101 protein-coding genes and 1 tRNA gene (1 of these 102 running past the window's edge) are annotated in these 115,343 nt (G+C 48.9%); 60 read left to right on the top strand and 42 right to left on the bottom strand.

The genetic code is table 11. The features are described from left to right. The 5 genes from LZD49_RS25380 to LZD49_RS25360 all read left to right on the top strand — a co-directional run. Nucleotides 1-1,591, top strand: partial view of a family 2A encapsulin nanocompartment cargo protein cysteine desulfurase gene (locus LZD49_RS25380; protein ID WP_234670496.1) — the 3' portion only. It extends 281 nt beyond the left edge of the window; only the last 1,591 of its 1,872 coding nucleotides appear in the window; its start codon lies off the left edge, out of view; its stop codon occupies nt 1,589-1,591. 101 nt (nt 1,592-1,692) lie between these two features. Next, nucleotides 1,693-2,496 carry a serine O-acetyltransferase gene (locus LZD49_RS25375; RefSeq protein ID WP_234670495.1) on the top strand — a complete coding sequence of 268 codons (804 nt, stop codon included), beginning with the start codon at nt 1,693-1,695 and terminating at the stop codon, nt 2,494-2,496. A 27-nt stretch (nt 2,497-2,523) separates the two neighbouring features. Beyond that, nucleotides 2,524-4,494, top strand: a complete 1,971-nt coding sequence (locus LZD49_RS25370; protein ID WP_234670494.1) for a UbiA family prenyltransferase — start codon at nt 2,524-2,526, stop codon at nt 4,492-4,494. Next, nucleotides 4,481-5,176, top strand: coding sequence for a methyltransferase domain-containing protein (locus LZD49_RS25365; RefSeq protein WP_234670493.1), 696 nt, complete (start codon nt 4,481-4,483; stop codon nt 5,174-5,176). The genes LZD49_RS25370 and LZD49_RS25365 overlap by 14 nt, the downstream gene beginning before the upstream one ends. After that, the gene (locus tag LZD49_RS25360) at nt 5,160-6,299 is read left to right on the top strand and encodes an NAD(P)/FAD-dependent oxidoreductase (RefSeq protein ID WP_234670492.1); all 1,140 of its coding nucleotides are present in this window, start codon (nt 5,160-5,162) and stop codon (nt 6,297-6,299) included. The genes LZD49_RS25365 and LZD49_RS25360 overlap by 17 nt, the downstream gene beginning before the upstream one ends. Here LZD49_RS25360 and LZD49_RS25355 read toward each other — a convergent pair. The 6 genes from LZD49_RS25355 to LZD49_RS25330 form a co-directional block, all read right to left on the bottom strand. Next, complete coding sequence (locus LZD49_RS25355; protein ID WP_234670491.1) at nt 6,234-6,998, bottom strand: lycopene cyclase domain-containing protein; 765 nt, start codon at nt 6,996-6,998, stop codon at nt 6,234-6,236. The genes LZD49_RS25360 and LZD49_RS25355 overlap by 66 nt on opposite strands. Beyond that, nucleotides 6,995-7,468: a sterol desaturase family protein gene (locus LZD49_RS25350; protein WP_234670490.1), complete on the bottom strand. Its 474-nt coding sequence runs from the start codon at nt 7,466-7,468 to the stop codon at nt 6,995-6,997. Before LZD49_RS25350 ends, LZD49_RS25355 begins: the two co-directional genes overlap by 4 nt. A 24-nt stretch (nt 7,469-7,492) precedes the next feature. Then, the gene (gene idi, locus LZD49_RS25345; protein ID WP_234670489.1) at nt 7,493-8,008 is read right to left on the bottom strand and encodes an isopentenyl-diphosphate Delta-isomerase; all 516 of its coding nucleotides are present in this window, start codon (nt 8,006-8,008) and stop codon (nt 7,493-7,495) included. 61 nt (nt 8,009-8,069) lie between these two features. Further along, nucleotides 8,070-8,906, bottom strand: coding sequence for a phytoene/squalene synthase family protein (locus LZD49_RS25340; protein ID WP_234670488.1), 837 nt, complete (start codon nt 8,904-8,906; stop codon nt 8,070-8,072). Nucleotides 8,907-8,909: 3 nt separating this feature from the next. Beyond that, nucleotides 8,910-10,400 carry an NAD(P)/FAD-dependent oxidoreductase gene (locus LZD49_RS25335; RefSeq protein WP_234670487.1) on the bottom strand — a complete coding sequence of 497 codons (1,491 nt, stop codon included), beginning with the start codon at nt 10,398-10,400 and terminating at the stop codon, nt 8,910-8,912. Next, on the bottom strand, nt 10,390-11,286 hold the full coding sequence (locus LZD49_RS25330; RefSeq protein WP_234670486.1) for a MerR family transcriptional regulator: 897 nt from the start codon (nt 11,284-11,286) through the stop codon (nt 10,390-10,392). The genes LZD49_RS25335 and LZD49_RS25330 overlap by 11 nt, the downstream gene beginning before the upstream one ends. Nucleotides 11,287-11,414: 128 nt before the next feature. Between LZD49_RS25330 and LZD49_RS25325 the strand changes: the two genes are divergently transcribed. Together LZD49_RS25325 and LZD49_RS25320 are read left to right on the top strand one after the other, a co-directional pair. Further along, complete coding sequence (locus LZD49_RS25325) at nt 11,415-12,236, top strand: helix-turn-helix domain-containing protein (RefSeq protein WP_234670485.1); 822 nt, start codon at nt 11,415-11,417, stop codon at nt 12,234-12,236. A 408-nt stretch (nt 12,237-12,644) separates the two neighbouring features. Continuing rightward, nucleotides 12,645-14,729, top strand: coding sequence for a choice-of-anchor A family protein (locus LZD49_RS25320; RefSeq protein ID WP_234670484.1), 2,085 nt, complete (start codon nt 12,645-12,647; stop codon nt 14,727-14,729). Nucleotides 14,730-14,805: 76 nt separating this feature from the next. On the opposite strand, the gene LZD49_RS25315 is transcribed toward LZD49_RS25320, so the two are convergent. Continuing rightward, entirely contained in the window at nt 14,806-15,960 is a 1,155-nt protein-coding gene (locus LZD49_RS25315) for a glycosyltransferase (protein WP_234670483.1), read from the bottom strand. After that, on the bottom strand, nt 15,961-16,965 hold the full coding sequence (locus LZD49_RS25310; protein WP_234670482.1) for a lysylphosphatidylglycerol synthase domain-containing protein: 1,005 nt from the start codon (nt 16,963-16,965) through the stop codon (nt 15,961-15,963). Here LZD49_RS25310 and ruvC point away from each other — a divergent pair. Then, complete coding sequence (gene ruvC / locus LZD49_RS25305) at nt 16,964-17,557, top strand: crossover junction endodeoxyribonuclease RuvC (RefSeq protein WP_234670481.1); 594 nt, start codon at nt 16,964-16,966, stop codon at nt 17,555-17,557. The two genes, LZD49_RS25310 and ruvC, sit on opposite strands and share 2 nt — an antisense overlap. On the opposite strand, the gene LZD49_RS25300 is transcribed toward ruvC, so the two are convergent. Then, nucleotides 17,558-20,743 (bottom strand): zinc-dependent metalloprotease, encoded by a 3,186-nt coding sequence (locus tag LZD49_RS25300; protein WP_234670480.1) that lies wholly within the window; start codon nt 20,741-20,743, stop codon nt 17,558-17,560. It lies immediately after the preceding gene. 246 nt (nt 20,744-20,989) lie between these two features. Between LZD49_RS25300 and LZD49_RS25295 the strand changes: the two genes are divergently transcribed. From LZD49_RS25295 to rodA, 7 genes are all read left to right on the top strand, one after another. Then, nucleotides 20,990-21,634: a TetR/AcrR family transcriptional regulator gene (locus tag LZD49_RS25295; RefSeq protein ID WP_234670479.1), complete on the top strand. Its 645-nt coding sequence runs from the start codon at nt 20,990-20,992 to the stop codon at nt 21,632-21,634. Beyond that, entirely contained in the window at nt 21,612-22,952 is a 1,341-nt protein-coding gene (locus tag LZD49_RS25290) for a TolC family protein (RefSeq protein WP_234670478.1), read from the top strand. Before LZD49_RS25295 ends, LZD49_RS25290 begins: the two co-directional genes overlap by 23 nt. A 41-nt stretch (nt 22,953-22,993) precedes the next feature. Then, complete coding sequence (locus LZD49_RS25285) at nt 22,994-24,097, top strand: HlyD family secretion protein (protein WP_234670477.1); 1,104 nt, start codon at nt 22,994-22,996, stop codon at nt 24,095-24,097. A 41-nt stretch (nt 24,098-24,138) separates the two neighbouring features. Further along, a complete protein-coding gene (locus LZD49_RS25280; RefSeq protein WP_234670476.1) occupies nt 24,139-25,713 on the top strand; it encodes a DHA2 family efflux MFS transporter permease subunit in 1,575 nt (524 codons plus the stop codon). A gap of 97 nt (nt 25,714-25,810) precedes the next feature. Beyond that, nucleotides 25,811-27,415 (top strand): NFACT RNA binding domain-containing protein, encoded by a 1,605-nt coding sequence (locus LZD49_RS25275; RefSeq protein WP_234670475.1) that lies wholly within the window; start codon nt 25,811-25,813, stop codon nt 27,413-27,415. A 120-nt stretch (nt 27,416-27,535) separates the two neighbouring features. Further along, nucleotides 27,536-29,503: a penicillin-binding transpeptidase domain-containing protein gene (locus LZD49_RS25270; RefSeq protein WP_234670474.1), complete on the top strand. Its 1,968-nt coding sequence runs from the start codon at nt 27,536-27,538 to the stop codon at nt 29,501-29,503. A 23-nt stretch (nt 29,504-29,526) separates the two neighbouring features. Beyond that, nucleotides 29,527-30,810: a rod shape-determining protein RodA gene (gene rodA, locus LZD49_RS25265; protein WP_234670473.1), complete on the top strand. Its 1,284-nt coding sequence runs from the start codon at nt 29,527-29,529 to the stop codon at nt 30,808-30,810. 21 nt (nt 30,811-30,831) lie between these two features. On the opposite strand, the gene LZD49_RS25260 is transcribed toward rodA, so the two are convergent. Then, entirely contained in the window at nt 30,832-31,209 is a 378-nt protein-coding gene (locus LZD49_RS25260; protein ID WP_234670472.1) for a DUF423 domain-containing protein, read from the bottom strand. Nucleotides 31,210-31,383: 174 nt separating this feature from the next. Here LZD49_RS25260 and LZD49_RS25255 point away from each other — a divergent pair, with 174 nt between their 5' ends. Then, a complete protein-coding gene (locus LZD49_RS25255; RefSeq protein WP_234670471.1) occupies nt 31,384-32,475 on the top strand; it encodes a glycosyltransferase family 9 protein in 1,092 nt (363 codons plus the stop codon). Here LZD49_RS25255 and LZD49_RS25250 read toward each other — a convergent pair. Next, nucleotides 32,467-33,129 carry a YggS family pyridoxal phosphate-dependent enzyme gene (locus LZD49_RS25250; protein ID WP_234670470.1) on the bottom strand — a complete coding sequence of 221 codons (663 nt, stop codon included), beginning with the start codon at nt 33,127-33,129 and terminating at the stop codon, nt 32,467-32,469. The genes LZD49_RS25255 and LZD49_RS25250 overlap by 9 nt on opposite strands. Before the next feature lie 140 nt (nt 33,130-33,269). On the opposite strand from LZD49_RS25250, the gene LZD49_RS25245 reads away from it, so the two are divergent. From LZD49_RS25245 to rplI, 4 genes are all read left to right on the top strand, one after another. Continuing rightward, a complete protein-coding gene (locus LZD49_RS25245; protein WP_234670469.1) occupies nt 33,270-34,211 on the top strand; it encodes a hypothetical protein in 942 nt (313 codons plus the stop codon). Between the two features lie 131 nt (nt 34,212-34,342). Beyond that, nucleotides 34,343-34,723 carry a 30S ribosomal protein S6 gene (rpsF, locus tag LZD49_RS25240; protein WP_234670468.1) on the top strand — a complete coding sequence of 127 codons (381 nt, stop codon included), beginning with the start codon at nt 34,343-34,345 and terminating at the stop codon, nt 34,721-34,723. A gap of 3 nt (nt 34,724-34,726) precedes the next feature. Further along, the gene (rpsR, locus tag LZD49_RS25235; RefSeq protein WP_015811483.1) at nt 34,727-34,978 is read left to right on the top strand and encodes a 30S ribosomal protein S18; all 252 of its coding nucleotides are present in this window, start codon (nt 34,727-34,729) and stop codon (nt 34,976-34,978) included. A 20-nt stretch (nt 34,979-34,998) separates the two neighbouring features. Beyond that, nucleotides 34,999-35,445 (top strand): 50S ribosomal protein L9, encoded by a 447-nt coding sequence (rplI, locus tag LZD49_RS25230; RefSeq protein WP_234670467.1) that lies wholly within the window; start codon nt 34,999-35,001, stop codon nt 35,443-35,445. Between the two features lie 370 nt (nt 35,446-35,815). Here rplI and lysM read toward each other — a convergent pair whose 3' ends face one another. After that, entirely contained in the window at nt 35,816-36,280 is a 465-nt protein-coding gene (lysM, locus tag LZD49_RS25225) for a peptidoglycan-binding protein LysM (RefSeq protein ID WP_234670466.1), read from the bottom strand. A gap of 198 nt (nt 36,281-36,478) precedes the next feature. Here lysM and LZD49_RS25220 point away from each other — a divergent pair, with 198 nt between their 5' ends. Then, the gene (locus LZD49_RS25220; RefSeq protein ID WP_234670465.1) at nt 36,479-38,113 is read left to right on the top strand and encodes a glycerol-3-phosphate dehydrogenase/oxidase; all 1,635 of its coding nucleotides are present in this window, start codon (nt 36,479-36,481) and stop codon (nt 38,111-38,113) included. A 29-nt stretch (nt 38,114-38,142) separates the two neighbouring features. Continuing rightward, nucleotides 38,143-39,186: a beta-ketoacyl synthase chain length factor gene (locus LZD49_RS25215; RefSeq protein WP_234670464.1), complete on the top strand. Its 1,044-nt coding sequence runs from the start codon at nt 38,143-38,145 to the stop codon at nt 39,184-39,186. A gap of 1 nt (nt 39,187) precedes the next feature. Here LZD49_RS25215 and LZD49_RS25210 read toward each other — a convergent pair whose 3' ends face one another. Genes LZD49_RS25210 through LZD49_RS25200 form a run of 3 tightly spaced genes read right to left on the bottom strand, consistent with a single transcriptional unit; the run spans nt 39,188 to nt 45,853 of the window. Beyond that, nucleotides 39,188-40,435, bottom strand: a complete 1,248-nt coding sequence (locus tag LZD49_RS25210) for an NAD(P)/FAD-dependent oxidoreductase (RefSeq protein WP_234670463.1) — start codon at nt 40,433-40,435, stop codon at nt 39,188-39,190. A gap of 2 nt (nt 40,436-40,437) precedes the next feature. Continuing rightward, nucleotides 40,438-41,970: an NAD(P)/FAD-dependent oxidoreductase gene (locus LZD49_RS25205; protein ID WP_234670462.1), complete on the bottom strand. Its 1,533-nt coding sequence runs from the start codon at nt 41,968-41,970 to the stop codon at nt 40,438-40,440. Between the two features lie 22 nt (nt 41,971-41,992). After that, nucleotides 41,993-45,853 carry a trifunctional MMPL family transporter/lysophospholipid acyltransferase/class I SAM-dependent methyltransferase gene (locus LZD49_RS25200; RefSeq protein ID WP_234670461.1) on the bottom strand — a complete coding sequence of 1,287 codons (3,861 nt, stop codon included), beginning with the start codon at nt 45,851-45,853 and terminating at the stop codon, nt 41,993-41,995. Nucleotides 45,854-45,999: 146 nt separating this feature from the next. On the opposite strand from LZD49_RS25200, the gene hutH reads away from it, so the two are divergent. The 17 genes from hutH to LZD49_RS25115 all read left to right on the top strand — a co-directional run bounded on the left by hutH (nt 46,000) and on the right by LZD49_RS25115 (nt 61,279). Further along, complete coding sequence (gene hutH, locus LZD49_RS25195) at nt 46,000-47,529, top strand: histidine ammonia-lyase (RefSeq protein WP_234670460.1); 1,530 nt, start codon at nt 46,000-46,002, stop codon at nt 47,527-47,529. Continuing rightward, nucleotides 47,526-48,257 carry a 3-oxoacyl-ACP reductase FabG gene (gene fabG, locus LZD49_RS25190; RefSeq protein WP_234670459.1) on the top strand — a complete coding sequence of 244 codons (732 nt, stop codon included), beginning with the start codon at nt 47,526-47,528 and terminating at the stop codon, nt 48,255-48,257. The genes hutH and fabG overlap by 4 nt, the downstream gene beginning before the upstream one ends. Before the next feature lie 3 nt (nt 48,258-48,260). Continuing rightward, on the top strand, nt 48,261-49,478 hold the full coding sequence (locus LZD49_RS25185; protein WP_234670458.1) for a beta-ketoacyl synthase: 1,218 nt from the start codon (nt 48,261-48,263) through the stop codon (nt 49,476-49,478). Nucleotides 49,479-49,750: 272 nt separating this feature from the next. Next, entirely contained in the window at nt 49,751-50,017 is a 267-nt protein-coding gene (locus tag LZD49_RS25180) for a phosphopantetheine-binding protein (RefSeq protein ID WP_019941219.1), read from the top strand. 2 nt (nt 50,018-50,019) lie between these two features. Continuing rightward, nucleotides 50,020-50,886, top strand: a complete 867-nt coding sequence (locus LZD49_RS25175; RefSeq protein WP_234670457.1) for a lipid A biosynthesis acyltransferase — start codon at nt 50,020-50,022, stop codon at nt 50,884-50,886. After that, nucleotides 50,886-51,305, top strand: a complete 420-nt coding sequence (locus LZD49_RS25170) for a hypothetical protein (protein WP_234670456.1) — start codon at nt 50,886-50,888, stop codon at nt 51,303-51,305. The genes LZD49_RS25175 and LZD49_RS25170 overlap by 1 nt, the downstream gene beginning before the upstream one ends. Before the next feature lie 18 nt (nt 51,306-51,323). Continuing rightward, nucleotides 51,324-51,737 (top strand): thioesterase family protein, encoded by a 414-nt coding sequence (locus tag LZD49_RS25165; RefSeq protein ID WP_234670455.1) that lies wholly within the window; start codon nt 51,324-51,326, stop codon nt 51,735-51,737. Then, nucleotides 51,734-52,816: a beta-ketoacyl synthase N-terminal-like domain-containing protein gene (locus LZD49_RS25160; protein WP_234670454.1), complete on the top strand. Its 1,083-nt coding sequence runs from the start codon at nt 51,734-51,736 to the stop codon at nt 52,814-52,816. The genes LZD49_RS25165 and LZD49_RS25160 overlap by 4 nt, the downstream gene beginning before the upstream one ends. Beyond that, nucleotides 52,813-53,430: a hypothetical protein gene (locus tag LZD49_RS25155; RefSeq protein WP_234670453.1), complete on the top strand. Its 618-nt coding sequence runs from the start codon at nt 52,813-52,815 to the stop codon at nt 53,428-53,430. The genes LZD49_RS25160 and LZD49_RS25155 overlap by 4 nt, the downstream gene beginning before the upstream one ends. A gap of 22 nt (nt 53,431-53,452) precedes the next feature. Next, nucleotides 53,453-53,713, top strand: a complete 261-nt coding sequence (locus LZD49_RS25150; protein ID WP_234670452.1) for a phosphopantetheine-binding protein — start codon at nt 53,453-53,455, stop codon at nt 53,711-53,713. 12 nt (nt 53,714-53,725) lie between these two features. Next, complete coding sequence (locus LZD49_RS25145) at nt 53,726-54,910, top strand: beta-ketoacyl synthase (protein WP_234670451.1); 1,185 nt, start codon at nt 53,726-53,728, stop codon at nt 54,908-54,910. Further along, nucleotides 54,903-55,838 (top strand): beta-ketoacyl synthase chain length factor, encoded by a 936-nt coding sequence (locus LZD49_RS25140; RefSeq protein WP_234670450.1) that lies wholly within the window; start codon nt 54,903-54,905, stop codon nt 55,836-55,838. The genes LZD49_RS25145 and LZD49_RS25140 overlap by 8 nt, the downstream gene beginning before the upstream one ends. Continuing rightward, on the top strand, nt 55,828-56,598 hold the full coding sequence (locus tag LZD49_RS25135; RefSeq protein WP_234670449.1) for a polysaccharide deacetylase family protein: 771 nt from the start codon (nt 55,828-55,830) through the stop codon (nt 56,596-56,598). The genes LZD49_RS25140 and LZD49_RS25135 overlap by 11 nt, the downstream gene beginning before the upstream one ends. Beyond that, nucleotides 56,585-57,217 (top strand): outer membrane lipoprotein carrier protein LolA, encoded by a 633-nt coding sequence (locus LZD49_RS25130; protein ID WP_234670448.1) that lies wholly within the window; start codon nt 56,585-56,587, stop codon nt 57,215-57,217. Before LZD49_RS25135 ends, LZD49_RS25130 begins: the two co-directional genes overlap by 14 nt. Then, a complete protein-coding gene (locus LZD49_RS25125; RefSeq protein ID WP_234670447.1) occupies nt 57,217-57,573 on the top strand; it encodes a 3-hydroxyacyl-ACP dehydratase in 357 nt (118 codons plus the stop codon). The genes LZD49_RS25130 and LZD49_RS25125 overlap by 1 nt, the downstream gene beginning before the upstream one ends. A 29-nt stretch (nt 57,574-57,602) precedes the next feature. Further along, nucleotides 57,603-58,763: a DUF2062 domain-containing protein gene (locus LZD49_RS25120; protein ID WP_234670446.1), complete on the top strand. Its 1,161-nt coding sequence runs from the start codon at nt 57,603-57,605 to the stop codon at nt 58,761-58,763. A gap of 281 nt (nt 58,764-59,044) precedes the next feature. Beyond that, nucleotides 59,045-61,279, top strand: coding sequence for a sodium-translocating pyrophosphatase (locus tag LZD49_RS25115; RefSeq protein WP_234670445.1), 2,235 nt, complete (start codon nt 59,045-59,047; stop codon nt 61,277-61,279). Between the two features lie 146 nt (nt 61,280-61,425). On the opposite strand, the gene LZD49_RS25110 is transcribed toward LZD49_RS25115, so the two are convergent. Next, nucleotides 61,426-62,274 (bottom strand): dienelactone hydrolase family protein, encoded by an 849-nt coding sequence (locus tag LZD49_RS25110; RefSeq protein ID WP_234670444.1) that lies wholly within the window; start codon nt 62,272-62,274, stop codon nt 61,426-61,428. A 185-nt stretch (nt 62,275-62,459) separates the two neighbouring features. Here LZD49_RS25110 and LZD49_RS25105 point away from each other — a divergent pair, with 185 nt between their 5' ends. Next, complete coding sequence (locus LZD49_RS25105) at nt 62,460-63,692, top strand: multidrug effflux MFS transporter (RefSeq protein ID WP_234670443.1); 1,233 nt, start codon at nt 62,460-62,462, stop codon at nt 63,690-63,692. On the opposite strand, the gene LZD49_RS25100 is transcribed toward LZD49_RS25105, so the two are convergent. Together LZD49_RS25100 and rbsK are read right to left on the bottom strand one after the other, a co-directional pair. Next, complete coding sequence (locus LZD49_RS25100; RefSeq protein ID WP_234670442.1) at nt 63,689-64,630, bottom strand: nucleoside hydrolase; 942 nt, start codon at nt 64,628-64,630, stop codon at nt 63,689-63,691. The two genes, LZD49_RS25105 and LZD49_RS25100, sit on opposite strands and share 4 nt — an antisense overlap. Then, on the bottom strand, nt 64,623-65,537 hold the full coding sequence (gene rbsK, locus LZD49_RS25095) for a ribokinase (protein WP_234670441.1): 915 nt from the start codon (nt 65,535-65,537) through the stop codon (nt 64,623-64,625). Before rbsK ends, LZD49_RS25100 begins: the two co-directional genes overlap by 8 nt. 125 nt (nt 65,538-65,662) lie before the next feature. On the opposite strand from rbsK, the gene LZD49_RS25090 reads away from it, so the two are divergent. Then, nucleotides 65,663-67,441, top strand: coding sequence for a DUF885 family protein (locus LZD49_RS25090; protein WP_234670440.1), 1,779 nt, complete (start codon nt 65,663-65,665; stop codon nt 67,439-67,441). Between the two features lie 50 nt (nt 67,442-67,491). Here the strand turns inward: LZD49_RS25090 and LZD49_RS25085 are convergent, their stop codons facing one another. After that, nucleotides 67,492-68,139, bottom strand: coding sequence for a hypothetical protein (locus tag LZD49_RS25085; protein WP_234670439.1), 648 nt, complete (start codon nt 68,137-68,139; stop codon nt 67,492-67,494). 146 nt (nt 68,140-68,285) lie between these two features. Here LZD49_RS25085 and LZD49_RS25080 point away from each other — a divergent pair, with 146 nt between their 5' ends. The 3 genes from LZD49_RS25080 to LZD49_RS25070 are packed head-to-tail and all read left to right on the top strand — an operon-like array spanning nt 68,286 to nt 74,304. Continuing rightward, nucleotides 68,286-70,604 carry a PSD1 and planctomycete cytochrome C domain-containing protein gene (locus LZD49_RS25080; protein ID WP_234670681.1) on the top strand — a complete coding sequence of 773 codons (2,319 nt, stop codon included), beginning with the start codon at nt 68,286-68,288 and terminating at the stop codon, nt 70,602-70,604. A 28-nt stretch (nt 70,605-70,632) separates the two neighbouring features. Continuing rightward, on the top strand, nt 70,633-72,087 hold the full coding sequence (locus LZD49_RS25075; RefSeq protein ID WP_234670438.1) for a DUF1501 domain-containing protein: 1,455 nt from the start codon (nt 70,633-70,635) through the stop codon (nt 72,085-72,087). 42 nt (nt 72,088-72,129) lie between these two features. After that, nucleotides 72,130-74,304 carry a c-type cytochrome domain-containing protein gene (locus tag LZD49_RS25070; protein ID WP_234670437.1) on the top strand — a complete coding sequence of 725 codons (2,175 nt, stop codon included), beginning with the start codon at nt 72,130-72,132 and terminating at the stop codon, nt 74,302-74,304. Here the strand turns inward: LZD49_RS25070 and LZD49_RS25065 are convergent. The 3 genes from LZD49_RS25065 to LZD49_RS25055 all read right to left on the bottom strand — a co-directional run bounded on the left by LZD49_RS25065 (nt 74,301) and on the right by LZD49_RS25055 (nt 78,703). Continuing rightward, entirely contained in the window at nt 74,301-75,479 is a 1,179-nt protein-coding gene (locus tag LZD49_RS25065) for an AGE family epimerase/isomerase (RefSeq protein ID WP_234670436.1), read from the bottom strand. The genes LZD49_RS25070 and LZD49_RS25065 overlap by 4 nt on opposite strands. A 56-nt stretch (nt 75,480-75,535) precedes the next feature. Then, nucleotides 75,536-78,172 (bottom strand): glycosyl hydrolase 2 galactose-binding domain-containing protein, encoded by a 2,637-nt coding sequence (locus LZD49_RS25060; RefSeq protein ID WP_234670435.1) that lies wholly within the window; start codon nt 78,170-78,172, stop codon nt 75,536-75,538. Between the two features lie 204 nt (nt 78,173-78,376). Next, nucleotides 78,377-78,703, bottom strand: a complete 327-nt coding sequence (locus LZD49_RS25055; RefSeq protein WP_234670434.1) for a hypothetical protein — start codon at nt 78,701-78,703, stop codon at nt 78,377-78,379. A 180-nt stretch (nt 78,704-78,883) separates the two neighbouring features. On the opposite strand from LZD49_RS25055, the gene LZD49_RS25050 reads away from it, so the two are divergent. Further along, on the top strand, nt 78,884-80,167 hold the full coding sequence (locus LZD49_RS25050) for a sorbosone dehydrogenase family protein (RefSeq protein ID WP_234670433.1): 1,284 nt from the start codon (nt 78,884-78,886) through the stop codon (nt 80,165-80,167). On the opposite strand, the gene LZD49_RS25045 is transcribed toward LZD49_RS25050, so the two are convergent. The 6 genes from LZD49_RS25045 to LZD49_RS25020 form a co-directional block, all read right to left on the bottom strand. Next, nucleotides 80,168-80,935: an SDR family NAD(P)-dependent oxidoreductase gene (locus LZD49_RS25045; RefSeq protein WP_234670432.1), complete on the bottom strand. Its 768-nt coding sequence runs from the start codon at nt 80,933-80,935 to the stop codon at nt 80,168-80,170. A gap of 53 nt (nt 80,936-80,988) precedes the next feature. Beyond that, entirely contained in the window at nt 80,989-81,870 is an 882-nt protein-coding gene (locus tag LZD49_RS25040; RefSeq protein WP_234670431.1) for a cyclase family protein, read from the bottom strand. A 17-nt stretch (nt 81,871-81,887) separates the two neighbouring features. Further along, nucleotides 81,888-82,673 (bottom strand): DUF1080 domain-containing protein, encoded by a 786-nt coding sequence (locus tag LZD49_RS25035; protein ID WP_234670430.1) that lies wholly within the window; start codon nt 82,671-82,673, stop codon nt 81,888-81,890. Between the two features lie 68 nt (nt 82,674-82,741). Further along, nucleotides 82,742-85,117 carry a prolyl oligopeptidase family serine peptidase gene (locus tag LZD49_RS25030; protein ID WP_234670429.1) on the bottom strand — a complete coding sequence of 792 codons (2,376 nt, stop codon included), beginning with the start codon at nt 85,115-85,117 and terminating at the stop codon, nt 82,742-82,744. A 29-nt stretch (nt 85,118-85,146) separates the two neighbouring features. Beyond that, nucleotides 85,147-85,449: a hypothetical protein gene (locus LZD49_RS25025; protein WP_234670428.1), complete on the bottom strand. Its 303-nt coding sequence runs from the start codon at nt 85,447-85,449 to the stop codon at nt 85,147-85,149. Between the two features lie 18 nt (nt 85,450-85,467). Then, nucleotides 85,468-85,620 (bottom strand): hypothetical protein, encoded by a 153-nt coding sequence (locus LZD49_RS25020; RefSeq protein ID WP_234670427.1) that lies wholly within the window; start codon nt 85,618-85,620, stop codon nt 85,468-85,470. A gap of 113 nt (nt 85,621-85,733) precedes the next feature. On the opposite strand from LZD49_RS25020, the gene LZD49_RS25015 reads away from it, so the two are divergent. From LZD49_RS25015 to LZD49_RS25005, 3 genes are all read left to right on the top strand, one after another. Continuing rightward, on the top strand, nt 85,734-88,268 hold the full coding sequence (locus LZD49_RS25015) for a M1 family aminopeptidase (RefSeq protein WP_234670426.1): 2,535 nt from the start codon (nt 85,734-85,736) through the stop codon (nt 88,266-88,268). Further along, on the top strand, nt 88,228-89,076 hold the full coding sequence (locus tag LZD49_RS25010; protein ID WP_234670425.1) for an AraC family transcriptional regulator: 849 nt from the start codon (nt 88,228-88,230) through the stop codon (nt 89,074-89,076). Before LZD49_RS25015 ends, LZD49_RS25010 begins: the two co-directional genes overlap by 41 nt. 110 nt (nt 89,077-89,186) lie before the next feature. Beyond that, nucleotides 89,187-89,903, top strand: coding sequence for a hypothetical protein (locus LZD49_RS25005; RefSeq protein WP_234670424.1), 717 nt, complete (start codon nt 89,187-89,189; stop codon nt 89,901-89,903). Here LZD49_RS25005 and map read toward each other — a convergent pair whose 3' ends face one another. From map to LZD49_RS24985, 4 genes are all read right to left on the bottom strand, one after another. Beyond that, entirely contained in the window at nt 89,904-90,668 is a 765-nt protein-coding gene (gene map, locus LZD49_RS25000) for a type I methionyl aminopeptidase (RefSeq protein WP_234670423.1), read from the bottom strand. A gap of 13 nt (nt 90,669-90,681) precedes the next feature. Next, entirely contained in the window at nt 90,682-91,467 is a 786-nt protein-coding gene (locus LZD49_RS24995) for a DUF3050 domain-containing protein (protein WP_234670422.1), read from the bottom strand. Between the two features lie 145 nt (nt 91,468-91,612). After that, nucleotides 91,613-92,086 carry a VOC family protein gene (locus LZD49_RS24990; protein WP_234670421.1) on the bottom strand — a complete coding sequence of 158 codons (474 nt, stop codon included), beginning with the start codon at nt 92,084-92,086 and terminating at the stop codon, nt 91,613-91,615. Between the two features lie 77 nt (nt 92,087-92,163). Then, the gene (locus LZD49_RS24985) at nt 92,164-92,979 is read right to left on the bottom strand and encodes a helix-turn-helix domain-containing protein (RefSeq protein WP_234670420.1); all 816 of its coding nucleotides are present in this window, start codon (nt 92,977-92,979) and stop codon (nt 92,164-92,166) included. A 221-nt stretch (nt 92,980-93,200) separates the two neighbouring features. Between LZD49_RS24985 and LZD49_RS24980 the strand changes: the two genes are divergently transcribed. Further along, a complete protein-coding gene (locus tag LZD49_RS24980) occupies nt 93,201-93,995 on the top strand; it encodes an O-methyltransferase (protein ID WP_234670419.1) in 795 nt (264 codons plus the stop codon). Between the two features lie 118 nt (nt 93,996-94,113). Here the strand turns inward: LZD49_RS24980 and LZD49_RS24975 are convergent, their stop codons facing one another. Further along, nucleotides 94,114-94,611 carry an NADAR family protein gene (locus LZD49_RS24975; RefSeq protein WP_234670418.1) on the bottom strand — a complete coding sequence of 166 codons (498 nt, stop codon included), beginning with the start codon at nt 94,609-94,611 and terminating at the stop codon, nt 94,114-94,116. A 98-nt stretch (nt 94,612-94,709) separates the two neighbouring features. On the opposite strand from LZD49_RS24975, the gene LZD49_RS24970 reads away from it, so the two are divergent. Further along, nucleotides 94,710-95,210: a DinB family protein gene (locus LZD49_RS24970; RefSeq protein ID WP_234670417.1), complete on the top strand. Its 501-nt coding sequence runs from the start codon at nt 94,710-94,712 to the stop codon at nt 95,208-95,210. On the opposite strand, the gene LZD49_RS24965 is transcribed toward LZD49_RS24970, so the two are convergent. Continuing rightward, nucleotides 95,211-95,852, bottom strand: a complete 642-nt coding sequence (locus LZD49_RS24965; protein WP_234670416.1) for an HAD family hydrolase — start codon at nt 95,850-95,852, stop codon at nt 95,211-95,213. Between the two features lie 111 nt (nt 95,853-95,963). On the opposite strand from LZD49_RS24965, the gene LZD49_RS24960 reads away from it, so the two are divergent. Next, nucleotides 95,964-97,097, top strand: coding sequence for a T9SS type A sorting domain-containing protein (locus LZD49_RS24960; RefSeq protein WP_234670415.1), 1,134 nt, complete (start codon nt 95,964-95,966; stop codon nt 97,095-97,097). Between the two features lie 73 nt (nt 97,098-97,170). Beyond that, nucleotides 97,171-98,328 carry a T9SS type A sorting domain-containing protein gene (locus tag LZD49_RS24955; protein ID WP_234670414.1) on the top strand — a complete coding sequence of 386 codons (1,158 nt, stop codon included), beginning with the start codon at nt 97,171-97,173 and terminating at the stop codon, nt 98,326-98,328. 169 nt (nt 98,329-98,497) lie between these two features. Here the strand turns inward: LZD49_RS24955 and LZD49_RS24950 are convergent, their stop codons facing one another. The 7 genes from LZD49_RS24950 to budA all read right to left on the bottom strand — a co-directional run bounded on the left by LZD49_RS24950 (nt 98,498) and on the right by budA (nt 106,265). Further along, complete coding sequence (locus LZD49_RS24950; RefSeq protein ID WP_234670413.1) at nt 98,498-99,814, bottom strand: hypothetical protein; 1,317 nt, start codon at nt 99,812-99,814, stop codon at nt 98,498-98,500. A gap of 182 nt (nt 99,815-99,996) precedes the next feature. Further along, the gene (locus tag LZD49_RS24945) at nt 99,997-100,587 is read right to left on the bottom strand and encodes a DUF4136 domain-containing protein (RefSeq protein ID WP_234670412.1); all 591 of its coding nucleotides are present in this window, start codon (nt 100,585-100,587) and stop codon (nt 99,997-99,999) included. Between the two features lie 64 nt (nt 100,588-100,651). Further along, nucleotides 100,652-102,193, bottom strand: a complete 1,542-nt coding sequence (locus tag LZD49_RS24940; protein WP_234670411.1) for a Do family serine endopeptidase — start codon at nt 102,191-102,193, stop codon at nt 100,652-100,654. 169 nt (nt 102,194-102,362) lie between these two features. After that, nucleotides 102,363-103,616 carry a HAMP domain-containing sensor histidine kinase gene (locus LZD49_RS24935; RefSeq protein WP_234670410.1) on the bottom strand — a complete coding sequence of 418 codons (1,254 nt, stop codon included), beginning with the start codon at nt 103,614-103,616 and terminating at the stop codon, nt 102,363-102,365. Further along, nucleotides 103,613-104,290: a response regulator transcription factor gene (locus tag LZD49_RS24930; RefSeq protein WP_234670409.1), complete on the bottom strand. Its 678-nt coding sequence runs from the start codon at nt 104,288-104,290 to the stop codon at nt 103,613-103,615. The genes LZD49_RS24935 and LZD49_RS24930 overlap by 4 nt, the downstream gene beginning before the upstream one ends. Nucleotides 104,291-104,374: 84 nt before the next feature. Next, nucleotides 104,375-105,385, bottom strand: a complete 1,011-nt coding sequence (locus LZD49_RS24925; protein ID WP_234670408.1) for an alpha/beta hydrolase — start codon at nt 105,383-105,385, stop codon at nt 104,375-104,377. A gap of 52 nt (nt 105,386-105,437) precedes the next feature. Next, nucleotides 105,438-106,265, bottom strand: coding sequence for an acetolactate decarboxylase (budA, locus tag LZD49_RS24920; RefSeq protein WP_234670407.1), 828 nt, complete (start codon nt 106,263-106,265; stop codon nt 105,438-105,440). A gap of 216 nt (nt 106,266-106,481) precedes the next feature. Here budA and LZD49_RS24915 point away from each other — a divergent pair, with 216 nt between their 5' ends. From LZD49_RS24915 to LZD49_RS24890, 6 genes are all read left to right on the top strand, one after another. Beyond that, nucleotides 106,482-107,690 carry a dipeptidase gene (locus tag LZD49_RS24915; protein WP_234670406.1) on the top strand — a complete coding sequence of 403 codons (1,209 nt, stop codon included), beginning with the start codon at nt 106,482-106,484 and terminating at the stop codon, nt 107,688-107,690. A 124-nt stretch (nt 107,691-107,814) separates the two neighbouring features. Further along, on the top strand, nt 107,815-109,821 hold the full coding sequence (gene glgB / locus LZD49_RS24910; protein ID WP_234670405.1) for a 1,4-alpha-glucan branching protein GlgB: 2,007 nt from the start codon (nt 107,815-107,817) through the stop codon (nt 109,819-109,821). 131 nt (nt 109,822-109,952) lie between these two features. Beyond that, nucleotides 109,953-110,633, top strand: a complete 681-nt coding sequence (locus LZD49_RS24905; RefSeq protein WP_234670404.1) for a hypothetical protein — start codon at nt 109,953-109,955, stop codon at nt 110,631-110,633. Nucleotides 110,634-110,650: 17 nt separating this feature from the next. Further along, nucleotides 110,651-111,322: an NUDIX hydrolase gene (locus tag LZD49_RS24900; RefSeq protein ID WP_234670403.1), complete on the top strand. Its 672-nt coding sequence runs from the start codon at nt 110,651-110,653 to the stop codon at nt 111,320-111,322. A 99-nt stretch (nt 111,323-111,421) separates the two neighbouring features. Next, nucleotides 111,422-111,493: transfer RNA gene (locus LZD49_RS24895), tRNA-Arg, on the top strand. Nucleotides 111,494-111,740: 247 nt separating this feature from the next. Next, on the top strand, nt 111,741-112,955 hold the full coding sequence (locus tag LZD49_RS24890; protein WP_234670402.1) for a site-specific integrase: 1,215 nt from the start codon (nt 111,741-111,743) through the stop codon (nt 112,953-112,955). Between the two features lie 401 nt (nt 112,956-113,356). Here the strand turns inward: LZD49_RS24890 and LZD49_RS24885 are convergent, their stop codons facing one another. Further along, on the bottom strand, nt 113,357-113,587 hold the full coding sequence (locus LZD49_RS24885) for a helix-turn-helix domain-containing protein (protein WP_234670401.1): 231 nt from the start codon (nt 113,585-113,587) through the stop codon (nt 113,357-113,359). 131 nt (nt 113,588-113,718) lie between these two features. Between LZD49_RS24885 and LZD49_RS24880 the strand changes: the two genes are divergently transcribed. Beyond that, nucleotides 113,719-114,510: an RNA polymerase sigma factor gene (locus tag LZD49_RS24880; RefSeq protein ID WP_234670400.1), complete on the top strand. Its 792-nt coding sequence runs from the start codon at nt 113,719-113,721 to the stop codon at nt 114,508-114,510. Between the two features lie 3 nt (nt 114,511-114,513). Then, a partial coding sequence (locus LZD49_RS24875) for a hypothetical protein (protein WP_234670399.1) occupies nt 114,514-115,343 on the top strand: 830 nt, incomplete at its 3' end.

The raw sequence follows: 115,343 nt of genomic DNA, 5'->3' as shown, positions 1-115,343 counted from the left end.
GCATTTTACGGATGGGAAAGTGCCGCCGTCAGCGGCAGGATTCGGTATTTCGCCCGGCAATATACAGCCGCCGGCACAGTCGAATCCGGCATTGCCCTACCAGTTTGACAACCACCATGATCTGACTGAGGTATTCGGGAGAATCCCCGATTTCGGCAGTGTGCCGCACATTCCCAGCACGAATGCGCGGGTTGTTGAGCCTTCTTTTTATTTTTTGAATGAAAACCTGTCGGAGCGTGCCCATATTCCCGGTGTTTCGAGCCTTATTCCAAAGAGCTTTTCTCCGTTTTCATTCAATGATATTCATGTGGGGAACGACCGCGACCAGCTGGGCCGGGCCGTCAGAAGTCCTGCGAGTGCCATCCCATTCGACGTCAACCGTGTCCGCAACGACTTTCCGGTTTTCAAGGAACGCGTGAACGGGAAACCGCTGATATGGTTCGACAATGCAGCTACGACGCAGAAACCGCAGCAGGTGATCGACCGGATCAGCTATTTTTACCAACACGAAAATTCCAACATCCACCGCGCCGCCCACGAACTGGCTGCACGGGCAACGGACGCCTACGAAGGTGCGCGCGAGAAAGTGAGGGCATTTTTGAATGCAGGTTCGGTGAATGAGGTCGTATTTGTGCGGGGCACGACGGAAGCCATTAACCTCGTAGCCAAAACCTGGGGAAACCAGAACCTGAATGCGGGCGATGAAATCATCCTGAGCCACCTCGAACACCACGCCAATATCGTTCCGTGGAAGCAACTGGCGGATAAGAAAGGTCTGGTCATCCGGGTCATTCCGGTCGATGATGACGGTCAGATCCTGCTCGATGCGTATGCAGGCTTGCTGAGTCCGAAGACGAAACTGGTGTCGTTCACACAGGTTTCCAATGCATTGGGGACGGTGACCCCCTCCAAGCCTATCATCGATATGGCCCATGCTGTTGGTGCCAAAGTGCTGCTCGATGGTGCACAATCGGTCTCACACATGCGTACCGACGTACTTGCGCTCGATTGCGACTGGTTTGTATTTTCCGGCCACAAAGTGTTCGGCCCGACGGGCATTGGCGCATTGTATGGCAAGGAGGACCTGCTGAATGCCACCCAGCCCTGGCAGGGCGGCGGTAATATGATCGTGGATGTGACATTCGAGCATATTCAGTACCATAATGCGCCTTCCCGCTTTGAAGCCGGCACCGGGAATATAGCGGATGCTGTTGGATTAGGTGCGGCGTTGGACTATGTAAACCATTTGGGAATTGAGAATATTCATCAATACGAACACTTCCTGCTGGAATATGCGACCGGGCTCGTGAAAAATGTCCCCGGCCTGCGCATCATTGGCACGGCAAAGGAAAAGGCGTCGGTATTGTCATTTGTTTTGGAGGGTTATAAAACCGAGGAAGTAGGCGCTGCGCTCAATAAAGAAGGTATTGCTGTCCGCTCGGGCCACCACTGCGCCCAGCCGATCCTGAGAAGGTTCGGTCTGGAAACAACCGTGCGCCCGTCGCTGGCATTTTATAACACCTGCGAGGAAGTCGATGTGCTGGTGGCAACACTGCACAAGCTCGCAGGAGGCCGCGGCATCAGACGCTGACGAACATTTATCGCCGACCATGGACAATAGACTGCCGACCATTGCGTAACCTTGCTATGGTCGATGGTCCGCCGTCCATGGTCATTTTAATATACTCAACCATGTCCCCGTCACTGATTGACCTTTTAAAGAAAACGCATCATGCCGAATGGGAAGCGACACCTTCCTGGCACGATGCCACAGTCTGGCTCGACAACCTGATCCATTTCCTGTTTCCCAGTAATCATTTGCCTAAAAAGACCTCTTACGAAGGGATTTTGAAGAAAAATCAGATCGATCTTGAAAACATCCTGCTGAGCTATCTCGATCCTAAAAACGTGGCGATAGAGGAGAAAGCTGAGTTGTTTTACGACGAACTGGAAACGATTTACAAGGACTTGCGACTCGATGCCAGCAAAATTTACGAGTACGACCCGGCCGCCACGAGCGTGAATGAAGTGATCGTTTCGTATCCCGGTTTTTATGCCATCGCGGTGTACCGCATTGCCAATCACCTCAGCAGGTTGCAAATCCCCGTGCTGCCCCGCATTCTCACCGAGTATGCGCATGGCAAAACGGGCGTCGATATTCATCCCGACGCCACGATAGGCGTTCCGTTTATGATCGATCACGGGACGGGGATTGTTATTGGGGCCACGTCGGTGATCGGAAAAAATGTGAGCATTTACCAGGGCGTTACCCTGGGCGCATTGCAGGTTGCGAAAGAACTGCACAACACCAAGCGTCACCCGACGGTAGGAGATAACGTTATCATTTACGCCCGTACGACCATCCTCGGGGGCGACACCATCATCGGCGAGAACAGCGTCATCGGCGGCAGTGTTTTCCTCACCAAAAGCGTAGCACCCAATTCGCAGGTCTTCAACACGCATCAGCTGAGGATAACAACGAAGGTGGAGGGATAATTATCCCCTTTTTGCCTATCTTGCCTTATGCCTGCACTCATCGACCGCAATACGATCAAGCTGCTGAGAATCCCGTTCTCATTCTTCCTTGCGCCGTTGTTTCTCTTTGCTTACAGCCAGGCCGAAGCGGTGGTGCACAGACAGGCTTTGTGGAGTTTTCTGATCATCCATTTCCTCGTTTATCCCGCCAGCAACGGCTACAACAGCTACATCGATCGGGACGAGGACAGCATTGGCGGGCTCGAAAAGCCGCCGCTTCCTACGGTTCAACTTTTTTACCTCACCATTTTTCTGGACGTCGCCGCAACCGTTTTAGCACTCGTTTTCGTAAATACATTGTTTGCGTTCTGTCTTGTGCTCTACATTGGCGCATCGCGGGCTTATAGTTCCCGGCAAATCAGGCTGAAAAAGTATCCGGTGATCGGATTTCTGACTGTCGTGATCTTTCAGGGAGCATTCACATACTATATGTCCATTGCCGGCATTTCAGGTGTTGCATTGCGGCTCGATACGGCCAATATGTTCGTGCTGCTGGGTTGCTCTTTCCAGATCGCAGGTGCGTACCCGCTCACACAGGTGTACCAGCATGAGCAGGACCTGCGTGAAGGCATTGTTACATTGAGCTATAAACTAGGCTATATCGGCACATTTGCGTTCACGGCAGTCATGTTTTTACTCTGCAATGTGTGTTATTATGTGTACTTTACAATGAGGGAGGTTGGAATGATTTTTTACATTATCCAGGTGTTCTTCATTCCCATTGTGATCTGGTTTGCGGTCTGGTTTTCGCTCGTGTGGAAGGATCGCCGGCAGGCCAATTTCCGCAATACGATGCGGATGAACTGGATCGCGGCGATTTGCATGAATAGTTGTTTCATCCTATTAATAATTATCAACAGAATTCCATTGAGTTATCTATCCTCTATTGAAACAGCCGTTCCCGAATATGGTTACACGCAGGAAACGCTTACTGATTTCTACATGCGGTCGACCGACGACTTGAATACCCGCCGGAAAATCAGGATTGTAGCCAGCAAAACGGGCATCGACAAGCGTTATTCGGTGATCGCCGATTTTGATAAAAACCCCGAAGATTTTACCTTTTTTAACCAAAATTCCACACTACTTCCCGAACCGACGCTGAGCGCGCGAATGGCTCTTTACCAGCAACACGCCACGGCATTGTCCAAAAAGGCGATTGAAAAGATTCCTGGTTTCGAGAATATAAAACACAAGATCACGCATTTAATAACGGTCACCTGCACGGGACTGTTTGCGCCCGGCCTGGATGTGGAGCTCATGCGCGAACTTGGGCTTAACCCTACAATCCAGCGAAGCAGCGTCAATTTCATGGGATGCAATGCGGCCATTCTGGCGCTGAAAAATGCGGATGCGATCTGTAACAGCAATGCCAACGCCAGGGTGCTGGTGGTCTGTACCGAGCTTTGCACGATCCATTTTCAGAAAAAATACAATGACGATTACCTGCTCTCGAACATGCTTTTTGGCGACGGTGCAGCTGCATTGCTGGTATCGTCGAAGCCCGATGACCGCTATTTGCACCCCGTAAAAATCGACGGTTTTAAATCGATGATTTTACATAACGGCTATTCGGATATGGCGTGGCAACTTTCCGAGACGGGTTTTATCATGAATTTATCGTCCTATGTGCCGGATCTGATCCGCGAGAACATTGGCCCTATGCTGAAAACGGTGGGGCTCAAACCCGACGATTACCGGCATTGGGCGGTGCATCCGGGCGGGAAACGCATTGTGGACGACTTCGCCGCCGCATTGGAACTGGACCGCTGCATGCTGGCCCCTACCTACAATGTGCTGCGCGACTACGGCAATATGTCTTCGCCTACCGTTTTGTTTGTGCTGAAAGAGGTGCTTGAAAAAGCCAAAGCCGAGCATTCTGGAAACCGCATATTCACTGCCGCATTCGGACCGGGGCTCAGTATTGAAACCATGCAGCTGCAATATGTTCAGGCATAGGAGTTTGCAAAAGGAGCTGCTTGATGCAGAGGAGATTCCTGCGGCAGACCTTTTTCAAAATCTAAGGGAACTGGATTTTATCAACCATTGGTTGGGCGGCTACGACATTTCGTTTGCCGCTTTGAAGCGCGTCCTGCAAAAGGGGCGTCGCTATGTGCTCGTCGACATTGGCTGCGGGGGAGGAGATACGCTCAAACGCATTGCCAATTGGAACAAAAAGGCCGGTTTCGAGCTGAATCTTTATGGTATCGATCTGAAATCCGATTGCATTGCATATGCCGGGCAAAACCTGAACAGGAGCGATGTAACGCTCATTTGTGACGACTACCGCAATACTTACCAGCATTTACCGCAGGTCGATATCATTCACGCCTGTCTTTTTTGTCATCACCTTAATAATCCCGAATTGATTGAGCTTGTGCGGTTTGCATTGCAGCATCGCGCTGTGCTTGTCATTAATGATTTGGAGAGAAACGCGGTAGCGCATTATTCGATCAAGTTTCTGACAAGGCTTTTTTCTAAATCCTACCTTGTCAAAAATGATGCGCCGCTGTCTGTTTTGCGGGGTTTTAAGAAGAGTGAATGGCTGGCTATCCTGCATGCAGCAGGTGCAAAGCGCTTTTCGGTTCGCAACAAATGGGCATTCAGACATGAAGTGATCGTGTATGGAAACGCAGACTGAACATTTCGAATGTGCGGTGATCGGCGGGGGTCTTGCTGGCTTGTGTCTGGCAGTGCAGCTGGCCAGTCGCGGGGTGTCGGTGGTGGTGTTTGAAAAAAATAAATACCCTTCTCACAAGGTCTGCGGAGAATACATTTCCATGGAAAGCTGGCCGTTTCTGGAAGGTCTAGGGGTGCCGCTGGCCAGGTTGAACTTGCCGGAAATTCATCACCTCGGTGTTAGTTCGGAACGGGGATTTATGCTGGAACATCCGCTGGAAATGGGCGGATTCGGGATTAGCCGGTACAGTCTGGACAATTGTCTTTTTGAAATCGCTAGTCGGATGGGCGTGCGCGTCATGCAGGAATGTCGCGTAACGGACGTGCAGGGAAACCCATCGGTTGGCTTCGAAATCCGTACTTCCCTGGGGAATATTCGCGCAAAAACCGTTTGCGGTAGCTATGGTAAGTATGCGCCGCAGTTTATCCATTTGGACGATAGCAATGCATTAAAAGCCGACTCGCAGAACTACATTGGTGTTAAATACCACATCAAAACCAACTTTCCCTCCAATCGCATCGAACTTCATAATTTCAGCGATGGGTATTGCGGCATTTCAAAAGTGGACGGGGAATGGCATTGCCTGTGTTACCTCACGACGGCACAAAACCTGCTCGCAAATGGAAAGGACGTGAAGCGGATGGAGGAAACGGTGCTGTACCAGAATCCGTTTCTGAAAAACCATTTTTCCAATGCCGAATTTGTGAACGCGCAGCCGCTTATTATCAGCAATGTGCAGTTCAATAAAAGGCAAACAGATGCGGGTGGGATTTTTCTGCTGGGGGACGCTGCCGGTTCCATTACGCCGTTGTGCGGCAATGGCATGAGCATGGGCATGCGGGCTTCGAAATTGCTGGCCGAGCAGCTTTTGCTATTTTTTGACCAAAAGCAAAGCCATGAAGAAGCATTAAAAAACTACCACCGGGCCTGGAATGCGGCTTTCGGAACGAGGATCCGGGCGGGCTACCACCTTCAAAAGCTGTTTGGCAAAAGCCGGACAACCGATTTTGCATTAAAACTACTGCACCGAACGCCCTGGCTTACGTCCCAACTTATTTCCCTCACCCACGGCACGACCTTCTGAGGCCCGCTTCGTTTTCTCTGCTTTTTGAAGAAAATATTCGAAAAGCAGCGCATTGAGCAGCAGCAGCAGCATTCCATAAAAAATGTCCTCAACAGGAATGGTCAACATGCGTACACCGAGGTTTTCGGCATTGTTGTACCAAACAACCGGCTTTTCGGGGCCGGTGCCGGTGAGTATGCCATTCACGATGAGGAAAGGTAAAAGCAGGAATTGATGCGAATAGTAGAATAGACCGAGCCATTTCGGCTTGTATTGCCATTTCAGATAGACCAGAAAAGCGCCCAGGGCAGTGGCCGTGGAGGCCGTATAATAGCGGCCTGTTCCGAGCAGCCCCAGCACAATGCAGAGAATCAGGAAAATCCAGGTGACCGCGTTTTCAGCTCGCAAATAAAGCTCCGGGCCCTTCCACAGCCGGAAACAGTAGTAGGTAAACATGCAGGCGTAGGGAATGCAGATGAAAAACAGCACTTCCTCGATCGGCAAGCCGAACAGCCCGATGCCGGTAAGGTATTGCGGTGTGAATCCCCAGACACCGATTTTTGTAAAATAGCTATCCCAAATAATAAACGGCACAGCCGAAAGCAGGATTGCCAGCCATAGTGCTTTCCACTGCCTGTCCAGCCGGATTTTGGGATGGAACGACGCTAGCAGTGGCACGGCTATGGCGCCAAGGTCGACCAGCAGGTAGAGCAGGCTCATTTCGCGTTCGCTTTTTGGGCTTCACGGAAGTATTTCAAAGGAACCCAAAGCATTCCGTAACATTCGCCATCGTGCTTTCCCAGGTGTTTATGGTGCATTTTGTGCGCCCTGCGGATGGCTTTCAGGTAAACGGAGTCGCTGTTTCGCAGCGCTTTGAAGCGCTGATGAATGAATATATCGTGAACGAGAAAGTACGTGAAGCCGTAAATGGTAATGCCCAGGCCAATCCAGAACAAATAATTAAATCCCGCATTCAGGCCGAGCCACAGGAAAGCTATGCCGGGCGTCGCGAAAATGACGAAGAAATAGTCGTTTTTTTCGAAAAAATCGCCGTCGTCGCGCTGGTGGTGGTCATGGTGTAAAAACCACAGGAGGCCGTGCATCAGGTACTTGTGCGCCAGCCACGCCACGCATTCCATAGCCACGAATGCGCCGACCGTTATGAGTGTGTTGATGATCCAGTGTGGCATTGTTCAGGTTTTTGAAGTTAAGAATCAGTGCCCGATCTCGCGGGCGATCACCGGCACGCATATCTTGAACCATTCGGTGTAAGCATGCGGATTTTGCGCGATGTCGGCTTGTATTTCTGCTATCGTCAGGTACTTGTAATCACTTGCTTCGGCCGGATCGATGACCGGGACGGCGTCGGAAACGCCCAAAAAAACGTGATCAAGCTCATTTTCTGTGAGGCCGTTTTCCAGGTCGGCGCGGTATTGAAATGTATACAAGAATTCAAGCTCCGCCTGAATGCCCATTTCTTCTCCCAGCCGCCGCAGGGCACCATCGTGCGCCGATTCGCCCGGTAAAGGGTGGCTGCAACAGGTGTTGGACCAAAGTCCTTCCGAATGGTATTTGCCGAATGCCCGGCGTTGCAGCAGCATTTCGTTTTTTGAGTTAAAAATAAAGACTGAGAATGCGCGGTGCAGCACGCCTTTTTCATGCGCTTCGAGCTTGGGCATCAGGCCAATGGCTTCGTCGTTTTCCGTTACCAGAACAACTTGGTCATGCATAGGATGGTTGGTTTTCAGGTTTTGTATTGTGGGAGTAATCTTTCTTCACAACACAAAAACGTCATAAAAGGTCAAACTGGTGCCTCAGCAGTGACCGAAACATGAGTCCAAATTTGTCGATATCGGGAATGCGGATCCTTGCGTCCATTACCTTTTCCGGCGGTGTTTCTTTGATCCTCAGAAACAGCTTGTGATAATAGTAATAAGCCAGATACACGCCTCTGCGCGAACTGGCGGGCAGCAGGCGGATGCCGATGAGTGCATCCTGAAAATCAGCCTCGATTTCCTGCTGGATCACCACTTTTTCGGCATAAGAGAAATGGTTGAAATTCACGCCGGGAAAGTAAGTCCTGCCCAGCACCTGATAATCCGCTTTGAGGTCGCGCAGGAAGTTAACCTTCTGAAATGCAGCGCCCAGTTTCATGGCATAAGGTTTCAGGGATTCGTACAGACCGTTATCGTTTTCAGCAAAAACACGCAGGCACATCAAACCGACCACCTCTGCCGAGCCCAGCACATATTCATCGTAAGAGTCCTGCGTGTGTTCCTTTTTAGCCAAATCCATTTCCATGCTTTTCAAAAAGGTGTCAATCAGCTCCCATTCAATCTGGTAGGCGTGTACCACGTGCTGGAAACTGTTTAGTATGGGATTAATGCTGATTTTTTCGTGGATCGCTTCCTGGGTTTGCTGCCGGATCCGCGCCATCATTACCTCCTGTTCGTAGCCGTGAAAACTGTCGACAATCTCGTCGGCAAGCCTCACGAACCCGTAAATGCCGTAAATGGCCTTGTGAAATGTAGGTTTCAGAAAATAAATACCCAGGGAGAACGAAGTGCTGTACAGCTGCGTGGTTTTTCTGCTGCACGACGCCGATAGTTGATCAAAAAGGCTTTTCATAAGCTAACTGTTTAGGTATTTGAGAACTTCACGCGCGGCGATCGTGCCGGATATGATGGCGGGGGGCACCCCGGGGCCGGGAACAGTGAGCTGGCCTGCGTAAAACAGGTTATCCACTTTCCGGCTCCTCAGTTTCGGTTTAAAAACGGCAGTTTGTCGAAGGGTATTCGCCAGCCCGTAGGCATTGCCCTGGTAAGCATTGTAATCGCTTTTGAAATCGGACACGGAATAGCTTCTCTTGAAAACGACATGGTCGCGAATGTTCTCGCCGGTAAACTTTTCAAGTCGATCCATCAAAATTCCGTAATAATGCTCCCTAATAGTTTCCGGATCGGGTAAGCCGGTGGCAATAGGCATGAGAACGAAGAGGTTTTCCTGGCCCGGGGGCGCCACCGTCGAGTCGGTCATGGATGGGCAGCAGACGTAAAACAGCGGTGCGGTCGGCCATTTCTTTTCAATGTAAATTTCCTCGGCATGCAGGCCAAAATCTTCGTCAAAGAACAGGTTATGGTGCCGCAGGTTACTCACGCGCCGACCGATTCCAAGGTAAAAAAGCAGGCATGAAGGGGCAAAAGTCCTGCTTTCCCAATAACTATCATCATATTGTCTGTCCTGCGGTTCCAGCAACGCTTCTTCGATATGGCGGTAGTCTGCGCTGCCCACGACTGCGTCCATCGGCATTGACCGGCCGGAGGAGTGAATATGCTGGATTTTGCTGCCCGAGGATTCCAGTTTTTCCACCGTTTCCGACGTCCGGAACTGCACCCCCGCTTTGAGCGCAATGTCATGGAATGCGTCAGCTACCTGGCCGAAGCCGCCCATGGGGTAAAATGTACCCTGTTTCAGTCCGGAATAGTTCATGAGGCTGTACAGCGCCGGCGTGTCTTTCGGCATGGCCCCAAGGAACAGTACTGGGAATTCGATTAACGCCAGCAACCGCGGGTCCTTGAAAAATCGCCGCGCATGTTTGCTGAAAGAACTGAAAAGCTGCAACCGGAGCGCCTGCCCGAAAAGGCGAAGGCTCATAAATTCGGTGATCGAATGCCCCGGTTTATACACCATATCATGCATTCCAACGCGGTATTTGAACTCTCCGTCGGCAATGAACTTGCGGAGCTTATCCGCGGCACCTTTTTCAATGCTTTCAAAAAGCTCACAAAGCCGGTCGAAATCTGCCGGAATATCCAGGAGATCGTTACCAGGGAAAATAACCGCGAAGCCGGGATCCAGTTTTTTGAGATCGTAAAAATTCGATACGCTCTGACCGAAATGTCCGAAAAAGCGTTCGTACACGTCGGGCATCCAGTACCAGCTCGGGCCCATATCAAAAGTAAAGCCGTGTTCCGTAAAGGTCCGCGCCCTGCCGCCTATGCTTTTGTTCTTTTCGAAAATTGTAACGTTACAGCCGCTCTGGGCCAAAATGGCACTGGCCGCCATCCCCGCGAAACCCGCGCCGATCACTCCGACGGTTCGTTTTCCATTGTTAGCTGGCATGTGTTGTATGGGGTTTGATGGTTTCAAGGAGGCTTTCGATCGATTGAATGTGGTGAATGCGGGCGTCGCTCCGCGACGGCTCAAAATCGCCGGAATAGCACACCTCGCAATATGGAAAATCGTTGAGCAGCTGTTCGAGCAGGGCAGGGCCGTGGTGGCCCGGTTGGTTACTTACGAAAAAAGTATAGATGTTGGATGGATTGATGTCGTTTGCGACGGTTAAAAGGTCAGTATACGGTACTCGTGCACCGAGGTACACAGCGCGCTTCCCCGCACGGACCAACATATAGTAGGCAAACAAAAGGCCTATTTCATGTTCCTCGCCTTCATGCAGAAACAGCACCCACGGCTGGCCTCCATTTTCAGGCACGGGCAATGTGTCTATCGCCGCAAAAAGTTTTTGGCGGATCAGGTTAGACAAAAAGTGTTCCTGCGCGGGAAGCAATGCATCCCGGGTCCACATGAGCCCGGTTCTTACTAAAAGCGGATAGAGCACCTTTTCATAAGTATGCACCATTCCCAGGCGTTCGATGGCTTCGGCAAACAACCGATGGAATGCGGCCGCATCATATTTAGAAATGGCCACGATGGCCTGATTGATCCATGCCTCCACATGCTCATCGGTTTGCACCGACTCGCCGATAATCCGGTCGATCTCCGCTTGCATCTGCGCTTGGTTAAGCTGGCTGATCTGAGAAATCTTCATGCCACGGTTCAGCAAGGTGCAGACATTCAGGAGCTTCTTAACATCATCGTCATTGTAGAAGCGAATATTGGTGCCGGTTCTCTCGGGTTCCAGCAGGCCATAGCGCTGCTCCCAGATGCGGATGGTGTGCGCCCTGGTGCTGGTAATGCGTTCGAGATCCTTGATGGAGTATACCGACATATTTTGTTTAACGTTTTTCAAAAATAGTTAAACAAAATTATTTGTTTACTTTTTTGTAGGAAAAATAAAAATTGCTGCTACTTTTGATATTCATAATATCTTATGTTTGATTTTAAAAATATCATCTCATGGGTGCGCAGGATATATTCTGGTCGGTCAATATCAAGTTCCTCCGTTTGCGTCAGAAACTTAGCCAGGAGGCCCTGGCGGAAAAACTCGGGATCAGCAGGGTGAAGCTTAATGCGATCGAAAGCGGGAGAACGGCCAATCCGACGGTGGATGACCTGATCAATTTTTCGGAGTATTTCCGGATGAGCATTGATAGTCTCCTTAAAATAGAGCTGAGCAAGCTTTCCGATCAAAAGCTGAAAGACCTGGAAGAGGGAAGCGAATTGTTTATGAAAGGCGATCAAATCCGCGTCCTGGCCATCACGGTGGATAAGGAAGACAAGGAAAATATCGAATATGTACCGGTCCAGGCGCGCGCCGGGTATCGGTCCGGCTATGCCGATCCGGAGTTTCTGGCCACGCTGCCACGCTTCAACCTGCCCACTGTTCCGAAGAATGGCACCTTCCGGATGTTCCCGACAGTCGGCGACTCTATGCTACCCGTTCCTGAGGGCGCAGATATTATCACCAGATATATTCAGGACTGGACGACCGTAAAGCCGGAAACGCCTTGTATCGTCATTTTGAAAGGGGACCAGGATTTTGTGTTTAAACAGGTAACTATTAACCAGTCTGCCGGTACGATGCTGCTTCAATCCTTCAACAAACAATACTTTGCCTATACTGTACCGGTCGGGGAAGTGATTGAGTTATGGGAATATTACAGCTTTCACAGCAAAGCGTTGCCAGAACCACAAACAGACATGCAGCAGCTTATGCGAATGTTGCAGGAAATGCAAAATGAGATAAAAGAATTGAAGAGGCGGTCGAGCTATAAGTAAGGATATTCGACCTACAAATAATTAGACAAGCCGGGCACCAGCTCCGGCTTTTTGCATTTAGTTGCTTTTGCTTGGCTTAAAAAAGTTATAATTATTAAAATGGGGTTAAAAGGATAATTTCGAACATTTTATGAAAGATGAGCCTGAAAGTTCTAGAAATACTGTCCTATTTCGAAATATTATTGTAGAAATAGTGTTAATACTGCAATACTTAACATTGTTGTAACCGACTCGGAATAGTTGGCTGAGGTGTGTGTATAATCTTTGATTAGTGCAATTTTTGAGATGCATGTTACCCCTTAAATTCCCTGTATCACCCCAAACTACCGTTGGGTGGTCACAAAAAAAATAACCGATCAAAAAGGGAGGTCTAATTTCGTCGAGTCAGAAACAAAAACGACTCAATACATGTACGCCAAACCTTTATTCGTAAGCTTCTTAGCACTCCTCCTAGTCAACGCAAAACAAGTATTTGCTCAAAGCCCTACTTCTGCCGCCACGCGGTTCAATATATTTGTAAAAGGTGATGCTGTCCTGCAATCCAGCGAAACCGAAGGCCCTATTGCCGTCGGCGGCAATGTAACGACCAATCAATATCAGATCAGTTTCAATAAGGAGCACGGTGTGTTGTTTGTAAATAATGCTTCGATCGGCTTGGCCGTCCGCGGTGGTGTGAAACTGAATAGCGGAAGCCTGACCGTCAATGGTGACAACTATGTTAAGATTGGAAATTGCACCCCTTCCGATGCCTCAGCAACAAAACTTAGAGTTTGGTATAAAGACAACAACAATGCAGCTTCAACCATCCGAATCACCGAAATCAATAAGCAATACTGGGAAACGCCGAACATTACCATCAATGCGAATATCAATACATGGTCGCCAAGCGTAAGTGAAAACGTTAACCCGGTTTGTGAAAGTGTATTCGGCACAGGACCAGGTCAGATTGACATGGACGCGGCGTTCATCTCGTTTATCAAAAGGTCAAACCAGTTGAAAGAAATGGCAGATAACCTCCCGATCCGCGATCAGAACGGCAACATTATGCAATCGGCCGCCATGGGGCCTTATCTCGACCCTAATATTTTTGGCAATAACCCCAAAATCATCGTCGATCCAAACAAAATCAATGTTCTGACTGTGTCAGCTGCCGTTTGGAATAAAATAGGCAGCTCAAACATCGAAGGTATCCCGCAAGGCTTGCAAATAGGCAACACAAGTTACACCGGCCCATTCGGATTGATCGTCAACATCGTCGATTTTCCAACCTTCGCCAATTCAAACGGTAACGACCGTATCAATTTTCCAACCTTCGGCGGCCTTTCCGACTCACAAGCGAGTTATGTCATCTACAATTTCCCGGATGCAACCAAATCCATCACATTAGGTGGTAACGGACAAATCAGCGGAACTATTTTCGCTCCACAGGCAGATGTGGTAAAGGAAAATAACGGTAATATCAATGGACAGATCATTGCTAAAAGCTTTGTACATAAAAGCGACGAAGTTCACTTCTGGCCATTCCTCCCATCGATTGTACCTCCGGTCGAAAAGAAAATTGACATAGTGGTAAGCACAAAATGCGAGAAAAATGCTCCCTACCTGGACTACACCGTGACGCCGAACTACGACGCAACTGGTGAAACCGTGAAAATTGAATGGGTTGCCGCCGGTTCCAAAATAGTTCAGGAAGACAGCGGATTGCCATTAACCGGCAGCATTCTCTTCCCTGGTGCATCTGTTGATGTTGACGGAAACGGTATTGCGTGGCCTGGATTTAAACTGGAAGACAAGAAATGGGTGGAAGTTCCCGATGACCGCTATGGAGCATTGCGTGAAGATGGTGCAAGTATCCGCGTAACCCTTATCCCTCCCTATGTTGAAGTGAACATTACCTACCCAACCTCCACAACAACTTGTTACACAACGCCTCCTCCTGCAACACCTTTACCAGTAACATTAGCATATTTTACCGCACAAAATGTAAATTGCAATGCGGAACTGAAATGGCAGGTAACCGAAGCCAAAGATTTCTCACATTTTGAAGTTGAACGCTCGTCAGATGCCAAGACTTATGATGTTATTGCGAAGATCGATTACGCCGCCGCAAAAAGTACTTATAGTTTCAACGACACACCATTTTCAACGGAATCTGTACCTGTAAAGGCTTATTATTATCGTCTGAAACAGGTAGATATTGACGAGACATTCGAATACAGCGCGATCCGCGGCGTACAAGCGGGCACCTGTGACAGCCGGTTGGCAGTGGATTTCTTTCCGAACCCAACGCAGGATGAAATGAATGTCAGAAGCTACTCGCCGGTGAAAAAACTCGAAATATTCACACTGGGAGGAAAACAGGTTTATCAGGTAATGCCTGCTGCCAGTGAAACAGAAATTAAAGTTAACATTCAGGCTTTTGCGCAGGGGATGTATATTGTGAATGTGGTGAATGCAGAAGGTAAGTATTCTTCCAAAGTGTTCAAAAAATAGAATAAATTGATCTTATATAGCGTTATGTGAAACTTAAAGCTGCCGGCACCTTGCCGGCAGCTTTTTTTGATAACTTTCACACCAGCTTCCGGCCTTTCCATTCGTATTCGCCTTTTTGAGCAGCAAGTCCAAAAAAGCACACATAAAACGGGTAAATGCATTGTGTTACCGGAATGTATACCAGCGATTTAGGTTTTTGGAGAAAGCCAAGGACAGAACCGAGGAAGAGCCATTCCGGAGCACATTTTAATGCAAGCATTCCTGCAAATACGGACGGTGGTACTGCCCCTGCAAGAGCCGATGCCGCAGCAAGTATGAGTGAAAAGTTGCTTGCGAAGATATACACCGCCAGCACCAGCGGCGTTTTGCTCTGATAATGCTTCCATTTGCTGGCCCAACGCTTTCGCTGCCGGTAAAAGCTCGCCCAATTGCGGTGTGGCGCTGTGCGGATGATAGCGTCGTGGTGCCGCAGGAAACCAATGGAGCCTGGGTAACGTGCCGCAATCTTGTGCATCAGGAGTTCGTCATCCCCGGAAGCGATATGCCTGACGCCCTCATAACCATTTACTTCCATAAATGCTTGCTTTTCGTAAGCAAGGTTCGCTCCGTTGCACATAGATGGGTAACCAGCCGACATTGAGGCCGCGCCACTGCCGATCAGGCTCGCGAATTCTACGGTTTGTAAATGGTCCGTCAACGAAGTTTCCTCTGTGAATGTAACCGGCGAGCTGATGAGCTTGGCACCAGTCTGCGTATAATACAGTGAGATCGCTTTCAACCAGCCCGGTTGAGCGCGGCAGTCGCCATCTGTGGTCACGATCAATTTTCCCTTTGCGTACGTCATGGCTGTTTCGATCGCCCTTTTCTTGGGGGCAGAAGTGCGTTCGTCGGGTAGGGTAATAAGTTTAATGTTGGCTGTTGAATGAGCGGCAAATACACGGACAATGTTGGCAGTATTATCTGTGGAGCCGTCGTCCATCACCAGCACTTCGAAATGTGTGGCTGGCAAGGTTTGGTGATCCAGGTCTTCGAGCAGGCTGGCGATGTTATCGGCTTCATTTCGGACCGGTATGATTACTGTGATCAAAAGATCAGGAGGGATGGCTGTGGACGTGGCAGGTTTGCGCAGTCTGCCCCATAAGAAAGTTAATGCCAACGTGAAAATGGCATAGCTTCCGAGCAAAATCCAGATGGCCGGAATAATCCATGACATGAATGCGAAGATGCTCATTTACGCTTTAATTTTCTTCCATTTATATTTCCAGATCAAAAATATCCCGACGAGGATCGGGCCGAGGACATTCAAAACCCAGATTAGAAAAGTTGCGGCGATTATTTGCTCGGCGGGTAAGTGATAAGAGGCGAAGACAACCAATGCCGTAAACTCCCGGAGCCCAAGGTCTCCCAGCACATTAATGGCCGGAATGAGGGTTTTAGCAAGAAAAACCAAAGTAACGCATGCCGCAAGGTCGACCATTGTAACTGGAAAGTCAAACAGGGATAATGCGAGTAGAAATTGGGAAAGGAAAATCAGATAGCGGATTGCGCCGTATACTGTGGCAGTGCACAAATCCCAGCCTGTATAAGCGCCTATGACTCCGACATACTGCTGGATTTTTTGAAATACCTTCTTTTTTGCGCGCCAACCGACAAGCTTTCCGCGGAAGGTAAATGCGACGGGGCCGATTAATAACACTAGTAAAAGGGTAATGCCGATAGCCGTTTTGGCCGATTCCGGCATCAGCAATCCATTTTCCAGAAAAACCCAACCGATTGCGCCTGCAAACACCGAAACATAGAATTGAATACCATTGGAAATCAATGCAGCACCGATTGCTTCCAGTCGCCGGTCGGATTTGAGGGAGGCTACACGTCCGAGTGTATCACCTAATTGTGCGGGCACTGCTACACCCACGGCCAGGCCGGTCAAAGTCCCGCGGAATGCTTCTGTAAAACTGATCGGAATGATCTTGCGTGTTAATGTCTGCCATTTCAGACTTTCGAGTGCCCAGTTGACCGGCACCAGCAACAACATTACAATCAGGACCGGCATATGCTTTTCAGACCAGATTTCAGCCAATACGGTGCTAATATCACCAATGCCCTTCTGCTCGTTGCGGAATGTCCGGTAAATGTAGCTTAGAATGAGGATCGTCACGACAAGCTTCACCACCCAGAGCAGGTTTGCCCGATTGCTTTTTGGCTTTGGAGGGGAGAGTTCCTTATCTTGCACCATGTTAAAAACGCAACAGACCGAAGTTTCGGAAAAGGTCATTATTGGGGTTGACCCGGGCACACAGGTGATGGGTTACGGGGTAATTTCGGTTAAAGGGCAGCAAATCTCGCTGGTTCAGTATGGGGTAATTCATCTGAGCAAATATAGTACGCATGAATTGAAGTTAAAGAAAATCTTTGAGCGCCTCACTCAGCTTATCGAGGACTACCTCCCCGACGAAATGGCTATTGAAGACCCATTTTATGGCAAAAATGCGCAATCAATGCTCAAACTGGGCCGGGCGCAGGGTGTAGCTATGGCGGCCGCGCTTGCACGTAACATCCCGATCGTCGAGTATTCTCCTAAGAAAGTAAAGCAGTCTGTCACCGGCAATGGTAATGCGTCCAAGGAGCAGGTCGCCTACATGTTGGAAAAGATCCTGAAAATGGAGCTCAGCCGGGAATTCTTGGATGCTACCGACGGCATCGCGATTGCGATTTGTCATCAGTACCATGCGAACTCACCGGCCTCTGCGAGTACATCTGGTTCCAAAAAAGCGAAGAAAGGCGGCTGGGGCGCATTTGTAAGCGAGAACCCCGGGCGGGTCAAGTGACTAGTTGCGGATCATTTTCAGTGATCTGGTGATTTTTCCAGCCTTTAATCTATATATATAAATTCCCGCAGCGAGGGGCGTGCCGTTCACATCCACATAATGCCATCCTTCTGGCAGGTCACCACTTTTCAGATCGCTGATTTTCTGTCCGTGTAAATTGAACAGTTCCAACTTGACGGTCACAGCTTGCGGCAAGTAGAAGGAAATTGTTCCCGACACCCCAATCGGATTAGGGCGGTTTTGTAACAGCTGAATGCCCTTGGCTTCATTACACGAGGATGTTGGCAGCACATTAAATTCAGCACTTTGATAGCTTGTAATTTCCGGTGCTGTCGTGTGGATGGAAAGAGAATACCGGCCCTGCGGCAAAGTGTCCGGAAGGGATGTCGAAATCCTGCGTGATTCCGGATTGGCAACTTCCCAGGTAATTATTTTACCAGTTCCGGATTGGCGGAGTTCTATACTGGTTTTGTTCTCAGGGGTGAAAGAGGAATTGGTAGCCAGCCCCAGTGAAAGTTGCTGGCCAGCGCAGTAGGTTTCCTGAGGGGTGAAAGACAGAATCTGCTTTTCGTCAAATGCATGAATCTCGCCGCCGGTGGTCATGATCAGTAATTTGTCCTGAAAATACTCTATGTCAAAAGGCTCGCGGAGAAAATTGAGGCCATCGGAGTACACGCTTGCCTTCCCTCCCGAGTACCTTATGAGCGCGTAATTGTCCAGTTTCGGATTCTCCCATTTGTCCCTCCGATAGGACGCAAGCCACATATTTCCGCCGCTATCAAAAATTACTTTCTTTACACTGAACGGTCGCAGCGCCTCGATGGCATCCCAGGACCCGGCACCGGCATTGAGAACGAACACGCCGAAGGAGCCGTACACGTAGCAGTTGTCTCTGGCGTCAAATGCCATCCCGCTTACACTTTCCCAGAAAGGAAACTGCGGTTGGTCGGCCCATCGGCCATTTTCGTAGAATGCGGTGAAGCCGCCTTCACCCATTACCCACACTCGCTCCTGGTTATCTCCGGCCAGGCAAACCGGCCGGTTCAGATAGAGGGCGTTCCGATGGTATAGCCACACCATGTCTTTGATCTGGACTACTCCTTCCTCCGCATTTTTGAAAAAATAGCCGTCTTTTTTAGTGTGAACCATCGCCTGGAGGTGACCCAGGTAAATTGCCAGGTTCGGAGTGCTTTTAACGAAGGTATCGTTGCTCTGTTGCACAACAACATTTTTCGTGAAGTCAATGGCGAGGGTCTGTCCGTCCGATGCGGCGCCGAATGCGCCCAGATTCATGGGGCTTTGCCCTTTCGTGGTAGATGGCATGTAGGTTTTCCACGTTTGCAGGTCCGTGGTATGATGGTACCCGCCATTGAAGTTGAAAACGTACAGGTGTTTGTCTGCTTTCAAAAACCGGTTGTAAAGCACCTCCGTGTTGGCATAGCTCGTTGTCTGAAGCGCCTCCGAGGGGACGCCCAGGAATTTGAAACGGTTGTCGTGCGAGCCAGTAGTGAAGCGCGAAGTTTGCCAGCCCGACGGCGGTAGGCCTGACAGCTGCATTCTGGATCGTGCGTAGTAGGATGTATTTTCTTCGAGAGAGGGTACGAACACCGTTTTATCCGAAAGCCAGTCACCTACATCATTATTGGAAAACGGCTGCTGAAAGACGATGTTTTTAAACGACGGATCGGTCGCTATCTGCAATTGGCCGGTAAAAGCATCAGTATTGATGACGGGTACCCATTGTTGTAGCGCGAGCACCGGCTGCGTCGACAGGGGTAATGTGCTGTCGGGTAGGATGTTCGTTGTGAAATCAGCTGTTTGCAATTCAATCCATTGCGACCAGTCGGTCCATGTGCCCTGCTTGTTTACACGGAACTTCATTGCATAATACTGGTCTCTCTTTATGGGTAGCTGAACGGAGAAATGCTGTGTTTTCAGGTTGTCCGACTGCCTGACAGCTTCATGCATCTCGGTGCTGAAAGGGAGCTGTACCTGCATTTGATAGGATGAAATGCCTTCGAGGTTTCTGAATGAGCCGGAGATGACCCCTCCGCTTGTGCGCGTAACGCCAATAAGTTGCGGCGGAGATGAGGAATTCTTCCAGCCGCTGATATTGAACGCAGCAGGGGCCGACCACCCGCTCCCGCCATGGCTGTTTTCCCCCTGGAAGCGGGCAAAATAATTTCCGTCGCTTTGTCCCGGCGAATGGTAAAATGCCTGGTTTACAACGGTGTCTTCCACAATTTGGGTGAATGCCTTGTCGGTAGCAATCTGGAAACGGAATTTTGATGCACGCTCCGAGGCAAACCATTCAAAATACGGCGCGAAATCGTTTGCATCGCCCGATTTGGTAAGTACCTTCAATGGTCCCGGTGCGGCGGGCAGTTGTGAAGAAGGCTTCAATGAAAACGATGGATTAATCTTCCCCTCAGCAAATTCTCTGATCAGGTTGCGACATAACGGGTGAAACGTAAGTTTCGCCCGGCAATACGACATGATTGATCCGTTCAAATATTCCTTGCTGCCCGAAGGGCATGTTTCGTTGGGACCTTCCAGTTCCTCACAATGGTCGATTGGCCCGCCGGGCCAGTAGCAGTTATGCGTATGCGGCGACCCGAGTGTATGCCCCAGCTCATGTGCAAGGAGGCCTGGGTCCGACGTCGTGTTGGGTGACGGGAGCGTGGACGTAGCCATCCTGTAACCTCCGTAAAACCAGCCGGAGCGTATTGAAACCCCTACCACAGCGTCCCTTTCTTCATTGCGGTTTTCGTCCCAGTATTCTTTCACTTTTGTAAAATAATCCAGATCATTCTCAAACTTATACGGCTCGGGTTCTTGCCAAATATGAATATAAGTAACGGCAAGCCTGATATTCATTTCGCGCTCAAATATGGCAGAGGCGTCTGCAAACATTTTATAAACGGCCTCCCGGATCTTTCCTTCATCATGTCCGTACTTAGTAGCCGTGGCGTATTCAACATCGACTGCGATTCGATATTCCAGCATTTCTCCCGCGTTGATACGGGCTTGCGTAAGGTCTATGCGCTGGGAGATCTTTTGAAGATAGGCGACTGTAAGTGAATCGTCGGTGCCGCATGATGGCGCAATCTGCTGCGCGGACAGGATTCGCGATACCAGAAGCAATGTAGTGAATATGAGGTAATTGAGCGTAGAGGCTGATTTCATCGTCGGAAATGGGTTATGTAACCGGAGGTTGTAAGGGGTAAGACAAAGGATTAGCTTTCTACCGTTGCACGCATTTTAATTTCAACATTAAAAAACTTTAATGGTAATAATTCAATATTCCATTTTACTAATCAAACGTTTGTTTAAATATATCAAACGATCGTTTGATTTTTATTTTATCACCGGTTACCTTTGTATTGTCATTAGCAAAAAGAAGAAAAAAATCCTTGCTGGTGAACTACTTAGATGGAATACAACGCGAAACAATTACAGATAATAGAGGTGGCGGAGCGGCTGTTTTCACAGAAAGGTTTTGCCGGTACTTCGGTGAGGGATATTGCGCAGGAAGCAGATGTGAACGTCTCGATGATATCCTACTATTTCGGTTCGAAGGAGAAGCTGATCGAGGCGCTTTTCCAACTACGCATGACGGAATCCGCTTCGAGACTCGAAACACTCGTCATGGCCAGCGACCTCTCGGCGCTTCAAAAATTCTACGTTTTTATCGATAGTGTGATCGATCGCCTTATGGGCAACCAATGCTTCCACAACATTATGATGCGCGAACAACTGTCGTCGGAGCGCACGCCCGTCATCACGGAATACATCCGGGGGTTGAAGGTGCGGAATGTGGAGCTCATCAGAAGGATGATCCGCGAAGGGCAGGAGGGGGGCGAGTTCAGGAATGATATTAATGTGAGCCTGGTCACCACAACGCTTTATGGAACAGTTAACTATGCGATCGCTTCGCAGGATTTTTATAAAAGAATCAACGAACTCGATCACCTGACCGACCACGAGTTTCATCAACATCTCCGCGGCGAACTTAGCCAACACCTCAAGAACCTATTTAAATCAACCATTACCAATGAACACCACATCCAGAATTAAAAGAATGGTTTCTCTGGCAGCCGGGATCGTCTGGGTTGCTGTGACAGGCCATTCGTACGCCCAAAGTGCACGCACGATCAAGCTGGAAGAGGCCATTGCAATGAGCCTGCAAAACAGCAAGCAATTGAAACTGAGCCAGAGCAACATAGATCTGGCCGGTCTGAGCATTCGCCAGGTAAAAGAAAACCAGTTGCCGAGTTTCAGTGTTTCAGGATCTTACCTCCGGGTGAACTCGCCCAATGTTAATTTAAAAATCAAACAGGAAGGTAACGACAGCACCGGTAATTCCGGCGGCATGCCGAATGTGCATCAGGCCATGTACGGAATGGCGAGCGCGTCGCTTCCTTTGTTTTCGGGCTTTCGTTTCAAATACGGCCTAGAGTCCGCGAAATACGTGGAACAGGCTGCGAAGCTGGACGCTGACAACGACCGCGAAGCTGTAATTCAGAACACGGTGGCCGCTTATGGCAATCTGTATAAAGCCAGGAAGGCCGTTGACCTCGTCACCGAAAACCTCACCAGCGAACGCGAGCGCGTTTTGGAATTTACCAATCGTGAGAAAAACGGTATTCTCGCCCGCAATGACCTGATGAAGGCCAAGTTGCAGGAATCCAATGTGGAACTCGCTTTGCTCAATGCACAAAACGACCTCAAAATCACGACCATCAATATGAACCTGCTGCTTGGCTTGCCGGAGGAGACGGTAATCGAAGCAGATTCCAACAGCTTCGGCGCGCTTAAAGAAGAAGGCAATGCAGGTGAGTGGGAACAAACGGCGCTGGCACACCGCAAGGACATGGCTGCCAACGGCATCCGCCAGAAGGCCGCCGATAGCGATATCAAAGTAGCAAAGGCAGATCTGTATCCTAGCGTAGCCCTTACGGCAGGTTATGTGGCACTGAACATCCCGGGTGTCGTAACCGTGCCCAATGCAGTAAATGCAGGGATCGGTTTCAAATACGACGTCGCATCTCTTTGGAAATCAAGTGCCAGGATCGCGGAAGCGCGTACGAAAGCCTATCAGCTCAAAACCAATGAGCAGATTATTCTCGACAAGATCCACCTCGAAGTGAACACGGCCTATTACAACTATGTGCTCAGCAAAAGGAAGATCGACGTATACGCCAAGGCCGTCGAACAAGCCAACGAAAACTACCGCATTACGAAAAACAAATACGACAACAGCCTGGTAACCACCACCGAACTCCTCGACGCCGACGTAGCCCAGGTACAATCCCGCATAGACTACGAAGCCGCAAAAGCAGACGCTGTTGTAGCATACAAGAAACTCGAACAATCAGCCGGAGTAATAAACTAGCATTCACTCATTCAGTCATTCAATCATTCAGTCATTGAACAATGGAAACCAAACAAATCACAACCGAAGAAGCGCCTAAAAAGAAAAGTTACCGCTTCCTCATCATATTAGGCCTGCTGATCGCTGTGGGCGGAACCTGGGGTTTTACCAAATATAACCACGGTTTGCACCACGAAGAAACGGACGACGCACAGATCGATTCGGACATTAGTCCGGTAATCCCGAGAATTTCGGGTTACGTAACGGAAATCAGGGTGAAAGACAACCAGACAGTGAAAAAAGGGGATACGCTGATCGTATTGGACAACCGCGACCAGATCATCAAGCTTGAACAGGCCAAAGCTGGCCTTGCCGGATCGCAGGGAAGCCTGGTTGCAGCGAATGAGACAACCAGCGCCTCGGCGGCGAGCGGCATTACTTACGAAGCGAATATCGCCGTGGTAGCCGCCCAGATCGAAGAAGCGAAAGTGAATTTGTGGAGAGCCAATCAGGATTACGCACGTTACGAAAACCTGATCAAGGACCACTCGATCACCCAGCAGGAATTTGAGCAGGCTTCGGCTACCAAACAAAAAGCAGAACGCGCATTGGCCGTTTTGGAAGCGCAAAAAGGTGCTGCCGAACGTCAGGCGAAAGCAGCCGGTCGTCAGACAAAAGCTACCTCGGTACAATCAACGGTTGCGAATGCAAATATCAAGGCGCGTCAGGCCGAAATCGCGAATGCGGAACTGAACCTTTCGTACACCGTCATCACCTCGCCGACTGACGGCCGCGTATCCAAAGTGAATGCGCAGCTGGGCCAGTACCTGCAAGCCGGACAGTCGTTGTTCAGTATCATCTCGACCCACAAACCATGGGTTACGGCGAACTTCAAGGAAACGCAGCTGACGAGAATGAAGATCGGCCAGAATGTGAAACTCCATGTAGACGCATTCCCGGATCACGAATTTGAAGCCAAAGTAACTTCATTCTCTCCCGCAACCGGTGCCCGCTTTGCACTGCTGCCTCCTGATAATGCGAGCGGTAACTTTGTGAAAGTGGTGCAACGTCTGCCAGTCCGCATTGAGTTTACCAAAGCACAGGACGACATGATTTCGCAACTGCGCCCGGGCATGAACGTGTTCGTGGACGTAGAACTGAACTAAGGTTCCTGAACCGAATTTTTGATTCTAAAAACCAATAATCAATGGAAATGCAGGAATCACTCGTCGAATACGGCTACCGCAGGGTAATTATTACCATCACGGCTGTATTGTGCGCGCTGCTCGAAATCGTGGATACCACGATCGTGAACGTGGCGCTCAACGACATGCGCGGAAACCTGGGCGGCACATTGTCGGAGGTGAGCTGGGTGATTACCGCCTATGCGATCGGTAACGTGATCATCGTTCCGATGACCAGCTGGCTGTCCGCACAATTTGGCCGCCGCAATTACTTCGCTGCTTCCATCATCATATTTACGGTCGCCTCATTTCTTTGCGGTAATGCCGATAATATCTGGGAGCTGGTATTTTTCAGGTTGATACAAGGCTTTGGTGGAGGTGCGTTGCTGGTAACGGCACAAACGCTGATCACCGAAAGCTACCCACCCGAAAAACGCGGGATTGCGCAGGCTATTTATGGTCTGGGTGTGATCGTAGGCCCTACCCTGGGCCCGCCGCTGGGAGGTTATATTGTAGATAATTACAGCTGGCCTTACATTTTTTATATCAACATTCCGCTGGGTATCGTTGCGGCCATGCTGACACTCGAATTTGTAAGAAGCCCGAAATATGCCGACAAAAAAGCAGCCAATGAAATCGACTGGTGGGGCATTATCCTCCTCGCCGTAGCCGTAGGCTCTTTGCAATATGTGCTTGAAAAAGGTCAGGAAGAAGATTGGTTCAATGACGAGATCATTACGATCCTTTCGATCACCACTGTTTTTTCATTCTTCTTCTTCATATGGAGGGAATGGACTTACAAAAATCCGATCGTCAACCTGCGCGTGCTCGCCAATGGTAACCTGCGGGTTGGGACGATCCTGTCGTTCATTCTCGGCTTCGGGTTGTATGGTTCCACATTCATCATCCCGCTTTACACGCAAGCCACGTTAGGCTGGACGGCCACGCAATCGGGGATGCTCATGGTACCCGCCGCAATCGTGACCGCGATGATGATGCCCGTAGTGGGACAATTACTGCAACGAGGCGTGAAACAGCAATACCTCGTGGCGATCGGAATGATATTCTTCTTTGTGTACAGCTACTGGGGCTATTTAATATTGACTCCGGACACGGGTAAAGACGCATTTTTCAACATGTTGATCGTTCGTGGGATTGGACTCGGATTACTATTTGTCCCGATCACCACCCTGGCATTATCGACCCTGAAAGGCCGTGAAATCGGCGAGGGAGCGGCATTTACCGGTATGATGCGGCAACTCGGAGGATCATTTGGGGTTGCGGTGATCACCACCTTCATCGCACGCCAGAACATGTCGCACCGCAACGATCTGGTAAGCAAGCTGGACGTCAATAATCCGATAGTACAGCAACGGGTCGAGAGCTTGCAACACAGCTTCATGGCCAAAGGAATGAGCGCCGACGCGGCCCTGAACAGCGGTTACAAGATGCTCGATTATACCGTATCCAAGCAAGCGCAGGTAATGTCATACATGGACGTGTTCCTATACCTGGGCGTCATGTTCTTGATTTGTGTTCCCTTTGTGTTGTGGACCCGAAGCGGCAAAACGAAAGTTGACGCTTCGTCCGTCCATTAGTGTTTTTAAGTGTAGTAGTATTGCAGAAGAAGCTTCCCAATCTCCGGGAAGCTTCTCTTGTTTTCCCTACTTTTGCCCAAATACAACCGAAAATTAAGTGCACCAGAATTACCATTTCATCAAACAACTTGCGCCGCGGCTCGATACTGAGCTGGCGGGGAAAGTCTTTGTGGAGGCGTTCAGCCAGCAGAAGGACGAGCTCATCATTATTTTTGCGGAACAGGGACAAGGACCAGGACAGGAGCAAGCATCTGAACCGGCGCAGGAAGCCGAATTGCAAAAGCCATTCTTCATTAAAGCCACTTTAACGAACAGTTTTTCCTGCCTCAGCTTCCCCGAGCGTTTTGACCGGGCGCGGCGGAATAGCGTGAACCTGTTTACGGATTTTGCCGGTGATAGGGTCGATTTTGTGAAGGTTTGCAGGAATGAAAGGGCCATTCAGGTGCATTTTGCCAGTGGCAGGGATTTGATCTTTAAGCTCTTTGGAAACCGGTCCAATTTCATTGCCTTGAATGAGGATGGGGTGGCTACCCAACTTTTTAATCATAAACTGGCGACTGACAGAGGCCTTACCGTAGCGTCATTGAACCGGGATATCGACCAATCGTGGGAGGCCTTTGTGGCGCATGAAGGTCGTTTCGAGCCGCTTTTCCCGACTTTTGGTAAAGTCATAAACAAATACCTAACCGGTAAACTGGCAGGGAAAGACGATCTGGCAGAGCGTTGGACAATTGTACAGGAGGTTTTGCAAGAGCTTGAATCGTCTGTTTTCTACATTACCCGCATTGAAAACATTCCCGCATTGACGCTTTTTGAAACCGGCGAGGTTGTACAGGTTTTACACGACCCGTTGGAGGCGTTGAATGCGTTTTACCTGGCCTACATCCGTCTGAGCGGGCTGGATAAGGAGAAGGCGGATATCGTGAGGTTGCTGAAAAAGCGTATCCAGCAGACCGACAATTATCTGGAAAACACATTTCAAAAGCTGGTCGATCTGGAAAATGCGACGAAGAATGATGAGCTGGCTAACATCATCATGGCCAACCTCCACCTGATTGCCGAGCGGACGGAGAAAGCCGAACTCTACGATTTTTACCGCGATCAGCCCATAACCATTAAGTTGAAAAAAGACCTTTCGGCGCAGCGGAATGCGGAAGGCTACTATCGCAAAGCTAAAAACGAGAAGATCGAGCTGGATCGGCTGCACGACAGCCTCGCGGCGCGGGAGACCGACAAGAAGCTGCTGCATGAGCATTTGGAGCACATCGAAACCATTGAGTACCTGCGGGATTTGCGGACTTATATCAAAACGCATAAACTGGACCAAGGCACCGCGGCACCGACGGTGGATGAGCTTTTCAAACGCGTGGACTTCATGGGATATACCATTCTGATCGGGCGTAATGCGAAAAACAGCGATTTGCTCACCAAACAGGCACATAAGGAGGATCTTTGGCTTCATGCAAAAGACGTTACGGGCTCGCACGTGGTGGTAAAGAACCAGCCTGGTCGCAAATTTCCGGCACCCGTCATAGAGCGGGCGGCTGAATTGGCGGCTTTTTTTTCCAAACGCAAGAACGATTCGTTGTGCCCGGTGATCGTGACGCCGAAGAAGTTTGTAAGGAAGCCAAAGGGACTGCCGGATGGCCTGGTGCTGATCGATAAAGAAGATATCGTGATGGTGGTCGCTAAGGGTGAGTGAGTTGAGCTAAATGTCCTAAAAATGAAGTTTTTATTATTGATTATCAGACATCGCCCTTTGATTAATCTTTTGCTATTGCGAACTTCGTGTGAAATTTGAGAACCGGAATTTTAGTGCAGAATGCTCGAAAGTCGTCGATTTGTCATCATTGGTTTTTTTGCTTTAGTAGGTGTAATATACTTATTGCGACTTTTTTACCTCCAAGTGCTGGACGAAAGCTATTCCATCGAGTCTTCCAGCAACTCCATTAAGCGTGTAACCGAAATTCCTTTCCGTGGACAGATTTACGATCGCTACGGAAAGCTTATCGTATATAACACCCCCGTTTACGACCTGCTCGTCACGCCCAACAAAGCGCGCGTAGATGATACCCTTCGATTTTGTCAGGTTTTGGGTATTGAAAGACGTGATTTTGATAGCCTCATGACAGCCGCCAGTGCGTACAGCCGGGTGAAGCCTTCTCTTTTCCTGCGGCAGTTGTCCAAGGAAGACTTCGCTTCCATTCAGGACATTATGGTCGATTATTCGGGGTTTGAATTTGCCAAAAGTTCCCTGCGCACTTACACCGCGCCGACGCTGGCGAATACCCTGGGCTACGTGAGCGAGATTACGAAAGGCCAGCTCGAAAGGCAGGAGGAGCCGTATTACCGGCAAGGTGATTATATCGGGCAGAGTGGGGTTGAGAAGATTTATGAGAACGAGCTGAGGGGAAAACGGGGTACCAAGTTTGTGATGCAGAATGTAAATGGGGTGTACAAAGGACCCTGGAAGGGTGGGGAACTCGATACGATGGCCGTGGCGGGCGAGAATCTTCACACCGGTCTCGATCTGGAAGTACAGCAATATGCGGATAGCCTGATGGTGAATAAGGTAGGAAGTGTGGTGGCGATCGAACCGAAAACGGGGCAGATCATCTCCATGGTTTCAGCGCCGACCTATGATCCGAACACCCTGGCGAGCCGCTATTTTTCTAAAAACTTTGCCGCATTGGTCCGTAACCCATACAAGCCACTATTCAACCGGCCGGTTATGGCGAGTTACCGACCCGGCTCTACATTCAAGCTGATCCAGGCATTGATCGGTTTGCAGGAAGGGGTTATTACGCCGGGAAGCGGCTTTACGCATGCCAACTGTCCGGTAGGGTGTCACAACCACCCCGCAACGAGCACGGTGGCGCTCGGGGTGACACATTCCTGCAACCCATACTTTTACAATGTATTCCGAAGGTTGATCTATAAAAATAATATTAAAAATACTTTCAGAGCTTCGGCTGTGGGCCTGGACGCATGGCACGACGATATTGCCAAATTCGGGATCGGTCAGCGGCTGGGGATCGATTTGCCGAGTGAATACAAAGGGAATTTGCCCAACAAAAAGTATTACGACCGGTTTTATGGTGAATACCGCTGGAAGTTCTCGAATATCTACTCCCTTAGTATCGGCGAGGGCGAGTTACTGATCACGCCATTGAAAATGGCCAATGTAGCAGCCATTATTGCCAATCGTGGTTATTTCTACACGCCGCACGTGATCCATGGCGTGGGCGACAAGAGAGCCGTGAAGCAGGAATATCTGGAAAGACACGAAACGGGCGTGGAGCCGCATAATTTCGAGCCGGTTATTGAAGGAATGATCGGAGCGGTGGAGGCTGGTACGGCGAGGCGCTCTCGTGTGGAGGGTATTTCGATTGCCGGTAAAACGGGTACGTCGCAGAACAAACGAGGGGATGACCACTCTATTTTTATCGCTTTTGCGCCCGTAGACGACCCTAAAATTGCCATCGCGGTATTCGTGGAGAATGCCGGCGCGGGTGGTTCTGCCGCGGCACCTATCGCCAACCTTATCATCGAGAAATATCTGTCGCGGAAAGTGACGAACAAGGCGCTCGAAGAACGGATGATGAAGCTCGATCTGATGAGTAAAGTGGTATTGCCGACAGCGAAGAAGCCTGCTGCGGCGGATAGCACGAAGAAGAAAACAGAACAGACGAAGCCGGTCAATCCTGATCCGAACAGCCCGGAAAACCGCAGGCCCGGAGTACCTCACCCGAACAATCCGGCAGCGATGAGAAAGCCGGTAACTCTTTAAGAAACTTACAAACAAATACTGAAATGCCTGAAAGCAAGCCGATTACCAAGAACGTAGACTGGCTGGTGGTGTTGATTTACATCGCTTGCCTCGTCATCGGCTGGTTAAACATCTATGCTGCGGTTTACAATCCGGAGGCACATACGAGCATGTTCGACCTCTCGAACAATGCCGGGAAGCAGTTGATGTGGATCGGAACCGCCGCATTGCTTATCATTTGTATTCTCGTGATCGACTACAAATTTTACGAGACATTCTCTTTTGTTATTTACGCCGTCGTGATATTCCTGCTGGTGGTTGTGCTCTTTGCGGGTTCTAACATCAATGGATCGCGCTCCTGGATCAAATTGGGTGGTTTTTCCCTGCAACCAGCGGAGTTTTCGAAGCTGGCGATCAGTCTGGCAATTTCTAAATACCTCAGCGACCCGGCGATCAGTCTGAACCGGAAATTAAAAGATTATTACCCCATCATGGGGATCATCGCATTGCCTGCATTTCTGATCCTTTTATCAAATGAAACTGGTTCAATGCTGGTTTTCGCGTCGTTTGCAATCGTGCTTTACCGGGAAGGAATGCCCGGTTTTATTCCGGCGATCGGGATCATCGGTGCGGCGTTACTGATTATTACATTATTGTTTGTCAAATGGTACATTGCCGGGGCCATCATCGTGATCGCAGGGCTGGTTGTATGGCTCATGCCGGTGATGACGCGTCGCCGTGGCGGATTGTGGGCAACAATTATCATTGCGATCGGAATGATCGGGATTGTGTTCGGGGTCGATTTCTTTATGAACAATGTGCTTCAAAAACACCAACGTGGCCGTATTATGGTGCTTTTGGACCCGGATTCCGACCCGCGCGGCATTGGTTGGAATGTAATCCAGTCCAAGATCGCCATCGGTTCCGGCGGGATGACCGGGAAAGGGTTTTTACAAGGTACACAGACCAAATTTGACTTTGTTCCCGAGCAAAGTACCGACTTTATATTCTGTACGGTAGGAGAGGAGCATGGTTTTGCTGGCACCGCTGTGGTGGTTCTTCTCTTTGTAACCTTGATATCCAGACTGGTAGTGCTTGCCGAGCGACAGCGCAGCCGGTTCGCGAGGGTGTATGGCTATTGTGTGGCGGGAATTATTTTCTTCCACTTTCTGGTCAATGTCGGCATGACCATCGGGCTGATGCCGGTAATCGGTATCCCGTTGCCGTTTTTCAGCTATGGTGGATCGTCGTTGTGGTCGTTTTCCGTACTTCTCTTTATTTTCCTGAAAATCGACGCACAACGTCCGTTTACCTTGTCGAGGGGTTAGAAAAATTACTCTTTCACTCATTCAAAATTTCCCCGCTGCCATAATTAGTAAAATCCATCCCGCGATGAGCGCAACACCGCCGATGGGGGCCGTCGCGCCGAACTTGGTAATGCCTGTGAAACAAATCGCGTAAAGCGAGCCGGAAAAGATGATCACGCCAATCGCGAACGCATTGCCCGACCAGCCGAGCAACCTCACCGCGTCCTCGCCGGCGCGTTGCATAAGAATGCCCACAAGCACCATCGCCAACGCATGGTAAAACTGGTATTTCACAGCTGTTTCAAAAGTCTCCGTCCTGCCCGAAGCTTCCAGCATTCCTTTTAATGCATGTGCGCCAAATGCACCGAGCGAAACCGCCAATGCACCGAGAATGCCGCCTGCCTGTATCATGAATTTCATATGATGAACCGGTATTAAGTATTGGTTAAATTGAATGGGATCGGGTTTGCCGTTCAATAGGATCCTGGCAAATCAACGTGGTAAAGTTAGGCCCGTACGCAGGTGCGATCAACTCTTTGGGTCAATTTTATTAACTTGCGCGCTTTGAAAGGGCATTTTGGAATGCCGCTCATCATGGAAAAGACTCGACCAATGACCATAGAACGTTTCATCCAGCTCTGGACGCACCGCTATCATAAATACACACACATTTTCAAAGCACACCGGAAAGGACGCCAGGCAATGGCACATTTCAGGGACGTCAAGCGTGGGCTGAAAAAGGGTCAGGAGCTTATTGCAATTATTCGTACGGAGCATTTTGGTGACATTGTTGCTGCCGAACCGATCTCCCGTTATATGCGCGGGCAATATCCCGATGCACACATTGTGTGGTTTGCGAAACCCGCTTTTGCCGAGCTGGTCAGCCATAACCCGCACGTAGACGAGGTCTTTAAAGAATTCTGCGTAACCGAGCGCCGCGTCCTCATGGAAGGAAATGTGTTCGACAAAGTCGTTGAACTACAATTCAAAAACAATAATCATTGCCCCAAATGCCAGGTTTTCACAGAAAATCCAGTCGCATTAAAGCGGGATATCAATGTGCATAATTATTTCGACTACGGTAATCTGCTGGAAGTTTTCGCGCAAACAGGCGACCTGATCCCGCCGAAGTCGGCTTTTCCTGCCGACGATCAGCCACGATTGTATTTGCAACCTGCTCATAGGGAGAAAGTTGATAGGTTAGGATTACCAGAAAAGTACATTGTACTGCATTGCCGTTCCAACTACGAACCCAAGGACTGGCCTGCGGCACGCTGGGAGCAGTTGGTGCATTGGTTGGCGGAATATTATGATTACCAGCTTGTTGAAATAGGGTTGGAAAGTAATCTGAATATAAAAACGGCCGCTTACCGCAATCTTTGCGGCCAGTTATCCATTCTTGAAACAGCGGAAGTGATCCGTCGCGCATCTTTCTTCATCGGACTCGACAGCGGGCCTTCTCATTTAGGCAATGCAACCGGAACTTTCGGCATTATCCTGATGGGCGCACTCAATAACTTCCTGAATTACAATCCTTATTCGGGCAAGTATGGCAGGCAGGAGAATGCATTACTCGTGAAACAGGCAGGTTTGCCCTGCTCACAGCTTTCATTTGAATTTGTACGTGAACAGGTGAGGAGTGTACTGGAAAAGAGCGCTGACAATGCGCCCCAGGTCTTATCGTGATCCGAAAATGGCGCTTCCCACACGCACGAGCGTGCTGCCTTCCTCCATCGCGATAAGGTAATCGCCGCTCATGCCCATCGATAGTTCTTTCATCATAACCTGCTGGTTGTCATGTTGTTTAAAGGATTCGAAAGTGTTTTTTAAACCGCGGAACTCGTTTCTGACTACATTTAAATCTTCTGTATTGGAAGCCATCCCCATTAACCCGACGATTCTTATATGGGATAATGTGGCAAGTTCAGGGGCCGTGATGATGTCGAGCGCTTCTTCTTCGGAAAGGCCGAATTTCGTCTCTTCTCGGGCAATATATATTTGTAAAAGGCAGTCGATAATGCGGTTATTCTTTTGGGCTTCCTTGTTGATTTCTTTCAGCAATTTGAAACTGTCCACGGAATGCACCAAGCTTACGAAAGGGGCCATATATTTGACCTTGTTGGTTTGCAAATGACCGATCATGTGCCATTGAATGTCCTTCGGCAGTTCCTCGTATTTGGTCACCATTTCCTGGACCTTATTTTCACCGAAGAGCCTTGCGCCAGCCTCGTAAGCTTCCATCAGCAAGATGAGTGGCTTGGTTTTTGTAACCGCCACGAGACGTGTTTCTTTGCGTAATCCTTTTTCTATCTGGGCCAGGCTGGCGGCTATGGAAGACATGTGGAATGACTAAAAAATTGATAATTAAGCGTTTAATTGAAGAATTTATCGACCGGACGCTATAAATCGCTGGTCGCATATTTCAAAATTGAAAAAAACATACTTCTTTTACCAACTTAATTCAAAATTAAACCTTCTGTATGGACTACAACCAGGAACAAAAGCAGGACAGAAAGACACTCCTTTGGGCCGCATTGGCCGTTTTGCTATTGCTTAATTTGGTGCTTGTTTACTTTATATATCACGAAAAGCAGGAAAACCTCGCCAAAGATGAAATTATCACCGCCAAAACCGAGGAGGTGCTTTCTATTAAAACCAAGCTGGACTCCATTTCAACAGAACTTGATATTAAAATAGCCGAAATCCAGAAGCTCGGCGGAAGTGTCGATTCGCTGGTGGCATTGAAAGCACAACTGGAGAAAGATAAAAAGGAACTCAAAAATGCGAATACCTATTCGGCAGCCAGCTACAATAAGAAGATCAAAAACTACGAATCGGTGCTTTCGGAAAAAGATGGTGAAATTGCTCGTTTGAAACAGGAGTTGGGTATCGCCACTACAAAAAATGAAGAGTTGAGCGAGAAAGTGACTGGTCTGGAATCAGAAAAACAACTTCTGGCGGATTCAGTAACAACCTATTCTGCACAAAATAAAGAGCTTTCCGAGAAAGTAACACTGGCATCTGCACTACGTGCGGAAAGCGTGAGTGTGAATGCGGTTTCGTCGAAAGGTAAGGAACGGGAAGGCGGGAAGTACCGTGCGAAACGGATCGATAAGTTGAGAGTAAACTTCAAACTCGGTGAAAACGCAGTGGCAAAGCAAAATGAAAAAGAGATTTATCTGCGTATACTCGATCCGGATGGTGCGGTACTTTCGGATATGGCTACGGGTTCAGGTTCGTTTATATTCAATGGAAAGGAGTTGATTTACAGTTCGAAACAAACTGTTAGCTTCACCAATACGGGTCAGTCGGTAGATATCTTCTATGGTCGTGGCGGCATTCCGATGAAAGATGGCAAATATGCGATCGAGCTGTACAGTGAAGGCTTCAAGATCGGCCAGGGTGATTTTACAGTGAAGTAATATAGCCGGAAGTTTCGGTTAAGTCGTTGAAGGGCTTGGAATTTTGAATTCCAAGCCCTATTTTTGCACCCTCATTTTGATGATTATGTCAAAGTGAGGGTTTTAACTTATCATAATTAACCATTTACCGTATGTCTAAGCAATATGAAACGGTGTTCATTCTAACTCCCATTTTGTCTGAGGCCCAGGCAAAGGACGCCGTTGAAAAATTCACGACAATCATCACCTCAAACGGTGCGCAGATTGTACATGAAGAAAATTGGGGATTGCGCAAGCTGGCCTACCCCATCCAAAAGAAAAACTCCGGATTCTATCACATTGTAGAATACACTGCAAGTGAAGGAAACGTGGTGGATGCTTTGGAAACCGAATTCCGTCGTGACGAGCGCGTTTTGCGTTTTATGACTATCGCCCTGGATAAGCATTCGATTGCTTACAACGAAAAGAAACGTAAGGGTCTGGTAGGCAGAAAGAGAGAAGAAGCAACTGAGTCTAAAACCGAAAACGCATAAGCTATGTCACTAGTAAACGAACCGGTTGAAAAAAACATTAACCGTAAAAAATACTGCCGTTTCAAAAAAGCAGGCATCAAATACATCGATTACAAGAATCCTGACTTCCTTTTGAAGCTTGTAAACGAGCAGGGTAAAATTCTTCCTCGCCGTTTGACCGGTACCAGCCTGAAATATCAGCGCAAAGTATCACAGGCAATCAAAAGAGCACGTCATTTGGCACTGTTGCCGTTTGTTGCTGACCAATTGAAATAATACAGTAAAGAGCTACAAAAATGGAAATCATACTTATAACGGATATAGCTGGGGTAGGTTACAAGAACGACATTGTGACTGTGAAAGCAGGTTACGGTCGTAACTACCTGATCCCTCAGGGTTTTGCATTGCTGGCAAACGCCTCCAACCGCAAAATCGTTACTGAAAACGTGCGCCAGGCCGCACACAAGGCTGAGAAGCTTAAAAAGGACGCAGAAGATATCGCAACAGCGATCGGCGACCTGACAATCGACATCAAAACTGTGGTAGGTGAAAGCGGCCGTATCTTCGGACGTGTTACCAACACACAGGTTTCAGACATCCTGAAAGCGAAAGGTTTTGAGATCGATCGTAAGAAAATCACTGTTGATGACGTGAAATCAATCGGTACTTACTCCGCATTGATTGACCTTCACAAAGAAGTGAAACACAAAATTACCCTGAACGTAGTAGCAGCGGAAGACTAAGTGTTTCGATAATGCATGAAAAAAGGACGGCCCGTGAAGGTCGTCCTTTTTTGTGGTACGAATATGAGATCAGCGGTCGGCGGTCAGCGGTCTTTTTGACGGCCGACCACCGACCGCTGACCGCCAATTTCGGTTTCTGCCATCGCCGGTCTCTTTCTCCGCCGTTGTTCCCCCGCCTTCGTTGGTCTTGTTCCCCCGCCTTCGTTGGTCTTGTGACCAACGACCCCGCGTCCGTCCTCGCTAACTCCCGCGTCCCGCCCTCGTTACCTCCGGTCACCGCTGTTTGGTCACAAGACCAACAGCGTCGCGGCATACGCCATGATCTATGGTCTATTGTCTATGGTCCATTGTCTATGGTCTACGGCCCATCCTACTTCAACGCCGGAATGCGCAGCACCTGGCCGGGATAGATCAGGTCCGGATCCTTCAACATCGGTTTGTTCGCCTCGAAGATGACCGGGTATTTCATCATGTCGCCGTAAACTACCTGGGCGATCTTGGAAAGTGTGTCCCCTTTTTCGACGGTGTGATAGGTTGCTTCGGGCTCTGGAGTGGCTACTTTCAGGCGGTTGTCTACGACTTCCACGCCTTCCACATTACCTACTGCAAGGGCAATTTTTTCGGCATCTTCCTGTTTGTTCACTTCACCTTCGAGGACGACGGTATCGCCGGCGGTCTTCACGGTAAGGTTGTTATAGGAAAGTCCGATGGATTTTACATGCGCGAGCAATGCGCTAGCACGGAGCGGCTCCGCTTCGGGGGTAGGGGCCACTGCGGGTGCTTCCTTGCCAAATACTTTTTCTCCAACTCCTTTAATAAACGATATTAAGCCCATGTTTTTTTGGTTTTGGTTAAATAACAAATGTGAGTTTGTAAATGAAAGATATCGGTAATGTTAACCTTCTTACCGGTAAGATGCAATTAATATGCCAGATTAGCCAACGGATATAGATTTGATAATATGGGTTTTTACGGTAGCAACTTTGTACTTTTGCAGCTGGTCTCAACTACGCTGAATCTGCATTAAGTACCAATGAACCGCACCGCATCGCTTGCCAGGTTACAAAATGAATTATTTGATATCTGTATCATCGGCGCGGGTGCCAGCGGGGCCGGATGTGCCCTGGATGCGGTTTTAAGGGGATATAAGGTAGCCCTCATTGATAAAAAGGATTTTGCATCCGAGACTTCTTCCCGCTCTACCAAGTTGATCCACGGTGGGGTCCGTTATCTGGAACAAGCATTTAAAAAGCTCGATTTCGCGCAGTTGAAGCAGGTTCGCCATGGGTTGGAAGAACGACACATTGTGTTGAAAAATGCGCCGCACCTGGCACGTCCGCTCGCGCTGATGACACCGGTTAACTCTTGGATTGAAGGGTTGTATTTCAAAATCGGCTTGACGATCTACGACAGGTTCGCGACCAACGATACATTGCCCAAAAGCAAATGGCTCACCAAAAAAGAAGTGCTGGCAAAAATCCCGACGCTTGACAGCAAAAAGCTCCACAGCGGCGTGTTGTACTACGATGGGCAGCTCGACGATGCCCGTTACTGCCTGGCGCTCGCACAGTCGTCCTCCGAAAATGGCGCTGCGGTCGCCAATTATGTAGAGGTGACGGGCTTTGGAAAAGATGAGGCAGGCAAACTGAGTGCGGTGCTTGCGACGGATGCATTGACCGGCCAGCCGGTAACGATTCGCACAAAGCTGGTGATCAACTGTACCGGCCCGTTTTCGGACCACGTCCGTCTCATGGCCAACACCGCGTTGAGCGAACGCATTCGTCCCAGCAAAGGCGTGCATTTGTCGTTGCCCTACAGCACTTTGAATAGCGAATATGCCATGCTCATTCCCAAAACTTCGGATGGGCGCGTGGTATTTGCGATCCCGTTTGAAGGTGCGACGATGATCGGCACCACTGACACCGAGTGCGACGAGATCGATGCGGAGCCGACATTGAATCGCAAGGAAAGACAATACCTGGCCGATACATTGAACCCGTATCTGGCGAAACCAATCGATCCTGGTGAGCTCCGGGCGGGTTTTGGCGGGCTGCGACCGTTGCTGGCTGCTGATCCGTCCAGATCGACCAAGAACCTCGTGCGTGACCATGAAGTGGAGATCGATGAAATATCTAACCTCGTCAGTTTGCTGGGCGGGAAGTGGACAACCTACCGCCTGATGGCAAAGGACACTATCGACGAAGCGCAATATCTCCTCGGTGAGCCCCGGAACGAATGTGGTACCGAGTCGCACATTTTGGCTGGCGGGGAAGGTTTCCGCTTTGAAGCCTGGCAGGAGCTGGTTTCAAAATTCACTTTGCCTGAGGATGTTGCAAAACATTTAATGCGGAAGTACGGCTCACGGGCGGCTAAGGTGGGGGAGCTTGTGGTGGATGATCCGTTGCTGAAAGAGCGGCTGAGCCCGTCGAACCCTTACATCCGTGCGGAAGTGGTGTACACGGTCCGGAATGAAATGGCTGTAACCCCGCGCGACTTCCTGGCACGGCGCATCCGTCTGGAAATTACCGATTGGAATGAAACCTTAAACTCCCTGCCGGTTGTTGCTGACCTAATGGCACGGGAATTGGGCTGGACTGAGGAAGAAAAAAAGAAGTACGCCGATGCGTACGCCATAGAAATCGGGAGGTTTATCTCCGACGCCCGATAGCTGCAACCACCCAGGAGTTATTTTCAAGAATGTATATTTCGGATTCAGCCTGCATATCACCCCAGCGTACTTTTGATAATGCTTTTTTCGAAGGCGATATCAAAGTGCATGAGGGCGACAGGTATATGGCCATTGAACCTGCCTACGGCCAACTGATTCCCGCCGGATTGCTCCGAAGGATGGGCAAAGCAGTGAGAATGGGCGTAGGAGCAGGGCTTCCGCTTATTCAGAAGGTACATATAGAAGGCATTATTCTCGGTACTGCAAACGGTGGCCTCGAAGATTGTCTCAAATTTCTGAACCAGATCGTCGACTACGACGAAGGCACGCTTACGCCCACGAATTTTGTACAAAGTACGCCTAATGCGGTCGCTGGCAACCTTGCATTGATGAGCAAAACTACGGGCTACAACACTACTCACGTGCATAAGGGCCTTGCATTCGAAGCAGCTTTGCTGGATACAATGCTGCTATTGGAAGAAAAGCGTGGCAGCCAATTCCTGGTCGGCAGTATTGAAGAAATATCAGATTACAACCATAATATCGACCTGCTGTCAGGCTCATTCAAAACTGGCCACTTCACATCGGAAAACCTGTTGACGCTCGATTCTCCCGGCTCGGCAAACGGCGAAGGCTCTGCGATGTTTATAGTCAACGCGGAACGCTCGGGTGATACTTTCGCGCAGGTCCTCGACGTATTTCAAAGCAATAACCTGACCGAAAACGAGCTGGTGCCGGTTGTAAATGGGTTTCTGCAAAGAAATAACCTAAAAACATCCGATATCGACGCTGTGATCATGGGGATCAGCGGCGATAATCGATCCGACCACTGGTATTTCAATCTTCAAAAAGCCTTGTTTGAAGAAGCTAATTGTTACACCTACAAAAACATGGCTGGTGATTATCCGACGGGTTCTGCATTCGCGACCTGGATGGGTGCGCACGTGATTGCGGGCCGGCAGGTGCCCGAGGCATGCGTGTGGGCGCAAAAATATACCCGCACTCCAAAGCATATCCTGATCTACAATCATTATAAAGCTTTGCAGCACGGGTTTATATTACTCGGGTCTTGAATCAGTTCTGACCCGCTTGTTCCGCTTTTTCCTTCATTTTGATCACCTTCGCAAGCGTCGGCAGGATGGTGTCGTGTTTTTTAACAAATGGATTGGACTGGTCCCACACATAACCTGCCAGAACGGAGCAAATTTGCCGTTTGATATCCTCATCGATGTGTTTCGCGAAAACGATGGTCTGGAAATCCCCTGAGTACCAGCCGGTAACATAGCTCCTGAAAACGTCGATGCCTTTCTGGATCACATCTTCATAATCCTTTTTCCAATCTACGTTTTCGCCTTGTAAATGCTTGTGGGTCATTTTTGCCGAGAGTAAGCCTGATGCCGTTGCGAAGGTTACGCCTGACGAGAAAATAGGGTCGAGAAACTCGGTACTGTTGCCGGAGAGAACAAAACCTTCGCCCGACATTTTTGTGACGCCAATGGAATAGCCCAGAATATGCCGCGGCTCGAATTTGAATGTGGAATCGGCGAACCGGCCGCTCAGGTCTTCGAAATTGCGGATAAATTCCTTATACTTCTCACCATCGTTTTCGGCCAGCCCCACGATCTTGTCCCTGTCGCCCACAATGCCCACGGACGTAGAGCCGTCGGAGAACGGGATTGCCCAGATCCACGACTTGTTGTTGTCGAACGAATGCACGAAAATGTTGTTGCTCGCTTCCTCACTGCGGTTTTTGTCTTCCAAATGCGAGAAAACGGCGCCGCGCGGGGTAAATGCCGACGGTTTGCTGATGTCAAAAAGCCGCGGCAGCACGCGCCCGTAACCACTCGAGTCGATGATGAACTTCGCCGCTATGCGTTGTGGATTACCTTCTGCATCCTTGTAATCAATAAGCTGTATTTCCGGGCCGCATTGAACTGCCGTTACCTCGCATTCAAAATTGACATCGACGCCTTTCTCGCGTGTAGCTTCGGCGAGTTTGTTGTCGAAGTCGGCCCTTTTTACCTGCCAGGTCCAGGTCCAGCCTTTGGTGAACTGATCCTCAAAAAAGAACTCGCAGCGCTTTTCGCCGCGCATGAAAGCGGCCCCGGTTTTTTTCTGAAAATTCAATGGCTCAATGGCCTCACGCAGTCCGGATTCCGTCAGATGTTCCATACAGCAAGGTAAGAGGCTTTCCCCGATCTGAAAACGTGGAAATTTTTCTTTTTCAAGGATCGTGACGTCGTAGCCCTGCTTCTTAAGGTAGGAGGCTGCGACAGTCCCGGCAGGGCCGGCTCCAATAACCAGCACATCGACAGTTTGCATAATCAGGCGTTTTTTACTTTTTGAATAAGTTGTTCTTTATCTATAAATGAGAAGCATGTTACAAATGCGCTGACCGTCACTCCCAAGATGCCGTGAAGGGACACGTTCTGCCCGGTCAGGTGTAAGTTGGGGATTTTGGTGCGGGTGTTGATCCGTGTGCGTAACGGTGACGAAGAATCTTTCATGATGCCGTACATCGTCCCATTGCGGTTGCCGATATAGTCGCGGAATGTAAGCGGCGACGCGCTATGTACGGCTTTGATCATGCCCGAAATTCCCGGAAAGACGCTTTCCAGCTTAGCAATCACCTTCGCTTCCCGCTCTTTTTTGAATTGCTCATACGCTTCATTCCGCTTGCCGGGCTCGGCCACCGTGCTGAATGTACCAGCCCATTCCTCCGTTTCCGAGGCATTCATGTAAGTCATGATCGACATCGAATCGGCATACTTGCCTTTTTTTGAGATGTAAGGCGTGCAAATAAAATAGGTCTGAGGCCAGGTGGGCTTGTCGTAATCGATTCCGCCCCAGACGTCGTCGAGATGATGCTGGTAGATATTGTAATTCAGGTATTCAAATGTGTTATCATGAAAGGAAACATGCACCAGAAAGGTCGAAATGCTATCTTCCAGAGCCTGTACCCGATTTTTGTAAATACTCAGAAACCGTTCCTGGCCAAAAATGTCAATCGTTACAACGGGATGCACATTGGAGATAAACTCTTTGCCGCGGAATGTCTCGCCATTCTCGCATACTACTTCGGTAATACGCCCTTTGTCATCATAGTTAGCGGCCACTACCTTTTTATACTTGAAAATCTGGCCTCCATGCTGCCTTAGCGACCGGCTGAGCTGGATAGCGATCTGTGAACCGCCGTCGATAAACTTGTAAGCACCCGTCAGATAGCTTTTCATGATGAGCGCATGCACGTAGAAGGGCGTTTTGTGTTTTACACCCGCATAAAGGAGGTTACTACCCGCCAGCACATTCCGCAATCGGATATTGTTCGTCAGCGAGGCGATGTAGTCGAAAGCATTCAGCGCTAACACGCTTTCGTCGGCAAGATAGCTCTCACCTGACGTTTCGAGATTGTAAAGCGGGAATTTGGAACATGTTTCTACCAGCTTTGCGCAATAGGTGCGAATGGCTGCCGCTTCTTCGGGGAAGTAGGAGATGAGTTGTTCTTCAAAATGTTCAATTCCCTGCGCATAAGCATATTCGCAGCCATCGCCGAAACGAATCACATCGAACCGGTCGTTGTCGAGCCGTTTCAATTTCAGCTTGTCGAGAATGCCTAAATATTTAAAGAACTGGTGGAGATTTTCGCCTTTGTCGAGCCCGCCCACATAATGCACGCCGGTGTCGTAAATGCTTTTATCACGGCTGTAAACCTGCAAATGTCCCCCGATCTGGTGGTTTTTTTCCAGCACCACTACACTGTAACCTTCCATAGCGAGAATGTTGGCACAAGCCAGACCGCCCAGTCCGCTCCCTACAATCACAAAATCATATTCCTTTTGCACAGCGGAAGTTTGCATTTATATAGCTAATGAAAAAATGCTAGTTAGTAATCGGCGTGAAAGAAGGGGAAGGCTTCCTCAACACAAAAAGTACGTTGGAAGTGTTCGCCGAATGTTCCTGCATTTCATAACCAAAACCATGCCGAATTGCATAGTCACGGACATCCTGCGACGAGAAAAAATAAAACTCGTCGGTCTTGCGGTTAAATGCGAACAGGCCTGTCGACAATGCTTCGGTTTTTTTTGTGTTCTGGTGTTTGGCGGTCAGATCGGTAATGCCGTCGCGGATGAAAAGTATACCGCCGGGTTGCAGCGCCGCGGCACAACGATCGAGCAAAATAAGTTGTTTTTCTTTGGATAAATAATGCAGGACATCATTTAAAAAGATGACGTCCTGCGTGCCGAGATCGGCGGTCATAATATCCTGGTACACAAAGCGCAGATTTCCGGTTTTGTTGTAACTGTTTTCCGCGATCCCGATCTTCTCCTCGTCGTAATCGATGCCCGTGATGATCCGCTCTTCATTCTTGTAATGCAGGAAAAACGACAAGTACCCGTATCCGCAGCCCACATCCAGAATGCGCCTGCGGTCACCGATCACCTGGTTATAATAGGTGAAATTTTCGCTTTCCAGTCGCCATTTCACTTTGAAATACCATTCCAAAACCGGCCCTTTGAACACATAATTAGAGAAAATCCGGTGTTTCAGATAACCGGTATCCTCCATTTCGTATTTGAATGCCGCGAATTCCTGCTTGAAGAATGCGGCAATCTGCTTGGTCTTGTCTCGGAGCGTAGTTCCCCAGCGCTCGTCCGCGTAGGTAATACGCGGCAGCACGCGTACATTGAGCGCGCCGGAGCGGATGAGAAAGTCATTTTTGGGCAAAACATCGTGTGCGCCATGCAGCAATATGGGCTGGATATCAAGGTTGAGTTGCTCTGCGAGGTAAAATGCGCCTTTGTGGAAGCGGGCAATTTCGCCATCTTCGGACCGTGTTCCTTCTGGGAAAATGAGCACAGAATAGCCGTCGGCCACAAGCGCCCTTACTTTCACGATGTTTTCTTCCGGCCCGTCTTCGCTGTACACATAGCCCGCAAAACGAATAATAGGCCCGAAAAATGGCGATTTGTACACCCAGCCTTTTACCATCAACACGATCTTCGGATGCAGCATAATGGCCAGCAGGATGTCGAGGAATGAAGTGTGATTAGCAATAAAGACCACCGGTTTGTTCATATCCAAATTTTCCAGGCCCGATAAATTCTTCTTCACATGCGGCCCGGAATAGATCACCGTTTTGGCATAAAACGACAACGAGTGATTGATCGCAGCTTTCTTCTTTCTCTTTGAAATAGGCAATAGCAGGATGGTTACCAGCTTGGAATGCAAAAACAGGCAGCCCGAAAGAAAATAGGTGAAGCTCGACAGGCTGATCAGGAACGGTAGCATCGTGACAGGCGCTTTCTTTTTGGCGATTCGTTTTTGTACAAAAAACGCAAAAAGGGCAGGCTGGAACACGAAGGAAATGAAGAGGATACAAACGATCCCCAGTACGCTGATAAGCGCAATCGAATGGATGGCCGGGTGTTTCGCAAAGATCAATACCCCGGTTCCGATAAGTGTGGTGGTAGCGGATAATGCAATGGCCGACTGATACGAGCGGAGGGTGTCCTTGCCCGATTTATATTTGCTCAAAAGTCCGTCGGTAACGAAAATGCTGAAATCGTCGCCCAGACCGAATATGAAAGTGGTCACGATCACATTTACGAAGTTGAACTTGATGCCGAGAATGGCCGCAATGCCCAGGATCCAGATCCAGCTGATGACCATTGGCAGGAACGACAGCAATGTGAGCTCGATACGGCCGTACACGAGAAGCAATGTGAAAAATACTATGGATGCCGAAATCAGCAGCAGGTAATTAAAATCGTCCTTCACCATCGTCAGCAACTCGCCCGCCAGCTCGCCCCGGTCGAAAAGTTCGACGCCTTTGATCTGCCGCAATTCCTTTTTGACATCGGTCAGTTTTGCCTGATCGACTACGACGGTGGAAATAAAAGTAGTGCCGGAAGCTTTGATGTCGATCAGATTATCAACACCCAGCTCGCTGAAAAGTGTGTCGAGCGAGATCCTGGAAGGGCTCCGTCCGGCGATCCAGCCTTTGAAATCGTTGAAAGCATAAGCATTGAAACCATTCTTCGCCGCGGCCTGGTTGAGCACGCGGAATGTGGAATCGGTGCGGCCGGGCGTCCAGAAATTCTGCCAGCGCTTCGTCCGCTCCTGTTTCAGGTTTTGCGGGATGAGCAGCGACCCGGAAGAGACGAAGCTGATAATGCGTCCTTCACTTCGCAATGCGGCCAGTTTTTGATACGCGTGGTGGTTGACTTGCTCGGCCACTGCGCGGCTCGGGTCGGAAGCAAAAACGTAAATCCGCTTTTGCTTTCGTGGATCAATGCCGGTTAGGGCCTCCTCCCGGCCGCTCAGTTCCGGATCCTGGATGCTGAGGTTTTCAAAGCCGGCGTCGAATTCGGTGCCGCCGGAAAAATAGAGGAAAATGATCGTGAGCACCGCGATGCCAGCCAATGTAACACCTCGCCAGCGATCGGGAAGGGTGGGGATTCGGAACGAATCATGTTCATCGGGTATTTTTTTTGTGTCGAATCGGGTCGATTCCAGGACGACAGGCAATGCGGTAAGCGTGAATAAAGCAGCGCCGAACAAACTAAGCGAGGAAAACAGCCCGAAATCCTGCAAGACCGTCGAATTGGCGAAATGCAACGCGCTAAACGCCATGACCGTGGTAAAACTGCCCGTGAGCAGTGGACCGCTTACCTCCTTGATCGCAACCGGAATGGAATGCGTATGCCTTAGGTGTGTGAAGAAATGGAATGCATAGTCGAGCAAAATGCCGAAGATCACCGCGCCGGTGGCAAGCGATATGCCTGAAATTTCGGGCCGGATGTAGCCGGTCATACCTAATGCGAACAGCGCTCCGAATATGCCGGGCAACGTAATATATATAGGTATAAGCAGCTTGCGGTAGTAGGCGATCAGGAGCACAAGAATACCTGCCAATGCAAGGAAGGAAGTGAAATAAGAGTCTTGCTTCACCTGAATGGCATTTCGCGCAGCAATTTCGAATGTACCGAAATAGGAGAACTTGTTGTAACGGTGCTGACGGTTCCATTTGGCCTGGAATGCCTCCATAAGCTCAAAAAGTGCCACATTCTTGTCGGAACTGCCGGAATCGAAGCTGGTGGAGGCAAAAATGAGCACGCTTTTGCGGTCGGCGGTGAACATCATGCCGTCGTCTATCACCATGGCGTTGCTGTTGTTGGCCGCATTGAGCTGACGAAAATACTGGCCGGTGATGCCCAGTGGGTCATTAAGCACAAATTGTTTTAAAAATGAGCCGCCAGGAGTTAGTAACTGTTTGTAAGTCGAGGTAACCGAGGCGCGGATCGAATCGGGGATAATGCGCGACTCGACATGGCGATAGTAAGAAGGGTCGATCAGTTGCGGGAAATGGCTGTATACATATTGATATACATCTTCCTGCACATTGGGGCGCTCGGCCTGGATATTGCGGACGAAGCCGTTGGTGTAGCGGCCCAGTGAATCGGAGAAATCCTCGGCCATTTCACGTGCGCCGTCGGTATCCGTTTCGGCGGGGATTTCTAGGGAAAATACGATCTGATTGATGATATTTTTACTTTCCACCAATCGGTTGAACTCTTCGAAGCTTTTGCCCTTCGGTAAGGTGGCGAAAATACTTTCGGTTACTTTTAGCCGTGCTATCCCGGCCAGGAGGATACTGACAATGACAAGCAGGCTAACAAAAAACGCGGGTTTGTGACTTGAAAGGAATTTGTTTAGCCTTAATAGTATATCTCCTAGCATTGACAGGGGAAACGTGAATGTCCGACAAAATTAATGAATTGTATCACTCAGGCAACTTCCATGCCTGCTACCGCTCACCGGTTCCTGTTTGCCAAAACCGCAAAAAAAGATTTATTTTACACCATATTAAATTACGCCAGCACTAAATGAATCGTATTTCATTAGCTCATATCGAGCAGTATGCTTTTGAAAAGAAGGAATTTATCTTAGCCGAAGACACCCTCCATCAAGTATCCCAATCCTTTGCTTTTTTAACGAACTTCTCCAAGGATAAAATCATATACGGTATCAATACCGGTTTTGGCCCGATGGCGCAATACCGCATCGAAACCGACCAGCTCAATAATCTGCAATACAACCTGATCCGCAGCCATTCCAGCGGGGTAGGGAAGCCGCTGAACGAAATATATGCACGCGCCGTCATGCTCGCGCGCCTGAATTCATTTTTACAGGCCAACTCAGGTGTAAGCACGGCCGTGATCAAGCAGTTGGTGACGTTTTTGAACAACGACATCGTACCCGAAATCTTCGAACATGGTAGCGTTGGCGCCAGCGGTGACCTTGTACAACTCTCGCATCTGGGCCTGAACCTGATCGGTGAAGGGCATGTGTACGACAATGGCACTCGTCGCAAAACGGCCGAAGTACTGGCTGAAAAGAGCATTAAGCCACTCAAAATGGAGCTCCGCGATGGCCTCGGGCTGATCAATGGAACTTCCTGTATGACCGGGATGGCTGCTATTAACCTCATTTATGCCAAACGGCTGGTGCAATGGGCCATCACCGCTTCGTCGATGATTAATGAAGCGATCGAGTCATTTGATGATTCATTTTCCAAGCAACTGAATGCCGTAAAACACCACAAAGGTCAGCAAATGGTGGCACAGCATATGCGCGACTTTGTGGCTGGGAGTGGCTTGATCCGCAGCCGGGAAGAGCTGTTCCGCGATGACACCGCGATGCAGAAGACCGAATTCGAACGTAAAATTCAGGAGTACTACTCGATCCGCTGCGTGCCGCAAATCCTCGGTCCCGTACTCGATACCCTGAATTATGCCCAGGAAGTGGTTGAAAATGAGTTGAATTCAACCAATGATAACCCGATCGTACAGCCTGAGGATGACAATGTTTTCCACGGCGGTAACTTCCATGGCGACTATATTTCCCTGGAAATGGATAAAGTAAAGCTGGTTCTCACAAAACTGACCATGCTGATGGAACGCCAGCTCAACTTCCTGATGAACAGCAAACTGAATGGCAAATTTCCGCCTTTCCTGAATGCAGGCACCTGGGGTTTGAACTTCGGTTTCCAGGGCGTGCAATTTACGGCCACCTCTACCACAGCCGAAAGCCAGGCGTTGTCGACGTCGATTTACATTCACAGTATTCCCAATAACAACGACAACCAGGATATCGTCAGCATGGGTACCAATAGCGCGGTAATCGCAAAGCAGGTGCTTGAAAATGCATTCCAGGTAATGTCGATCCATATCATGGCGATTTGCCAGGCGATTGACCTGCTGCATCCCGAGGAAAAAGAGAAACTTTCACCGAATGCGCAATCCATTTACAAGCAGATTCGCCAGAGGGCACATTTCGTAACGGGCGACGTGCCGCAGTCGGAAAGCATTGCAGCCGTTTTTGAATACATTAAAGAAACCCCATTTCACCTATGAATTGCGCATTGGTAACCGGTGCATCCAGAGGACTCGGCAGGGCCATCGCGGTTCAGCTGGCCAAGGATCATGGTTTATATATATTGATCAACTATGCTTCAAACGAGGCTGCTGCTCAGGAAACATTAGCTGAAATCCAGTCAAACGGAGGTAATGGCGAGCTGTTACATTTCAATGTGCAGAATAAGGAAGAAGTGGATGCGGCATTGAACGGCTGGCGCGAAAAGAACGAAGACAAGTTTATCGGGGTTTTGGTAAACAACGCAGGGATTACCCGCGATGGGCTGTTTATGTGGATGGCTGAAAAAGATTGGGACGATGTGCTGAATATTTCCGTCAAAGGACTTTACAATGTGACCCAGAATGCCATTCAGCAAATGCTGCGTAAACGTTCAGGACGGATTGTCAACATTGCATCGGTGTCAGGGTTAAAAGGAGTAGCGGGGCAAACCAACTACTCTGCCGCGAAAGGGGCCATTATCGCGGCCTCGAGATCGCTTGCTCAGGAGGTTGCCAAACGGAAAATTACTGTGAACGCAGTCGCTCCGGGTTTTATCACCAGCGATATGACCAAAGATCTCAACGAGGACGAATTGAAACAAATGATACCCATGAACCGTTTTGGCAAGGCGGAGGAAGTAGCGCACCTGGTGAGCTTCCTGGTTTCCGACAAGGCCGCGTACATTACGGGTGAGGTTATTAATATCAACGGAGGAATTTACTCATAATCCATGAGCCATAGGGTCGTCATTACCGGTATCGGCATTTACTCTTGTCTGGGCAAAAACCTGGGCGAGGTGACGCAGTCGTTGTATGCAGGTAAAAGTGGAATCGTATTCGATCAGTCACGCAAGGATTTCGGTTTTCGCTCGGCTCTCACGGGCATGGTAGAGGAACCTGATCTGAAAAACTACCTCTCGCGCCGCCAACGCGTGGGGATGCACCAGCCTGCATTGTATGCGTATATGGCTACGCACGAAGCACTTGCATTGTCTGGATTGGATATCGATTTCCTGGAAAAAACCGAAACCGGCATCATTTATGGCAACGACAGTACTGCGGCGTCTGTCGTAGAAGCGGTGGATAAGGTGCGTGAAAAACATGATACAACCCTCATTGGCAGCGGTGCCATTTTCCAGAACATGAACAGCACCGTGAATATGAACCTTTCGACGATCTTCAAGCTGAAAGGGATCAATTTCACATTGAGTGCGGCTTGCGCGTCGGGCTCGCATTCGATCGGGATGGGTTACCTGATGATCAGCCAGGGTTTGCAGGAGCGCGTAATTTGCGGGGGCGCGCAGGAGATCAATGCATCGGCCATGGCCAGCTTCGATGGCCTCGGCACATTCTCGGTCCGCGAATCGGAGCCCGAAAAAGCCTCCCGCCCATTTGACCGCGACCGCGACGGACTGATCCCGAGCGGGGGCGCAGCGACGGTTATCCTGGAATCTTACGAAGCAGCCATGAAGCGTGGCGCGCCTATTCTAGGCGAGCTCATCGGTTACGGTTTCTCGTCCAATGGCGACCATATTTCCAATCCAAGCATTGACGGTCAGACGCGTTCCCTGCAAATGGCATTGAAACAGGCTGGGATTTCTATTCAGGCTGTCGACTACATCAATGCCCATGCCACCTCCACGCCTGTGGGTGACGGCAGTGAGGCGCGGGCTATCTTTGAGGTATTTGGTGCAGATGTGCCGGTAAGCTCCACCAAATCGATGACCGGGCATGAATGCTGGATGGCCGGAGCGAGTGAGATCGTGTACTCCCTGCTGATGATGCAAAATTCATTCATCGCACCGAACATCAACTTCGAAAACCCGGACGACGATTCTGCGAAAATCAATATCGTTGCTGAGACTCGGGAGCAGGAAATCAACTGCTTTTTATCCAACTCATTTGGCTTCGGCGGAACCAATTCGACGCTGATCGTGAGGAAGATCTGACCGCCAGTGGGTCTCCGACCGGGGGGCAACCGGGTTTCCAACCGGGTTTCCAACTGGGTTTCCAACCGGGTTTCCAACTGGGTCACATTACTACTACAACTTCGTGAACGGCGGTCGCCGGGAAATGAAATTTCGTATTTTTGTTAACCTCCAATATTCCATCCGTCGGTTGCAATGATTTTCAGTTGAAATTATTGTGTGATGCGTGTGCTTTTTTTGAAAATTTGGGAATATTTTTAAACTATCGGTAAGAATAAACTAATTTTGCAGCTATGTATGCTAACGACGTTAAAATGAGTTGGGAAGAAGTAATTGAAGAGACCAGAGATTTTTTGTCTGAGGAATTTGAGGTGGACCGGGATTCGATTCTTCCTGAAAACAGTCTGAAAGATACGCTGGATCTGGATAGTCTCGACTACGTCGACCTGGTTGTGCTTATCGATGAAAATCTCAATGTGAAGCTTACCGGAGAGGATTTTAAGGGAATCGTTACATTCGGCGACTTCTATCAGCTTATCCGTCAGAAACTCGCATTGTAAGAATGAGCCGTTGGGACGGTAAGACCAAGGGATCGTTAACGGGTTACAAAATTTTCCTGTTTTTTATCAATACCCTGGGGCTCGGATTCGCTTACGGGCTCCTGCGGGTGGTTACTTATTACTATTACCTTTTTGCAGCCAAGCCACGGCAGGCGCTGCTGGATTTTTATCAGAATACCCTTCACGTTACCGGTTCCGATGCCAGAAAAATGGCACGCAGGAATTTTTACATATTTGGGCAGACGCTCGTCGATCGTGCGGCGTTCCTGCTCGGCAAGGACCGGAAATTTTCACACATTTTTGAAAACGAACAATACCTGATCGACATCCGCGATGCAGGTAGAGGTGGGATTTTGCTCAGCGCACATGTAGGTAACTGGGAAACAGCGGGTAACCTGCTCAAAGGGCGCATTACCCCGACCATTAATATCGTGATGCTGGATGCCGAAGTCGAGAACATCAAGAGATACATGGATTTGTCCACGGGCGGTTCACGATTCAAGGTAATTGCGATCAAGGACGATCTTTCTCATATTATATCGATTCGTAATGCGTTGGTCAGCAACGAATTCGTGGCCATTCACGCCGATCGGTATCTGGAGGGGGCTAAGTATATCGAAATGGATTTTCTGGGCAAAAAGGCGAAATTCCCGTACGGCCCGTTTGTGATCGCTTCGAAGTTCAATGCGCCGGTTACGTTTGTTTTTGCGGCCAAAGACGGCCAGTACAGCTATCATTTAAGCGCCACCAAGCCTATTGAAGCGAGAATGAAGCCCGAGGAGATCGCCCGGTTGTATGTTGAAGAGCTGGAACGAAAAGTGAAAGCATTTCCTGAACAATGGTTTAACTATTTCAATTTCTTTCAATAATGATCGTCGCGAAAGGTGCCATTACCGACTACATCCCTCATCGCGAGCCATTTGTGATGGTCGATAACCTCCTCGGTGCCACCAGGGAGCGGTTCGAATCGGATTTTAAGGTCAGGGAGGATAATGTCCTGGTGCAGGACGGATATTTCCAGGAAACGGGGCTCATCGAACACATCGCGCAGACTTGCGCCGCGTCTTTCGGTTACCTCGATGCCAGCGAAGGGGGAGAGCCCAAAGTTGGGTTTATCGGGGCTGTGAGCAAAGTGCTTGTGCATGAGCTTCCTCCCGTAGGTGTTACGATCCGTACGGTTGTGACCCCCATGCACCAGTTGGGAAATATTTACCTTGTAAAGGGCGAAAGTTCACTGGATGGGCGTATCTTGCTGGGTTGTGAGTTGAAAATTGTAGTAAGCGAGTAACCCCTAATAACTGATTGCATGATTTCTTCAGAAATAGATATAGATATCCGGTTTAGTGAAACCGACGCCATGGGAGTGGTTTGGCATGGCAACTATTTGAAGTTTTTTGAAGACGGACGTGAGGCTTTTGGAAGGAAATACGGTTTGGAATATCTGCAAATCCATGACAAAGGTTTTGTAACCCCTATTGTCAAGTCAGAGATCGATCATAAGGCACCGGTTCATTACGGACATGCCATCAAAGTCATTACAAAATATATTCCTACCAAATCCGCGAAAATTCAGTTTGAATACGAGGTGATCAATGTGACCACCGGACAACTGTGCGCCACAGGCAAAACGATGCAGGTCTTCCTCGATCGTGATTCGCGTGAGCTGGAACTCATTTCGCCGGACTTTTACAGGGATTGGAAAGCGAAGTACGATTTATGATTTACATTGGTGCCGAGGTGATCGTAAGCCCGCTGGGTGATAATGCGGAGGATAACTGGCAGGCTATCAGTGCCAACCGCAGCGGCATCGCGCTGGTGCCTTCGGCAGGGTTCAATGGCGAGGATATTCATTTAGCCAGGATCGCCGCTTTGAACGGTTCGTTACGTTTTCAGCAGTTGGTTGTCAAGGCCTTGTCAACTCTTGTAGCGAAGATTGACGCGTCCATCGTGTCGTCGGATCGGACCATGGTGCTCATCAGTTCCACCAAAGGTGCGCTGGACGACAATATAAACGACCAATTCAGCGAAACTAACGTCGCGGTGCAGCAGCAGCTCGGCCTTGCGCATTTGCCAATGGTCATTTCCAATGCCTGTATTTCAGGTGTGCTCGCCCTGAATGCGGCGGGTAATATGATCAAAAACGGCCAGTTCGAACATGTGATTGTAGTAGGTTGCGATCTTGCTTCAGATTTTGTGCTATATGGTTTTCAGTCGCTTTTTGCCGTCAGTGATAAACCCTGCGCGCCATTCGATGCGGCCCGGAATGGCATTACATTAGGAGAAGGAAGCGGCGCGGTGCTGGTTTCGGGCACGAAATCGGTTTTCAAAGATCCGCCGCTGGAATTACTCACAGGCACGAGCGCGAACGATGCGAACCACATTTCCGGACCATCACGGACGGGAGAGGGGCTGGTAAGAAGCGTGCTAAAGACACTGAGGTACAATGATGTATCAGGGGACGAAATCGATTTTATTTCTGCTCATGGAACTGGAACGATATTTAATGACGAAATGGAGTCCATAGCATTTGATAGTATGAACCTTTCTCACATTCCGTTGAACAGTTTGAAAGGCTATTACGGGCACACGCTCGGTGCCGCCGGCGTTATTGAAACCACTGTTTCTATGCAGATGATAAGGAACGGAATGTTGTTGGAAAGCCTGGGATACCTGAATAACGGCGTTTCGAGACCGTTGAACATTATTACAAAGAATACCCGGGCGTCATTGAAAACTGTACTCAAAACTGCATCAGGTTTTGGAGGAGGTAATGCATCGTTGTTAATCAGAAAGATATGAGCGTGATTACTGCATATTGCAGATTGACAGAGGATGTCTGTGCGGTGAATGGAGAAGTAAAGCTGCGTCGGAATGTTGCTTTGGAAGACTCGTGGTTCAAACAAATTTATAGGCATTTCGATTTTAGCTATCCTAAGTTTTACAAAATGGATAAGTTGTCGCAGGCTGGCTTTCTGGCTTCGGAGCTGCTCAGAAAGATCAATCCGGGAATTATGGGATACGGAGATGATGAGATAGCCCTGCTGTTTGCCAACAGGTCTTCGAGTGCGGAAACAGACCAACGTTTTAAAGATTCTTACACATCCAATAGCGCCCCTAGTCCATCGACTTTTGTATACACATTACCCAATATCGTAATAGGTGAAATAGCCATTCGGAACAAATGGTACGGTGAAAATATGTTTGCCGTATTGCCTAAATTCGCGCCTGATTTTTACAAAAACTACGCACAAATACTGACTTCTTCCGATTCAAAGGCGGTATTGTGCGGATGGCTGGAAGTGACAGCGGGCAATACAGACGTGTTTCTTTTTACGGTGGAGGAAAAAGAAGGCGGGACGGAATTCAGCGAGGAAAACCTTTTTCGCCTGTTGGAGACCGCTGCGACACATTAATCAAGCTCAAATAACAAGAAGTATGGATAGCTTAAAAGAAGATCTTAAAAAACAGATTATCGAACAACTTAACCTGGAAGACCTGACGGTGGCGGATATCGCGGACGACGCGCTGCTTTTCAATGACCAGGGCCTCGGGCTGGACTCGATCGATGCGCTCGAACTCATTGTGCTCCTCGAAAAATACCACGGCATTCAGCTGACCAATCCGGAAGAGGGTAAGGAAGCATTCAGGTCCATCGATACGATGGCAGAGTATATCCGTAAAAGAAAGGCAGCTTAACCACTACACCGAATGGGCGTTTGCATTACCGGTATCGGCGTTGTGTCAGCCATTGGAATGTCGGTGGAGGAAAACCTGAGCGCGTTGCGGGAAGGGAAATCCGGCATCGGGCCGCTGCAGTATCTGCAAGGCACGAAGGCTTCGCTGGCTGGGGAGGTAAAGGCTTCCAATGAGGATTTACGCAAGTCATTAAATGTCGGCACGGAGTACGTTTCGCGGACCTCCCTGCTCGGCTTGCAGGCTGCACGTGAAGCCTGGGGGGACAACAAGCGTTCGGGAGTTATCCGTACCGGCATTATTTCGGCTACTTCGGTGGGCGGCATGGACCGTAGCGAGGTTTTTTATAAAGATTATCTTTCTCAAAATTCCCCCGATTACCAAGTACTGACCACGCACGACAGTGGCAGCACCACCGAGCGCATTGCAGCGGAACTGGGTATTTCAGGTTATATCAATACACTTTCGACAGCCTGCTCATCGGGTGCGAATGCGATCATGCTCGGTGCGCGTCTGATCCTGCAAGGCACGCTTGACCGAGTCCTCGTGGGTGGATCCGATGCATTGAGCCGCTTTACGATCGATGGTTTCCGGTCGCTGATGATCTATGATGAGCAATGGTGCCGGCCATTTGATGAATCGCGCGCTGGGTTGAACCTGGGCGAAGGTGCTGGGTTCTTGTTACTTGAAGGGGAAAAAAGCCTTCAATTGACTGGTAACAGGCCTATTTGCAATGTAAGCGGCTGGGCCAACGCGGCTGACGCCTACCATCAGACGGCGTCATCACCGGATGGAAAAGGAGCCACTTTGGCCATTGAAAATGCGATCCGCCGTGCGGGCATTGGTCTTAATGAAGTTTCCTATGTGAACGCCCACGGCACCGGCACAAAAAACAACGATCATTCAGAGTCCGTCGCGTTGCGGAATGTTTTTGGAGATCACATTCCGCCATTCAGTTCTACTAAGGCATTCACCGGGCACACATTGGCTGCTGCGGGAGCTATCGAAGCGGTATTTTCAGTGTTGGCCATCCAGCATCATCTCATTTATCCTAACCTGAATTACCAAGATTCGATTGCGGAAACGGGATTGGTACCGGCTACGCTACTCGAAACGGGCGCGGAAGTAAATGCGGTACTTTCCAATTCCTTTGGTTTTGGGGGCAATAATTCATCATTGGTTTTTACACGCTATGAATAAAGCGGCATTGTACATTACCGCGGCATCTACGGTTTCGCACCAGCCGACCTTTGGCAATCCGGGTTTTTCGTCGACTTTGGGGCCGATCGTTGCCGATAATGCGTTGATCAGCCCTGATTATAAAGCTTATATTGATCCAGGGTTGCTGCGCAGGATGAGCAAGATTTTACGGATGGCGGTGGCTTGTTCCAAAGATTGCATCGCACAAGCAGAAATTGAACAACCCGACGCGATCGTCGTGGGAACAGGGCTAGGCTGCTTGCATGACACCGAGAAATTTCTGAACACGTCGCTTACCGTGGACGGCCTGCTTCCACCCACATCATTTATACAATCCACACACAATACCATGGCCGGGCAGATTTCGCTGAGCATTGGCAACCATGGTTATAACATGACACACACGCAGAATACGCTTTCATTCGAACACGCATTGCTGGATGCGTCGATGCTCCTGCGGGAAGGTGATCGGCACGTGTTGGTAGGCGCAGCCGACGAGCATATTGATATCCTGGAAGATATTGCGGCTCAATTGTCGTTTGAAGCCCCGGCTCGACTTACTTCCGGCGCTTCTTTTTTTGTGCTTTCAAAGGAAAATAGGGGTAATGCCGCGGCTATCTTGACTGACGTCCATACAACCGGCGGAATTGAAAATGCAGAAGCGGAAATCGATGCTTTTCTGATCCGTAATGGTTTGAATGCAAGTGACGTTGATCTGGTTTTCCATGCGGGAGAACCTGTGCAGGGTGTTAAAGGAAATGTGCCCTACCTGCCACTTTCCGGTGTATATGCAACTGCTTCGGCGTTTGCGTTACATTATGCTGTGGATTCGTTGCAAACCAATGCCTCACTTAAAAACGTGTTGATTTGTAATGCCTTGCGAAAAAGTAATTTGGGACTAATCCTGCTGCAATCCGTTGAAGCATAACCTGGTCATAGCCTTCTGCATTACTGCGGCCGCCCTGAGTTTCGTCATTTTTGGGGAAACAGATTATCTGTGGTTTGTGCTGGGTGGTATTGCACTGCTTTTTATCAGTGTGGTAGCTTACGGTTCGTCACAAATCCAGGCTAATTATTTTGTTAAGTCCATCAATAAAGGCCGCGTTAAAGCGATTGCGCTGACCTTCGACGACGGTCCCGATCCTGAATCGACGCCCCGCATTCTCGAAACACTACGGGAAAACAACGTAAAAGCGACCTTTTTCGTGATAGGGAGGAAAGCCGTGGAGTATCCTGACCTTCTGCGGCAGATCGTGGAAGAAGGCCATACGATCGCGAACCATTCATACAGCCATCATTACCTGATTGGTCTGTTTTCGAGCAAAAAGCTTCGGTCCGACATCCAACGATGCAACGAAGCGATCCGCGACATTACAGGCCAGGTGCCGGTATTCTTCCGGCCTCCATTCGGCGTGACCAATCCGCGATATGCAGGAGTTTTGAAGGATTTGAAAATGGAGTCGATCGGCTGGTCGCTCCGGAGCATGGATACGCGTGCGAAGAACAAGTACCAGCTTATTCAAAAAATCATTTCAAAATTAAAACCCAGGGACATCGTTCTGCTCCATGACCATCTGCCGCTGACAGCCGATACGCTGCCGGACATCATCGGGCATTGCCGTGAAATGGGTATTAAAATAGAACCGCTCCCGCGACTGATCGGGAAGGAGCCTTATGAAACGAATTAATTTATTGATCATTAGCTGTCTGACGTGTCTTGCCACCACCGTTTTTGCGCAGTCGTTCAAACCGGTGGCAAACCCGGAAAAGGTATTGGCCGACCTGCGTAAAACTTCGCAGGCCACCACGTCCATTCAGGCATCATTTACCGAAGAAAAATACCTGGCCGTGCTGAAAGAACCCGAGAAATCGGGCGGTTTATTCTATTACCAGCAAAAGGACAAGATGCGCTGGGAGCAGCGGACACCTTCGAAATACGTTATCCTGATCAACGGGGATAAGCTGCGTGTGCAGGAGGGAAGCAAGGAAAAGAATGTGGGACAGGCCGGGCGCATGGCCGCGCAGATTAAGGAACTGATGATTGGGCTTGTGAATGGCGATTTTCAGCAGAATAAGGGCTTTTCGACAGCTTGTCTGGAAAACGAAGACCATTATCAGATCGTGCTCACGCCCGTCAACCGACGGTTGAAAAATATCTATTCTAAAATCACCATGAACTTTTCGAAAAGCTCCCTGCACCTGAAAGAGCTTTCATTTTTTGAGAAAGGCGGCGACAAGAGCATGATGAAATTCCAGCAGGAGAAATTTAACCAGCCGATCGCGGATAACCTTTTCAAAGAACTCTGATGGCCTTAAATGACCTTTACACGATCCTGAGCCTGGATCAGAACGGGGACCAGATCAACTGCCAGATGGGAATCGATGCCTCGCATCCGGTTTTTCAAGGGCATTTTCCCGGCTCGCCGGTACTTCCGGGCGTAGTTCAGCTTGAAATGGTGAAATCTGTTCTTGCAAAGGCTCTGGGAAAGCCATTGGCATTGAAGGAAATGAGTACCTGTAAGTTTCTGGAAGTTTTTAACCCTTCTGAAACTGAGGAAATGACCATTCATATTCAGTTCAAAGGAGATGTGCCGCTGGATGTGTCCGCGTCCGGCGCGCATAATGGCAAGACTTATTTCAAAATCAGGGCCAGTTTCAGTTAATCTATTCGATCCAATAACCATAAGTCGCGATGACCCTGTCGGATATCCAGTGCTGCGTGATCATTCCCACCTATAATAATCGTAACACTTTGCGGCGGGTGATCGACGGCGTTTTGCAATATGCACAGGGACAGGAAGTAATTGTAGTAAATGACGGGTCAACCGACGACACGGTTTCGATCCTGGCCGGCTACGGCCCAAGGATACGCGTGCTCGACAATGCAGTAAACAAGGGAAAGGGCTTTTCGTTGCGAAAAGCCTTTGCCGAAGCCATCCGGCTTGGCTTTGAAAAGGCCATTACCATCGATTCCGACGGCCAGCATTTGCCTTCCGACATTCCGCTTTTCATCGAAGCTGCCAGGGCTAATCCCGGCGCGCTGCTCATGGGATCGCGGAATATGGAGCAGGAGGGAGTACCGGGCAAAAGCTCTTTCGGCAACAAGTTTTCCAATTTCTGGTTCAAATTGGAGACCGGGCTAACATTACCCGACACACAGACCGGCTTCCGGCTTTATCCGCTCGAACCATTGAAACGGATAACCCTTTTCACAACAAAATTTGAGACTGAGATCGAAGTGATCGTAAAAATGGCCTGGAAGGATGTACCTATTATTCCGATCAATATTCAGGTTATCTACGATAAAAATGAACGGGTAACGCATTTCAGGCCGTTTCGTGATTTTACCCGCATCAGCATTCTTAATACCTGGCTGGTAACGCTCACACTGGCTTATTACCTGCCGAAGCGGCTGTTTCGCTACATTAAAAAAAAAGGCCTCTGGAAGATCATCCGTGACGAAGCCGTAAAGCCCGGGGAAAGTAATTTCAGCAAGGCAAAGTCGATCGGTTTTGGTTTTTTCATGGGTATCGTCCCGATCTGGGGTTTTCAATTGATGGTGGGCATTCCGCTGTCGATCCTTTTCCGGATGAACAAGGTACTGTTTCTCACGGCTGCGCACATCAGCATCCCGCCGGCCATTCCGTTTATCATTTACGCTAGCTACAAGTTTGGCGGGTTGTTCTACCAGAATTCCGTCCAGATCACGTCCGTCGAAAACCTCACATTGGCGTCGATTCATGTCAACTTCGTACAATATTTTTTAGGTGGTACGCTCCTTGCTGTGGCCGCCGGTGCAGTTGGTTTTGTCATCAGCTTTTTGCTTCTGTCCTTGCTTCGTCAGAGGCATTAGGGTATCCTTTTCTCCACGATTTTCTCTGATTATATCAATTTATTCATTTTAAAGTGATACGATCGGCATTGCCCGACATCTTCTCCATACAATTCTGTTATTCCTTGAGAGCCAGTTTGTTATCATAGAGTGCCTTCCGAAATGGCCCAAATTCTCACAGAATTTTTATAAAATCTATACGAATTGGTCAAAAATAAGGGTTTTGCGATTTTGATATGAGGTGCCTTTCTCTATATTTACGAGAATTATAAAAACCATTTAACCAAATCTTAGATCATAGCATGAGTAACATTACCTATTTAGTGCCGGCGTTAGGCCTTGTTGGCTTGCTGGTTATGTTCTTCAAAAGAAGTTGGGTTATCCGGCAGGATGTAGGGAATCCTGAAATGAAAACCATCGCGGATGCAATTGCAGACGGTGCCCTGGCCTTCCTGAGAGCCGAATGGCGTGTACTCATTATTTTTGGTCTGATTGTGAGTGTGTTACTGGGTTACTCCGGAACATTGGTTGAAAATTCAAGTCCTTTTATTGGCTTGTCGTTTCTTGCGGGTGCATTTATATCTGCATTTGCCGGTTACGTCGGCATGAATATCGCCACGAAATCGAATGTACGCACCACGCAGGCAGCGCGTACAAGCCTTACCAAGGCACTGGAAGTGTCGTTTACAGGCGGTTCGGTGATGGGTATCGGTGTAGCGAGCCTCGCGGTGCTGGGGCTAGGTGGTTTGTTCATTTTATTGTACGCGGTTTTTGTGGGGGATAGCACTGATGTCAACGGCTTGCCGATGGAGCGGGTGCTCGAAGTACTGGCGGGCTTCTCGCTGGGTGCCGAGTCGATCGCGCTTTTTGCACGTGTAGGCGGAGGTATTTATACCAAAGCAGCGGACGTAGGAGCCGACCTCGTGGGTAAAGTTGAAGCCGGTATTCCCGAAGACGATCCACGCAACCCCGCTACCATCGCCGACAACGTGGGTGACAATGTAGGCGACGTGGCCGGTATGGGTGCCGACCTTTTTGGTTCCTATGTGGCGACTATCCTCGCCACAATGGTTCTGGGCCGCGAGATCGTATCGAGCGGCACCGATAACTTCGGAGGCATTGCACCGATTTTGCTGCCGATGGTAATTGCCGGTGTTGGTTTGATCGCTTCTATCATCAGTATGCTGCTGGTGCGCGTAAGCAACGATCAGGGCAATGTACAAGGCGCATTAAACCGCGGAAACTGGGGTTCTATCATTCTGGTCCTGATCGTAAGTTACCCACTCACCATGTGGATGTTGCCCGAGGGAAACCTGAATATCCGTGGCGTTGATTTCACGGCGATGAATGTATACCTCGCCATTCTGCTCGGTTCTGTTGTAGGTGCGATCATGTCAATGATTACAGAATTTTATACAGCCATGGGTAAGCGTCCCGTGCAATCTATTGTCAATCAGTCTAAAACCGGTCATGCGACGAACATTATCGGCGGGCTTTCGGTGGGGATGGAATCTACCGTGGTACCTACGCTCGTATTGGCCGCAGGTATCTCCCTGAGCTATGAAGTGGCCGGTCTGTACGGGGTGGCGATTGCTGCTGCCGGGATGATGGCGACAACGGCTATGCAGCTCGCTATCGACGCATTCGGCCCAATCGCCGATAATGCCGGTGGTATCGCCGAAATGGCGCATCTGCCGGAAGAAGTACGTGGCCGTACGGACATCCTGGATGCGGTAGGAAACACCACTGCGGCTACTGGAAAAGGTTTTGCGATCGCGTCTGCTGCATTGACTTCCCTGGCGCTTTTCGCTGCATTCTGCGGCGTGGCAGGCATCAGTTCGATCGACATTTATAAAGCGAATGTGCTGGCAGGATTGTTCGTAGGGGCGATGATCCCGTTCATTTTCTCTTCTCTCGCTATCGCCGCCGTAGGGCGTGCCGCTATGAAAATGGTGGAGGAAGTACGTCGCCAGTTCCGCGAACTGCCCGGCATTATGGAAGGGACAACAAAGCCCGAATATGATAAATGCGTCGCCATTTCCACTCAGGCATCCATCAGGGAAATGATTGCCCCCGGACTTATCGCTTTACTGGTTCCCGTAGCCGTCGGGTTTCTGTTCGGGCCCGAAGTACTGGGGGGAACACTTGCCGGGGTTACAGTTTCGGGTGTTTTAATGGGGATATTTCAAAACAATGCAGGCGGTGCCTGGGATAATGCCAAGAAGTCTTTTGAAAAAGGGGTGGTGATCGACGGAGAAACCTACTACAAAAAATCCGAACCGCACAAGGCGGCGGTAACGGGAGACACAGTCGGTGACCCATTCAAAGATACTTCCGGGCCTTCGATGAACATTCTCATCAAACTCATGTCCATCGTATCGCTCGTCATCGCCCCGCACATCGGTACTGGCAAGCACGAAGTGGGTAGCGTCAAAGTTGAAGACAAGGCGCAGGTGGTGACCGTGGCTGCGGCACCGGCTGATGGTAATGTCGATCCTGCCACGCGAGTGGTGCGGTTGGAGAGAAAAGGAGAATAAGTTATTTTACATAAGCGAACAAAGCCCGGTGTGAGCCGGGCTTTGTTCGTTATACTTCTTGAATTTTTGCCTGAACTCACAATGCCGGTAAAACGCCGGAGATGCCGTGAGGGATATAATATCGGTAGCAAATAAAGACCGAAATATCACCCCAATTTCCTCTTCAAATACTCCAGCGATAATTTATAAGCATCAGCCGCCGCTGCTGCATCATATTTCGCGTTGCTGGGGTTGGCGAAGGCGTGGACTGCGTCGTACATTTTGATGGTAACTTTTTTGCCGGCGGTTTTCATGTCTTCTTCGAATTTGGCGACGGTTGCTGGTGGGATGCCTTGGTCCTGGCTGCCGAAAATGCCCAGGACGTCGGTGTTAAGCTTTTTGAGTTTCTCGATGTCGCTTTCGGGACGGCCGTAGTACATCACACAACCCACTATCTGCTTCCCGCCGGCGATCGCGTGCTGTAATGAGAGCATTCCGCCGAAGCACCAGCCGATGCTGGCGATTTTTGCATTGGCACCCGCATATTGGCTGCCGCCCTGAGTGATCGCAGCAAGTCGCTCAGCGGAGGCTCCTTGCATAAGCTTGCCCGCTTCTTCGCGCGTGGTGCTTACTTTGCCGTCGTACATGTCGAGCGCGAGGACATTCACATCGCCGAGGTCTTTGTGCAGTTTGGCGGCTTCCTGTTTGATGTAGTCATTCAATCCCCACCATTCCTGGTACACAAAAAGCCATTTGTCTGATGTCTTCGGCGATTTGAGCAGAAAGCCAGAAGCAGTTTTGCCGTCGGATGTCGGGAAAGTTACGGTTTCACCGGCTCCCTGGTAGGTAAATGCGAGCGGTGTTTCGTGCAACATCCGAAAATCTGCGTTCGAGGCGAGCTCCGACATCGCATTCGCTGGCGTGTGACAAAGCGGGATGGGAGCCGGCGACAGTCCAGATTCAGGCAGGTCCAGTTTGAAAAGGAAAATCGTAACCAGGATAAAAATAGCTCTCATATGTACAGGTTTAGAAGTGGACGAATTGGAATGTTATATTGAATATATACAAAAATACGACGGCATGATACTGATGGTTGCGCGAAGGATTTATTGAGGATTGATGAAAATATTGTACTTATTAAAATGCAGGAACTTAATGTGCCGATATACCCGTTAACTTTGCATTGAGTGAATGTAAGTCCATGAGCCGTAAGCAATACTTCTTTATTATCCTGATCCTCGGATCACTGGCGACCGTCAGTCCTTTTTCCATCGACATGTACCTGCCGGGTTTCCCGCGCATCGCGTCGGATCTGAAAACCACTATCGATAAAGTACAACTTTCGTTAACGAGCTACCTGATCGGAATCTGTATCGGGCAATTGTTGTACGGGCCTCTGCTGGATCGTTTTGGGAGGAAGAAACCGCTCTACGCCGGGCTGGTATTATATGTGATCGCTTCATTCGGCTGCGCAATGACTTCATCGGTGGATTCGCTCATCGCCATGCGTTTTTTTCAGGCCATGGGAGGCTGCGTAGGCCTTGTGGCTTCGCAGGCGTTGGTGAGTGACCTTTTCCCGGCCGACAAACGAGCGGAAGTATTTTCGCTCATTACCCTGGTAATTGCCGTTTCGCCCATGATTGCGCCGACGATCGGAGGTTATGTCACTGCTTCCATTGCCTGGTACTGGATTTTTGTAATATTGGCTGGCATCGTCAGTCTGATTATCATTGCGATCTATTTCTTCTTGCCAACCGGCAGGAGTGCCGATAACTCGGTTTCGCTTCGTCCAAATGCGGTTTTGGGAGGGTATTTCACGGTCGTAAACCAGCCACAGTTTTTAATTTATACGCTGGCAGGTGGCTTGGCAACTGCCGCGCCCTTTGCTTACATTTCAGGATCTTCGGATGTTTTTATGAATATCTATAAGGTATCCGAACAACAATACGGCTGGATTTTCGCCTTTTTGGCCGTAGCCATGATCGGCTCGACGCAATTGAACCACTTTTTGCTTAAAAAGTTTACGAGTGAACAAATCATTCGTTTTACCCTGATATATCAGAGCATCGTCGGTCTGATCCTGGTTGTTGGCGTGTACAACAACTGGTTTGGCCTGTTTTCACTGATCGGCGCCATGTTCGTATTCCTGACGGGGCAGGGGCTTACCGGACCAAACGCTACGGCGCTTTCACTGGCACCTTTCCGCAAGCATACGGGTAGCGCGTCGGCGCTTATGGGTAGCTGGCGTATGGGTGCGGGTGCTGTTATTTCAGCGATTGTCAGCTTCCTGCACAACAATACCGCCATGCCGATGGTCGGTATGATGGCCTTCTGCGCATTTGGCGGATTGTTCATTCTGCAAACAGGCAATGCGGTAGTACGTTACCGCGCCGCCCGTAGCGATGTCGAAGACGAAGTTTCCGTTCTGCTTTAAGGCAACGCTTTAATGGCATTGAACAACATATCCAGAAATGCGTCCCGATCGATGTCGTATGCGACAGTGGCATTAGGTTCCTTGTGTAAAGTATTATAGAAGTCCACTACCGTGGCTCCACTGGTAAGTTCGCCTTTTGTTTCAACATCCACGTAGCACGATTTCGTCGTGAAAATCCCAGGGTTCATGAGCCAGGCAATAGCGCAGGGATCGTGCATCGCTGCTCCGCCATTCAATTCGACACGATTTTCGCGGTAGAAAATGGAGAAGAAATCCATCAGATCCGCGGCCACCTGGCCCGCCTGGTTGCCTAATGCGCGGAAAAGATCTATATCCTTCTGAAAAACAAGTGCCTTATGTGTCACATCCAATCCACACATCGTGATGGGCACACCGGCTCTAAAAACAATGGCCGCGGCTTCGGGATCGGTATAAATATTGAATTCGGCGAGGGGCGTCATGTTGCCACGGAAAATTCCGCCGCCCATCAGTGAGATTCGTTCGATCTTACTTTTTAACTGGGGGTAGGCGAGGAGGAACGTTGCGATATTGGTCAATGGGCCTGTGGCTGCAATAGTGATGGGCGTTTCCGACGCGGACAGGATCGAAGCAATGCCTTCCACCGCGCTGACGGGCTGCGCCTGCATTTCCGGTATGGGTAGTGACGGTCCGTCCAGGCCGCTTTCTCCATGAACGTCATTTGATACGACAAGATCGCGAAGCAACGGTTTTTCAGCGCCATGGTGCACCGGAATGTCGGTAGCGCCGATGAGCGTCAGGATTTTTAACGCATTTTGCAGCGTTTTCGCCTGGGTCTGTTTACCTGCGGAAATGGTCACAGCCCTGATGTCGAACCGGCCGCTGCCATGGGCCAGCATGAGCATGAGGGCATCGTCGAGGCCCGGATCGCAATCTATGATGACAGGGATTTTATCCATGGGTTTGAGAAGATTCTAATTCGTGTTGATAAGGAGCTGAACTTTGTGCGCCCATTCGTGTGACCGAAATTGCTGCCGCCTGGCATGCGAAACGGCAGGCGTCTTCGAGTGCAGTGCCATCGGCCAGGGCTTTCAGGAGTGCTCCATTAAATACATCGCCGGCAGCGGTGGAATCTATCGCTTCGACCACAGGGGCAGGTATCATGCCGGTGAAATGCTCGCTAGCCAGGAAAATGCCTTTGCTACCCAATGTTATAATCACATTTTGCACGCCCTGGTCGAAGAACCGTTCCGAGGCTTTTTGAAGGGCTTCTTCTCCATTTATTTCAATACCGGTAATGAGCTCCGTTTCCGTTTCGTTGGGCGTTATCAGGTAAAGACCTTTCAAGAATTCGGAATCTAATGGCAGTGCAGGAGCAGGGTTGAGGACGGCGCGGATCTGCTTTTCGGCACATTGGGACAGTGCCCAATGCACAGTTTTTGCTGGTATTTCAAGTTGAAAAAGGGCAAATGAAATGTCTTCAAATGCGTTGTCCGGAATATCGGAGGGGCGCAAATCCATATTGGCGCCAGAGGCTACCACAATTTCGTTTTGTCCTTCTCTATTGACCGTAATGAGCGCGACACCCGACGCCAAGTCTGTCGATTCGGTCATGAAACGGGTGTCGATGCCCTCTTTTTCAAAACCTTCCACTGCCTGTTTTCCGAAAATATCAATGCCTGTTTTAGCCACAAATCGAACATCGGCTCCCAGCCGGGCAGCTGCCACGGCCTGATTGGCCCCTTTTCCACCCGGATTCATCAGAAATGTCCCGCCGAGCACGGTTTCACCCGGCTTGGGAAAATGCTCCGTTTTGACCACCATATCAGTATTGGAGCTGCCGATGACCAGTACTTTTTGCTTCATTTCCGAGTGGCGTTGATGTGGGTTGTCTGTGCAAATTAATGCCGCATGTAATGGAATCATAGCGTGAACTTTGATTTCTTCCGGCACTTTTTGTTTACTTTACAAATCCTCAAACGATATCATTCATGAAAAAACTGGTTTATTACGGATTTGTCGTGGCTGTACTGACCATTCAGGCCTGCCAGAAGAAATCAGAAAACGCAGAACAAACCATGCCGCCGATCAGCGAAGTATTTGCAAAATATTATGAAGAAAGGCTTCCGCTTTATCCGCTGGAAGCCACGATGAACGGCGACAACCGTTACAACGATAAGATGTCTGACGACCTTTCGCAGGCCGGAAAAGCTAAAATGACGGCATTTTACAGGAAATATCAGGACGAACTGGCCAAATATGAACGGTCAAAACTGACACCTGAGGAGCAAACCAGTTGGGACCTGATCGAGTGGGAATGCAGCGTGAACCTGGATGGATTGAAATTCCCGACGGAGTTAATGCCGATCAATCAGATCTTTTCTACCCACCTGATGATCGGCCAGATGGCCAGTGGGAGCAGCTTGCAGCCTTTCAAAACGGTGAAGGATTATGACAACTGGCTGAAACGGGTCGACGGTTTTGTGGTGTGGTGTGATACCGCGGTAGTGAATATGCGGAAGGGGATCAAGGAGGGATACGTTTTACCTGCTCCATTGATCAAAAAAGTGATCCCTCAACTGGCTGATATGGATCACGGCCCAGTGAAAGACCATCTCTTTTACTCGCCTGTGAAAAATTTCCCAAAGGACTTTTCGGATGAAGACAAGGCCCGTCTGGAAAAGGAATATGCAGTGATGGTGGAATCGAAGATCATCCCGACGTTCCAGAAAATGCATGTTTTTGTGGAAAAGGAATACGTCCCCGCCGGCCGGATTACCGACGGCTTCGATGCGCTTCCGAACGGAAAGGCTTTGTATAACTATTATATCAAGTATTTCACAACCACCGAAATGACCGCCGAAGAAATCCACCAGATCGGCTTGAAAGAAGTAGCACGGATTTCAGGGGAAATGGAAAAGGTGAAAGCGCAGGTGGGATATAAGGGTGATCTTATATCGTTTTTCAATGCGGTGAGGACCAATAAGAAGCTGATGCCGTTCAAGAAGGCCGAGCAGGTGGTCGCGCATTTCAAAGAAATCCATGACCGGATGAAACCAAACCTCCCAAAACTGTTTGAGCTGACGCCCAAAACGCCATTCGAAGTGAGGCGGACGGAGGCATTCCGGGAAGCATCTGCATCCGCTGAATACAATCCAGGACTGCCCGACGGTTCGCGCCCCGGCGTGTTCTACGTGCCCGTACCCGACGCTACTGCCTATAATATAGTTTCAGACGAAAGTCTTTTCCTCCACGAAGCCATTCCAGGACACCACTACCAAATATCGTTGCAGCAGGAAAACACCGCATTACCCGAGTTTCGTAAAAATTTATGGTATAGTGCTTACGGCGAAGGATGGGCGCTTTATACCGAATCATTGGGCAAAGAACTGGGCCTTTACACCGATCCCTATCAATATTTTGGCATGCTGAGCGCCGAAATGCACCGTGCGATCCGTCTGGTAGTGGACACCGGACTGCATTCTAAGGGATGGACGCGGAACCAGGCTATCAAGTATTCGCTGGATCATGAGGCGGAGTCAGAGGAAAGCATTACAGCGGAAGTGGAGCGGTATATGGCCGGGGCCGGGCAAGCATTGTCCTATAAGATCGGCCAGTTGAAAATCCGTGAGCTGCGTTCGAAGGCTGAAAAGGAAATGGGATCGAAGTTCGATATCCGCGCTTTCCACAAGCTGGTGCTGGAGGCGGGTTGTGTGCCGCTCAAATTGCTGGAAGATAAAGCCAATGCCTGGATCAAAGCAGGCAAATGATAAAATTTATAAGAGCAATGTCGGCGACGGCATTGCTCTTATACTATCCCTCACTTTTTCCCCTTTCGAACGACTACATTCGTCACTCGTGACTCTTCGAGCACATCAGGATTGTGCGAACATATAAAGAGACCTACAAGTACTTTGGCCTTAAAGTTGGACATTTCGTGGGTGCCAATCACTTGAAGAGGCTTTCCCTTTGCTGCTCCGCGCATTGTGTACGTATTGCCTTCGCGGCTGATTTCGATTGTCTGTATATTTTTCTCTTTGCTAAAAATCTCGTCCTCCGGGTCGCGCATCTTATCTCCCTTTTTTACCCGCCACTGCATCACCGTTAGCCCGTCGCCATGAATGACGCCGCTCAGGTGCGAGGCATTGTCATCGGTTGATTCCCTTATCATCCATCCCACTTTCCGGTGCGCATCCCGACCTTTTCCGACAAACTCAAAGTCGGCAGAGACGGTAAAATTCCCTTCCATTTCGCGAAACAAATACTGAAACTCGTCGCGCTCGAACCAAATGTTGTAGCCTCCGCCCTTCATCATGTAAGTTTTTGTAGAGGAGTCGTAGGCAGACGAGCCTGCCAGCTTAGGGTTGCCAATGTCTTTTCCTGCCTCAAAAAGGCCGATTTTGGACGGCGAAAAGCTTGCCAACACAATAGTTGTCAGTAGAATAGCTAAAAAGGTTCTTTGGTTCATAGGAGAAAATAATTGGAGCAGGAACAGTATAGCACAGGATAGTTAGATGGCCTTAATTGGTATTATTGCTTCAATAAATGTACATTTTTTTAGTTAAGTATATATACTAATAAAAAAGTGTGGTTGATGAACCTGAACCCATGATGATGAATTTGAAGACTAATTTTTTTCTGCTGACCGGGACGGTGGTCATGGCTTTGGGCTTTCAGGCTTGTAACAATAAGCCCGGAAGCCCTGGGGAGGAGAAGTTGCCGGAGCAGGTGAGCTACAATTTTGACATCAGACCGATCCTTTCTGACAAATGCCTGGCCTGTCACGGACCCGATGCAAACAAACGGGAAGCGGGCTTGCGCCTCGATGATCCCGCGAGTGCATTTGCTGCGTTGAAGGACAGTCCCAAAGCGCATGCCCTTGTGGCTGGCAAACCCGATCAGTCACAGGCTTATCTTCGGCTAACAACGGAAGATACCACGCTTCGTATGCCGCCTCCTGCGTCCAATCTTAAATTGACCCAGCGCGAAATCGATTTGATCGGCAAATGGATCAAACAAGGTGCGAAGTATGAAAAGCATTGGGCATTTGTGGCACCTAAAAAGCCTAGATTGCCGGAAGTGGAGCATAAGGATTGGGCCAAAAACGACATCGATTATTTCATTCTTGAAAAACAGGAACAAAAAGGACTCGAACCGAGCGCAGAAGCGGATAAAGAGCGATTGCTGAAACGGCTAAGCCTCGACCTTACCGGATTGCCGCCGGGCTTAAAGCTTATGGACGAGTTCATGGCCGATAATAGTCCGAAAGCCTATGAGAAAATGGTGGATAAACTCCTCGCCAACCCGGCATACGGGGAGAAAATGGCGATCCACTGGCTCGACCTCGCGCGCTATGCCGATTCGCACGGTTACCAGGACGACGGCTACCGTACCCAATGGCCCTGGCGCGACTGGGTGATCCACGCCTTCAATAAAAACATGCATTATAATGATTTTGTGACCTGGCAACTGGCCGGGGACCTGCTTCCCAACTCTACGAAGGAGCAACTTCTCGCTACTGGCTTCAACCGGAATCACAAAATCACCGAGGAGGGTGGGGTTATCCCCGAAGAATACCGCATTATGTACGTTACCGACCGTAACGACCTGTTTGGAAAAGGTTTGCTGGGGGTAACGCTGGAATGTGCGCACTGCCACGACCACAAATACGATCCCTTCTCCCAAAAGGAATACTACCAGATGTTCGCATTTTTCAACAATGTGAGAGAGGTGGGGATCGAATCGGTGATCGGCGGGCCGGAAACTTATGCGAAGAAACCATTGATGGAGATCAGCGATAAAGATGTGAAGGACATCCTTACGTTCGTCAACAAGCCAGATACCAACCAGCTCATTGTTTCGGTCATGGGCGATCTGGACACGTTGCGCAAGACTTACGTCCTGAAACGCGGCGCTTATGATGCGCCCGGCGAAGAAGTACAAGCCGGTACGCCCTCCGCCATTCTCCCATTTGATAAGAAATACCCCAAAAACCGCCTGGGCCTTTCGCAATGGTTATTTGACAAACGCAACCCGTTGACTGCCAGAGTGTATGTTAACATTCTTTGGCAGGAATTCTTTGGAAAAGGTATTGTCAAAACATCCGGTGACTTTGGGATGCAAGGCGAGTTGCCCACACACCCCGCACTGCTCGACTGGCTGGCGGTGGATTTCATGGAGCATAATTGGGATATCAAACGGTTTGTAAAGCAAATGCTGATGTCGGCCACTTACAGGCAATCGGCAGTGGTGACGAAGGAGAACCTGGCCGCTGACCCGGATAATATCTACCTGGCACGCGGGTCGCGCTACCGTATCCATGCAGAATTTGTAAAAGACCTCGTGCTTGCGAGCAGCGGCTTGCTCAACCGGGCACTGGGTGGGCCAAGCGTGAAACCTTACCAGCCCGCAGGCTTGTGGGAAGGTGCCACGTCGGGGCGTGGTTTGTTGTCTGTTTATAATCAGGACCATGGCGCGAGCTTGTATCGTCGCGGGATGTACACGCTCATTAAACGAACCGTTCCGCCGCCCACCATGGCCATTTTCGATGCCAGTAACCGGGATTTGTGTGAAGTAAGGCGTCTGAAAACCAATACGCCGTTGCAGGCACTGGTGATGATGAACGACCCCACCGTACTTGAAGCTTCACGTGTGCTTGCTGCGAAATTATTACAGGAAAAGAGCACCACCGAAGAGAAGATTACAAAAGCATTCAGGCAAATCGTTTGCCGCACGCCGAGCCGGAAGGAGCTGGAAGTCCTGACGGGCTATTATCAAAAAGAATTGAAGGAAATACGGCCCAAAGCTGCCGAGAAAATGGTGGCGATAGGCGAATACCCGCTCACACGGAATGTCGATCACAAGACACTCGCGTCGCTGATGCGTGTCATTTCCACCATTTACAACCTCGAAGAAACCATCACAAAATCATAAAGCCGGAAAAGCCCGGCGAACGATGACAATGGAAAAGGAAATCATAGAACACGGATTTAGTTTCAACAGAAGGCGTTTTCTCTCGACCCTAAGCCTCGGGATCGGAAGCGTGGCACTGGGCTCGCTGCTCATGCCCGACCTGTTGAAAGGAGGAGGATTGGAGGAGGAAGGCCTGGCGCCGGGCATCCCGCATTTTGCGCCCAAGGCAAAGCGGGTGATCTATTTGTTCCAAAATGGCGCTCCCTCGCAGCAGGAGCTTTTTGATTACAAACCAAAATTGCGGGAAATGCTGGGGCAGGAAATTCCGCCTTCGGTGCGTGGAACGCAGCGGCTTACCGGTATGACGGCCAATCAGGCGTCGTTTCCGCTCGTGGGGTCTTTTGTGGATTTCAAACAATATGGCCAGTCGCAGGCTTGGGTAAGCAATCTTTTGCCTTACACTTCCAAAATCGTGGACGACCTCTGTTTTGTAAAATCGATGTACACGGAGGCGATTAATCACGATCCGGCATTGACATTTCTTCAAACAGGTTCGCAGCAAGGCAACCGCCCGAGTATGGGTTCATGGTTGAGCTATGGGTTGGGCAACGAGAATAAAAACCTGCCGAATTTTACAGTTTTGCTCTCGCGTGGTGTCGGCAACGGTCAGGGTGTTTATTCCAAATTATGGTCCAACGGCTTCCTGGATTCGGTGCATCAGGGTGTGCAGTTCAGCAAGGGCGAAGATCCGGTGCTGTATTTGCGCGATCCGGAAGGCATGGACCGGAAAGAGCGTCGCGATATGCTCGACAAGCTTTCGGAGTTGAATGATTTGTCCTACCAGGAGTTCGGCGATCCGGAAATCGCGGCGAAGATCAAGCAGTATGAAATGGCGTATCGCATGCAAACAGCGGTGCCTGAGGTACTGGATTTGTCCAAAGAGTCGGATGATATTATCAAGCTATATGGTCCCGAATGCCTTGTTCCCGGTACGTACGCGGCCAACTGCTTGCTAGCACGCAAGCTCTCGGAAAATGGCGTGCGGTTTGTTCAGTTGTACCACCAGGGATGGGACCAGCACGGTAACCTGCCATTTGAAATAACCAAACAGGCTATGGATGTTGACCAGGCTTCGGCTGCATTGGTGACCGACCTGAAACAGCGTGGCCTACTCGATGAAACGCTCGTGATATGGGGGGGAGAATTCGGTCGTACGAGCTACACCCAGGGCAAACTTGCTGCTGATAATTACGGCCGCGATCACCATCCACGCTGCTTCACCGTCTGGATGGCAGGCGGGGGCATCAAGCCCGGTATTGTGTACGGTGAAACCGACGAGCTTGGTTATAACATTGCCAAAGATCCGGTACACGTGCACGATTTCCAGGCTACGATGCTGCATCAGCTTGGTTTGAACCACGAGAAGCTGATATTCAAGCATCTGGGCCGCCGATACAGGTTGACGGACGTTTCCGGCAAAGTGGTGCGCGATATTATCGCCTGATCCTTCTAGTTTTTATAGGTCAAATATTTGGTGGAATTCTAAATGCATTTGAAACTCAAGGTTTTCGCAGAACAGGTATTAGTTGTTGCCAATATCTTCATATTGTTTTTGCTGCTCTTCGAAAGCAAACTGGTGATCCCGGCCTGGCTCCAAACCATCGGCCGCATGCACCCGCTCATTCTTCACTTTCCGATCGTGATCCTGCTGCTGGCGATGCTGCTGGAATTCTTCCGTTTCAAGCCGGAATATGCGGGCAATGCCTTTTACCGCGATTTTCTTCAAGGGCTGTTGCTGATAGGAGCACTGTTTGCAGCGGTGACAGTGGTTATGGGACTTTTTTTGTCACGGGAGGAGGGTTACACGGGCGACATATTAACCTGGCATAAATGGACTGGTGCGGGAATTTTTTTCCTGGCATCCATCATGTACTGGGTAAGGAATGCGAAATGGTATAAGTCTCTCACTGCGAGAGCAGGGGCAATGATTACAGTGGTAGCACTGGTGCTGACCGGTCATTATGGAGCTGCGCTCACCCATGGCAGCAATTTTATCTGGGAACCCATTTCGAGTAAAAAAGAAATTGCAGAAGTGCCGTTAGACCAGGCGGTTGTGTATACGAATGTGATCCGCCCTATTCTGGAACAAAAATGCACAAGCTGCCATAACCCCGATAAACTGAAAGGTGAGCTGGTACTGACCGATCCAAAATCGATCATGAAAGGCGGTAAATCGGGCAAATTGCTCGTTCCCGGTAACCCACAAATGAGCCTGCTGCTGCAAAGGGTGCATTTGCCGATGGAAGAAAAAAAGCACATGCCACCTTCCGGGAAGGCACAGCTTACATTGCAAGAGACCGCATTGCTCACATTATGGGTCAAACAAAAGGCTGATTTTGAAAAGAAACTGAATGAACTGCCTGAATCAGATTCGCTCAGGCTGCTCGCCACTGCTTATCTACGACCGCATAATCAGGAAGAAGAATATGACTTTGTGGCAGCCGATGAAAATAAGGTTAAAGAATTGAATACCGATTACCGTACGATTCTGCCCCTTGCACGGGAGTCGCCGGCATTGGCGGTAAATATCTATAATGCATCGGCCTACAGTGCGAAGCAGATCGATGAACTGGGCGATATCCGCAAGCAAGTCATTTCTTTGAATTTAAATAAATTACCTGTCAAAGACGCGGATTTAAAAAGCATTACGCAATTCGAAAACCTGCGTAAGCTCGATCTGAACTTTACCGATGTAACCGCAGCAGGATTGAAAGAACTCGCAAATCTGAAACATTTGCAAAACGTCACGTTATCGGGCACGAAATTGAATTTGAACGACCTGAAAGGACTGCTGCCTCAATGGAAAAGTGTAAAAACGGTGGCCGTTTGGGATACCAAACTTTCAGCAGCCGACGTCCAGCAATTGCAGCAGGCAAATAAGGGCATGAATATCATTGGCGGATTCAAGGATGACGGTAAAAATCCGCTGAAACTCAATCCGCCACAAATGAAGAATCCTTCGCCAATTTTTGCACAAACATTGGTCGTGGATATTCAGCATCCTATTAAAGGCGTGGATGTGCGTTTCAGCATGGATGGCTCCGAGCCCGATAGCGTAAAATCGCCGCTGCTCGACCATAAAACGGTGATCAATAAAAATACGACTGTCAAAGCCAAAGCATTTAAAAAAGGCTGGTACGGCAGCGATATGATCACTTTTGATTATTTTAAAAGCGCCTATACGCCCGATAGCAGCACATTGCTCGCCCCGCTAAACCGTGTGCACCAAGCGGAGGGAGTGAAGACCTTTTTTGATCATAAATTGGGTGTTATCGGTGCTAACAATCCCGCCTGGGCCAACAACTGGGCAGGCGTTAGGGACAACGACATGGCTTTTGTGTCGGAGTTCAAAACACCAGTGATGCTTTCGTCTCTGGGCGTACGTTACATGGTAGAAGAGGATACCGGTATTTTCCCGCCAGAGCTGGTGGAAGTCTGGGGCGGTACCACACGTGACAATATGAAACTGCTGACAAAGTTCAAGGCGCCAATGCCGGTCAAAGGCGAACGGGCTTCGCTGCGCAGCGTAGAAGGTACTTTCAAGGCGCAACAGGTTTCCTACATTAAGATTGTGGCCAAGCCGCTCAGCAAAATACCCGATTGGCACCGAAACAAAGGAAACCGGGCCCTATTGCTGGTCGACGAAATGTTCCTGAATTAGGCCTTGGAAATGCGGCGCCACATCTCCGCGCAGGCGCGTGCATTGTGGTAGGGGCATTTCCAGAAGTTGATTTTGTCGCCCTTCACCGGCGTGCCATCTTCTTTTACAGTGCCGAACCATTCGCCGCGCTCGTGGTCGATGAATTCGTTGGTAATGTAATCCCAACTTTTTTCGGCTTTTGCTTTAAACTGCGTGTCTTTTGTAAGTTGATAGGCATTGTAAAAACCGACGAGCTGCTCTGCCGCCACCCACCAGCTCCGGTCGGTCTGGGTGTGTTTCGTTTCAGGATCGTACTCGTAGTTCAGCGCCCCGTCCCGGCCGAGGCCTTTTGATGCCGTGGTGGCCATTGCAATGGATTTTTTTTTCATGCGGGCGATCAACTTTTCGTCGTGCAATATTTCCGCTGTTTCAAAAAGCAGCCACGACGCCTCGATATCATGCCCGAACGAAACGATATGATCCTTCGGCTTCCATTGCGCGTCGAAGAAAAGCTGCATTGTTTCCGTTTTGGGATTCACGATGTGCGTAATAATCGCGTCGAGCATGGCAGCGGTTTGCTGTTTCAGCTTTGCATCGGGCCACACGCTGTACAGGTTTGTGTAAGCTTCCACCAAGTGCAAATGCGTGTTCATGCTCTTGGTCCACGGACTTTTGCTCAGGATATAATCGTCGGTAGCCGACCAGTCGCGTGCAAATGCTTCGCGATAACCGCCATTTACCGGATCGAAAGCGTGTTTTTCAATGATCTCAAATAAGGATTGCGCTTTTTCCAAAGCAGGCTTGAAGTGTGTAACCCGGTAATATTCCGCCAGCCCGTACATCGCGAAAGCGTTGCCGTAAATCTGCTTTTTCGTTTCCAGCGGCGAACCATCCGCATTCACCGACCAGTATACGCCGCCATATTCCGGATCAAAAAAGTTTTTGACCAGTTGCTGGTAAGCGCGGTCGGCAAGCGTCAGATATTTTGCTTCTTTCAACAGGCGGTGTGCCAGCGAAAACGTCCACAAAATTCGCCCCGTCAGCACGACCGATCTTGAGGAATCTTTTATTGGCTGGTTTTCATAATTAACCCTTCCATAGAACCCGCCTGTCTCCGGATCCGGCCCATATTTTCCCCAATAATCGAGAATAGCGACAAACTCTTTCTTAAATGCTTCGGGCGTAAATGCGGCCATTGTTCCGGGTTGGTTTTTTAGGAAAAAGCAACCCGGATAGGCTTCATACTGCTCTGCTATTTGGCATCGATCGTAACAGGTTTCTCCTTTGCATTCCAACCTTCAACCGACACCACCGGAGCCACGCCATTTTGCGGTGTGTATTCCAATATTATAACCTTGCTTTCGCCCGGAAGCACAGAAATATAGTTATCATCATAAAACACCGGCAGAATGCGCTTTTGCGTCTTTGGATCAAGGAGTGCCAGGCGGTTGAAGAATGATAAGGGCGCGCCGGCTGGGTTTCTCAATGTTACTTCCACTTTGCCACTGGAGATGATGCGGGCTGTTGCCGTCGCCTGCGATTCGGGCATCGATTGCAGGCCGCTGTAATTGCCAGTCGCGTCGGGGAGCCAGTACAGATTGTCGCTGACGGGCTTCTTGTCGAGATTCAGCAGGCGGAGGGAAAGGAACATGCCTTCTTTTTTGGCCATTTCCCTTATTTCGCGGTTAATATCAATGACCTTCCGCGTAGTGGAAGGCCCTATCTCCACAAAAACTTGTGTGAGCTGTTTGATGTTGCCTTTCATATCGATGGCGTCTATGACAAGCATGAGGTCGTATTGGTGCTTGAAGGTATTGTTGACGATCGCGACAGCGGTATCGGCCGGGTTGTACATCACGTGCAGTGGCTCGCTGCCGGAATGAAGTCCGTAAAGACAGGCATTAGGATCGAGGTAATAGTCGTACATCTGCCCGCGGAGGGAGGTCCATGGATTCTGGGTTTTCCAAATGATCACGCCGGTGTACCAATCCCACATGTGCGCGCTGAAACCCTCCATCAATGCACGGTACTGGTCATAATTGACAAGCTGTGCTTTTTTACCAAAATCCCGCATGTCGGTCGCCTTGCCATATGGCTCAATGTGGTGGTCGTAGCCGATGTATTTATGGTATTGCCAAACGGAGTCCACTTTTTCGCGGCGGGTTTCAGGGGAGTAAACGGGCGCAATTCGGTTGGCTTCGGGGAGAAATCTTTCCAGCGAATGGTAATCGCCAACACCCACCGAGCCGATTTCGGAGTTGAAAGGCCAGGTCCGGTAATTCCAGAAGCGGGCGAGTGGCTGGATGCCATAAGGACCATCTCCGTTGCCACCCAGCGAGTTGAACGACATGTCGTCGGAGTTGGAATAGTCTACAAACCAGCGCGTTCCATCCAACACAGGCAGGATTGAATCACGCAACGACGTCATAATATCGACTGGCAGGGTAATTTCATTTCCACCACACCAGATTGCCAGCGAGGGGAAGTTCCGGATCATTTTGATCTGGTCCGCGGCCGATTCGAGGAACAGGTTGTGGTCGTCGGGGTATTTGCGGCGGGTCCATTGGTCGTCGGCTTTCATAGGGTCCAGCCATCGGCCGTTGCAGTCACCCGATCCCCAGAAATCCTGCATGACCAGGATTCCGTATCGGTCGCATGCTTCGTAAAATTCTGGACGCTCGGTCAATGCACCGCCCCAAATGCGAAGGAGGTTCAGGTTCATATCGCGGTGGAAGCGCACTTCGGCATTGTAACGTTCGTTGGAGAAGCGTAGCATGGCATCGGAAATGATCCAGTTACCGCCTTTGATAAACACCCTTTGTCCGTTGACCGATATTTGCTTGCTTCGGGTTGTAACATTCCAGTCAGCCTGGATCTCGCGAACGCCTACTTTGAAATTTTCAGTATCAGAAACTTGTCCGGCTTGTGTAAACTGCATTTTCAAATCATACAAATCCTGCGCGCCATAGCCATTCGGCCACCATAGTTTAGGGTTTTTTAAAGATAGATCGGGCAATTGTACTTCCAGCGTGGAATGCGGCTGAACGGTCACTTCCTTCGACACCTTATTGCCATCCAAAATATAATGCAAAGTGCCTTTTTGCGGTGCAGTGCCCGGGTTTTCCAATTCGGCCGTCACCTTGATGATTGCGGGTTGCTGCGCGCTACCCGGCGTTCTTTTGCCCGGCACGAGCGTGATCACATGTGGGTTTTTGATATTGATTTTACCTGTTTTTTCAATGGTGACCTTGTCCCAGATGCCGGTATTTCGGTCGCGGACGGGTTGTATCCAGTCCCAACCGGCTACATATTGGTGCGCTACACTCCGTGCGATGGTACCGTCGCCTCCCTGACCACCATTAGGCTTGCCGACTGGATCGGAAGGATAGACGATCACGGCCAGTCTGTTGTTGCCGGTTTTACTCAGGTGGCCGGTAACATTGTAAGTCTGCCGCAGGAACATGCCCGAATGTAGTTTGCTGTTAAGTTTCTTGCCATTCAGAAATACATCACAGCTATAATTCACGCCCCGCAAATGAAGCCACACTTCCTGACCGGGCTCTGCTTTTTCTGCGAAATCTTTGACAAACCAATAGGTGTAGTAATCTCTTCCGGTAGTGAAAATGTCGGGAATCTGCTTGTTGTTCATGCCAAAGAACGGGTCGGGAATCTGTTTGTTGGCCAACATGGTGGTCAGTACAGTGCCTGGTACCACGGCCGGTTGCCAGCCGTTCAATGCGAATCCTGGCGATGAAATGGTGCTTCCCTGTTCCTTCATTTTGGAAATAGGAATGCATTGCCAGCCGTCGTGCAGTTCATAGCGCTGGGCATTAGCCGCAATAGCGGAAAGAAATGTGAAAAAAAAGAAGAGGGTTCGCAGGTTAGTCATTGAGAACAGAATTTGTCGTTATCGGCGATTAGGCAAATATATCTGATCCCAATGCCTTTAAACAAGGAAGGATATTGTATTAATTAAAATATTGACGAACATTCCTCTTATTATTAAATTATATAAAAATATGTCGAATGTGGTTTGAGCAACAAAAAAGCCTGACGCTTAATGCATCAGGCTAATGACGGGCTTGGCGGAGTACTAGTCTCCCTGGTTTTCTTCCTGGCTTTCGTGATTATCACCACCAAGGCTGTAATAATTGTTCTCTTCGTCTTCCCTGCCGATCTCCTCATCGGCGTCGTCAAATTCAGAGCCCGGAACGTCCAGGTCATCGCCGGTGAGGTCATCTTCAAAAGATTTTTCATTCCAATCGCCGGAATCAATGTCCAACTCCCGTTTAACCCGCGAAATATCTTCGGGATCTACGTCAGGATCGATCAGTCCCTGCCGGAAAACATCTTCTTCGGCAGGGTAATTTCCGGGAAGGTCGTCATCATATAGTTCGTCATCATCGTCATTTGGGGCCATAATCGTAACTGTTAAAGTGTACTTGGATAAAAGTCAGGTAATCAATCTTCTATTTTGGGGTAGTCGCAAAAAAAGTATTCCCGCCCCTTATTTACATTGAAACGAGTAGCCGCGAGGTTAAAAAGACGCTACACATTGCTTTTGTGTAAAATAAATGTTTTCACCCAATTTTACGATTGCATGCAAAGAAAATTAATCCGGTCAACCGGCGCCCTGGTTGTGCTGGCCGCGGCCACAGCGCTGTTCGGTTACCGAAACGAAACCATGACCTCTTCTGACAAGTCTCCGATTTACATGCCTGTTGACGCAAAAGATCTGAAACTCCCGGCAGGGTTTTCAGCCACCGTGCTGGCCAGCGACCTGGGGGCCACCAGGCACATGGTGGTGGGTAAAAACGGCGACATGTATGTAAAGCTTTCCAAACTAAAAGATGGCAAGGGGATGTATCTCTTGCGAGATACCAATGGCGACGGCGCGATCGACGAGCAGAAACTTTTTGCGGATTATGCGGGCACCGGGGTGGCCATTAAAGGCGGTTATCTGTACAGCTCTTCCAATAAAGGGGTTTTCAGGTATAAATTGAATGAAAAGGACGAGATTATCGATTTTGACAGTCCTGAAAAAATCATCAGTGGCCTCACCGACCATGGCCGTGACAATGCTAAACCCATTACCCTCGATAATAACGGTAATATTTATGTGACAGTAGGTTCTTACAACGATAACTGCCGTGAGAAGGGATCAGCAAAAGGTATGTCGCCATGCACGATCCTGGATTCCGCAGGCGGGATCTGGCGCTTTAAGGCCGGCCAGCTAAACCAGCAGTTTTCCGACGGCACGCGCTTTGCCACCGGCGTAAAGAACGCTGTTGGTATCGATTGGGACAATAAAACCAATGCATTGTATGCTACGACTCACGGCCGGGGCAAGTTCGATGACATGTATCCGCAGTATTACACTCCCAAGCACAGCGCCGAACTACCTTCGGAAACACTGTACCGCCTGAAAGAGGGCGACGACGCGGGCTGGCCGTACATTTATTACGATCATTTCCAGAACAAGAAAATGCTGGCACCAGAATATGGCGGGGACGGCAAAAAAACAGGGGGAGAGAAGGCGATCAACCCGCTGGTGGCATTTCCGGCTCATCTCGGGCCCAATGCATTGATGTTCTATACAGGCAATCAGTTTCCAGCACGCTACAAAAATGGCGCATTCATCGCATTCCACAGCCAGTCTTCAGAGCTGAAAAAAGGTTATATGGTGGCATTTGTTCCTTTTGTGAACGGCAAAGCAGGTAAATGGGAGATTTTTGCCGACAACTTTGCCGGTACCGACCTGGTCAAACCGACCGGCCCCATACAGCACCGCCCGTGTGGCCTTGCACAGGGACCTGATGGTACTTTGTACGTAACCGACGATTTGAATGGCACTATTTTCAAAATCGCGTACAAAAAGAAATAATTAGAGGCTCATTCCGCCGTCCACGAAAATATTCTGGCCAGTTATGAACCGTCCTGCTTCCGAACAGAGCAGGACGGCCAATGCTGCGCAGTCCTTTGGATCACCGATGTCGCCTGTGGGCGTTTCCATACGTTTATTGATGCGTTCGGGCACGGGCGGAACTTCCTGTTCCAGTCGTGGCGTGCCGATGACTCCCGGCGCAAGGTTATTCACCGTAATATTCTTATCCGCCAATTGCATAGCGAGGTTTTGGACCATATTCAAAACCGCCGATTTCGTGGCCGCGTACACAATCATGGCCGGATGCGGTTTTGTTTGCTGCACGCTCCCGATGGTCAGTATCCTTCCCCAGCCGTTGGTGATCATGGCCGGAGCGAAAGTCTGCATAAGTTGTAAAGTGGATTTGAAATTAGTATTGACCTGTGTGTCGAAATCTTCTGCTGTCACTTTTTCCCATTCGACTGGAATTTGAACGGACGCATTGATTACCAGAATATCGGGTGTTTTTTGAAGTTGTTCGAGCTGATCTGCAATGAAAGCCACGCTGCCGCTTCGTGACAAGTCTGCCTGTACCAAATAGACCTTCCCGCCTTTTTTTCGGATTTCATCTGCAACCGCCTCTGCTTCAGGGCGATCCTTGCGGTAATGAAGGATAATTTCGGCACCGAATTCAGCCAGTGCGAATGCGATGCCTTTGCCTATTCCCTGGCTTGCGCCCGTGATGAGCGCGGTTTTATCGTTGAGCTTAAATTGTCCGGATAACGTCATGACATAGGTTTTTAAGCGGTAGCCTACCAAACCCATGCCAGTTTAAGTCGCCATTATTTGGGCAAAGCGGCGAATGCCCTCACCGGGAACGTTCCGACGCCTTTGAACTTTGGAGGTACGGCGCTGAATAGGTAGCCCGATTCCGGAAGTTGTTCCAGGTTGCAGAGGTGTTCTACGATCAATATTTCCGCACCCAGAAGAATCGTGTGAACCGGCCGGCTATTGCCTCGGGTGTCGTCAATATTATGGCTATCGATGCCCACGAGTTTCACGCCACAATCGCGAAGGTATTCGGCGGTTTCTCGGGTCAGGAACGGGTGGTTTTCATAATAGGCATCTGTGTTCCAGTTGTTCGACCAGCCGGTTTTTACCATAACTGCTTTGCCACGGACTTCCAGATTCCGGAAATATTCAATGCCTATTTCCATGACTCCGGTCGCGTCGATTGTGATCGATTCCAGGTTTGCAAAAGCTTCCAGCCCGACCTCGGAAAGGTCTTTACCATGCGCAAAGCGATGAAACGGGCAGTCGATATAGGTGCCTGTATTGCTCACCATCTCTATTTTGCCGATCTGGAACTCGGTACCTTCCTCGTATTTACCTTTGGAATTTTCACGACTGAGAAAATCGCAGATAATAGGGGCGGGTAGGCCTTTGTAAGTGATTAGTCCATCGAAAATTGTATGGCTGAGATCAACCAGCTGCTCCGGTAGCGGCTGGTTGATCGGCTGGCGTTTGTGCTTCTCCTGAATATAGAATTTATGGAGGATATTAACTTTTCCGACCATCAGCAGCCGAAGGTCTTTGACAATATATTCAGCGAGTTCGGCATCCGAAATAGTGTCCGCGGCGATATCCAGGCGGAAATCCTGTCCCTGAATGCCTCCGCCATTTGTAAATTCAATTTCAAAATCGAAGACTACCCTGTTGTCCATTACTTGCTTTTAAAGTTTTAGAAATCGGTATCCGGTTTATCCAGCTCCATTTCTTTGATCCAGATATTACGGTAATAAACATCATGGCCTTCGGATTGCAATTTCAGACCACCGGGCGTGTCAGTAATGCCTTTTCCACCATCGTTGCCGCCATCGATCCCCGAATTTTTACCACCCCAAACCTGGCTGATCTTCTGGTTGGTATGCACTTTTTTGCCGTTGAAATAAAGGGTTACCACCGGCTGCTCCACCAGCTTGCCGTCTTTGAACCGCGCCGCGCGGAACAGAATATCGTATGAATTCCATTTCCCGACACCATTGTAGGCATAGTAAGGCGATTTCGATTCGTTGATCACCGCCGCCATTCCGTGCGAAGTCGTGTCGCCGTCCAGCACCTGAATTTCGTAACGGTTTTGCAGGTACACGCCGCTGTTACCGCCCGGTTTAGTGATTAGAAACTCCACATGTGCGCGGAAATCCTTGAATTGCTTTTTGGTAACAATATCCGCCGTACCATAGAGGCCACCAGCCGAAGCGGGATCATTGGCATTGATAGCCGTTCCCTTATCGACCGGATCATTCACGACCGTCCATTTAATAGGTGGCTTGGCGGCGAAACGCGGGCCTTCCCAATAAATCCACTTCTCGTCCAGCATTTTGCGGCTGCCGTCCAGGTACACTTCGGCACCTTTCGGCGCTTTCACACCCACACCTACTTGTGCATGCGCGATGCCCGTGAATGCGACAACAGCAATGGTTTGGACAAGAACAATAGTTTTTAATTTTGAAAAATTTCGGTTCATTATGTCGTTTGTTTTTAGTTAAAAGATCGCCCGGATTTTAGAATTACTCATTGTTTCCAGGTATTAACTTACAGTTTATCTTCAAAGAGCTTCAATATCCGTTTGTACTCGTCCGTCCACGACGATGCCTCTGCAAATGCATGGTCTTCCATCGGATAGGAAGCCAGTTCCCAATTGCTCTTGCCCAGTTCGATTAACCTTTGCGTGAGGCGCACAACATCCTGGTAATGCACATTCACATCCACCATTCCATGGCAGATCAATAAGTTGTTTTTTAAACCGGCCGCGTAGTAAATGGGCGAGCTTTTGCGATATGCAAGACTGTCGGCCTGCGGCTCGTTGAGAATATTGGCTGTGTAGGATTGATTGTAGGCAGCCCAGTCGGTCACAGGGCGCAATGCGGCACCTGCGGTGAACACATCAGGTGTGGTGAATAGCGCCATGAGCGTGATAAATCCGCCATATGAACCGCCGTAAATGCCGATCTTCTTAGGATCAATGTTATAGGTTTTAATAAGCCATTGTGCACCGTCGGTATGGTCGGTGAGATCTTTGCCGCCCATGAAGCGGTAAATGCCCGTGCGCCAGTCGCGGCCATAGCCGGAGCTTGCCCGGTAATCCATGTCTAGCACAGTGTATCCCTTGTCGGTGAGCAGGTTATGGAACATATATTCGCGGAAATACTGGCTCCACCATTTATGTGCATTCTGCAAATACCCCGCGCCATGAACGAATATCACGGCTTTGCCATTCGATTGTTTGGGTTCATAAACCCGCGCGTAAATGTCCTGCCCGTCGCCAGCCTTGATCGTCACGACTTTCGCTTCGCGCCAGGGATAGGAAAGGAATTCGGGGGAAACCGAGCGGGTAATCTGGACCGGCTTCGTGTTTTTCGAAGGAGCGGTGGCATTATTATCGAGCAGGTAAAGCTCCCATGGCGCATTGCTTTTCGAGAATCGGATCGCGAGATTCTTCTCGTCTGGCGAGAGCGTCATTTCGTGCGCGCCGGGCGTGTGCGTTAAGCGGATACGAGCGCCGCCCGCCATGAATATGCGATACACGTGCTGTTCGCCGGGGTGGACTTCGTTGGTAATGAGGTAAAAATACTTTTTGTCCTTCGAGAACACCACATTCTGCACCTCAAACCGACCGGAAGTCAATGCTGTTTTCTTGCCTGTATTCAAATTGAATGTATACAAATGGGAATAACCGGTTGCTTCGCTCTGGAAATAGATCGTCTGGTCGTCGACCCAACCAATCTCTCCGGCGCTTTGCGGGTAGCCGCCAATACCCGGCCCGCCGATCCACGCTTCGTCGCGCTGGCGATCGAGGAGTTTCAGGGATAAGGTCGCCGGGTCGAGCGACATGATCCACCGGTCCTTGCCATCCAGCGAACGGATCACTACCACCGCATGCTGCCCGTTATCGGACCAGAATGGTCCGTGGAAAATCACCTTACGCTCCTTGTCTTTCCAGGCCGAATCCTGTTTGGGATAATCTTTCAGATAATCGGGCTTGTCGTGAATGCCGGGAATCTCGGCAATGGCTACTTTGCGGGCAGTGTCTTTCTTAATATCGTAAATCCAAAATTCGCTTTCCGAAGCGGGTGCTCCGACCTTCGTACGCGAGGAAATATCCTCGGTAAAGCCACTTTCCGTCACATAATTAGGGACAATGGTCGATTTGGCGTTCTTGTCTACCTGCGTAAGCCGGTAGGTCACAAACAGCCCGTTGGGGCTAACCTGCTGGCCCGATACATTCTTGTCGCCGAGGTAAATCTCTTTTGGCCTCGCAGGTTTATCGGCGTCGGCAATCTTCTTGCCAGCGTCTTTTTTTTCTTTTCTTTCTTTGAGAATTTCAAACATCGCCAATTGGTCGGCTTTGAGAAACTTTTCCTGCTCACTGGTTTTGCTGTCTGCCTTCTTAGTGCCGGTTTTAAAATCGGTCAATTGGCTGACGAGCCCTGACGCAAGCGAAATACTGAAAAGATTGTTGCCCCGCTCGAAAATGACGGCGTTCTCATTCCCGCTAAATGCCGGATTCGCTTCCCGTTCGGTCGTGTTGGTGAGTTGACGGATCCCAAAATCCTTATAGTTCACGATAAATAGGTCGCCGTTTTTCTCATACAGTCGGAATGAATGCGCCCGGTTGTAAACGCCGCTCTTACCCGGCATCCGTCGCCGGTCGGCTGGCGCTACTTTGCCGATCTTCTTGCCAGCCAGCGAATAGGCGTAAAGTGAATCAGAAGGATTCTTATCCGGATTCCAGTTGAAATAGACCGTTTTGGAATCATCGGCCCAGGTGATGTCTGTGGGTGAAGTACCAATCCACATTTTCGGATCCCGCATGATTTTTTCGACGGAGAGTGGCGAGAGGGATTGGGCTTGGAGGTTGTTGATGCAAAAAAAGAGTAGTAAAAGAGTGAGTTTGCAAAGGTGGTTCATGTTTCGGTTTTTAGGACGATGCATTGTGGTTAGTTGCTATGCGTAACCTTTTTATCTTGGTAAGGAATAGCCTTAATGAGGCGAATATGATTGTATTCTTCGATCACCACGGTGTTTTCTGCCGGGATAATTCCACGTTTAATCCAGTTACTTACCGTTTGTGTATTGGGAATATTGAATCGTTTGCAATATTCAGCGACGGTTACCCAGTCATTTAATTCGTAAATCTTACCATCCTTGGAGAGATAATCTTGAGCTTTCAACAAAGTTTCCTTTGCTGCTCGAAGCAGTTCGTCAAGCTCCTCCCGTTTTGTTTCTGTGATCGTTTTCATATGCTTGATGTGATGCTGTTATTTTCTTTTTTCGAGTTCCGCGAGTACTTGCAATAGTTTGGAGATGGCATCTAAAACCTCGTCAATCTGTTCCGGAGTCATTTCTTGCTGGCAATCCCGCAAGTATTGTCGAAGCGCAGCAATGCGCATCCGGATGTCTATTTCCATCATAGCGTGCGGTTTTTGTTCTAATATACAAAATGTTACGTGTCGTAACGGAATCTGAGGGAAGATTCTGCGTGTATTAAAATTGAAGTGTTATTTTTGGGCGTATCCTCAATCCAATGACATTACTACGCTCTCTACTTTTTTTTGTGTCTCTTGCCATGGTTGCAATAGCCTGCACCAACCCCCAAAGCACCACTCCCGAAAAAGGCGTCTCTTTCGCCTTGAACGAATATCGCAGGCAACATATAGACAGCATTCGATATGCTATCGAGCTCGATATTCCTGAATCCAAAGCTGAAAAGATCATCGGAAAGGAGAGCGTTTCATTTTACCTCAATGCAGTGGATTCGGCTCTTGTACTGGATTTTAATGTCGATAAAAGTCATCTACTGGAAGTGCGGGCCGGTGGCAAAAAGGTCGATCACCAATTTGTCAATGAGCACATTGTCATAGAACCGAAACATTTGGTCAAAGGAAAAAACGAATTTGAAATTGATTTTGTGGCAGGTGATTTGTCACTCAACAGGAGTGTGGATTACCTCTACACGCTTTTCGTGCCCGATCGTGCTTCGACTTGTTTCCCACTTTTCGATCAGCCTAATCTCAAAGCATCTTATCAACTGACGCTGAAAACGCCGCAGGGATGGGAGGCGGTTTCGAATGGGAAATTGAATGCGAAAACGGTTGCAGCCGGAAAATCGGTTTACCAATTTGGAGAGACTAAGCCGGTAAGCTCCTATCTTTTCGCATTTGCGGCGGGAAAGTTTTTCCGGGCTGCAAAGGTGCTCGATGGTCGGGAAATGACCATGTATTACCGGGAAACGGATACGGCAAAGGTCAACCGCAACCGGGATGAGGTATTTGAGCTCCATGCGAAGTCGCTGGCATGGCTGGAAAATTATACGGATATCGATTACCCATTCGGGAAATTCGATTTCGTGCTGCTGCCGTCGTTCCAATATGGCGGTATGGAACATCCCGGATCGATTTTCTACAATGAACCGGCCCTTTTTCTGGATGAGAACGCGTCGGTAAACCGCAAAATGGCCCGTGCCAGCGTGATCGCGCACGAGTCTGCACATATGTGGTTTGGAGACCTGGTGACGATGAACTGGTTCAACGACGTGTGGCTTAAAGAGGTATTTGCGAATTTTATGGCGGCAAAGATCGTGCATCCGGGCTTTCCGGAGATCAACCATGATCTGCGGTTTCTTTTGGCACATTATCCCAACGCCTACGACGTCGACCGCACTGCGGGAACCAACCCAATCTTGCAGCAATTAACCAACCTCAAAAACGCCGGTACGCTCTATGGGACGATCATATATATGAAGGCGCCGATCGTAATGCGGCAGTTGGAAAGAAAGATCGGAGAGAAGACGATGCAGGAAAGTTTGCAGGAATATCTCAAAACCTATTCGTTCGGGAATGCGCGCTGGGACGACCTGATTGGCATCATCGATCGACGCGCACCGGAGGACATCACCGCTTGGAGCAATGTGTGGGTGAAAACGCCGGGAATGCCGGAGTATGGTGTTGAAGGCAATAAACTGGTGCAGTTAAAAGATTCGGTTTCAGGCCGGATCTGGGAACAGCCGTTGGTTTTGAAAGCGATACGGGAGGGCGATAAAAGCCTGCTTTTCCCGAATAATGACGGAACGGGTTATGGGTATTTCAAAATGGATACGGTCGCCAAGGCGTGGTTTTTTGAAAACTATGGCGGTGCAAATGCCATTTTTGCGGATCCGGTGTTCCGTGGGGCAATGCTGGTGAACAGCTGGGAAGGATTGTTGCGTGGCGATGGTCCTGGCCCGGAAAAATTGGTAAATCATATTTTAAATGCTTTGCCCAAAGAGCAAAATCCGCTGCTGGTGGACTATCTGCTCGGAAATCTGCAAAGTGCCTGGTGGATATTTTTGAATGCGAGCCAGCGGGCCGCATATCAAACTCAGCTTGAAAATTTGCTGTGGCAGCTCTTAAATACGACCAAAGACAAAGGCATCCAAACTTCCTATTTCCGAGCTTTCAAAGCATTGGCGTTGACCGATGACGGCTGGCAAAAAACGCACGGCATCTGGACAGGCAAGCTGGAAGTGAAAGGACTCATACTTTCCGAAGAAGACAAAATTTCGCTTGCGTACGAGCTGGCATTGAAAGGCAAAGGCGACGGCAAGGCGATCCTGACCGAACAGTTGAATGCAACGAAGAATCCCGATCGCAAAGCCCGGATGCAATTCGTGATTCCGGCATTGAGCGCCGACGTCGTGGAAAGAGATGCGTTTTTTGAGTCATTGAAAAAAGAAGAAAACCGTGAGAAAGAAGCCTGGGTACTCGACGCATTGGCATACCTGCATCACCCGTTGCGGGCAAAAGCTGCATTGAAATACCTGCGCCCGTCGCTCGACCTGTTGCAGGAAATCCAACTGACGGGCGATATCTTTTTCCCGACGCGCTGGCTCCACAACACCTTTGCCGGACATGCTTCGGCGGAAGCGGCCGCCATAGCCCAAACGTTCTTGACGGAGCATCCGGACTATCCCTATTTTTTGAAAAACAAAATCCTGCAAGCGACCGATCCGCTCGATCGTTCTGTAAAACTCTCAAGGAAATATGCCCAAAACGAGCATCCCGCTAAATTATCTCAGAAATGAATCCGGTTTAGGCATTTCTCTGCAGCGCATCGACCGGCTCAATATGGTGAATGCCGCGTATATGGGGGCTCACCGCGACGACCATGGAAATTTCTTCTTTCAGGAGGAAGGCCACGTCCGGTTGATGGTCGATTTCCGGGAAATCGAATTGAGAGGGAGCGGCATATTTTGCGTTCTGCCAGGACAGGTGCATTATCCGTTACACGCGGAAGGTTCCTATGGCTGGTTCCTGGCTGTAGAGATGAGTTGGCTTGACGAACACCATCGGACGGTAGTGGATGAATATGCATTGCATAGCCTTCCGGTAACCATCGATCCGCAGCAGGCCAGGTTGTTAGGCCGCAGCCTTGATCTGCTGCTGGAATTTTATGAGTCACCGGAACAGTACGGACAGCCCGTGTTGCAATCGATGCTGAAAACGTGCCTGGGCATATTTACGACGCTATTTGAAAGAGAAATCGTAAAACACGATGCACAGACACGACCTTCTGCGCTTTCGTCACAATTTCGTAAGCTTTTATCACAGCATTTCAGAACTGTGAAAAGTCCCTCCGGATACGCGGCGATACTCAATATTACTTCGTCCTATTTGAATGAGGTAGTAAAGGAAACATCCGGCCAGCCAGTGAGCCACTGGATCCAGAATGAAGTGATGATGGAGGCTAAAAGGTTACTGTACTACACCGATTTAAGTATAAAGGAGATCGCGTTTGACCTTGGCTATGATGATCACGCTTATTTTTCAAGACTGTTCAGGAAAGTGGCCGGAAAGTCGGCGGGGCAGTTCCGGGACGAATACCGAAAGTAGCTGATCTTTATAAACCGCGAATTGTCCAATCAATCCCACTCTTACTCTATTTATTTTCTTCGTCCGCGCGGGTTGTTTTGTAAAGTAAAAAATTGGCTCGATCGTCAGCCATGGAAACAACACCAATCGGACAGAAAATGAATATCATCAAACAGAAAGCGCTTCATTTGCTTGAAACCGCATTTGGAAAATCAGGTACCGTTCTCGCAATCCGGGCCTGGGAACCTGCTACCTTTTTTGAAGTGGATGTCCACTTCCCCGATATGGATATGAGCGGCTGGAGACGGGTACAACACATTAAGGTACGCGTAGGAGAGGGTATCTTCCGCGATTATACACCCGCGGGCTGGGACGAGGACATTCGCACATGCACTTTATACATCAATGCGGAACAGGACGGCCCGGGTGCGCAATGGATCCGTTCGCTTCACACGGGCGACCGCATTACGTATGTAGGCGTGGGCGCGACCATGCACCGGCCTGCGTCGACTGGCGAAATGGTCGTTTTCGGCGACATGAGCAGTATCGGGCACTACCTTGCTTTGCAGCAGCTCGCCGGAAACCGGGCGATCAGTGGGGCAATTACGATCGCCAACGAAAACCACCGCGAAGAATTTAAAGATTATTTCAACTGGCGTATCCAGCCCGTGCGGAAAAACGGCGACGGAGGATTGAGTTCAATGCTCAAATGGACCAGCGATAAGCCGCTGGCCAATTCGAACATCTATATTTCAGGCCATATCCCAACATGTGTACGCCTGAGAAAAGAGCTCAAAAAACGGGATGATTCGCCGCTCGGAATTCTGGTACAGGGATTCTGGTCGTAATCAGTCGAAAATGCCGTTCATAGCGGTGAGGATTACCGGCTTGCCATCCGTCACGATGACCGTGTGCTCGTGTTGCGCCACGTATCCGCCGCGCGAGCCCACGAGCGTCCATCCGTCCCGTTCGGTAGAAGCTGTGGTTGAGGCCGTGGAAATGAAAGTTTCGATCGCTACAACGCTGTTTTTACGAAACCGCGTCTGGTTATAGCGGTCGTAATAGTTGGCGATTTCATGCGGTTCTTCATGGAGACTGCGTCCGATTCCGTGCCCCGTCAGGTTTTTGATTACTTTATAGCCTGATTTTCTAGCTTCCGTTTCGATCAGACGACCGATTTCGGAGATTTTTACGCCTCCTTTGATCTGCCCTAGCGCCTTGCCCAGAATGCGTTTTGAAGCATTCACCAGCTTATTGTGGCCATGAATATCCTCCCCCAATACAAATGAACCGCCGTTATCCGACCAAAATCCATTCAATTCGGCAGAAACGTCGATATTAATCAGATCACCTTCTTGCAATACCTTATGCTCGGAAGGTATCCCATGTGCGATTTCGTTGTTAATGCTGATGCAAGTCCAGCCCGGGAAGCCGTAGGTTAGCTTTGGCGCAGATTTCGCACCGAGGCTTTTCAGCATTTCTCCCCCGAAATCGTCGAGTTCCTTGGCAGTCATGCCGGGGCGGGCGTGTTCGCGCATAGCACGTAATGTGGTAGCTACTGCACGGCTCGCCTCCTGCATCCCGGTCAGTTCATATTCTTTGGTAATAGACATACGTGAGTAAATATTATTTCAAAACTTTTTCAATGGCAATTTCTGCATAAACGCCATCCCACAACGCAATGCGCCTTTCCAGCGAGGCAATGGTTGCTTTTTCCGCTTCCTGCCAAAATACCTCGTTGTCGCCGCACAGGTTGGCGGTCATTTGCAGTGCAAGGTGGCTGTGGTGGTCGCCATCTACTTCGATATGCCTTTCAAGATAATATTTAAAAATGGAAATGCTGTCGGGGAAATTTTTGTGAATGTCTTCAATAATAGACATAAACATGCCCGGAATGAGATCCTCGCGACCGAAAGTAAATGTGGCAGCTTGTATATGTGATTGGCCTGTACGGATGGTATCAAAAGTAAAAGCAACAAACTCCCGCGCTTTTTCGGGCGTTCCCGCCATTTCGAACGCCTTTCCAAAATCTCCGGTTTTTCGTAGCACAGCGATAAAACGGTTGATTTCGCCGGTATCCGCACCGCATTGTTCCATGGCGTCGAGGTAAAGCTCGAAATGGCTTTTGACATTACCGTTCATATCGACGTCCGATTCCTCGCCCGTAACGATTTCGTTGATCAGGTGGCGGGTTTCGCCATCGCCGATCGGGAACCAGGGTACGGAGGTGCAGGTCAGGCTGTTTTGAAGGGATTTGAGCAATGACATAAAGTCCCAAACCGCGTACGCATGGTATTTCATGAATACTTGAAGGTCTTCGATGTCTTTGATAACGGAATAAACTTTGTGCTGGATAATCTGCTGCCGCAAAGGCTTGATGTTTTGCTGGATTCTGGAAATGTGATCGTTCATATTTGCTTATTTCTTTTAGTAAACCGCCTTCCCTGGAGGTTTGTTCAGATTTGCAAATAAACGGATCGGGCACCTTGCCTCTCGCAAGGAGTTAGTCAATGCGTCATGCGGGCGAAGGAACGGTGCCCGCATGACGCACCGGTACTTAATTCGTGCCCTGTGGGGAGTATCTTACGAGGTCAATTCCGATGCCGTTCGGATCCTGGATCGCAAAATGCCGGTCGCCCCAGGGTTCGTCACGAAGCTCGATCTTGATATCGACGCCTTTCTGCTTCAATTCTTTATAGAGCTTATCGACGTCGTCCACTTCGATCGTCAGATACATGCCTTGGCCCTGGAAGGCGTTATGGAACAACGGCTGCTGGGTCGGATGCTCCGGGAGCAAAAAGCTTATCTCCGAACCACCTCCGGGTGTATGGAGCAGAATGTAAAATTCATTTTCGAAGCTGACGCCGAAGCCAAGGGTATTAATATAGAAAGCTTTGGTTTCAGCGAGTTTGGAAGTGATAATGCCTGCGTTCAGTTTCATTTTGGATTTTGTTTGAGTTGTTGCTTCGGTTTGGGGAAATGCATTGATGCATATGCAAATCAATGCGAGTAATGTGATGAGCCGCTTCATATGCTGTTCGTTTTGGGTGAACTGATGGTGCAAATTTCGGTTCAATCAACCGCGCAGGATTGTAAAAAACGGACAAATTACCTTCCAAACGCTTTGCCCGGTGTAACACCGTAGAGATTTTTGAATTCTTTGATGAAATGCGCCTGGTCATAGTAGCCGTTGTCGTAGAACAGCTTGTTTTCGCGCAGGCTTTGTTGTGAAGGTTTGGCACGCAGGATATGCTGAAAACGCACAACCTGACTGAATGTCTTGGCGGAGTCACCGATGTAAAATTCAAATATCCTGCGAAGCTGCCGTGGGCTAAGGCCGGTATCCAGGTCTTTTTCGATATTTAGTACGCCGTAATTTAGAAGTATAACTGACAGTGCCCGATAAAACCTGGGATCATAATCAAATTCAATGCCGGCAATGAGACGAAGGAAGTAGTCATCAAGCCTTGCTTTAATCTCAGATACAGCGAGTTCCGACTTAAAACGCGACGCTATAAACTGTGAAGTTTCTGGCAACACCGCATCGAGATTTTCGAAACGGTTGCTCAAATGTGACGCATTGATTTTGAAGAGTTGAGGAAACATCGTGGGTAAAAACCGTACACCCACATAGTCGAAACTGTTTTCGAGCGGGAACTCCGTGTACTTTTTACAAAAACCCATGACGAAGTTCTCGACGGGATTATTGAGCTCGAAAAAAATGTCGATACAGCCGTCCGCCACGACCCGGTAAATGAACGGCTCGTCAAGCGGAGCCGTCGTTCGTAACTGCCAATAGCAATAAATAATGCCTTGCAATGCCGCATCCGGAAGGAATTCCTGATATGTTACCTCAGATGCCGACTGCCGGACCGTCGGCTGAACAGGCACATAAAGATGACGGATATCTGGAATTTTGTACATGTGGCTTTGACCGTTCGTTAATTAATCTTGTTCAACGTTCCGTTGATTTACTACGAATTTTGAAAATTGAAAAATTTGTATTTATTTGTAGATCAGTGATATATCCGTATTTTGGTGCCGCTGAGTCAGTATCTTGCAAAACCGTTTGATAACTGATAAATGGCATCGCATATCACGGCGACTGCTAATACTAAACGTTTCAATATAACACATACACAATCATGAGCAAAGCACTTGATAATCTCCTTTTGTATGCAGGTGTGGTGAAGAGGGTCGGATATACACTCACGTTCGGAATGTTGAACGCCGGCTCCAGGGACGAATTGCTAAAATTGTATAACGGCTACAATGGCCATCATCAGCCAGGTGAAAACGTGCCCGTCGACCCATTTATCATTCCGAAAACCGATGTTTTCGAGCTTTTTGGTAATGATAATGCGGCTTATGAAGGTGTTTATGAATGTGGGTTCGGGCATACGACCGAATTTGAACTGAAGGTCATCAGTAACCTCGTCAAAAAATGGAATCCTCAGAGGATTTTCGAGATCGGAACATTCCAGGGGCGCACCACCTTGAATATGGCGCTCAACAGCAGTAGTGATGCAGAAATCATTACGCTCGATTTACCTGCCGAAGAACTGGCTTCCACCAAAATGGAAATTGAAGAAGGGGAAGTACGGTATGTGAAGAAGGAAGTCTCCGGTGAGCGCTTTATAGGTCACCCGGCAGCTTCCAAAATCCGCCAGGTGTTTGGCGACTCGGCTTCATTTGATTTTAACGAATACCATAATTCGGTCGACGTGGCATTTGTCGACGGTTCACATGCCTACGAATATGTCCTGAACGACAGCGAAAAAGCATTTTCGATCGTGCGCAAAGGCGGATTGATCATCTGGCATGACTACACCAATTGGCCGGGGGTCTGGACGGCGTTGAACGAACTTCATCAGAATGACAGCCGGTTTAGGGGCATCCGGCATATCGGCGGCACCAGTATCGCTATTTTGACTGTCTGACATTCGGCAAACTCCGCGTTGCGTGAACAGGAGCAGCTTTATTCGCGAACGTATACCTGCGACCGGTCTGTGGCCGTCAGCTTGTCTCGTGTTTCCATTAATGCAAATCCGAGCAGGTTCAGCCCGTCCCATTTTCGGGGTCGGCGGCACGTGGATCGCTGGCAGCGAGGCCTATCCCCCAGATGTGATCGACCGGACTCGCTTCGACCAATATTCTTCCGCTGGTATTAAGGAGAAAAGTGCGTAGCTGAGGATTTTGGGTGAATTTTTGAAAGCTTCCTTCCAAGACAATGTCATACCGGTTTTTCAGCCACGTGTCCTCATCAAAATTCACGACCATCCGACCTAATGCTTTCGCTTCTCCCGGAGATTCGCAGGTGATAATTTTGTTTCGCAGTGCATTGTTGCCAAACAACCGAGCTTTCTCGGCCATCATCCAATGCTCTGCCGTTGGGTAAAAGACATCGCCTATTTTGAAGGGAGCATGCCACCATTGGCTCAGACAAGCATGATTAACTTGTCCATTCTTTTCTGGTCCATGTCCCCAAAAATGCAGGTATTTAATCTTAGACTCTTGTTTACGCTGTTCTAAAAGCCAGTTGATATTGTATTTCATTTTTAATAAAATATCGAGTTTCGCTGAAATTTGACTTCCAGACCGCTAAGCCCCGGCATTATTTTTGATACAAATTCACAAACCAACGAACGGATCTCATGAGCAACAGAACCTTAGTCGACGCTTACATTAAAGAGCTGGAAGCGGAGTACACGTCAACCCGGAAATGTCTCGAACGCATCCCGGTGAACTTGTTCGATTACAAACCCCATCCAAAATCCATGGAAATGGGTTACCTGACCTTGCTGGTAGCCGAAATACCGCTGTGGGTCACCTATATGGTAGAGCAGGGCGAGGTGGATTTCGCGACCTACAAACGTTTTGAGTTCACTACCAGCGAAGAACTACTGGATCATTTTAAAGAAGTGTTCAATGGTGCCAAGAAATCGCTGGCCGCTATTACAGATGAAGACCTCGATGCGCCATTTTACCTCAAACGCCAGGGCGAAGTATTATTTACCCAGCCCAAGCGAGAAGGCGTCGGTTCTACGATCAATCACTGGGTGCACCATCGTGGCCAGCTTACCGTTTACATGCGGCTCAACGAAATTGCGGTTCCGTCGATCTACGGACCTTCTGCCGACGACCGTACATTCTGATCAGAGCGGCGGATTGACACGGTCAAATTGCTCCTTTTTGAGCTGTTCGAGGATTTCCTTCGTCGATTCGAAACTGGTATGCTGGTAGGCTCTAAATCCGAGCGTTCTGGCCATATTTGCAAACATAATCCGGTCATCGAAATATACGCACTGGCTGGGCGTTGCCTGCGCGATGCCCAGCGCCAGTTCAAAAATGCGCGGGTCGGGCTTGCGCATTTTCACCTCGCAGGACGAAATAAACGCATCGAAACAGGCGTGCAGTTTAAACTTCTGGACCCGGTAATCGTTCAGCTCCTTTCCTTCATTATTGATGGAAATGATCCGGAAACCGCAATCTTTTTTCCATTCTTTCAGCCAGGCCAGCATTCCCGGTAACTCCACCGATTGTGAATACATGAATTCCTTGAAATCCTCGCGTACAAAATCACGCGGATGATTAAATATCACTGTATCGAGATATTGGTCAAGATTAACACTGCCGATTTCGTAAACGTTAAATATAAAATTATGGAGCTGGTCCATTTCCTTATAATTGAGGCCAAACTTTTCGGCGGCCAGTATACGGGATTCATGGCCCCATCCATTGCTTAAAAGCACACCGCCAATGTCGAAAAAGAGGATTTTGAGATCGCTGATCTGCATGGTTATTGAGAAATTAAATATGGTTACAAAAAATATTGATATTTAAATAAATTATAGGTTAATTTATAGGTATTTAAAAACTTATTTGGTTTTAACGTTAAATACTTAGCTATGAAACAAACGCTACTGCTTTTCCTAACACTTTATTTTACTTCCGCATTTCAAGCCAACGCCCAAACGATTCAGGGTAGCTTGAAATTCGGATCTAACCCGAAGGAAGTCATTTTTACGATCCGTAACAATTCCGCCTCTTCTATTACCGGCAATCTGACAAAGATAATGTATACGCTCCACATGAATTTTGGGGAAAGCTATCCGCCCGAGGATGCTTTGAAATATCTGACCATCTCAACAGTTGCCCAGCCAAATACAGGAAGTTTTGCCACTTCGAGCTTTATGAATTTCCTTTCCAACTATTTAAAGACAACCTGGACGGGTTCACTGGCGGTCGACCTTGACCCAGGGGAGCAGATGGATGTTTTCAAATTTTCGCTCACAGTATCAGGCAATTTGGTGTATGTCAGCCCGCTGAGTATAGTGTATGAAGATCCGATGTATGTTGACGGAAGGGATTGGCTTGTAGAAGTGAGCGGCGTAAATATGACAAATGACGGGAGCGAAAAATTTTATAGCACAGGTCCATCGGTTGCACTCTACGCCGATCAGTTCGGTTCCAGCAGGGCTGTTCGGCTCACGAGTTTCGGAGAAGTCAACCTGCCTGTGAAACTCAGCCGTTTTGAAGCCAATGCAGAGGGGGTAACGTCGCATTTAACTTGGTCGACCTCCGAAGAAACCAATAGCGACTATTTCAGCATAGAACATAGCCGGGATGCTAAACATTGGACCGAGTTGGGGAAAATGGAATCGCAAAAGGAAAGTACGGTTCTCAATAACTACGACTTCACGCACATTAACGCGGCTCCCGGCATTAATTACTACCGGCTGAAAATGGTCGATTTGGACAAAACTTATGCCTATTCCCAAATCGTGAAAGTAAATATCGATGGAAAGGGAGGGGGGGCTATCTACCCCAATCCTGTTCTGAGCAAATTTGAATTGACCAATGCGGGCTTAAAGGATGTGGAAAAAGTCAGGATTTTCGATGTCTCAGGGAAGCTGGTCCATGAAACTTCGCAGGTGGATGAATCTGGCATCTCAATTGGGCATTTGGCATCCGGGATTTTCTATGTGGAGCTCGAAAAGGCGGATGGCGATATTAGGAAACACAAGATTTTGAAAAAATAAACGAATCGTTCGAACTTCGAACGTGGACGTTCCCCGTCACATAACATCAGTAATCCAAACATTAGCTACGAAGATGAAAAACACGCTACTCACTCTCTTTTTTATATGCTCTATTTTTACGATCTCTGCGAGTCACGCTCAGATTATCCAGGGAAGCCTTAAGTATGGTTCAAATTCAAAGGAAGTCATCCTGACCGTGCGTAACAATTCAGCTTCGCCAGTAACAGGCAATTTGACAAAGGTAATGTTCACGCTCTCAAAAAAATTCTTTGACCATGTTGTGGACGATGGTTTCAAATTTCTGAATATCTACACTCTTCCCCTACCGAGCACCGGGTCTTTCAGTAAGTCAAGCGATTATAGTTTAATGGTAAATTATGTGGAAGCAACCTGGACAGGCTCTAAGGCGATCGATCTCGATCCCGGAGAATCCATGGACCTCATCGGATTTTCGCTTAGCGCGGAATTGAGGGGCTATTCGGAAGATATGAACGTGGGAAGTGAATTGTTTTTGACCTGTGTAAGAAGCGACTACATGGCTGAGAGAATATGGGCGATTGAGGTAGACGGAGTCGACCTGACGATTGGATCCGAAGATCTATTTTACAGCACAGGTCCCACAGTGACAACAAGTCGTAGCGGGGACTTACCGTCATATTTCAGCTGTTGGGCAAGAATGTCGAATTTTTCAATGACCAATTTACCGGTAGAGCTCAATAGCTTCATAGCAAAGAATGAGGGAAATGTGGCCAACTTGCAATGGTCAACCTCCGAAGAAACCAATAGCGACTATTTCAGCATAGAACATAGCCGGGATGCTAAACATTGGACCGAGTTGGGGAAAATGGAATCGCAAAAGGAAAGTACGGTTCTCAATAACTACGACTTCACGCACATTAACGCGGCTCCCGGCATTAATTACTACCGGCTGAAAATGGTCGATTTGGACAAAACTTATGCCTATTCCCAAATCGTGAAAGTAAGTATCGATGGAAAGGGAGGGGAGTCTATTTATCCCAATCCTGTTCTGAGCAAATTTGAATTGACCAATGCGGGCTTAAAGGATGTGGAAAAAGTCAGGATTTTCGATGTCTCAGGGAAGCTGGTCCATGAAACTTCGCAGGTGGATGAATCCGGCATCTCAATTGGGCATTTGGCATCCGGGATTTTCTATGTGGAGCTCGAAAAGGCCGGGGGAGATACTAGGAAGCACAAGATTTTGAAAAAATAAACTATTCGAGCATAAGCATTCGGATGAGCGATTTGTAGGCCTCTGGTTGGTTGCCTTTAACAGTGATCACAATCGCGATTCGAGGTGATATTTACAAGACATTTCCTCTCAAATAAAAAAGAGATGTAGCAGACGCTGCATCTCTTTTTTTATCTCTTTTTAATTCGCGTTACCGCCGCCCGCCGCGGAAACCGCCACCACTAAACCCGCCCCGGCTAAACCCGCCGCCTCCGCCGTTAAAAGTACGGCCACTGAACGACCGCGATGGCGCGCTGTACGTGTTGCTTCGGTTCATTGGACGGTAGTTTTGAGAAGGTACCGACCGAGAGTACCGCAATGACTGACCTCTGTCGAACAGGTACGACCGGTTGCCGACAGCCGGATTGAAATGTCTGGCTGCGGAGCCGATGAAGGCTGTTCTGGGCGAATAGCCGTAATGGCGTGGGGCGATGGTGCGATAATAGTGATCGTACTGACGGTACAGATGTGGGTAGTACCGGTATGCGCCGCCGAAAAACCATCTCGAAAAGCCCAGTGAGGGCATCGCGTAAACCATGGGATAACCTCCTAAACCGAAATAGAAGCCGGAACCATAGCCATACAGACCGGGATACCACATAGGCGATCCGTACCAGTAAGGGTAGCCGAGCCAGTAGGAGTATGGACTGCCATAATTGACCACCTTGTCGCCGGTTGGAGCCGGGTAACTGTAACCACCCTGAGTAGCGTATTCCTGCGAAGCCTGGCTCAACTCCTGCATAGCTTGTGGATTTTGTTTCAACTCGTCCTGGTAGGCGGCGAGTTCTTCTTTGTTTTGAGATTCGATCTGGTCATTGAGCATGGCAAGGTCATCGCGCACTTCGGCGGGATTGTCTTTGAAACGTTCACCGAGCCGGGTTACAAGGTCGGAGTGGTCGTTGAGCAGGGAAAGGACATCCGGCATTTCTTCCAGCGTTTTGAATGCCTGTTGCGCGTCAGGATCCAGCGCAGCGATCATGCTTTGGAAGGACGTTCTTGCTTCCTCATTCAGGTTATCGACTTTGACCAGATCGTTATGATGGCTGTTGTACAGTTTCCAGCCGGCGTCTTTCAATTCCGGCGACGGATTAACATTGGCCAGCATACCATCGATTACTTCACGTGAAGTTTTGCGCGGAAGCGTCGCCAGCCGGTGCATCAGGTCGGGATAACGGCTGATCTCGTAAAACCAGCTTTGTTTCTTTTGAGGGTAGTTCTGTATGATTTGTTGAAATTCCGAGCTGCTTTTCTCCCGTATCTGGGCTAGTTTGGTGAGCACGTCGGGGTATTGGGTCGCTACGAGAATATCATTACGTACATCGTCATTGTAAGGTGCAATGGCTTTAAGGAGGCTCTGGTCAGTGACTATATTTTGTTGCGTGTTACTAACCATTTGATCATCCTGGCCGTATCCGGTGAGGGAGGCGGCGGAGAGCAGAACAGTGGCAAACAAATGAAGCGGTTTCATGGTCTTAAACTGTTAAAATTGAATAGCTTCTTGACTTTTAATGATACCAAGGTACCCTGCGATTCTGTTGGAATATTGAAGATTTGACTATTTTGAAAAACATTTTCCCGCAGGACTTTCCATTTCACCACATGCCCCCAACTCGAATCTGTGAATCCGGAAAATACCCGCGGGAAGGATTTCTAGCTTTGCTGAACAGGGAAGCTTTTCATTAGTTTTTTAACACCTTTATTGATCTGTTTTTCAAGCCGGTTCGGGTTGCTTACATCCCCGGAAATTGCTTTTTGCCAGATAATATCCCCGGTCTTGGTATCCACCACATCCAGGATCAAAGTGCCGTCGGTGCTTGTGGAGGAATATGGATAGCCGCCGTAGTATCCGCCGAAGCCTCCGTAATAGGGAAGTCCCCAGCCAAAACGTCCCCAGCCCATCATCATCGGGAAGGCCCCGCCTGGATAGGCCCCGCCTGGAAAGGCCCCGCCACCATAATAATTTTTGCGCACGCGCTGGGTGTAGGTGTGAAATTGCAGGAGCAAATCCGGGTGCTGGGTATTGCGGACAATTCCCTTACTTTCGAGCGCTTTATCGAATGCGGTCTGAATACGGTGACGGGAGAACGAACTGGCGTACATCGGGTTCTGGTTGGTTTTCATGTCGGGTACAATCCAGTTGTAGGTCAATGCCTTGCCGGTAGGATTTACCGGTTGTTGGGGACCTTGTGCAAACACCACAGTGCTCAGCACGGTCAGCATTCCCAACAAAATCGCTTTCATTTTCATCTGAATGGATCATTTGAAAGGTTTTCCGGGTTAGCGTCCGGAAAACCAGGGGTTACTTTTATAAACCAATTGCGAAATATTGGGTCTCATCGTTGCCGGGATAAAGCCCTTCGATCATTACGCCGCCCTTTTTGCCTTGCAATATTTTCACCGCTTCACGGGCACTGGCAACCGGTGTTTTATCAATTTTGGTAATCACAAAACCTTCTTCCATATCGGTGCCCTGACGGATCTTGCCAGCGTTAATCTGCGTCACCTGAGCGCCGGAGCCGATCCCATATTCTTTTTTCTGCTGATTGGTGAGGTCTTTGAGCTCAATGCCAAGTTGTTCCATCACCGCTGAGGCTGAGCGATCGGCTGCGGAAGGCTCCGAAATGCCTTTTAAAGTCACATTTATTACTTTTTCCACACCATCGCGGTTCACATTTACGCTCACTTTGTCGGAAGGTTTGTGCTGGGCAATCGCTTCTTGCAACTGAGGCACGCTGTTAATGTCGTGACCATCGATTTTGGTGATCACGTCACCGATTTTGATACCTGATTCTTTCGCGGCGCTTTCGTCGGCAAAGCTTTCGACACGCACACCTTCATCTACTTTCAGGTCAAATGATTTGACTTTCGCCGCATCCACTTCGCTGATGCCCACGCCCAGATAGCCGCGTTGTACGGAGCCGAATTTGGAAATATCTTCGACTACCTTGTGTGCAATGCTGGAAGGCACCGCGAAGGAGTATCCCGCAAATGAGCCTGTCTGGCTGGCAATGGCGGTGTTGATACCGATGAGGTTACCATTCAAATCCACCAATGCACCACCTGAGTTGCCAGGATTCACAGCGGCGTCGGTCTGGATGAACGATTCGATCGGCGCTTTGGCATTCTCGCCCAGGATATTGATGCTGCGCCCTTTGGCGCTAACGATACCGGCGGTCACCGTCGAAGTAAGATTGTAAGGGTTCCCCACGGCAAGTACCCATTGTCCTACCTGCACGTTTTCTGAGTTGCCAAACGACAACGAAGGCAGATTTTTGGCTTCGATTTTGATCAATGCAATGTCGGTATTCGGGTCGCTGCCAATTACTTTGGCTTTGTAGGTATGCTTGTCGGCCAGGGTTACTTCCAATGTCTCGGCACCCTGGATCACGTGGTTGTTGGTGACAATGTAGCCATCAGGATTGATAATCACACCTGACCCGGTGGCCTGCGGTTTCTCCATTTTACCCTCGGGAGCCTGCTGGCCGAATGGGTTACGCCCACCGAAGAGATCTCTGAACTCTTCCGGTATCTGTGTCTGGCTCACGGTTCGCTCCGGTTTCAATGTCGATTTGATATGTACTACTGCTGCGGTGGCTTTTTTGGATGCAAAGGAAAAATCGGCCGGTATCATGGCGGCCGCCGGATCGCCGGCCGCCGGATCGCCGGCTTTGGCGCCTAGCCCTGCATCCAGCCGGGCTTGTCTGACAAATGGGGTGGCATTATTCACCCAGTTTGAAATGGTGTCTGGTTTGCCAAAATGTTCATAGGTAGCGTAGGAGGTACCGCCCAATAATGCGGATGCAAGGGCTACTGCTGTGATTTTTCTGAAATTCCGAATTGTTGTCATTGCCTTTAAATTGATTAAGTGTATTCAAATTTCAGCAGTGATCCTGTCGCAATCCTGTGGACATTCTGAAGACATTTTGTAGTTGACATTTTTTTTTAATGCATAAAAAAAGGAGGATCAGAAATCCTCCCTTAATTCACTACTAGCCATGAAAAACTCTTGAATATCTTCACCAGGTCACGGTCAGGATGTGCAGCGGACCATCGGTTTTATAAGTAAGTGTCTGCCCATTCACCTGACAGATCGTTTTCGCCAGGGCCAGACCCAGTCCAAGCGAGGCTGAGTGCGTGCCTTCCTTTCGAAATCTTTCGAACAGTAATTCCGGATCACTATTGATAGGTGTGCCGGTATTCCCGACTGTGAGCCTGCCCGGCGCAAGGGTAATGTCAATGGTGCCTCCGTTAATATTGTACCGGATCGCATTGGTGAGTAAGTTGTTCACCAGGACTTCCGCCAGTGCAGGGTGCATCACCGGCCCTGTCGGTTCTATTTCTGTTTTGACTGTGATCTGTCGCTGTTCGATTAAATCTTCCAGGTCACGGAGTTTCCGGTTGATGATCGGCACGAGATTGATCGGTTCGGTCCCGGCGAGAAATTGCCGGTTTTCTATTTTGGTTAATAATAATAATGCCTGGTTTAGCCTGGCAAGCCGGTTGGCTGCTTCGCTGATCTCCGAAAGCGCCACCAGTTGTGATTCTTTCAAACTTTCGTCCTGAAACAATCCTTCAATTTTGGACGAGATTACCGCCAGCGGCGTCTGTATTTCGTGTGATGCATTTTCCGTAAATTCTTTCAGGTTTTGGTAAGTGGCCGCAAGGCGGTCGGTGAATTGCGTTACCGATTGATTCAGTTGTTCAAATTCGACGGTATGCGTTTTGGAAAAAGTCAGTATCTCATGTTTTTCAACCTGATAGGAATCCAGCGCGCGCAATGTTTTGTAAAACGGGCGCCAGAGCCGGCGGGAAAGCCAACTGTTCAGCAAGAGCAGCGAGATCAGCAGCAAGGCCACAATAAATGTTACCGTCATCACAACGGCTTCCAGTAATTGCCTGCGTTGTGCCAGTAACTTACTGATCGTCACCCGATACCATATTCCTTCCACACGCTCGTAGAAGATCAGTTGTCGATAGGGCTGGTATTCATTTTCAAATTCGTTGAACAACTTTCTTTCCACCAGGGCCATTTGGCCCGGATAGCGCACCTGATCGAGTTGCAGGCTGTCGCCCAATTGCAGGATATATACCGGCAGCTCACTGATATGTCGCATTTGCCAGCTTACTTTCGCTTTGCTACGCATTAGCTCCTTATTTACCTCCCGGTCGATCAGATAATCCACTGAAAAATAAAACAAAATGGCGCCGAGTGTGAGCACGCAAAGCGAGGTAATGATCTGGTATCTCAGGATGCGTTCCAGCAGTTTCATTGCTCGCTGAATTTATAGCCCACGCCGTAAATGGATTTCAGGTAATCGGGGCAACCCTTATCCATGAGCTTCTTCCTGAGGTTTTTAATATGTGTGTATATAAAATCAAAATTGTCCATCAGATCGGCGTCATCGCCCCAGAGGTGCTCGGCAATGGATTCTTTGGTCAGGACGCGATTTTTGTTGGCGATCAGATACACGAGCAAGTCGTATTCCTTGCGGGTAAGGACGATTTCCTGTTGGTCGACCTGTACCAGATGTTCCTGCGGATCGATCTGTATTTTACCAAACCGGATTTGCTGGCTGCCTTGGAAACTTCGTCTGCGGATCACCGCCTGCACCCGTGCATTCAATTCTGAAAGATGAAATGGCTTGGTGAGGTAATCGTCCGAGCCCAGGTTGAGGCCGGTAATGCGATCGTCGAGGGAGTTTTTGGCGGAAATAATAATGATACCTGTGTCCGGAAAGTTCCGTTTGAGCTCCCGCACAGCGTCCAGCCCGTCGCCATCAGGAAGCATCAGGTCGATCAGAACACAGTCGTAACGGTAGATGTTGATCTTGTCAACCGCCGTCCGGTAATCCGCCGCCCATTCGCACACGAAGTTTTCACGCTGGAAATAATTCTGGATGCTGGTCGCCAGCGCTTTTTCGTCTTCAATGAGCAGCAGTTTCATAGCATTGTCTTTTGTACAAAGGAAACTACGAATTTTGGAGGAAATCTGAAGTGCTGCGGAAATGCTTCGGATCGTTCGGCGAAATTATTTAACAGTCCGTTTTGCCCAATTGAAAATCGTAGAATAGACCTCGTCACGCACGGGTTGTTTGGAAAGAACGAGGTCGTGCATGCCTCCTTGCACGGCCTGAATACTATATTGTCCGACAATATTTTGCGCCTGCCGGGCAACTTCGTCGACATTTAATATGGCGTCGCCGGTAAAGAAGATGTCGCTCCACTTTTTTTCGTCGATGGATTTGGCGGAATGCAGCACCAGTACAGGTTTATCAATCTGAATGCCTTGCGAGACCCGCTCCTGACCATTGTAGACCGCTCTTATCCATCCCAGGTTGACGGGCGGTGCGATAAATGGTTTCAAGCCGAGACTGTACGACCATTCACCGTGCGCGGTTATATGCAAACTTTCCCCGTACAGCGGATTCAAGCCCAGATCGAAGTTCGTTTCCGGATGTTTTTCCGCTCTTTTGATGAGCAATGGCAAAGCGGTTTTTTTGATACCAGATCGGATATTCAATGCAAATAGCGGGCTATTGAGCAGCACGGCGTCGAACTTCTCCTTGCCCAGCCGCTCGCTCGCATAGAGCGATATGACAAGCCCACCCAGCGAATGGCCGCTTAAAAGAACCTTTTCATTTCCTTCACCTTTGATTATTGCCAATGCAGTGTCGATATCGGCATAGTATTCTGAAAGCTCGCGGACGTTGTTGAATTTCTGGTGACTGAGCCATGAACGTCCGGATTTGCGAAGGTCGATAGCATAGAAATTGAATCCTTCCTTAAGGTACCGCTCGGCCATTTCTTCCTGGAAAAAGTAGTCGTTGAAGCCGTGCACATATAGCACCGACTTAGCGCTTTTTTCGGGCGTCGTTTTTCGAACAATCGTGCAGGTAACGCTTCCTTCATAATCCGGAGGCTGGACGATCGTCGCCTGTTTGAAACCTTTGCCCAACAGATCCGCAAAATAGGTGACCTGGGCGCTGGCCATGCCGGCTTGCAGCAGGATGAGGAAGATGTAGAGAAGGCGTTGTTTCATGGTTTGCGCGTGCTGGCGACTGTAAAGATATGGGCTCAGGGGCTTCCGGCAATTATTCAATCTTTTTCAATTCCGCACCACGATCAGGTTGGAGGTTGACTTTTTCAAATTCAGCATTGGTATTGTTTTCGATCGTGAAGCCCTTCGCCATATCGATTTCCACCGTGACTGCATCGGCTGTGAAATTAAAAACATGTCCACCCGATTTGTGATCATCCGCAAGATAGTGCAAATGGAACCCCGGCACATTGGTACGGGCCAGGTAGGGGGGGAGCAGGAAGCCTCCGCAAATACCTTTGGTGTTCTTTAATTCGAAAACAACCTGGTTTTGCTTTAAATGCTCGGATAATGTGGGATAGGGCTTGCTGGCGGGTTTTTCGGCCCGCGTCGTCATGGTCGGGAAGGTAGCGGAGATCCTTAATGCGTAAATGCCGTTTGGATTTAACAAATGTCGGATCTGCTCTTGTACTTTTTCGTAGGTAAGATCCGGTCCTTTCAACTGGATTACCGTATCGGCTTTGAAGAATTTTACAAATGCTGCGGAAGTACTGTCCGAATCAGCGACTTCCGTCACGGAGCCGTCATAACTCACTTTGTAGACGTGTCCCTTATCGATCAGCAGCTCGCCATCCACTCTATTGAACGTGCCAACGCCGAAATCGCCCTTCTTTTTGAGCTGGCCAATGGTAAGATCACCATCAAAAACGCCTGCCATTAATGCGTCGATGATCGAGTACTGGTACATGAAGTCCTGCTCGGGGGCGGATGCTCGTTTGTTTTTGGATGGCTGGGCATGGCCGTTACAAAGCGAGGCAATTACCAGAAAAATTGCCGGCAGATAATTGAACCGGCGTTTAGGGAAGCTAGCAGGAGGGATCATAGTCAATCAAGAATTGAGAATTAATTACAAAAGAAGTATACGCCCGAGTCTTTACAAAACGCTCAAGCATTTTCGATCGAATGGCTTGAATAGAAACCTGCCAGGTATATTTTGGAGAATAGCAGGGAAAGCTACCCGACAGTTGATTATTCAGAAAAAAAGGATCAACTTAAAAACAGCTAATATTCCTTTACCAATCACCAATTAATACTAAAAATGAAAAGGTTTTTACTCCTGTTACTACTCCCGGCGCTTACCCGCGCCCAACTTGCACCGCCTGTGATGTCGGAAAAGGCCAAAAAGATCCATGCGGCCGCGCTAACCATCGACACCCACGCCGACGTGCCCATCAATATGATGAAACCGGGCTTCGATGTCGCGGTAGAGCACGATTTCGAAAAGGACCGCTCGCAGATCGATTTCCCGCGTATGATCCGGGGAGGCATGGATGGAATGTTCTTTGCGGTGTATCTCGGGCAAGGCAAGCGCACCGAGGAGGCCAATGCGGAAGCGAAGAAGAAGGCCCTGGCGATCTTTGACAAAATACACGAGGCGGTAAGAGCTAACCCACAAACTGCCGGGCTCGCAACGACTTCCAAAGATGCGTACCGCCTCCAAAAGGAAGGCAAACGGTCGGTCTTCATTGGCATGGAAAATGGATGGCCGGTAGGGAAAGATTTGTCAAACCTGAAAATGTATTATGACCTCGGTCTGCGTTACATCACGTTGTCGCATTCGCTGAACAACGATATCTGCGACTCTTCTACGGATGGCGACGGCCCGGAATACAATGGACTGAGCGCTTTTGGGGAACAGGTGGTGAAGGAAATGAACCGCCTGGGTATTATGGTGGACATTTCGCACGTTTCGGATTCTACTTTTTTTGATGTCATCAAACTCACGAAAGCACCTGTGATCGCGTCGCATTCGTCGTGCCGGGCGTTGTGTGATGTGCCGCGCAACATGACCGACGACATGATCAAGACCTTAGCTAAAAACGGGGGGGTAATCCAGATCAATTTTGTACCAGGTTTTGTGAAAAAGCCGTCGGAGCCGCATGAGATGTCGCTGAAAGCATTGCGTCTGAAAATCCGCCAGACCGATCTTTCAGATGCCGACAAGAAGGCGCTGCGGGATGAAATGAAGGCGATCGGCGAGAAGTACAAGTCGGATATGCCCACGGTGCAGGATGCGGTGAACCACATCGAACACGTCATTAAGCTCACAAGTGTAGACCATGTTGGGATTGGCATGGATATGGATGGAGGTGGCGAGGTGATCGGCTTGCAGGATGTGAGCCAGATCGGCGCGATCACCGAGGAATTGGTCAAAAGAGGCTATTCTGCGAAGGACATCGAGAAAATATGGGGCGGCAACATCATGCGCGTTCTGGATCAGGTAGAAAAGGCGGCCGGTAACATCTGATTTACACTCTAAGGGGCGTCTGGACGGCACAGGAGGACTAAAAAATATATACATTTTAATAAATAGTTTAATAAAATTGCAAATCTTACGTCTTCGAACAGAATACACTTTAATTGAATATTGAATGGCTAAGTCAACCGGAAAGAAAAAAATAAACGGAACCAACGATCCCGCCGAGGAGGCCGGCAACCCGGTCGCGGCCGAGTCGGCGAATGCGGTCGAAACAATTAGCCGTTTTACAGAATTCGATATACACTTATTTCGTCAGGGCAAGCATTACAAGCTTTATGAAAAGCTGGGTTCGCATGTGATGGAGGTAAACGGCGTCGTGGGTACTTACTTCGCCGTGTGGGCACCCAATGCGACCTACTTATCAGTAGTTGGAAATTTCAATGGCTGGAACCATGGTACCCACTCGCTTGCACCCCGCTGGGACAGTTCCGGGATCTGGGAGGTCTGGATACCGAATGTCGGGGTAGGGGAAGTTTACAAATACTACATTATTTCAGGGAACGGCCAGCATCTTGAAAAGTCGGATCCGTTTGCACTTTGGTGTGAAGTGGCGCCGCGTACGGCTTCCATCGTGTGGGATACCTGGTACGAATGGGGTGATACCGACTGGATGAAGATCCGCAAGGAAAAGAATAAGCTGAATGCGCCGACATCGGTTTATGAAGTGCATCTAGGTTCCTGGCAGCGCGACCCATCGGATCCGGAACGATACCTGACTTATAAAGAAATTGCCGAGAGCCTGGTCCCTTACGTAAAGGAAATGGGTTTTACACACGTTGAGTTGATGCCTATCATGGAGCATCCCTACGCACCGTCCTGGGGCTACCAGATCACCGGCTACTTTTCGTGCTCGTCGCGCATGGGTACACCGCAGGAATTGATGTATCTCATTGATCAACTCCACCAGGCGGGTATAGGAGTGTATATGGATTGGGTACCTTCCCATTTTCCGGGTGATTTACACGGCCTCTTCCGTTTTGACGGCACCTCGCTTTATGAGCATGAAGACCCGCGGAAAGGCTATCATCCTGATTGGAAAAGCTATATTTTCAACTATGGGAGAAATGAAGTAAGATCGTTTCTGATCAGTAATGCCATTTTCTGGCTCGACCGTTACCATACCGACGGCCTGCGTGTGGATGCGGTGGCTTCGATGCTTTATCTCGATTATTCCCGTAAACATGGCGAATGGATCCCAAATGAATTTGGTGGCCGGGAAAACCTGGAAGCGATTTCGCTCCTGCGCGAGATGAACGTAGCCGTTTACACCGAATTCCCGGATGTCCAGACCATTGCCGAAGAGTCAACCGCATTTCCAGGCGTTTCCCGTCCTGTCTTTGTGGGAGGTCTGGGTTTTGGGATGAAGTGGATGATGGGTTGGATGAACGACACGTTGAAGTACTTCGAAAAAGACCCTGCGTTCCGGAAATGGCATCAGGATCAGCTCACATTCAGTCTTGTGTATGCGTTTTCGGAAAACTTTATGCTGCCGTTTTCGCACGACGAGGTGGTTTATGGCAAGAAATCACTCATCAATAAGATGCCGGGCGATGAATGGCAGCGGTTTGCAAACCTGCGGCTCATGTTCACCTACATGTTTACGCATCCTGGTACTAAGCTTGTGTTTATGGGAGGCGAATTTGCCCAAACATCGGAATGGAACTTCCAGCAGAGCCTCGACTGGCATTTACTCGACTTTGCTCCACACAAAGGTGTGCGCGAATGCGTGAAGGCGCTGAACCAACTGTACAAGGACGAGCCCGCGCTGTTTGACTACTCATTTTCGCATGATGGTTTCGAATGGATCGACACTCAGGACCGCGAAAACTCCGTGCTGGTTTACGCAAGGAAATCAACGGACCCGGAAAAGAACCTCATTATCGCACTCAACCTGACGCCCATTCCGCGCAAAGGGTATCGCGTAGGGGTGATCTCAGAAGGAAACTGGCAGGAAATCTTCAACTCGGACGCCGCGCAATTCGGTGGTAGCGGGATCATCAATTACGATCCTGTAACAGCCGAAGACCATCAATGGCATGGAAAAGCTAATTCCCTCATTTTGGATTTGCCTCCACTGGGAGCTGTTGTACTCAGAAAAGTAATACCGAAACGGAAATAACTAGCTGGGAAGCAACGGTAGTGTAGCTAATTGGTGTCTACCGTTTACTTATTTCACTCACGATCTTGAGGCAGAGGCTGGGGTCTCTGCCTTATTTTTTTACCTTTGCCGATCAAAACATCACGAATCAAATGAAAAGCATTCGCTTACTAGTACTTTTTGTTTTTTTAGGTTCACTTAAAGCTTTTTCACAGGATATATCCCGGGTTACTTCCGGACTGGACATGGGTCTGGGCTATCAGGACGAGGTTTGGGTGCCTTCGGTAACCTATCATCAGGAATTGAGCCTAAGCAATTTCCCCTCGTTCAGGATAGGCTGGGGTGTTCGCAGCTGGGGTTATTATGCAGGCCGCACCGACATGTTTCCGAAAACAAGTGCACTTTCCAGCGACACGCTTAAATTCGGACGTTTGTCCGCAAATGGCATCAGTTTCCTCGTAGGGGCTAATTTCAGGCTCTGGAAATTCGACATCGGTGCGAACACTGATCTTTTCGGAGTTGCATTTGGGTTAAAAAGACATGCGCTGTATGCCAATGGTGGCCTCTACGACGAAGGCGGTGAATACTATAACAGACATCTTCGGAGTGGTCCGGCCACATTGAATGCAATACCACTCGTTATGGATAAGCAAAGCGGGCAATCCGAAGTCTATCTGCGCTTTTGGATCACCGAACAGATCGGCCTGAAAGTCGCGTATGTGCATGGCCGCATGACCTATGCGGCGCCGCACAAACTGGAAAACGGTCAGACGCGCTATTCGACCACGTATGGCGTTCCTTACCTGGCATTATCGTTCCCACTATATAATTAAGCTACCGACCATCCGCTATGGCAGAGAATCTCACAGATTCGCATAAATATAATCTCTGGAAAAGCAGGCTGATCGCCAATGGCCTGGATATCCATCGCGTCGATGAATTGTACACCCGCCATAATGGTCACGGAGAAGTCCTGTTTTCATTGCTTTACACCGATGCCACGACGCCCGAAGGCAACAAAATTCCACCCATCTGTTTTCTGAAAGGGGAGGTTGTAAGTGTGCTGGTTTGCTTCATCGATGTAACAACAAGAGAAAAATATCTTCTCCTCGTGCAGCAACGTCGCATTTGCGACGGCTCCTTGACTTATGAGCATCCAGCAGGCATGCTGGACAGCGAAAGCGACGCGGCATCCGTTGCCGCACGGGAAGTATTCGAAGAAACCGGCGTGGCGGTCGATAAATCGCAACTGATCAGCGTCAACAGCGAGCCATTCTACCCATCTACCGGCACCAGTGATGAAGCCATGTACATGTTCTATTGCGAGCTGGAAATGACCTCGGAGGCCATCCAATCGTATCACAACAATGTACAAGGTCTTCTTTCCGACCACGAATACATCAATACGTTCGTTGTTCCATTCGCCGAAGGCCACAAGCTAATCACGAACGTCAACGGCGTGCTGCTGGACTATCTCTATCTGAAAAGCGTGGGCGATTGGGACCTGCTGAAAAAACTTTAAGCAGGACTTAGAAAAATTTGAAAACAAATTGAACCCAATCTGGTCAAAAATCAAAATAGCGGCTATATTTGCACCCCGTTACCGGCGAAATGCAACCATGCACCCGTAGTTCAATGGATAGAATAATGGTTTCCGGTACCATCGATAGGGGTTCGAATCCCTTCGGGTGCACTAGTAAGTATACTGAAATTAACTAAAATCCTGCAAATCAAAAGTTTGTAGGATTTTTTGTTTTTACGTATATAGTTAAAATGCGTAGAAATGCTCAAAAAGCTGGTGCGTCTTTCGGTGAGTCAAGATAACTTTCAAAAAGACTCACCAGATTGCATATAAACGGCTGATATAGACTTGTTTACTTAATAAACATCTTGATTTTTACGCTACGCAAAACCATCTTTAAACTTAAATCAGTTGGTTTATGCTTAGTAAAACATTTAATCTGCTTTTTTTTCTTAAAAAGCCCCGCAACTCGACCAAGGGAAAGTTGCCAATCTACATTAGAATCACTATTGAAGGAAAGAGACTTGAAATCTCTACTCAGCGAAGCTGTGAGCCAGACAGATGGAATGTCGCATCAGGTCGAAAAAGTGGTCAGAAAGAAGATGTGAAGCAATTGAACCAATATCTTGATTCGCTTCAAACCAAAGTATATGCGATTCACCGTGATCTCTTAGATCGTGGTCTAGATATCACTCCTACCAGTGTCAAAGCACAATTTTCTGGAAGTGCTGAGGAATCATGGAGCATTTTGCGGGTTTTCAAAAAACACAATGATGAGATGTTAGCGTTGGTGGGGAAGGACTTTGCGATGGGAACATACAATCGCTATGAGGCGGCCTCACGGAACGTCAAGAGTTTTCTCAAGTATAAATATAAGCTCGATGACATGGCGATTGAGCGACTGGATTATTCATTCATTTCTGACTACGCCTACTATCTAAAAGTCACCCGCAACATATCGCATAACGTAGCAATGCGATATCTTAAATATTTTAAGAAGGTTGTATTGCTTTGTGTTAAGCACGGCTGGTTGCAAAAGGATCCGTTTTTCGCGTTTAAAATTTCATTTGATGAGGTGGATAGAATGCCGCTTACTCGTGAGGAATTGACAAGTATTGAATCCAAAAATTTCAGTAACTATCGCCTCAGGAAAGTCCGGGATATTTTTCTTTTTTGCTGCTATACAGGTCTTTCATACGTAGATGTAAAAAATCTTCGGCAATCAAATATCATTTCTGGCTACGATTCGAGGAAATGGGTATCTGTGAGGAGGCAGAAAACGAACACCCCGTCAAGAATACCCTTATTAGCGAAGCCCTTAGAGATAATCCAAACATACAAGGAAGATCCCGCCTGTGTGGAAGGCGGATTAGTTTTGCCCGTGCTTACTAACCAGAAGATGAACTCTTATCTAAAAGAAATAGGGGATGTTTGTGGGATTGACCGACCGATTACCTTTCATTTAGCAAGACATACTTTCGCTACTACAATTACCCTAGCTAATGATGTTCCTATTGAGACTGTTTCCAAGATGCTTGGACATAAGGATCTGAAAACAACCCAACATTATGCTAAGATAGTTGATCGCAAGATAAGTGCAGATATGGCAAAGCTTAGTGATAGGCTACAGTAATTAAGGGTTTGACAAACAAACTCACAAAAGGGCAGCTTAAATAAGCCGCCCTATTATTTTTGGATTGTGGAAAGCCGCCAAAAGCTTACGGCATAATGGCGGCTTTTGTATTACACAATGCTTACAAGAATCTGAGTCGCAAGTATTGTACACTTACCCCGTTTCCTTTTGGTTTATTGAGGGCCACTGTAAGAGGGGCTAAATCTGCGACTAGCTGTTGGCTGTAAGACTGGTAGAAACTTATGTCGGTAAACAGCCTTTTGTGAAAAAGATCATTGCCCCGAGATTTTGATGCTGGGGTAGGTGTAGACATCAGATGAATTTAGGTGCGGAGAAAAGAAAAAGAATATATTTCGGGGTCACGCGAAATGTGATTTTGTGGGTTTTATCTATGCCCTCGGTTATGCTTGATCAGGCATTAAATCTTTTGGGGAACAGTTCATCTCACGGGCAAGTATTCCGATATGTTCGACATTGTACTTACTGGGGAATTTTGGACTTTCAATTTGTCCAATAAATCCTCTGGTCAGATTGAGAAACATGGCAAGATCATCCTGAGTATAGCCCTTCGCTTTTCGGACTTTCCTCACTTGATTAATTACCGCGATCTCAAAATCTGTTTTTTCGGCCATGGTTTGCAAGAACCAAAAACATCCTTATTTTTGTGCTTAGTTATAACTAAGCAAATTTTGTTGCACACTGGGGCAGCTGAAGATCTGCTGTTTTGTCGGCTTTTAGGAAGTTTTGGTTAATAGCGGGTTGTATGGGAAATTTTAAACCTTTAGTCAAATCTGATCGGAACGATGAATTATTCTTCCGGTTTAGTATTGGTGATGAGAGAGCGTTTTCAGACTTTTACAATAAATCGTTTTCTAGTCTACTTTGTCTTGGTAAAGGGCTAGTCAATGACGAATTCCTGGTAAGCTGCATTCTCCACGAATGTTACCTGAAAGTCTGGGCACACCGCGAAAAGATTGAAAGCCTCCCTCATGCATACCGGTTTATTCGTCTCAATCTCCGTTGGCAGCTCTTGAAGCACGTGCAAAAACCGGCCTACCAGATATACCGGAAAATGACGGAAATAGACCACTTGGAATCTTTCCTGGGTGAAAAGCCAGATTTGGAGAGCTATTTCAGGGATGGCAGCGAAGGAAAAAAATGGGAAGAAGTTGCGAAAGCGATCTCATTTCTCCCCAAACAACGCCAGCTGATAGCCAGCCTCCATTTTCAGGATGGACACAGCCCGCGCGAGGTAGCAAAAAGAATAGGAGCGAATACCTTGCATGTGAGCAGCGAAATTCAAAAAGCCATGGAAGAGCTTAAGAGGATTGTAGCACCCAGTACGACTGTTCCCGTAAGGCAAGTGAAACAATTCTATCCCTACGATCATATTCTGAGTAGTGAGCAGGCTCAGGTGTTTGCGCTCAGGCAAGAGCAGAAAAAGTCCTTCGCCGATATCGCCTTAATACTAGGCTACCCGCAGACCCAGGTACAACAGCATTATATCAAAGCATATCAGCTTATCAAAAATTACTGGAAGCAAAACGGGCGTTAGGTCATGGAAAAACTTTTCACAACCAGAAAGATCCGTCTTCTGATCGATTCGGATGACATTGATCAGAAGAACAAGATTTTGGATACGCTCTACCAATGGCGTTACATCTGTTTCAAGGCTGCCAACCAGATCTATACCCATCACTATGTCCAACAGCAGCTCAGGGAAATGCTCTATCTGACCGAATGTGTAAGGGCAAGGCTATCTGATATCAAAAAGGACGAGTATGGGATGCTATCCACATCAAGAATGAATACCAGCTACCAGGTGCTTGCTCAAAACTATAAAGGCAGTATTCCGATGCATATCATGAGCGCTTTGAATGGCAATCTTGTCGCCAGTTTTAACAAGATGAGTAGGACCCTTGCCAGCGGTGAAAGCGGCTTGCCAAGTTTCCGAAAAGAAATTCCGATCCCGTTCAAAGGGACAGATGTCAAAAAACTGCGAAGCAGTAGGGAAGGAGCGGTATTTCATTTCTCGCTATTCGATATCCCGTTCAAAACGTACCTGGGCGAGACAGGCCATGACAAGCGCGAAATGCTTCAAAACCTACTGGCTGGTCAGGTTAAACTATGCACCAGCTCGCTGGCACTAGACAGAGGCAAGATTTTCATGCTTGCTGTTTTTCAGATTGAACGGCAGGACCAACAGCTTGACCAGGATGTTATCGCCGAGGCAAGCTTGTCGCTGGATTACCCGATCATGGTCTTGGTCGCGGGCAAGCGCTACACGATCGGGAGCAAGGACGAGTATCTCTACAAGCGGCTCGCGATCCAGGCTGCGATCCGGCGCAAAAGGAAGGCCATGGCTTTTATGAACCCAAACAGCCAAAG

The organism is Dyadobacter sp. CY261 (assembly GCF_021440085.1).
Taxonomy (GTDB): Bacteria; Bacteroidota; Bacteroidia; order Cytophagales; family Spirosomataceae; genus Dyadobacter.
The sequence above is the reverse complement of the archived record's forward strand: the minus strand, read 5'-3'. Positions and strand labels throughout refer to the sequence as shown.

Coding starts and splice junctions, on each gene's coding strand:
- LZD49_RS25295 (WP_234670479.1), top strand. CDS start 20,990: ATGGAATACAACGCGAAACAATTACAGATAATAGAGGTGGCGGAGCGG.
- LZD49_RS25105 (WP_234670443.1), top strand. CDS start 62,460: ATGAGCCGTAAGCAATACTTCTTTATTATCCTGATCCTCGGATCACTG.
- glgB (WP_234670405.1), top strand. CDS start 107,815: ATGGCTAAGTCAACCGGAAAGAAAAAAATAAACGGAACCAACGATCCC.
- rpsF (WP_234670468.1), top strand. CDS start 34,343: ATGTCTAAGCAATATGAAACGGTGTTCATTCTAACTCCCATTTTGTCT.
- budA (WP_234670407.1), bottom strand. CDS start 106,265: ATGATCCCTCCTGCTAGCTTCCCTAAACGCCGGTTCAATTATCTGCCG.
- LZD49_RS25315 (WP_234670483.1), bottom strand. CDS start 15,960: ATGAGCATCTTCGCATTCATGTCATGGATTATTCCGGCCATCTGGATT.
- LZD49_RS25060 (WP_234670435.1), bottom strand. CDS start 78,172: ATGACTAACCTGCGAACCCTCTTCTTTTTTTTCACATTTCTTTCCGCT.
- LZD49_RS25340 (WP_234670488.1), bottom strand. CDS start 8,906: ATGAAAAGCCTTTTTGATCAACTATCGGCGTCGTGCAGCAGAAAAACC.
- LZD49_RS25030 (WP_234670429.1), bottom strand. CDS start 85,117: ATGAACCACCTTTGCAAACTCACTCTTTTACTACTCTTTTTTTGCATC.
- LZD49_RS24955 (WP_234670414.1), top strand. CDS start 97,171: ATGAAAAACACGCTACTCACTCTCTTTTTTATATGCTCTATTTTTACG.
- LZD49_RS25215 (WP_234670464.1), top strand. CDS start 38,143: ATGTATATTTCGGATTCAGCCTGCATATCACCCCAGCGTACTTTTGAT.
- LZD49_RS25290 (WP_234670478.1), top strand. CDS start 21,612: ATGAACACCACATCCAGAATTAAAAGAATGGTTTCTCTGGCAGCCGGG.
- LZD49_RS25205 (WP_234670462.1), bottom strand. CDS start 41,970: ATGCAAACTTCCGCTGTGCAAAAGGAATATGATTTTGTGATTGTAGGG.
- LZD49_RS25120 (WP_234670446.1), top strand. CDS start 57,603: ATGACCCTGTCGGATATCCAGTGCTGCGTGATCATTCCCACCTATAAT.
- LZD49_RS25200 (WP_234670461.1), bottom strand. CDS start 45,853: ATGCTAGGAGATATACTATTAAGGCTAAACAAATTCCTTTCAAGTCAC.
- LZD49_RS25025 (WP_234670428.1), bottom strand. CDS start 85,449: ATGAAAACGATCACAGAAACAAAACGGGAGGAGCTTGACGAACTGCTT.
- LZD49_RS25140 (WP_234670450.1), top strand. CDS start 54,903: ATGAATAAAGCGGCATTGTACATTACCGCGGCATCTACGGTTTCGCAC.
- LZD49_RS25035 (WP_234670430.1), bottom strand. CDS start 82,673: ATGAACCGAAATTTTTCAAAATTAAAAACTATTGTTCTTGTCCAAACC.
- LZD49_RS25245 (WP_234670469.1), top strand. CDS start 33,270: ATGGACTACAACCAGGAACAAAAGCAGGACAGAAAGACACTCCTTTGG.
- map (WP_234670423.1), bottom strand. CDS start 90,668: ATGTCTATTACCAAAGAATATGAACTGACCGGGATGCAGGAGGCGAGC.
- fabG (WP_234670459.1), top strand. CDS start 47,526: ATGAATTGCGCATTGGTAACCGGTGCATCCAGAGGACTCGGCAGGGCC.
- hutH (WP_234670460.1), top strand. CDS start 46,000: ATGAATCGTATTTCATTAGCTCATATCGAGCAGTATGCTTTTGAAAAG.
- LZD49_RS25370 (WP_234670494.1), top strand. CDS start 2,524: ATGCCTGCACTCATCGACCGCAATACGATCAAGCTGCTGAGAATCCCG.
- LZD49_RS24995 (WP_234670422.1), bottom strand. CDS start 91,467: ATGAACGATCACATTTCCAGAATCCAGCAAAACATCAAGCCTTTGCGG.
- LZD49_RS25130 (WP_234670448.1), top strand. CDS start 56,585: ATGAAACGAATTAATTTATTGATCATTAGCTGTCTGACGTGTCTTGCC.
- LZD49_RS25170 (WP_234670456.1), top strand. CDS start 50,886: ATGATCGTCGCGAAAGGTGCCATTACCGACTACATCCCTCATCGCGAG.
- LZD49_RS25075 (WP_234670438.1), top strand. CDS start 70,633: ATGGAAAAGGAAATCATAGAACACGGATTTAGTTTCAACAGAAGGCGT.
- LZD49_RS24925 (WP_234670408.1), bottom strand. CDS start 105,385: ATGAAACAACGCCTTCTCTACATCTTCCTCATCCTGCTGCAAGCCGGC.
- LZD49_RS25085 (WP_234670439.1), bottom strand. CDS start 68,139: ATGAACCAAAGAACCTTTTTAGCTATTCTACTGACAACTATTGTGTTG.
- LZD49_RS25365 (WP_234670493.1), top strand. CDS start 4,481: ATGTTCAGGCATAGGAGTTTGCAAAAGGAGCTGCTTGATGCAGAGGAG.
- LZD49_RS25355 (WP_234670491.1), bottom strand. CDS start 6,998: ATGAGCCTGCTCTACCTGCTGGTCGACCTTGGCGCCATAGCCGTGCCA.
- LZD49_RS24930 (WP_234670409.1), bottom strand. CDS start 104,290: ATGAAACTGCTGCTCATTGAAGACGAAAAAGCGCTGGCGACCAGCATC.
- LZD49_RS25150 (WP_234670452.1), top strand. CDS start 53,453: ATGGATAGCTTAAAAGAAGATCTTAAAAAACAGATTATCGAACAACTT.
- LZD49_RS24980 (WP_234670419.1), top strand. CDS start 93,201: ATGAGCAAAGCACTTGATAATCTCCTTTTGTATGCAGGTGTGGTGAAG.
- LZD49_RS25375 (WP_234670495.1), top strand. CDS start 1,693: ATGTCCCCGTCACTGATTGACCTTTTAAAGAAAACGCATCATGCCGAA.
- rodA (WP_234670473.1), top strand. CDS start 29,527: ATGCCTGAAAGCAAGCCGATTACCAAGAACGTAGACTGGCTGGTGGTG.
- LZD49_RS25155 (WP_234670453.1), top strand. CDS start 52,813: ATGAGCGTGATTACTGCATATTGCAGATTGACAGAGGATGTCTGTGCG.
- LZD49_RS24965 (WP_234670416.1), bottom strand. CDS start 95,852: ATGCAGATCAGCGATCTCAAAATCCTCTTTTTCGACATTGGCGGTGTG.
- LZD49_RS25220 (WP_234670465.1), top strand. CDS start 36,479: ATGAACCGCACCGCATCGCTTGCCAGGTTACAAAATGAATTATTTGAT.
- LZD49_RS25185 (WP_234670458.1), top strand. CDS start 48,261: ATGAGCCATAGGGTCGTCATTACCGGTATCGGCATTTACTCTTGTCTG.
- LZD49_RS25320 (WP_234670484.1), top strand. CDS start 12,645: ATGTACGCCAAACCTTTATTCGTAAGCTTCTTAGCACTCCTCCTAGTC.
- LZD49_RS25285 (WP_234670477.1), top strand. CDS start 22,994: ATGGAAACCAAACAAATCACAACCGAAGAAGCGCCTAAAAAGAAAAGT.
- LZD49_RS25115 (WP_234670445.1), top strand. CDS start 59,045: ATGAGTAACATTACCTATTTAGTGCCGGCGTTAGGCCTTGTTGGCTTG.
- LZD49_RS25180 (WP_019941219.1), top strand. CDS start 49,751: ATGTATGCTAACGACGTTAAAATGAGTTGGGAAGAAGTAATTGAAGAG.
- LZD49_RS25065 (WP_234670436.1), bottom strand. CDS start 75,479: ATGGCCGCATTTACGCCCGAAGCATTTAAGAAAGAGTTTGTCGCTATT.
- LZD49_RS25360 (WP_234670492.1), top strand. CDS start 5,160: ATGGAAACGCAGACTGAACATTTCGAATGTGCGGTGATCGGCGGGGGT.
- LZD49_RS24885 (WP_234670401.1), bottom strand. CDS start 113,587: ATGGCCGAAAAAACAGATTTTGAGATCGCGGTAATTAATCAAGTGAGG.
- LZD49_RS24905 (WP_234670404.1), top strand. CDS start 109,953: ATGAAAAGCATTCGCTTACTAGTACTTTTTGTTTTTTTAGGTTCACTT.
- LZD49_RS25160 (WP_234670454.1), top strand. CDS start 51,734: ATGATTTACATTGGTGCCGAGGTGATCGTAAGCCCGCTGGGTGATAAT.
- LZD49_RS24940 (WP_234670411.1), bottom strand. CDS start 102,193: ATGACAACAATTCGGAATTTCAGAAAAATCACAGCAGTAGCCCTTGCA.
- LZD49_RS25260 (WP_234670472.1), bottom strand. CDS start 31,209: ATGAAATTCATGATACAGGCAGGCGGCATTCTCGGTGCATTGGCGGTT.
- LZD49_RS25335 (WP_234670487.1), bottom strand. CDS start 10,400: ATGCCAGCTAACAATGGAAAACGAACCGTCGGAGTGATCGGCGCGGGT.
- LZD49_RS24900 (WP_234670403.1), top strand. CDS start 110,651: ATGGCAGAGAATCTCACAGATTCGCATAAATATAATCTCTGGAAAAGC.
- ruvC (WP_234670481.1), top strand. CDS start 16,964: ATGTTAAAAACGCAACAGACCGAAGTTTCGGAAAAGGTCATTATTGGG.
- LZD49_RS25145 (WP_234670451.1), top strand. CDS start 53,726: ATGGGCGTTTGCATTACCGGTATCGGCGTTGTGTCAGCCATTGGAATG.
- LZD49_RS25210 (WP_234670463.1), bottom strand. CDS start 40,435: ATGCAAACTGTCGATGTGCTGGTTATTGGAGCCGGCCCTGCCGGGACT.
- LZD49_RS25070 (WP_234670437.1), top strand. CDS start 72,130: ATGCATTTGAAACTCAAGGTTTTCGCAGAACAGGTATTAGTTGTTGCC.
- LZD49_RS25300 (WP_234670480.1), bottom strand. CDS start 20,743: ATGAAATCAGCCTCTACGCTCAATTACCTCATATTCACTACATTGCTT.
- LZD49_RS25255 (WP_234670471.1), top strand. CDS start 31,384: ATGGAAAAGACTCGACCAATGACCATAGAACGTTTCATCCAGCTCTGG.
- rplI (WP_234670467.1), top strand. CDS start 34,999: ATGGAAATCATACTTATAACGGATATAGCTGGGGTAGGTTACAAGAAC.
- LZD49_RS24890 (WP_234670402.1), top strand. CDS start 111,741: ATGCTTAGTAAAACATTTAATCTGCTTTTTTTTCTTAAAAAGCCCCGC.
- LZD49_RS24935 (WP_234670410.1), bottom strand. CDS start 103,616: ATGAAACTGCTGGAACGCATCCTGAGATACCAGATCATTACCTCGCTT.
- LZD49_RS25080 (WP_234670681.1), top strand. CDS start 68,286: ATGAATTTGAAGACTAATTTTTTTCTGCTGACCGGGACGGTGGTCATG.
- rbsK (WP_234670441.1), bottom strand. CDS start 65,537: ATGAAGCAAAAAGTACTGGTCATCGGCAGCTCCAATACTGATATGGTG.
- LZD49_RS25050 (WP_234670433.1), top strand. CDS start 78,884: ATGCAAAGAAAATTAATCCGGTCAACCGGCGCCCTGGTTGTGCTGGCC.
- LZD49_RS24915 (WP_234670406.1), top strand. CDS start 106,482: ATGAAAAGGTTTTTACTCCTGTTACTACTCCCGGCGCTTACCCGCGCC.
- LZD49_RS25250 (WP_234670470.1), bottom strand. CDS start 33,129: ATGTCTTCCATAGCCGCCAGCCTGGCCCAGATAGAAAAAGGATTACGC.
- LZD49_RS24975 (WP_234670418.1), bottom strand. CDS start 94,611: ATGAAATACAATATCAACTGGCTTTTAGAACAGCGTAAACAAGAGTCT.
- LZD49_RS25040 (WP_234670431.1), bottom strand. CDS start 81,870: ATGGACAACAGGGTAGTCTTCGATTTTGAAATTGAATTTACAAATGGC.
- LZD49_RS25325 (WP_234670485.1), top strand. CDS start 11,415: ATGGGTGCGCAGGATATATTCTGGTCGGTCAATATCAAGTTCCTCCGT.
- LZD49_RS25020 (WP_234670427.1), bottom strand. CDS start 85,620: ATGATGGAAATAGACATCCGGATGCGCATTGCTGCGCTTCGACAATAC.
- LZD49_RS25280 (WP_234670476.1), top strand. CDS start 24,139: ATGGAAATGCAGGAATCACTCGTCGAATACGGCTACCGCAGGGTAATT.
- idi (WP_234670489.1), bottom strand. CDS start 8,008: ATGCATGACCAAGTTGTTCTGGTAACGGAAAACGACGAAGCCATTGGC.
- LZD49_RS24950 (WP_234670413.1), bottom strand. CDS start 99,814: ATGAAACCGCTTCATTTGTTTGCCACTGTTCTGCTCTCCGCCGCCTCC.
- LZD49_RS25100 (WP_234670442.1), bottom strand. CDS start 64,630: ATGGATAAAATCCCTGTCATCATAGATTGCGATCCGGGCCTCGACGAT.
- LZD49_RS24880 (WP_234670400.1), top strand. CDS start 113,719: ATGGGAAATTTTAAACCTTTAGTCAAATCTGATCGGAACGATGAATTA.
- LZD49_RS24945 (WP_234670412.1), bottom strand. CDS start 100,587: ATGAAAGCGATTTTGTTGGGAATGCTGACCGTGCTGAGCACTGTGGTG.
- LZD49_RS25330 (WP_234670486.1), bottom strand. CDS start 11,286: ATGTCGGTATACTCCATCAAGGATCTCGAACGCATTACCAGCACCAGG.
- LZD49_RS25165 (WP_234670455.1), top strand. CDS start 51,324: ATGATTTCTTCAGAAATAGATATAGATATCCGGTTTAGTGAAACCGAC.
- LZD49_RS24985 (WP_234670420.1), bottom strand. CDS start 92,979: ATGTACAAAATTCCAGATATCCGTCATCTTTATGTGCCTGTTCAGCCG.
- LZD49_RS24960 (WP_234670415.1), top strand. CDS start 95,964: ATGAAACAAACGCTACTGCTTTTCCTAACACTTTATTTTACTTCCGCA.
- LZD49_RS25310 (WP_234670482.1), bottom strand. CDS start 16,965: ATGGTGCAAGATAAGGAACTCTCCCCTCCAAAGCCAAAAAGCAATCGG.
- LZD49_RS25015 (WP_234670426.1), top strand. CDS start 85,734: ATGACATTACTACGCTCTCTACTTTTTTTTGTGTCTCTTGCCATGGTT.
- LZD49_RS25045 (WP_234670432.1), bottom strand. CDS start 80,935: ATGACGTTATCCGGACAATTTAAGCTCAACGATAAAACCGCGCTCATC.
- LZD49_RS25125 (WP_234670447.1), top strand. CDS start 57,217: ATGGCCTTAAATGACCTTTACACGATCCTGAGCCTGGATCAGAACGGG.
- LZD49_RS24970 (WP_234670417.1), top strand. CDS start 94,710: ATGAGCAACAGAACCTTAGTCGACGCTTACATTAAAGAGCTGGAAGCG.
- LZD49_RS25175 (WP_234670457.1), top strand. CDS start 50,020: ATGAGCCGTTGGGACGGTAAGACCAAGGGATCGTTAACGGGTTACAAA.
- LZD49_RS25350 (WP_234670490.1), bottom strand. CDS start 7,468: ATGCCACACTGGATCATCAACACACTCATAACGGTCGGCGCATTCGTG.
- LZD49_RS24990 (WP_234670421.1), bottom strand. CDS start 92,086: ATGAAGCGGCTCATCACATTACTCGCATTGATTTGCATATGCATCAAT.
- LZD49_RS25090 (WP_234670440.1), top strand. CDS start 65,663: ATGAAAAAACTGGTTTATTACGGATTTGTCGTGGCTGTACTGACCATT.
- LZD49_RS25010 (WP_234670425.1), top strand. CDS start 88,228: ATGCCCAAAACGAGCATCCCGCTAAATTATCTCAGAAATGAATCCGGT.
- LZD49_RS25055 (WP_234670434.1), bottom strand. CDS start 78,703: ATGGCCCCAAATGACGATGATGACGAACTATATGATGACGACCTTCCC.
- LZD49_RS25110 (WP_234670444.1), bottom strand. CDS start 62,274: ATGAGAGCTATTTTTATCCTGGTTACGATTTTCCTTTTCAAACTGGAC.
- LZD49_RS25270 (WP_234670474.1), top strand. CDS start 27,536: ATGCTCGAAAGTCGTCGATTTGTCATCATTGGTTTTTTTGCTTTAGTA.
- rpsR (WP_015811483.1), top strand. CDS start 34,727: ATGTCACTAGTAAACGAACCGGTTGAAAAAAACATTAACCGTAAAAAA.
- LZD49_RS25005 (WP_234670424.1), top strand. CDS start 89,187: ATGGAAACAACACCAATCGGACAGAAAATGAATATCATCAAACAGAAA.
- lysM (WP_234670466.1), bottom strand. CDS start 36,280: ATGGGCTTAATATCGTTTATTAAAGGAGTTGGAGAAAAAGTATTTGGC.